This window comes from Brevibacillus borstelensis, from assembly GCF_003710865.1.
Classification (GTDB): domain Bacteria; phylum Bacillota; class Bacilli; order Brevibacillales; family Brevibacillaceae; genus Brevibacillus; species Brevibacillus borstelensis.
In genome coordinates, this window is the sequence record NZ_RHHO01000016.1 from 56,554 (window position 1) to 170,537 (window position 113,984).

Annotated in this window: 114 protein-coding genes, 1 pseudogene and 2 riboswitches (2 of these 117 only partly in view); of the genes and pseudogenes, 38 read left to right on the plus strand and 77 right to left on the minus strand. The window is 53.1% G+C overall.

Translation table 11 applies throughout. From position 1 onward, the window contains the following. The 3 genes and pseudogenes from EDM54_RS08320 to EDM54_RS27340 form a co-directional block, all read right to left on the minus strand. Positions 1–88 carry the start of a Ger(x)C family spore germination protein gene (locus EDM54_RS08320; protein ID WP_003389823.1) on the minus strand. It extends 1,064 nt beyond the left edge of the window, so only the first 88 of its 1,152 coding nucleotides appear in the window; it begins with the start codon at positions 86–88; the stop codon falls past the left edge of the window. Further along, positions 58–1,194, minus strand: coding sequence for a GerAB/ArcD/ProY family transporter (locus EDM54_RS08325; RefSeq protein ID WP_122958053.1), 1,137 nt, complete (start codon positions 1,192–1,194; stop codon positions 58–60). Before EDM54_RS08325 ends, EDM54_RS08320 begins: the two co-directional genes overlap by 31 nt. Before the next feature lie 9 nt (positions 1,195–1,203). Then, positions 1,204–2,408 (minus strand): annotated as a pseudogene (locus tag EDM54_RS27340) (spore germination protein). Between EDM54_RS27340 and EDM54_RS26930 the strand changes: the two are divergent. Continuing rightward, on the plus strand, positions 2,401–2,676 hold the full coding sequence (locus EDM54_RS26930) for a hypothetical protein (protein WP_227277989.1): 276 nt from the start codon (positions 2,401–2,403) through the stop codon (positions 2,674–2,676). The pseudogene EDM54_RS27340 and the gene EDM54_RS26930 sit on opposite strands and share 8 nt — an antisense overlap. Before the next feature lie 62 nt (positions 2,677–2,738). On the opposite strand, the gene EDM54_RS08335 is transcribed toward EDM54_RS26930, so the two are convergent. Next, complete coding sequence (locus tag EDM54_RS08335) at positions 2,739–3,713, minus strand: LCP family protein (protein WP_194247065.1); 975 nt, start codon at positions 3,711–3,713, stop codon at positions 2,739–2,741. 218 nt (positions 3,714–3,931) lie between these two features. Between EDM54_RS08335 and EDM54_RS08340 the strand changes: the two genes are divergently transcribed. Next, the gene (locus EDM54_RS08340; protein ID WP_122958054.1) at positions 3,932–5,173 is read left to right on the plus strand and encodes an MFS transporter; all 1,242 of its coding nucleotides are present in this window, start codon (positions 3,932–3,934) and stop codon (positions 5,171–5,173) included. Positions 5,174–5,298: 125 nt separating this feature from the next. Here EDM54_RS08340 and EDM54_RS08345 read toward each other — a convergent pair whose 3' ends face one another. The 4 genes from EDM54_RS08345 to rnjA form a co-directional block, all read right to left on the minus strand. After that, complete coding sequence (locus EDM54_RS08345; RefSeq protein ID WP_122958055.1) at positions 5,299–6,177, minus strand: aldo/keto reductase; 879 nt, start codon at positions 6,175–6,177, stop codon at positions 5,299–5,301. 95 nt (positions 6,178–6,272) lie between these two features. Further along, entirely contained in the window at positions 6,273–6,704 is a 432-nt protein-coding gene (locus EDM54_RS08350; protein WP_003389830.1) for a BrxA/BrxB family bacilliredoxin, read from the minus strand. Positions 6,705–6,807: 103 nt separating this feature from the next. After that, a complete protein-coding gene (locus EDM54_RS08355; RefSeq protein ID WP_122958056.1) occupies positions 6,808–7,761 on the minus strand; it encodes a bile acid:sodium symporter family protein in 954 nt (317 codons plus the stop codon). A 239-nt stretch (positions 7,762–8,000) separates the two neighbouring features. After that, positions 8,001–9,680, minus strand: a complete 1,680-nt coding sequence (gene rnjA / locus EDM54_RS08360; protein ID WP_031932584.1) for a ribonuclease J1 — start codon at positions 9,678–9,680, stop codon at positions 8,001–8,003. A gap of 341 nt (positions 9,681–10,021) precedes the next feature. Here rnjA and EDM54_RS08365 point away from each other — a divergent pair, with 341 nt between their 5' ends. Then, on the plus strand, positions 10,022–10,465 hold the full coding sequence (locus EDM54_RS08365; protein ID WP_122958057.1) for a hypothetical protein: 444 nt from the start codon (positions 10,022–10,024) through the stop codon (positions 10,463–10,465). Positions 10,466–10,740: 275 nt separating this feature from the next. Here EDM54_RS08365 and EDM54_RS08370 read toward each other — a convergent pair whose 3' ends face one another. From EDM54_RS08370 to EDM54_RS08385, 4 genes are all read right to left on the minus strand, one after another. Further along, the gene (locus EDM54_RS08370; protein ID WP_003389834.1) at positions 10,741–11,364 is read right to left on the minus strand and encodes an SCO family protein; all 624 of its coding nucleotides are present in this window, start codon (positions 11,362–11,364) and stop codon (positions 10,741–10,743) included. 38 nt (positions 11,365–11,402) lie between these two features. After that, positions 11,403–11,717, minus strand: a complete 315-nt coding sequence (locus EDM54_RS08375; RefSeq protein WP_003389835.1) for a rhodanese-like domain-containing protein — start codon at positions 11,715–11,717, stop codon at positions 11,403–11,405. Positions 11,718–11,789: 72 nt separating this feature from the next. Then, entirely contained in the window at positions 11,790–12,815 is a 1,026-nt protein-coding gene (locus tag EDM54_RS08380; protein WP_003389836.1) for a cytochrome d ubiquinol oxidase subunit II, read from the minus strand. Between the two features lie 21 nt (positions 12,816–12,836). Next, entirely contained in the window at positions 12,837–14,150 is a 1,314-nt protein-coding gene (locus EDM54_RS08385; RefSeq protein WP_122958058.1) for a cytochrome ubiquinol oxidase subunit I, read from the minus strand. 375 nt (positions 14,151–14,525) lie between these two features. Between EDM54_RS08385 and EDM54_RS08390 the strand changes: the two genes are divergently transcribed. Continuing rightward, positions 14,526–15,281 carry a class I SAM-dependent methyltransferase gene (locus tag EDM54_RS08390; RefSeq protein ID WP_122958059.1) on the plus strand — a complete coding sequence of 252 codons (756 nt, stop codon included), beginning with the start codon at positions 14,526–14,528 and terminating at the stop codon, positions 15,279–15,281. Positions 15,282–15,944: 663 nt separating this feature from the next. Here EDM54_RS08390 and EDM54_RS08400 read toward each other — a convergent pair. The 3 genes from EDM54_RS08400 to EDM54_RS08410 are packed head-to-tail and all read right to left on the minus strand — an operon-like array spanning position 15,945 to position 16,689. Beyond that, a complete protein-coding gene (locus EDM54_RS08400; protein ID WP_024983798.1) occupies positions 15,945–16,133 on the minus strand; it encodes a hypothetical protein in 189 nt (62 codons plus the stop codon). Between the two features lie 22 nt (positions 16,134–16,155). Then, a complete protein-coding gene (locus EDM54_RS08405) occupies positions 16,156–16,341 on the minus strand; it encodes a hypothetical protein (RefSeq protein WP_024983799.1) in 186 nt (61 codons plus the stop codon). A gap of 12 nt (positions 16,342–16,353) precedes the next feature. Beyond that, complete coding sequence (locus EDM54_RS08410; RefSeq protein ID WP_024983800.1) at positions 16,354–16,689, minus strand: sigma factor-like helix-turn-helix DNA-binding protein; 336 nt, start codon at positions 16,687–16,689, stop codon at positions 16,354–16,356. Positions 16,690–16,963: 274 nt separating this feature from the next. On the opposite strand from EDM54_RS08410, the gene EDM54_RS08415 reads away from it, so the two are divergent. Next, the gene (locus tag EDM54_RS08415) at positions 16,964–17,515 is read left to right on the plus strand and encodes a hypothetical protein (RefSeq protein WP_024983801.1); all 552 of its coding nucleotides are present in this window, start codon (positions 16,964–16,966) and stop codon (positions 17,513–17,515) included. Positions 17,516–17,542: 27 nt separating this feature from the next. Here EDM54_RS08415 and EDM54_RS08420 read toward each other — a convergent pair whose 3' ends face one another. Then, positions 17,543–18,508 (minus strand): hypothetical protein, encoded by a 966-nt coding sequence (locus EDM54_RS08420; protein WP_024983355.1) that lies wholly within the window; start codon positions 18,506–18,508, stop codon positions 17,543–17,545. A gap of 875 nt (positions 18,509–19,383) precedes the next feature. Next, a riboswitch (SAM riboswitch) is annotated at positions 19,384–19,488 on the plus strand. An 81-nt stretch (positions 19,489–19,569) separates the two neighbouring features. Between EDM54_RS08420 and EDM54_RS08425 the strand changes: the two genes are divergently transcribed. Further along, complete coding sequence (locus EDM54_RS08425) at positions 19,570–20,871, plus strand: homocysteine synthase (protein ID WP_024983354.1); 1,302 nt, start codon at positions 19,570–19,572, stop codon at positions 20,869–20,871. A gap of 133 nt (positions 20,872–21,004) precedes the next feature. Here the strand turns inward: EDM54_RS08425 and EDM54_RS08430 are convergent, their stop codons facing one another. Beyond that, positions 21,005–21,511, minus strand: a complete 507-nt coding sequence (locus EDM54_RS08430) for a GNAT family N-acetyltransferase (protein ID WP_003389842.1) — start codon at positions 21,509–21,511, stop codon at positions 21,005–21,007. Positions 21,512–21,737: 226 nt separating this feature from the next. Here EDM54_RS08430 and EDM54_RS08435 point away from each other — a divergent pair, with 226 nt between their 5' ends. Together EDM54_RS08435 and EDM54_RS08440 are read left to right on the plus strand one after the other, a co-directional pair. After that, positions 21,738–22,223, plus strand: a complete 486-nt coding sequence (locus EDM54_RS08435) for a MarR family transcriptional regulator (RefSeq protein ID WP_227277770.1) — start codon at positions 21,738–21,740, stop codon at positions 22,221–22,223. Between the two features lie 69 nt (positions 22,224–22,292). Then, positions 22,293–23,492 (plus strand): MFS transporter, encoded by a 1,200-nt coding sequence (locus EDM54_RS08440; RefSeq protein WP_024983352.1) that lies wholly within the window; start codon positions 22,293–22,295, stop codon positions 23,490–23,492. Positions 23,493–23,554: 62 nt separating this feature from the next. Here the strand turns inward: EDM54_RS08440 and EDM54_RS08445 are convergent, their stop codons facing one another. The 9 genes from EDM54_RS08445 to EDM54_RS08485 all read right to left on the minus strand — a co-directional run bounded on the left by EDM54_RS08445 (position 23,555) and on the right by EDM54_RS08485 (position 32,490). Further along, positions 23,555–24,163 carry a TasA family protein gene (locus tag EDM54_RS08445; RefSeq protein WP_003389845.1) on the minus strand — a complete coding sequence of 203 codons (609 nt, stop codon included), beginning with the start codon at positions 24,161–24,163 and terminating at the stop codon, positions 23,555–23,557. A gap of 100 nt (positions 24,164–24,263) precedes the next feature. Beyond that, positions 24,264–24,803 (minus strand): signal peptidase I, encoded by a 540-nt coding sequence (locus EDM54_RS08450; protein WP_003389846.1) that lies wholly within the window; start codon positions 24,801–24,803, stop codon positions 24,264–24,266. Between the two features lie 312 nt (positions 24,804–25,115). Beyond that, positions 25,116–26,177, minus strand: a complete 1,062-nt coding sequence (locus EDM54_RS08455; protein WP_141334159.1) for a hypothetical protein — start codon at positions 26,175–26,177, stop codon at positions 25,116–25,118. 12 nt (positions 26,178–26,189) lie between these two features. Next, positions 26,190–26,840, minus strand: a complete 651-nt coding sequence (locus tag EDM54_RS08460; protein ID WP_122958063.1) for a hypothetical protein — start codon at positions 26,838–26,840, stop codon at positions 26,190–26,192. After that, positions 26,833–28,104, minus strand: a complete 1,272-nt coding sequence (locus EDM54_RS08465) for a right-handed parallel beta-helix repeat-containing protein (RefSeq protein ID WP_122958064.1) — start codon at positions 28,102–28,104, stop codon at positions 26,833–26,835. Before EDM54_RS08465 ends, EDM54_RS08460 begins: the two co-directional genes overlap by 8 nt. After that, complete coding sequence (locus EDM54_RS08470) at positions 28,101–28,646, minus strand: signal peptidase I (RefSeq protein WP_003389850.1); 546 nt, start codon at positions 28,644–28,646, stop codon at positions 28,101–28,103. The genes EDM54_RS08465 and EDM54_RS08470 overlap by 4 nt, the downstream gene beginning before the upstream one ends. Before the next feature lie 468 nt (positions 28,647–29,114). Beyond that, positions 29,115–30,269 (minus strand): HD-GYP domain-containing protein, encoded by a 1,155-nt coding sequence (locus EDM54_RS08475; protein ID WP_122958065.1) that lies wholly within the window; start codon positions 30,267–30,269, stop codon positions 29,115–29,117. A 45-nt stretch (positions 30,270–30,314) separates the two neighbouring features. Next, positions 30,315–30,938: a response regulator transcription factor gene (locus tag EDM54_RS08480; protein ID WP_122958066.1), complete on the minus strand. Its 624-nt coding sequence runs from the start codon at positions 30,936–30,938 to the stop codon at positions 30,315–30,317. Further along, complete coding sequence (locus tag EDM54_RS08485) at positions 30,931–32,490, minus strand: sensor histidine kinase (protein WP_170208353.1); 1,560 nt, start codon at positions 32,488–32,490, stop codon at positions 30,931–30,933. The genes EDM54_RS08480 and EDM54_RS08485 overlap by 8 nt, the downstream gene beginning before the upstream one ends. 257 nt (positions 32,491–32,747) lie before the next feature. On the opposite strand from EDM54_RS08485, the gene EDM54_RS08490 reads away from it, so the two are divergent. From EDM54_RS08490 to EDM54_RS08510, 5 genes are all read left to right on the plus strand, one after another. After that, the gene (locus EDM54_RS08490; protein ID WP_122958068.1) at positions 32,748–33,800 is read left to right on the plus strand and encodes an ArsR/SmtB family transcription factor; all 1,053 of its coding nucleotides are present in this window, start codon (positions 32,748–32,750) and stop codon (positions 33,798–33,800) included. Continuing rightward, on the plus strand, positions 33,797–35,026 hold the full coding sequence (locus EDM54_RS08495) for an MFS transporter (protein ID WP_122958069.1): 1,230 nt from the start codon (positions 33,797–33,799) through the stop codon (positions 35,024–35,026). The genes EDM54_RS08490 and EDM54_RS08495 overlap by 4 nt, the downstream gene beginning before the upstream one ends. Before the next feature lie 112 nt (positions 35,027–35,138). After that, positions 35,139–36,077, plus strand: a complete 939-nt coding sequence (locus EDM54_RS08500; protein WP_003389857.1) for an AAA family ATPase — start codon at positions 35,139–35,141, stop codon at positions 36,075–36,077. A gap of 3 nt (positions 36,078–36,080) precedes the next feature. Further along, complete coding sequence (locus tag EDM54_RS08505) at positions 36,081–37,274, plus strand: DUF58 domain-containing protein (protein WP_003389858.1); 1,194 nt, start codon at positions 36,081–36,083, stop codon at positions 37,272–37,274. Then, positions 37,271–38,596 (plus strand): DUF4129 domain-containing protein, encoded by a 1,326-nt coding sequence (locus EDM54_RS08510; protein WP_039070403.1) that lies wholly within the window; start codon positions 37,271–37,273, stop codon positions 38,594–38,596. The genes EDM54_RS08505 and EDM54_RS08510 overlap by 4 nt, the downstream gene beginning before the upstream one ends. Positions 38,597–38,740: 144 nt before the next feature. Here the strand turns inward: EDM54_RS08510 and EDM54_RS08515 are convergent, their stop codons facing one another. The 4 genes from EDM54_RS08515 to EDM54_RS08530 form a co-directional block, all read right to left on the minus strand. After that, positions 38,741–39,091, minus strand: a complete 351-nt coding sequence (locus EDM54_RS08515; RefSeq protein WP_003389860.1) for a DMT family transporter — start codon at positions 39,089–39,091, stop codon at positions 38,741–38,743. 17 nt (positions 39,092–39,108) lie between these two features. Further along, positions 39,109–39,423, minus strand: coding sequence for a DMT family transporter (locus EDM54_RS08520; protein ID WP_003389861.1), 315 nt, complete (start codon positions 39,421–39,423; stop codon positions 39,109–39,111). A 50-nt stretch (positions 39,424–39,473) separates the two neighbouring features. Beyond that, entirely contained in the window at positions 39,474–40,016 is a 543-nt protein-coding gene (locus tag EDM54_RS08525; RefSeq protein ID WP_003389862.1) for a TetR/AcrR family transcriptional regulator, read from the minus strand. Between the two features lie 204 nt (positions 40,017–40,220). Continuing rightward, complete coding sequence (locus EDM54_RS08530) at positions 40,221–40,646, minus strand: hypothetical protein (protein WP_141334161.1); 426 nt, start codon at positions 40,644–40,646, stop codon at positions 40,221–40,223. A 76-nt stretch (positions 40,647–40,722) separates the two neighbouring features. On the opposite strand from EDM54_RS08530, the gene EDM54_RS08535 reads away from it, so the two are divergent. Further along, complete coding sequence (locus tag EDM54_RS08535) at positions 40,723–41,208, plus strand: hypothetical protein (RefSeq protein WP_122958070.1); 486 nt, start codon at positions 40,723–40,725, stop codon at positions 41,206–41,208. 264 nt (positions 41,209–41,472) lie between these two features. Here the strand turns inward: EDM54_RS08535 and EDM54_RS08540 are convergent, their stop codons facing one another. The 7 genes from EDM54_RS08540 to EDM54_RS08575 form a co-directional block, all read right to left on the minus strand. Further along, the gene (locus EDM54_RS08540; RefSeq protein WP_024983341.1) at positions 41,473–41,685 is read right to left on the minus strand and encodes a YezD family protein; all 213 of its coding nucleotides are present in this window, start codon (positions 41,683–41,685) and stop codon (positions 41,473–41,475) included. A gap of 141 nt (positions 41,686–41,826) precedes the next feature. After that, entirely contained in the window at positions 41,827–42,096 is a 270-nt protein-coding gene (locus EDM54_RS08545) for a DUF2325 domain-containing protein (protein ID WP_024983340.1), read from the minus strand. Positions 42,097–42,847: 751 nt separating this feature from the next. Continuing rightward, entirely contained in the window at positions 42,848–43,870 is a 1,023-nt protein-coding gene (locus EDM54_RS08555; protein ID WP_003389870.1) for an NADH:flavin oxidoreductase/NADH oxidase, read from the minus strand. Positions 43,871–44,105: 235 nt separating this feature from the next. Beyond that, a complete protein-coding gene (locus EDM54_RS08560) occupies positions 44,106–44,768 on the minus strand; it encodes a hypothetical protein (RefSeq protein ID WP_024983338.1) in 663 nt (220 codons plus the stop codon). Positions 44,769–44,976: 208 nt separating this feature from the next. Then, positions 44,977–46,077: a citrate synthase/methylcitrate synthase gene (locus tag EDM54_RS08565; protein ID WP_003389872.1), complete on the minus strand. Its 1,101-nt coding sequence runs from the start codon at positions 46,075–46,077 to the stop codon at positions 44,977–44,979. 101 nt (positions 46,078–46,178) lie between these two features. Beyond that, positions 46,179–47,255, minus strand: coding sequence for a DUF418 domain-containing protein (locus EDM54_RS08570; protein ID WP_122958071.1), 1,077 nt, complete (start codon positions 47,253–47,255; stop codon positions 46,179–46,181). Between the two features lie 135 nt (positions 47,256–47,390). After that, positions 47,391–48,290, minus strand: a complete 900-nt coding sequence (locus EDM54_RS08575; protein WP_024983336.1) for a LysR family transcriptional regulator — start codon at positions 48,288–48,290, stop codon at positions 47,391–47,393. Positions 48,291–48,783: 493 nt separating this feature from the next. On the opposite strand from EDM54_RS08575, the gene EDM54_RS08585 reads away from it, so the two are divergent. Beyond that, positions 48,784–50,436 carry a DUF6583 family protein gene (locus tag EDM54_RS08585; RefSeq protein WP_024983334.1) on the plus strand — a complete coding sequence of 551 codons (1,653 nt, stop codon included), beginning with the start codon at positions 48,784–48,786 and terminating at the stop codon, positions 50,434–50,436. A gap of 191 nt (positions 50,437–50,627) precedes the next feature. Next, positions 50,628–53,780, plus strand: coding sequence for a S8 family serine peptidase (locus EDM54_RS27235; protein WP_024983333.1), 3,153 nt, complete (start codon positions 50,628–50,630; stop codon positions 53,778–53,780). A 140-nt stretch (positions 53,781–53,920) separates the two neighbouring features. On the opposite strand, the gene EDM54_RS08595 is transcribed toward EDM54_RS27235, so the two are convergent. Genes EDM54_RS08595 through EDM54_RS08610 form a run of 4 tightly spaced genes read right to left on the minus strand, consistent with a single transcriptional unit; the run spans position 53,921 to position 56,443 of the window. Next, entirely contained in the window at positions 53,921–54,943 is a 1,023-nt protein-coding gene (locus EDM54_RS08595; RefSeq protein WP_122958072.1) for an NAD-dependent epimerase/dehydratase family protein, read from the minus strand. A 19-nt stretch (positions 54,944–54,962) separates the two neighbouring features. Next, on the minus strand, positions 54,963–55,544 hold the full coding sequence (gene clpP, locus EDM54_RS08600) for an ATP-dependent Clp endopeptidase proteolytic subunit ClpP (protein ID WP_003389881.1): 582 nt from the start codon (positions 55,542–55,544) through the stop codon (positions 54,963–54,965). 48 nt (positions 55,545–55,592) lie between these two features. Then, positions 55,593–55,847 (minus strand): hypothetical protein, encoded by a 255-nt coding sequence (locus EDM54_RS08605; protein ID WP_003389882.1) that lies wholly within the window; start codon positions 55,845–55,847, stop codon positions 55,593–55,595. Then, positions 55,844–56,443 carry a winged helix-turn-helix domain-containing protein gene (locus EDM54_RS08610; protein WP_035990024.1) on the minus strand — a complete coding sequence of 200 codons (600 nt, stop codon included), beginning with the start codon at positions 56,441–56,443 and terminating at the stop codon, positions 55,844–55,846. Before EDM54_RS08610 ends, EDM54_RS08605 begins: the two co-directional genes overlap by 4 nt. A gap of 224 nt (positions 56,444–56,667) precedes the next feature. Between EDM54_RS08610 and EDM54_RS08615 the strand changes: the two genes are divergently transcribed. The 3 genes from EDM54_RS08615 (at position 56,668) to EDM54_RS08620 (ending at position 58,568) form a co-directional block, all read left to right on the plus strand. Beyond that, positions 56,668–56,949, plus strand: a complete 282-nt coding sequence (locus EDM54_RS08615; protein ID WP_003389884.1) for a hypothetical protein — start codon at positions 56,668–56,670, stop codon at positions 56,947–56,949. A 36-nt stretch (positions 56,950–56,985) separates the two neighbouring features. Continuing rightward, positions 56,986–57,114 (plus strand): hypothetical protein, encoded by a 129-nt coding sequence (locus EDM54_RS26950; RefSeq protein WP_003389885.1) that lies wholly within the window; start codon positions 56,986–56,988, stop codon positions 57,112–57,114. 287 nt (positions 57,115–57,401) lie between these two features. Then, positions 57,402–58,568 carry a cation:proton antiporter gene (locus EDM54_RS08620; RefSeq protein WP_003389886.1) on the plus strand — a complete coding sequence of 389 codons (1,167 nt, stop codon included), beginning with the start codon at positions 57,402–57,404 and terminating at the stop codon, positions 58,566–58,568. Between the two features lie 102 nt (positions 58,569–58,670). On the opposite strand, the gene rpmG is transcribed toward EDM54_RS08620, so the two are convergent. The 3 genes from rpmG to EDM54_RS08635 all read right to left on the minus strand — a co-directional run bounded on the left by rpmG (position 58,671) and on the right by EDM54_RS08635 (position 61,334). Next, positions 58,671–58,820 (minus strand): 50S ribosomal protein L33, encoded by a 150-nt coding sequence (gene rpmG, locus EDM54_RS08625; protein ID WP_003389887.1) that lies wholly within the window; start codon positions 58,818–58,820, stop codon positions 58,671–58,673. 59 nt (positions 58,821–58,879) lie between these two features. Next, the gene (locus EDM54_RS08630) at positions 58,880–60,088 is read right to left on the minus strand and encodes a GTP-binding protein (RefSeq protein ID WP_122958073.1); all 1,209 of its coding nucleotides are present in this window, start codon (positions 60,086–60,088) and stop codon (positions 58,880–58,882) included. Positions 60,089–60,374: 286 nt separating this feature from the next. Beyond that, positions 60,375–61,334, minus strand: coding sequence for a YybI family spore inner coat protein (locus EDM54_RS08635; RefSeq protein WP_024983327.1), 960 nt, complete (start codon positions 61,332–61,334; stop codon positions 60,375–60,377). A 327-nt stretch (positions 61,335–61,661) separates the two neighbouring features. Here EDM54_RS08635 and EDM54_RS08640 point away from each other — a divergent pair, with 327 nt between their 5' ends. Genes EDM54_RS08640 through EDM54_RS08650 form a run of 3 tightly spaced genes read left to right on the plus strand, consistent with a single transcriptional unit; the run spans position 61,662 to position 65,177 of the window. Further along, positions 61,662–63,029 carry a hypothetical protein gene (locus EDM54_RS08640; protein ID WP_031932602.1) on the plus strand — a complete coding sequence of 456 codons (1,368 nt, stop codon included), beginning with the start codon at positions 61,662–61,664 and terminating at the stop codon, positions 63,027–63,029. A 35-nt stretch (positions 63,030–63,064) separates the two neighbouring features. Continuing rightward, positions 63,065–63,775: a response regulator transcription factor gene (locus tag EDM54_RS08645; RefSeq protein WP_003389892.1), complete on the plus strand. Its 711-nt coding sequence runs from the start codon at positions 63,065–63,067 to the stop codon at positions 63,773–63,775. Continuing rightward, on the plus strand, positions 63,762–65,177 hold the full coding sequence (locus EDM54_RS08650; RefSeq protein WP_024983325.1) for a sensor histidine kinase: 1,416 nt from the start codon (positions 63,762–63,764) through the stop codon (positions 65,175–65,177). Before EDM54_RS08645 ends, EDM54_RS08650 begins: the two co-directional genes overlap by 14 nt. Positions 65,178–65,258: 81 nt before the next feature. Here EDM54_RS08650 and EDM54_RS08655 read toward each other — a convergent pair whose 3' ends face one another. Then, entirely contained in the window at positions 65,259–65,891 is a 633-nt protein-coding gene (locus EDM54_RS08655) for a nitroreductase family protein (RefSeq protein WP_024983324.1), read from the minus strand. A 190-nt stretch (positions 65,892–66,081) separates the two neighbouring features. Here EDM54_RS08655 and EDM54_RS08660 point away from each other — a divergent pair, with 190 nt between their 5' ends. Further along, positions 66,082–66,828, plus strand: coding sequence for an SDR family NAD(P)-dependent oxidoreductase (locus EDM54_RS08660; RefSeq protein WP_122958074.1), 747 nt, complete (start codon positions 66,082–66,084; stop codon positions 66,826–66,828). A gap of 292 nt (positions 66,829–67,120) precedes the next feature. On the opposite strand, the gene EDM54_RS08670 is transcribed toward EDM54_RS08660, so the two are convergent. From EDM54_RS08670 to EDM54_RS08690, 5 genes are all read right to left on the minus strand, one after another. Further along, the gene (locus EDM54_RS08670; RefSeq protein WP_003389896.1) at positions 67,121–68,779 is read right to left on the minus strand and encodes a b(o/a)3-type cytochrome-c oxidase subunit 1; all 1,659 of its coding nucleotides are present in this window, start codon (positions 68,777–68,779) and stop codon (positions 67,121–67,123) included. 15 nt (positions 68,780–68,794) lie between these two features. After that, the gene (locus tag EDM54_RS08675) at positions 68,795–69,262 is read right to left on the minus strand and encodes a cytochrome c oxidase subunit II (protein ID WP_003389897.1); all 468 of its coding nucleotides are present in this window, start codon (positions 69,260–69,262) and stop codon (positions 68,795–68,797) included. Between the two features lie 33 nt (positions 69,263–69,295). Further along, complete coding sequence (locus tag EDM54_RS08680; RefSeq protein ID WP_031932603.1) at positions 69,296–69,457, minus strand: hypothetical protein; 162 nt, start codon at positions 69,455–69,457, stop codon at positions 69,296–69,298. Positions 69,458–69,698: 241 nt separating this feature from the next. Then, positions 69,699–70,355, minus strand: a complete 657-nt coding sequence (locus tag EDM54_RS08685) for a response regulator (RefSeq protein ID WP_003389899.1) — start codon at positions 70,353–70,355, stop codon at positions 69,699–69,701. After that, a complete protein-coding gene (locus EDM54_RS08690) occupies positions 70,330–71,421 on the minus strand; it encodes a PAS domain-containing sensor histidine kinase (RefSeq protein ID WP_003389900.1) in 1,092 nt (363 codons plus the stop codon). The genes EDM54_RS08685 and EDM54_RS08690 overlap by 26 nt, the downstream gene beginning before the upstream one ends. A 274-nt stretch (positions 71,422–71,695) precedes the next feature. On the opposite strand from EDM54_RS08690, the gene EDM54_RS08695 reads away from it, so the two are divergent. Together EDM54_RS08695 and EDM54_RS08700 are read left to right on the plus strand one after the other, a co-directional pair. Beyond that, positions 71,696–72,865: an MFS transporter gene (locus tag EDM54_RS08695; RefSeq protein WP_003389901.1), complete on the plus strand. Its 1,170-nt coding sequence runs from the start codon at positions 71,696–71,698 to the stop codon at positions 72,863–72,865. Positions 72,866–72,935: 70 nt separating this feature from the next. Then, positions 72,936–73,460 carry a GNAT family N-acetyltransferase gene (locus EDM54_RS08700; protein WP_003389902.1) on the plus strand — a complete coding sequence of 175 codons (525 nt, stop codon included), beginning with the start codon at positions 72,936–72,938 and terminating at the stop codon, positions 73,458–73,460. Between the two features lie 309 nt (positions 73,461–73,769). Here EDM54_RS08700 and EDM54_RS08705 read toward each other — a convergent pair whose 3' ends face one another. From EDM54_RS08705 to EDM54_RS08725, 5 genes are all read right to left on the minus strand, one after another. Further along, positions 73,770–74,810 carry a copper amine oxidase N-terminal domain-containing protein gene (locus EDM54_RS08705; RefSeq protein WP_039070388.1) on the minus strand — a complete coding sequence of 347 codons (1,041 nt, stop codon included), beginning with the start codon at positions 74,808–74,810 and terminating at the stop codon, positions 73,770–73,772. A 121-nt stretch (positions 74,811–74,931) separates the two neighbouring features. After that, positions 74,932–75,636 carry a sporulation protein YunB gene (yunB, locus tag EDM54_RS08710; RefSeq protein WP_024983318.1) on the minus strand — a complete coding sequence of 235 codons (705 nt, stop codon included), beginning with the start codon at positions 75,634–75,636 and terminating at the stop codon, positions 74,932–74,934. Positions 75,637–75,681: 45 nt separating this feature from the next. Further along, positions 75,682–78,492 carry a calcium-translocating P-type ATPase, SERCA-type gene (locus EDM54_RS08715; protein WP_194247071.1) on the minus strand — a complete coding sequence of 937 codons (2,811 nt, stop codon included), beginning with the start codon at positions 78,490–78,492 and terminating at the stop codon, positions 75,682–75,684. A 115-nt stretch (positions 78,493–78,607) separates the two neighbouring features. Then, entirely contained in the window at positions 78,608–79,270 is a 663-nt protein-coding gene (gene ytaF / locus EDM54_RS08720; protein WP_003389907.1) for a sporulation membrane protein YtaF, read from the minus strand. Positions 79,271–79,442: 172 nt separating this feature from the next. Next, positions 79,443–80,399 carry a sporulation protein gene (locus tag EDM54_RS08725; RefSeq protein WP_003389908.1) on the minus strand — a complete coding sequence of 319 codons (957 nt, stop codon included), beginning with the start codon at positions 80,397–80,399 and terminating at the stop codon, positions 79,443–79,445. A gap of 71 nt (positions 80,400–80,470) precedes the next feature. Here EDM54_RS08725 and EDM54_RS26955 point away from each other — a divergent pair, with 71 nt between their 5' ends. Next, complete coding sequence (locus EDM54_RS26955; protein WP_255320310.1) at positions 80,471–80,593, plus strand: hypothetical protein; 123 nt, start codon at positions 80,471–80,473, stop codon at positions 80,591–80,593. Positions 80,594–80,754: 161 nt separating this feature from the next. Here EDM54_RS26955 and kdpC read toward each other — a convergent pair whose 3' ends face one another. The 4 genes from kdpC to kdpF form a co-directional block, all read right to left on the minus strand. Beyond that, positions 80,755–81,312 carry a potassium-transporting ATPase subunit KdpC gene (gene kdpC, locus EDM54_RS08730; RefSeq protein WP_024983316.1) on the minus strand — a complete coding sequence of 186 codons (558 nt, stop codon included), beginning with the start codon at positions 81,310–81,312 and terminating at the stop codon, positions 80,755–80,757. A 42-nt stretch (positions 81,313–81,354) separates the two neighbouring features. Beyond that, entirely contained in the window at positions 81,355–83,394 is a 2,040-nt protein-coding gene (gene kdpB, locus EDM54_RS08735) for a potassium-transporting ATPase subunit KdpB (protein WP_122958075.1), read from the minus strand. Positions 83,395–83,481: 87 nt separating this feature from the next. Beyond that, positions 83,482–85,155: a potassium-transporting ATPase subunit KdpA gene (gene kdpA, locus EDM54_RS08740; protein ID WP_122958076.1), complete on the minus strand. Its 1,674-nt coding sequence runs from the start codon at positions 85,153–85,155 to the stop codon at positions 83,482–83,484. Positions 85,156–85,192: 37 nt separating this feature from the next. Further along, on the minus strand, positions 85,193–85,270 hold the full coding sequence (kdpF, locus tag EDM54_RS27345; protein WP_227277768.1) for a K(+)-transporting ATPase subunit F: 78 nt from the start codon (positions 85,268–85,270) through the stop codon (positions 85,193–85,195). A gap of 632 nt (positions 85,271–85,902) precedes the next feature. Next, positions 85,903–86,047: riboswitch (cyclic di-AMP (ydaO/yuaA leader) on the minus strand. Between the two features lie 238 nt (positions 86,048–86,285). On the opposite strand from kdpF, the gene EDM54_RS08755 reads away from it, so the two are divergent. Both EDM54_RS08755 and EDM54_RS08760 read left to right on the plus strand, forming a co-directional pair. Beyond that, positions 86,286–86,666 carry a Na-translocating system protein MpsC family protein gene (locus EDM54_RS08755; RefSeq protein ID WP_003389914.1) on the plus strand — a complete coding sequence of 127 codons (381 nt, stop codon included), beginning with the start codon at positions 86,286–86,288 and terminating at the stop codon, positions 86,664–86,666. 37 nt (positions 86,667–86,703) lie between these two features. Then, a complete protein-coding gene (locus EDM54_RS08760; protein WP_024983313.1) occupies positions 86,704–87,261 on the plus strand; it encodes a DUF3267 domain-containing protein in 558 nt (185 codons plus the stop codon). A gap of 108 nt (positions 87,262–87,369) precedes the next feature. On the opposite strand, the gene EDM54_RS08765 is transcribed toward EDM54_RS08760, so the two are convergent. The 7 genes from EDM54_RS08765 to EDM54_RS08790 form a co-directional block, all read right to left on the minus strand. After that, a complete protein-coding gene (locus EDM54_RS08765) occupies positions 87,370–87,573 on the minus strand; it encodes a copper ion binding protein (protein WP_003389916.1) in 204 nt (67 codons plus the stop codon). Positions 87,574–87,637: 64 nt separating this feature from the next. Continuing rightward, on the minus strand, positions 87,638–87,808 hold the full coding sequence (locus tag EDM54_RS26415) for a hypothetical protein (RefSeq protein ID WP_155807946.1): 171 nt from the start codon (positions 87,806–87,808) through the stop codon (positions 87,638–87,640). Positions 87,809–87,827: 19 nt separating this feature from the next. After that, the gene (locus EDM54_RS08770; protein ID WP_024983312.1) at positions 87,828–90,245 is read right to left on the minus strand and encodes a heavy metal translocating P-type ATPase; all 2,418 of its coding nucleotides are present in this window, start codon (positions 90,243–90,245) and stop codon (positions 87,828–87,830) included. 147 nt (positions 90,246–90,392) lie between these two features. Then, a complete protein-coding gene (locus tag EDM54_RS08775; RefSeq protein ID WP_122958079.1) occupies positions 90,393–91,901 on the minus strand; it encodes a diguanylate cyclase in 1,509 nt (502 codons plus the stop codon). Between the two features lie 261 nt (positions 91,902–92,162). Then, entirely contained in the window at positions 92,163–93,080 is a 918-nt protein-coding gene (locus EDM54_RS08780; RefSeq protein WP_003389919.1) for a pseudouridine-5'-phosphate glycosidase, read from the minus strand. A gap of 3 nt (positions 93,081–93,083) precedes the next feature. Then, a complete protein-coding gene (locus tag EDM54_RS08785; RefSeq protein WP_003389921.1) occupies positions 93,084–94,184 on the minus strand; it encodes a carbohydrate kinase in 1,101 nt (366 codons plus the stop codon). Between the two features lie 261 nt (positions 94,185–94,445). Then, complete coding sequence (locus EDM54_RS08790) at positions 94,446–95,384, minus strand: EamA family transporter (RefSeq protein ID WP_035979249.1); 939 nt, start codon at positions 95,382–95,384, stop codon at positions 94,446–94,448. Between the two features lie 109 nt (positions 95,385–95,493). Between EDM54_RS08790 and EDM54_RS08795 the strand changes: the two genes are divergently transcribed. From EDM54_RS08795 to EDM54_RS08835, 9 genes are all read left to right on the plus strand, one after another. Continuing rightward, positions 95,494–96,180, plus strand: coding sequence for a GntR family transcriptional regulator (locus tag EDM54_RS08795; protein WP_003389923.1), 687 nt, complete (start codon positions 95,494–95,496; stop codon positions 96,178–96,180). Continuing rightward, the gene (locus tag EDM54_RS08800; RefSeq protein ID WP_122958080.1) at positions 96,180–96,665 is read left to right on the plus strand and encodes a GNAT family N-acetyltransferase; all 486 of its coding nucleotides are present in this window, start codon (positions 96,180–96,182) and stop codon (positions 96,663–96,665) included. The genes EDM54_RS08795 and EDM54_RS08800 overlap by 1 nt, the downstream gene beginning before the upstream one ends. A gap of 99 nt (positions 96,666–96,764) precedes the next feature. Further along, positions 96,765–96,950 (plus strand): hypothetical protein, encoded by a 186-nt coding sequence (locus EDM54_RS08805; protein WP_024983307.1) that lies wholly within the window; start codon positions 96,765–96,767, stop codon positions 96,948–96,950. A 191-nt stretch (positions 96,951–97,141) separates the two neighbouring features. Next, positions 97,142–97,597 (plus strand): MarR family winged helix-turn-helix transcriptional regulator, encoded by a 456-nt coding sequence (locus tag EDM54_RS08810; protein WP_003389926.1) that lies wholly within the window; start codon positions 97,142–97,144, stop codon positions 97,595–97,597. A 116-nt stretch (positions 97,598–97,713) separates the two neighbouring features. Then, complete coding sequence (locus EDM54_RS08815; RefSeq protein WP_122958081.1) at positions 97,714–98,340, plus strand: FMN-dependent NADH-azoreductase; 627 nt, start codon at positions 97,714–97,716, stop codon at positions 98,338–98,340. A gap of 82 nt (positions 98,341–98,422) precedes the next feature. Further along, positions 98,423–98,809: a DoxX family protein gene (locus tag EDM54_RS08820; RefSeq protein ID WP_003389929.1), complete on the plus strand. Its 387-nt coding sequence runs from the start codon at positions 98,423–98,425 to the stop codon at positions 98,807–98,809. Positions 98,810–98,910: 101 nt separating this feature from the next. Continuing rightward, a complete protein-coding gene (locus tag EDM54_RS08825; RefSeq protein ID WP_122958082.1) occupies positions 98,911–99,672 on the plus strand; it encodes a pirin family protein in 762 nt (253 codons plus the stop codon). Positions 99,673–99,865: 193 nt separating this feature from the next. Then, positions 99,866–101,170 (plus strand): cytochrome ubiquinol oxidase subunit I, encoded by a 1,305-nt coding sequence (locus tag EDM54_RS08830; RefSeq protein WP_253725896.1) that lies wholly within the window; start codon positions 99,866–99,868, stop codon positions 101,168–101,170. A gap of 24 nt (positions 101,171–101,194) precedes the next feature. Then, positions 101,195–102,223: a cytochrome d ubiquinol oxidase subunit II gene (locus EDM54_RS08835; RefSeq protein WP_003389932.1), complete on the plus strand. Its 1,029-nt coding sequence runs from the start codon at positions 101,195–101,197 to the stop codon at positions 102,221–102,223. Between the two features lie 52 nt (positions 102,224–102,275). Here EDM54_RS08835 and scpC read toward each other — a convergent pair whose 3' ends face one another. The 7 genes from scpC to EDM54_RS08870 form a co-directional block, all read right to left on the minus strand. Next, the gene (gene scpC, locus EDM54_RS08840) at positions 102,276–103,793 is read right to left on the minus strand and encodes a succinyl-CoA:acetate CoA-transferase ScpC (RefSeq protein ID WP_003389933.1); all 1,518 of its coding nucleotides are present in this window, start codon (positions 103,791–103,793) and stop codon (positions 102,276–102,278) included. A gap of 468 nt (positions 103,794–104,261) precedes the next feature. Then, complete coding sequence (locus EDM54_RS08845; protein ID WP_255320311.1) at positions 104,262–104,579, minus strand: DMT family transporter; 318 nt, start codon at positions 104,577–104,579, stop codon at positions 104,262–104,264. Between the two features lie 20 nt (positions 104,580–104,599). Next, the gene (locus EDM54_RS08850; protein ID WP_024983303.1) at positions 104,600–105,253 is read right to left on the minus strand and encodes a LytTR family DNA-binding domain-containing protein; all 654 of its coding nucleotides are present in this window, start codon (positions 105,251–105,253) and stop codon (positions 104,600–104,602) included. A 190-nt stretch (positions 105,254–105,443) separates the two neighbouring features. Next, positions 105,444–106,913, minus strand: coding sequence for an alanine/glycine:cation symporter family protein (locus EDM54_RS08855; RefSeq protein ID WP_122958083.1), 1,470 nt, complete (start codon positions 106,911–106,913; stop codon positions 105,444–105,446). 311 nt (positions 106,914–107,224) lie between these two features. Next, a complete protein-coding gene (locus EDM54_RS08860; protein WP_003389940.1) occupies positions 107,225–108,679 on the minus strand; it encodes a SulP family inorganic anion transporter in 1,455 nt (484 codons plus the stop codon). Between the two features lie 314 nt (positions 108,680–108,993). After that, on the minus strand, positions 108,994–110,286 hold the full coding sequence (locus EDM54_RS08865) for an MFS transporter (protein WP_122958084.1): 1,293 nt from the start codon (positions 110,284–110,286) through the stop codon (positions 108,994–108,996). Between the two features lie 329 nt (positions 110,287–110,615). Then, positions 110,616–111,110 carry a hemerythrin domain-containing protein gene (locus EDM54_RS08870; protein WP_003389942.1) on the minus strand — a complete coding sequence of 165 codons (495 nt, stop codon included), beginning with the start codon at positions 111,108–111,110 and terminating at the stop codon, positions 110,616–110,618. A 173-nt stretch (positions 111,111–111,283) separates the two neighbouring features. Here EDM54_RS08870 and EDM54_RS08875 point away from each other — a divergent pair, with 173 nt between their 5' ends. Next, positions 111,284–111,988, plus strand: a complete 705-nt coding sequence (locus EDM54_RS08875) for a Crp/Fnr family transcriptional regulator (RefSeq protein ID WP_003389943.1) — start codon at positions 111,284–111,286, stop codon at positions 111,986–111,988. Between the two features lie 166 nt (positions 111,989–112,154). Here the strand turns inward: EDM54_RS08875 and EDM54_RS08880 are convergent, their stop codons facing one another. The 4 genes from EDM54_RS08880 to EDM54_RS08895 all read right to left on the minus strand — a co-directional run. Then, positions 112,155–112,343: a hypothetical protein gene (locus tag EDM54_RS08880; RefSeq protein ID WP_003389944.1), complete on the minus strand. Its 189-nt coding sequence runs from the start codon at positions 112,341–112,343 to the stop codon at positions 112,155–112,157. Beyond that, positions 112,333–112,860, minus strand: coding sequence for a Rieske 2Fe-2S domain-containing protein (locus tag EDM54_RS08885; protein WP_024983046.1), 528 nt, complete (start codon positions 112,858–112,860; stop codon positions 112,333–112,335). Before EDM54_RS08885 ends, EDM54_RS08880 begins: the two co-directional genes overlap by 11 nt. Positions 112,861–112,984: 124 nt before the next feature. Next, entirely contained in the window at positions 112,985–113,554 is a 570-nt protein-coding gene (locus EDM54_RS08890) for a 4Fe-4S dicluster domain-containing protein (RefSeq protein WP_003389947.1), read from the minus strand. Beyond that, positions 113,547–113,984, minus strand: partial view of a molybdopterin oxidoreductase family protein gene (locus EDM54_RS08895; protein WP_003389948.1) — the end only. It continues 1,737 nt past the right edge of the window; the window shows 438 of its 2,175 coding nt (coding positions 1,738–2,175); the start codon falls outside the window, past its right edge — the gene reads right to left on this strand; its stop codon occupies positions 113,547–113,549. The genes EDM54_RS08890 and EDM54_RS08895 overlap by 8 nt, the downstream gene beginning before the upstream one ends.

Below are 113,984 nucleotides of genomic sequence, written 5' to 3' on the forward strand. Positions count from 1 at the left end.
GCGTCCTGATACAGCCGCTGAGCAGAACAGAACATAGAAGGAGCACGGCTCCCGCTCTCAGGAGCCGCTTATTTCCGGATCTCGGCACGATGAATCCTCCCTCCTGTTCCACCGCCGTTTGATCAGAACTCCCAACAATAGGACATAAGGGTAAATCACAGCCATGTACAAGCTAACGTACGACATGCGATCGATGATGTAATTGGCTGCATGTCTCGAGACAAAAAATTGCATCGCAATAAAGATGACCGCGCCGATGATGTACAAAACCCGCTTCTGGTTCCAGCCAAACATTCTTTTGCACCCCCTGGAGGCGGACCACATATACAGCATGACGTTGGGCAGGATGATCAGCATCCACAGGGAGATGGCAAGGTACTCGAACCGCTCCAGAAACGGGAAATACACGACGGTCTTGATCTGCAGCGTTGGCCATATCGTTCGTATGAGCTGGCCTTCGCTGAAGAATATGAGCGAGATGATCATCAGGACGACGTAGATGAAATTGGTAATGAACGCTCCCCACTGGGCATGCCGATGCAAACGCGTTTTATCTCCGACGTAGGGGTAAATCGAATACAACACTTCATACCCGACGGAGGTAAAGGCCATGATCAGTGCCCCCTTTAGAAGCTGCTTGAAATCTGCCTCCATAACCGGCAAAAGATAGTGCCAGCGGGCGTATTCCAACGTGAAGTAGAGATCAAAAAAAAGCCAGATCGTGATAAACACCGAAATGATCGCGTAGCCGGTAATCACCCGAATACCACCGAGGACAGTGTACATCGCAAGAAATAACAATATCGAGCCAAGTATCCAGATCGGAATCCCTGGAAAAATCCATGATTGTACGACTTCTATGTACCCCCGCAGGATGACCATCGCCATTGCGATGAAGTAGAGGATGTACAGAAGGCTGAATAGGTTGCCGATGATTTTCCCGTACACATCCCGATGTATCCCGAATAAATCTGCGGACGGGTAGTGCCTCAGTGTCCGGCATATGATCCAAATCGTAAGATGCGACAGCAGTCCCGCGATGGCTACGGAAATCCATGCGTCATGGCCGGATTCGGCTGCGACCACCCGCTGATAGCCTAATATTCCTACCCTTATTTGCGTCGACATGACAACGAAGCCGGTCATGTAAGGAGCTATGGTCGTCGTTGGTTTGGGCTGAACATTGATCTTCATGGCTCCTCCCTACTCATCTTCATCAAAATTATGGATTTGGCGTGCTCGTTGCTTGTTGTAGCGATAAGGCTTGCCGTTTTGAAAAAACTCGAGACGTTTGGCAAGGAACGCAAAGGGAGCCCGGATGAAGCTGTTTTTCCAGTCGATGAGGCGAACCGGATAAAGCGGGGAGAGGTACGGTCTTCCCAAGCTCGTCAGCCGCAAGAGATGGCTGATGAGGAAGCTGACCGCCATCATGATTCCGATCAGACCAAGCAGCCCCGCCATCAAAATGATGGGAAAGCGAATCACGCGGATCGTAGAGCCGATCACGTAGCTGGGAGCGATAAAGGATGACAAGGCTCCGAGCGCAACAATGATAATCAAGATGTTGCTGGTAAAGCCCGCCTGCACGGATGCTTGCCCAATCACGATACCGCCAACGATGCCAATCGTCTGTCCTACTTTGGTAGGAAGCCTTGCCCCTGCTTCTCTCAAGAGTTCAATAATAATCTCCATCATCAAAGCTTCAAACAGAGGCGGAAATGGGACTCTGGCCCGGGACTGTGCGAGTGACAAAGGAGATCAGCCGGAATCATTTCGTAGTGAAAAGTGAGTGCCGCCACGTAAAGCGGTGTAAATAGCAGGGAAGCGATCATCGCGGAGACACGGAGAACCCGGTTAAACGTGGCAATGCTCCAACGGAAGTAATAGTCATCCGGCGACTCAAAAAAGTGGATTAACGCAGTTGGCCCAAGCAGCACAAACGGACTTCCCTGCATCAATATGGCCACCTGACCCTTCCGCAAAGCGCTTGAGACGCGATCCGGCCGCTCCGTTTGCAGCAATGTGGGAAAAACGGTAATTTCATTGTCCGCTATGTACTGAGCCAAAATGTTGACTTCAACAAGTCCATCCACCTCCAAATCTTGTATCCGTTGACGGATGGTTTGAACATGCTCCGGATTCGCCGTTCCCTCCATGTACAGGATGGCGACTTCCTGCGGCACGCTTTTCCCAACCCATAGCTGCTCGTGAAATAGCTGAGGGGAGGCAAGGTATTTGCGAATGATCGACAGATTCATATCAAGATCTTCAACGAACGCTACTTGCGGGCCAAGTACGTTGGTCTCGATTTCCGGCCTTTGCAAATTGCGTGTTGCCACCCCGCTGGCAGGTATCGCCAATCCATAGGGAGCTCCGCTTACATGAATGTAAATGGCACCCTTGAGCAACTGGTTGATGACCTGCTCCTGCCGGGATTATCCGCTGAGAGGCCGGGACACCGAGCCGATTTTCCACCTCGCTGATCGTTGCGTTCTGGAGATCGAGCTGCCTCAGCTCCGGCAAAACCTTTGTGTAGACAACCTTGTTGTCAGCCATGCTGGACAGAAAATAAATCCGTACACGGCCTTCTTGTTCGTCAACATGCTCGACAATCAGGTCTGCTGTATGGGAAAACCAGTCACGGATGACATCGGAAGCCACCACTTCCCCTCCTAACACATGGGATACGGCTAGTTTTCCCCAATCTCTCCGATTGATGGCAAAAAAAAACGACACGCTTATCTTTGCGTGTCGCTGCTTGTTTGCTGCGGAATGGAAGACGTCTCTTTTTCTTCTTTGAGCGGAGGCTGCAGCGCTTCCTGAATAAACGCTTGCACCTTGTCCACGTCGGGAATCAATACCGAGCCGGCCCGATGAGATTCACGGAAAGTTCCCATCGGCGGCAGCTGATACTGCCCCGGCTGCTGCGTGTCCAGCGAAAGCCCCAATCCGGCCAGCTTCAACATATCCATAGAGCTGATGTTCGTCTGCACGTATGGAGTGATCTGTTTTAAAATGGAAGGAAGCTGAATCAGGGTCGTTCCGTTTTTCATCTGGCTGGCAAGAGCAGCCATCAGCTTGCGCTGCCGCTCTGTCCGGGTGTAGTCGGAAGTAGCGTCATGGCGGAAACGAACGTATTGCAGCGCTTTGGTTCCATCAAGCCGTTGCAGTCCTTTTTTCAGATCGATGTCATACATGCCTTTGTCTGTCGGGTCGCGGTAGCGCATGTTTTTTTCCACATCGATCTCCACACCGCCGACAGCATCGATCAGGTGCCTGAAGCCTTCAAAATCAGTAATGACATATCTGTCAACGGAAAGACCCGTCAGTTGGCTGACCGTTTCCATCGCCAATTCCGGTCCGCCCTCTACGATAGCAGCATTGATGCGTGAACTGCCGTGACCGGGTATCTCTACATACGTATCGCGCAAAATGGAAAACAAATCGTATCTTTTGGTCACCGGGTCAACGCTCACAAGCATCATGGAGTCTGAACGGGGAAGCCCATTGTTCTTCATGCCGCGCCGGTCTACCCCCATGAGGAGAATATTGACCCGGTCCTTTCCATCCCATACAGGCATCTCCGCTGCCTTGGTCGTCTCCCCCGGCTCCTGCCGATGTTCGATGACGTTGGGCGCTTGTATGTCTTCAGCAAACTGATAAAATGCGTATCCGTAATAACCTCCTGCCACAATGACGACGAGGAGAAGCATAAACAACAGTCGTTTTAATGTACGAATCAAGCATAACTCCACCTTTGTTTCTGTCTGAATGCGGTCAACTCCCACTTTGTCTAGTATACTCGAATCACGTCGAGATGGGGCAGCCTTTATTTGCCTGATGGCAGCTAATTTATAAACTTTTTGATTTACAATATTTAATAATTCAGCTATACTACTTCCAAAACGTACCGCAAAGGGGGAGGCCCAGCATGATTTCACCAAGGGCATGGCTCCACCGCTATCCCCGGGAAGCCTGGCTGTTTCTTGCCGCCAGCTTTCTCAACTCTTCCGGCAGTGCCTTTATGTGGCCCTTGACGACCTTATATGTCCATACCCAGCTGCACCGCTCCATGACCGAGGCCGGTTTTGTGCTCATGCTGCAATCGCTGGCAGGCATCGTCGGTCAATTTACCGGAGGATCCTTGTTTCATCGGGTCGGAGCCAAGCGGCTGATCGTAGGCTCACTCCTGCTGCAGGCTTGCTGTATGCTCGGAATCCTGCTCTTGGGCAACTGGTATCTATACATCGGATTTATGATCGGTCTTGGCTTTTTGTTTAACGTGTCGAATCCCGCTATCCAGGCGTTTATCGGCTTTCGCTGGAAGGAGCAGCGGCGTGAACTGTTCAACATCGTGTATGTGGGCAACAACCTCGGCATGGCCGTAGGTACCGCGCTGGCTGGCGTGATTGCGGCCATTTCCTTTCACTTTACGTTTTTGTTCAACAGTGTGAGCACGTTTCTTTTTGCCGGCTTTTTCTTTTTCTTCATGCGGAACATGTCTCACGATGAACTGGTCGGCTCGATGAGCGAAAAAACGGAAAAACGGAGCCAAGGCTCGATGCGGCTGCTTCTGCGTTATCAAATATACCTGTTTATGGCGCTTGGTTCTACCTTCATTTTCTTCTCCACGACCGTTTGGAACACGGGCGTCGCTCCCCACCTCACCTCGTCAGGCATGCCGCTGGCTGCCTACAGCTGGCTGTGGACGATCAACGGCATCGTCATATTTGCCGGACAGCCCGTCACCTCCTGGTTGAAAAGGCTGGTAAAGCAAAATCTGTCCTCCCAGCTTGTCGCCAGTGCCATCGCTTACGGCGGGGGATTCGGGTTTATGCTGTTCTTTCATGACAATTATGCGGCTTTTATCATCGGTATGATTATTACGACCTTTGGAGAAATGCTGATCGCTCCTACTGTCCCGACTTTTATCAGCGAGAAAACCGGGGAATCGGCCCCGTTTTATCTCGGAGCCGTAGGGGCCATTACATCAGGAGGCCGCTTGCTTGGACCGCTTTTTTTCGGGCAGATGTACGACGCGGGCGGGATTGTTCCTGCGCTTACGCTGGCGACAGTAGTCTCGTCGGCTGCAGTCGTGCTGTGTCTGATCCATGCATCGTTCCATCGGGAGCGAAAGGGACGTGTGGAGGCTTCCGGCAAAACTGATTCATGAAAGCAAAAGAACGCGGCATCATAAACTGCCTCTCCATTTGTTTCGATATGTCTAACAAATGAGGAGTAGTTCAATGACAATCCCGCGTTCTTTTTTGTGTATTTATAGTCAAGCTTGCTTCTCTTCTACTCTTCCCACGCCAGCTTCGGCTGCCGGTACCACTCTCCGGACATCCATTCGCCTGCTTTCCAGCGCAGCACATCCGCACGGACCAGCGGCATGATCTGTTGAAAGAAGCTGACCCGTTCGATGTCCGTCATCGGAACAAAACGATTCGCTGCGGCTACATCGGCTTCCAGCTCGTTCATTTTGCTGACGCCCAAGACGGCAGTCGATACAGGCAAGCTCCACGTATAGCGCAGCGCCTGCTCGGTCCAGGGGGCCAACTGTCCCAGCGCCATTACTTTCATGCCGATCACAGCGACCCCTTTTTCCACCGCCAGCGGCACGAACTCATGGGCAAAGCTGTAGATGAAATGATCAAGTGCGGATAGAGCGACCAAAGCGCTGTCAAACGGAAAACGGCGGATCGCTTCGGCGAGCAGCCGGGGGTCGGTATGTCCGCTGATGCTGAGCTTTCTGACCATTCCCTGTTCCCGCGCCTCGATCAGCGCTTCCAGCGCCCCGCCTTTGGCAAAAACGGCTTCCAGATCATGCGGCTGCATGACGTTATGCACCCGCCATTCATCCACGTAGTCTGTCCCGAGCCGCTTCAGACTGCCCTCCAAGTCTCGCAAAGCCAGATCCCTCGTACGGCCTCCGGTTTTTGTGGCGATCCACACCTTGTCCCGCAATCCGCGCAAGCCCAGCCCGACCCGCGATTCGGACTGTCCGTCGCTGTAGCTGGGTGCTGTATCAAAGTAATTGACTCCGAGCTCTACAGCGCGCCTGATGATCGCAATCGCCTGTTCCTCCGTGCAATCATGCTCGTCTACAATCCGCTGGGCGCCAAAGCCAAGCAAGGAAACCTGGTGGGAGTCTCGTCCAAACGAACGGGTAAGCATTGTTCTCATCCTTTCCAAGTGAAAAAGGGGCTACGATTTAACAAGACGCCCCCTTCGGAGCGTCTTGTTGACAGTCTGTTATGATGTGCTGCACGTTATCCGCAGTATTTGTCGTATGCGTCGGTCAGCAGCTTGGCGATGGTCGGCAAATCGTTGTTTTCGATCTGATGGCGCTCAATCATGGTCATGATTTTGCCGTCTTTCATCAAAGCAAAGGACGGAGAGGATGGCGGGTAGCCTTCGAAGTACTCGCGCGCTTTTGCCGTCGCTTCTTTATCTTGGCCCGCGAAGACCGTGTACAGATGGTCCGGCTTTTTCTCGTGGTTGATCGAATAAGCGACAGCCGGACGGGCAAGACCAGCCGCGCAGCCGCATACGGAGTTGACGACGACAAGAGCCGTCCCCTTCATTTCTGAAAAGGCTTTTTCAACTTCTTCCGCCGTTTTCAATTCGGTAAAACCTACACGTGTCAGCTCGTCACGCATCGGTTGAATGACTTGGCTCATATATGCCTCATAGGACATCATTTGGCATTCTCTCCTTTGTGGATCACGATTCACTTATCCCTATTATACCCTCTCTTGTGCCCAAGGAGAATGTCGGAAGTGCAAAAACACAAAAACACCTTGATCAGGTGTTTTTGTCCAGGCTTTGCTGTTCGTTTTTCATCCGGCTGAAGATCGTCGCCACGATTGGGCCGGAGATGTTGTGCCAAACGCTGAAGATCGCGCTCGGAACTGCAGCCAATGGGGAGAAATGGGCCGTGGCGATTGCTACGCCCAAGCCGGAGTTTTGCATGCCGACCTCGATGGAGATCGCTTTTTGTTTCGCTCTGTTCATGCCGAACAGTTTTCCAAACAAGTAGCCGAGCAAAAGTCCGAGACCATTGTGCAGCATGACGACGCCGAAAATAGCAAGACCGGTCGTCGCGATTTTTTGCTGGCTTCCGGCTACGACAGCTGCTACGATCGCAACGATGGCGATGGTGGAGACCAGCGGCAGTGCCTTTGCTCCCGCTTCCGCCGGTTTTTTGAACAACGTTTTGACGATAAATCCAAGAACGATCGGAATGATGACAATTTGCAGAATGGACCAGAGCAGGGCCAGCGCATCCACCGGTACCCATTGGCTTGCAAACAGCAGGATGAGCGCAGGCGTTACGATTGGCGCCAGCAGCGTGGTGACAGAAGTAACCGCTACAGACAACGGGACATCCCCTTTTGCCAGATACGTCATGACGTTGGAGGCAGTACCGCCCGGGCAGCAGCCGACGAGGATGACGCCGACAGCGATCTCAGGAGGAAGCTGCAATCCCTTCGCCAAGCCGAAAGCGAGCAGCGGCATGATCAGGAACTGTCCGAGTACGCCGACCGCTACGTCCTTGGGACGGCGGAACACTTCCCGGAAGTCGGACGGCGATACGGTTAACCCCATACCGAACATGATAATGCCGAGCAACGGCGTAATGTACTTTCCGATCCATTTGAATGCGTCGGGGGAAAAGAAGGCCAGGGCCGCAAACAACAGCACCCAGATGGCAAATGTTCTGCCGACGAAATTGCTTAACTTTTCTAACGATTCCACTTGTAGCACTCCTTAGTTTATGTATAATAAAAAAATTAGTATTTATTATAATTGACTGAATTTGAAATTGCCATCATGAAATGCAGTTTACGGGCTTTTTTTCGAGAGTACGTGTTGATGAAAACAACGTATGAAAGACTGCCATCGTCGGACCGCATGTTGAAAAGGCCATCGTCAAGTTAGTGTAATGACAATGGCCTTTCCTATTGAACAACCTTTTGGCGCTAGAATGTTCTTTCCTACACTTCCATGAGGATCGTCAGGATCATCGGGTTGCGGCCCGTTTTTTCGTAAATGAACGGCTTGATCACTTCGTTGATCTGGGATTTCAGCTCGGACCATTCCTTGATTTTCTTGTCCAGCGCTTCCTGCAGGCGCTGGCGGACGAGAACGGTCGCCTCCTGGATCAACGACTCGGATCCGCGCACGTAGACGAAGCCGCGGCTGACGATGTCGGGGCCGGTGAGAATCTTGAAGTTTTTCATATCCAGGCTGACTACGACGACCATCAAGCCATCCTCGGCCAAATGCTTGCGGTCCCTGAGCACGATGTTGCCCACGTCGCCCACTCCGCTGCCATCGATCAGGACGATGCCGGCCGGAACCTTGCTCAACCACGCCTTCTCGCGGGTGCAGTTCAGCACATCGCCGTTGTCCATGATAAAGATGTTGCTTTCCTCGATGCCGACCTGCTGGGCAAGCTTGGAATGAGTCTTCAGCATCCTGTACTCCCCGTGAATCGGGATGAAGTACTTCGGCCGGATAAAGTTGAGCATCAGCTTCAGCTCTTCGCTGCTTCCGTGGCCCGACGCGTGAATGTCAAAGGCCGAGTTGAGAACGACATTGGCTCCTGCCCGGTACAGCTTGTCTATCGTGCGGCTCACGTTGACCGTATTGCCGGGAATCGGCGACGCGGAAATGATCACCGTGTCCTCCGGGTAAATCGAAACACTGCGATGAGAGCCGGACGCGATCCGGGTTAGGGCTGCCATCGGCTCGCCCTGGCTGCCTGTACAAATAATCAGCACCTGGTTGTCCGCGTAGTTGTCGATGTGCTTGATGTCGATCAGCATGCCCTCCGGCATAGTGATGTAGCCCAGCTCTTGTCCGATCAAAAACACCTTTTCCATGCTGCGCCCGATTACCGCCACTTTGCGGTTGCACTCGGCGGCGGCATCGACCACTTGCTGCAGACGATGCACATTAGACGCGAACGTAGCCAAAATAATACGGCCCCGCGCCTTTCTCACCACGTCCAGAATGCCTTCGCCTACAGTGCGCTCGGACATTGTAAAGCCGTAGCGCTCACTGTTCGTGCTGTCGGAGAGCAGCGCCAGCACATTTCCCGAGCTGCCGATCTTGGCAATCTTCCCGTACTCGGTTGTTTTTCCGACAGGGGTCATGTCGAACTTGAAGTCACCCGTGTGAACGACCAAGCCCTCCGGCGTCTCCAGCACGATTCCGAGCGAATCCGGAATGCTGTGATTGGTTCTGAAGAATGTGGCCTTCATGTTTTGGAACGGAATCTCCGTTTCCTCCGAGATCGGGATCAATTGGACCTCGTTTTGCATGCGGTGCTCTTCCAGCTTTGCCTTGACCAAGCCCAGGGTAAGGCGTCCGCCGTAGATCGGCATCTTGATCTGCTTCAGAATGTACGGAATGGCGCCGATGTGATCCTCATGGCCGTGTGTCAACAAGAGCGCCTTGATTTTGTGCTGATTGCTGATCAGGTAAGAAACGTCCGGAATGACCAGGTCGATCCCAAACATCTCATTTTCGGGGAATTTCACCCCACAGTCGATGATCACGATCTCGTCTTCATACTCGACACAGTACATATTTTTTCCGATTTCGCCGAGACCGCCCATCGCGAAAATCTTAACTTCGCTCAACTTCTTTCCTCCTACCTCAACGTGCATGTTTTGTTGGAAACCCGAACCAATGCATGCCATATTTATTGTATCACAACCCAGCACGTTCTTTTCATTCAGTCTAGCCAAAATGCATGCGAAAGGAAAGTCGGTCCGTCTGGATTCTACGTTTGCATACACGCTTTAAGCATACCACCTGCACATCCTACATAAGTATTATAAGTAACCCAAGCAAGACATAAGCTTTGATCCAACAACGGGGTGCTGGAATAAATTTACAAATTTCCATTTTCATGATATCCTATTTTGGGTGCTTGCTTACTTTTTCCATGGATCAGCGAAAGATGCAAGTCCCACATATCCGGTCAAAAAAAGCGGGTGGTAGCGTGATGAAAAGGATTGCTGTGGCAGGAGCATGTACCCTGTTGGTAGCCGAGACACTCGGCTGGAATCACTCGACAACCAGTGCTGCAGAAGAAGAATTTACCGGAGAACTGCCGTTGGAACGATTTGCATATGACAAAAGCAAGGATTCTGACTCCCGGCCGATCAGCCCCAATTTCCTGAACTACAATGCCATTCCCGTGCGGATCATCATGGGCAATGACAAAACGGAAGCGTATGAAGACGCTGTTCGTTCAGTCGTTGCAAGCAAACAAAAGAACAGCGTAATTACCTCGCTCTACGTAAGCGACGATGAAGATGAGGGGTATGTGCTGGAGACGACGGAGGACGGCATTTCCTATGTGCATGTTCTGGAAAAGAACGGCGGAGACTGGGCGGTCGCCAGGGTGGAAAAGCTGGAGTGGAAGAAAAAGAAGCGCGGAGAATAGCGATAGTCGGTGAGCCTGTTTGCGTATGCGGATGGGCTCTTTTATTTTGGGGCGGAAGGTGACTGACTATTGGAGACATGAATTTGAAAGGCCTGCTGGGTCGGGCTTTGGGGGGCAGGAGAAGAAAAGAATACTAGAGCTGCTCCGCTCCTGAACAAAATCGTCTTTTCATAAATAACAATCCCTCCCCTGCAAGGGCACGGCTGCAAGCCACGCACTGCACGGGAGGGATTGTTCATGTCGGGACGATATTGATGCTCGCCCTTAGATTTTTATCAGTCAGCCAGTTGAATCATTTCGTTCAGGATTTGGTCCATGTCCATATCGGACGCCATTCCGTAAGCGCGGCGCATTTTTCCGTCCTGATCGAGGAGGAAGATGCGGGCGGTGTGGACGTAGGAGCCGTCCGGCTGTTTCAGGGTCGCCATCCCGAAGTCTTTTGTCACCTTGTCGATGTCGGCCTGCTCTCCTCTGAGGAATTGCCAGCCGCTGAAATCGACGTTGAATTGCTCGGCGTATTTTTTCAGCACGTCCGCCGTATCGCGCTCGGGGTCAAACGTAATGGTGACAAATTCTACCTTGTTTCCGAAGCTTCCCTTTTCCTTCAGCTGCTCCTGCAGCTTGGACATATTGAACGTGGTCGCAGGGCAAATATCCGGGCAGTGGGTAAACATGAATTCCACCAGCCGTACCTTGCCGTTGTGCTCCGACAGCGTGTACTTCGTGCCGTCGATGTTGTCCAGCGAAAAGTCATTCACTTGCTTCAATACAGGCAGCTGGTTCTTTTGCCAGTATTGGTAGCCAAACACGGCGGCGATCAGCAGGATCAGCACCGCAGCTACCAGCGTAAACCAGTGCCGCTGCAAAAAGGTCGCCTGCTCCCGTTTTCCTTCACTCACGACAATCCTCTCCCTATCAATTGTTGCTTACCTGTTCTCTATTGCTCTGTCTCTCCCGGCCAAGCCAGCATTCCGCCTACCATATTGGCCGCGTCAAACCCGAGATTGGTCAAGTACTCGGTCGCCATGTGGCTGCGTGCTCCGCTCCGGCAGACGAGCACAACGGGCACGTCCTTGTCCAGCTCGTCTACGCGGTGCGGCAAAAAGCCGAGCGGAATCAGCCTGGCCTCCTTGATATGGCCGGCATTCCATTCTTCTACTTCACGCACATCTACGACTTGCAGCTCTTCTTTCGCCGCCAGCTTCTCCATCAGCTCCTGCGGGGTCATTTCCTTTACGCCTTGATCGCTCATCTGCAAACAGCCTCCTGTATGCTCAGGTTTTCACCTTGCTTTCACTGTCTCCCATCATACCATATGCGGACGCTATTTTTGAATCGGACGACCCTGCACGTATTTGGCGTCAAAAAGGAACAGCTTGAGCAGCAGCAAAAGCGACGGAATCAGCAGGAAAAGACCGGCGATCAGTCCGATCACCAGAGCCTTGCCCATCGCGGGGCTGTTGATGCTGTCCGTGATCGTAATGTACGGGTAGAGCAGGTACGGCAAATGGGCCATTCCATAGCCAAAGAACGCGAAGGCAAACTGCAGCATCACGAGAATGAACGCCCAGCCGTAGCTGCGCTTTTGTAACTGCAGGGCAAGCGCACCGCAAAAGCAGGCAAAGGACAAAAGGAACAGCCAACTGATGTCCATCATCTTGTCAAAATGCTCCGGGTTGTGCCGGTGAATGGAAAGGAACACCAGGAAGCTGGCGAAGATCGTCGGCAGGCTCCAGGCAATCGCAAAGGAACGAAGCAGCTTGACCGCGGCTGTGTCTTTTGCCCGGTCCGCATAAAAGGTCAGGAAGCTCGCGCTGATGTACAGCACGCTCACCAGCGCAAGGGCTACGACCGACCACGAATACGAGCTGGTCAAAAGCTTGCCCATATTCAGGACAATTTCTCCGCCAGCCATCTGCTCGATATAGCCCCCTTCGGAAATTGTCAGGACCGTGGACAGGGAAGCCGGGATAAACAGCCCGGTCACGCCGTAGACGAACAAGTAGGCCGTGCTGTTGCGCGCTCCGTAATGGGCAAAGGCGTAGAACGACCCCCGGAGCGACTGCAGGACGAGAAAGATGCTGCCCGGTACAAGCAAGGCTGTTCCGTAGTAATACGCCGTATCCGGGAAAAACCCGATGAGCCCGACCATGAAGAAAATCAAAAAGACGTTCGTGACTTCCCACACAGGCGACAAATACCGTTCAATGATCGCGTTGACGATATGATCCCGCCGCGTGACTTTGCAGAAAAACGAGAAGAACCCCGCTCCGAAGTCAATCGACGCAATAATGATATAGCCGTACAAAAAGATCCACAGCACCGTAATGGCCAATGTTTCCAGAGCCATGTCGCATACCCTCCCTTCCCGCTACTTCAGCTCGGCTTCAATCGGCTTGTTCTTGAACATCCGCTTCAACACAAGCGAGCAAACGATGGCCAAAAATGCGTACATAAGACTGAACATCACCAGCATCTCACCGACGTTGTCCGCCGTCGTAGCCGCGTGCTGCGTTTTCATGTAGCCGACGAGAATCCACGGCTGCCGCCCGATCTCCGAAAAAATCCAGCCCAGCTCGATGGCGAGAATTGAAAGCGGCGCTCCCCAGAAAATCGCATGCAACAGCGGCCTCGGGACGTTCCCCTTTTTCCAGCGGCGAACAGCAAAATAGAGAAGCGGCACAACCAGCATGTACATCCCGATCGCCACCATGCCGTCAAAGAAGTAGTGGATAACCAGAGGCGGCCAAAGCTCGCGAGGAATTTGATCCAGCCCCATCACTTCGCCGTTTGGCGAACCGGTCGCGAGAATGCTGAGCGCATAGGGCAGCTTCACGGCTCCCTTCACTTCAAGCGTCTCCCGGTCCAGAACGCCGCCAAAGATCAGCTCGGCCTGCGGCTTCGTCTCAAAGTGCCATTCTGCTGCCGCCAGCTTGGCCGGCTGGTATTTGGCCAGGTACTTTCCGGCAAAATCGCCGTACAGGGCCGTCCCGAAGGAAAAAAGCAGCGCCAGGGCCACCGTGAAGTGAAGCGCTTTGCGGTAGTACTCGTGACGGTTGCCTTTGAGCAGCTTCCATGCAGCGATGGCGGCAAGGATAAAAGCAGAAGTTGCATACGAGGACAGAATCATGTGCCCCGCCTTTGTCGGCGTAGCCGGGTTGAACATGGCCGTGAGCGGCTGCACGTCGACGATAGCGCCATTTGCGAGCGTAAAGCCCTGCGGCGCATTCATAAACGCGTTCACCGTCATGATGAAGAAGGCAGAGGCCGTCGAGCCAATCACGACCGGGATCGAGAACAACCAGTGGATATACGGATTTTTAAAGCGGTCCCAGGTATACAAATAGATCCCCAGGAAAATCGCTTCAAAGAAAAAGGCAAACGTCTCCAAAAACAGCGGCAGCGCAATCGCCTCGCCGGCCACCTTCATGAAGCTTGGCCAAAGCAGGCTGAGCTGAAGCCCGATACAGGTGCCTGTCACGACACCGACCGCAACGGTCACGGTAAAGCCCTTTACCCAGCGGCGGGCCATCAGCGTGTACATTGGATCTTTGCGCCGGATGCCCAGCCATTCGGCAATCGAAATGATTACGGGAATGCCTACGCCCATAGCGGCAAAAATGATGTGAAACCCAAGCGTCAACGAGGTCAAGATACGAGCCAGCATCGTGTTGTCCAGTTCCATACGTTGTCTCCCCTCCCGAAAACAACATTTTCACAGTGGTTATATGTGAATGTGATCACAATCCTCTTTATCATATGGCTTGTGCACGCATTATGCTGTGAACAACGAAGGACGAATTGGTTACGGAAAAACGGCGAATTGGTTACGAAAATAAGGCGATGCTCGGTCATCGGCCAAAGCGCCTCTGCTGTGGTATGATTTGAAGCAACGAAACGGAAAAGGAGTGGTTGGGATGTCCGCATTTTGCACGTGCTCTTTTACTCGTATTCAAGAGGGATGGGGATCATAACTTCTTGTCTTCATTCAGAAAATTGTTTCCCTGTCCCCTCTTCATCTGAATGAACAGAAAGCAGGACAAACAGGGGGAATTTGATCATGAGCATGGAGATTTTCTTTGACATTCACAGCAATCTGCCCCGGGAAGGCCCCGGAAACAATGATTCGACCCGAAAAGCTTTTTCGTATGTCAAAAACATTCCGGGCGATGCTCGCATTCTCGATGTTGGCTGCGGTCCGGGCATGCAGACCATGGAGCTGGCAAAGCTTTCGGACGGCCCGATAACGGCAGTCGATACGCATCAGCCGTTTCTGGACGAACTGGCCCGGCGAGCTGCGGAAGCAGGGGTTTCCCATCGGATAACGCCTGTAAATGCCTCGATGTTTGCGTTGCCCTTTGAGCCTCTTTCCTTTGACGTGATCTGGTCGGAGGGAGCGATCTACATCATGGGCTTTGGCGAAGGGCTGCGGGCATGGCGTCCTCTGCTGAAATCAGGAGGATACCTGGCTGCAACAGAGCTTTGCTGGCTTCGGGATGAACGTCCTGACGAAGTGGAGCGGTTTTGGGCTGAGGCTTACCCGAGCATGAAAACGGTTGAACAAAACCTGCGGATAATCGCTGAGGCAGGCTACACCTTGCAGGAGCATTTTGTTCTGCCGGATTCGGCCTGGTGGGATGACTACTATGAACCGATGCGTGAGCGGATCAGTCATCTGCAGGATCGGTACAAGAACGACCGGGACGCGCTCGCGACGCTGAAAGAAGCCAGCCGGGAAGTTGAGCTGTACCGAAAGTATTCCAGCTATTACGGCTACGTGTTTTACGTGATGCAAAAGAGCGATTCAATCGACTGAGATGATCGCTGTTTGTAACAGACAAAGGGAAAGCCTCTAGCTCTCCTCTTTTTTCTCAGGCAACTTGTCCCAGATGACGATGTTTAGCGTGGCGATCGGTTCCAAAAAAAGCGCCCAAATTGCCAAGCGCTTGGCAATTTCTACGCCACAAAAAACGAAGAAAAACGGAGCTAGAGCGAGATCGCACTTTTTTGACCAAAAAACCCATTTTGTTCACGCCTGGCGGACAATTCTTATCGATCGCCAGGGCGTTAATTGCCGAAAACGGCAAAAAACGGCCGAAAATGGAGATTCGAACACAAGGTGACATAATACCGATATTTATTCAGCACCCTAGCGTAACTGACACAAATTTATGTAAGAAGATCCAGCATAGCGAAGCTTTTGAAAAAACCCCTTTGTCAATAGAGATTGAACTGTGACCCGTAAGATGGACACTTTAAAAAAGTGACCCTCTTGCGGGTCACAGTTCAAAAAGGGGGGATTAGTCATTTCTTCATGGTTTTCAGTTCTTTACACAAACGCTGCTGACTCATCAATACTCCAAACAGTGTAGCTCCTGACAGAAGAAGTAAAACTGTTATGATTGTGGCCATGTTCATTTCCTCCTTATCATTTGATATAATTGTGAGCAGAAAGAAATCGCCATTTTCTTTCTGCTATTTATTTTTCCAGGGAAGGATCGGATACTTCGGATTCTTCTTTTTTTTGACTTTCTTGCTCTTTGTTAGCTTGTAAGGACACGTTTACTATGTCCCGTATTTGAATGGTTAAACTTACATGTCGGTAAATAATGCAGATGGCTAAAACTGCAACAAGTCCAGCAATTATGGTGATCGTTGTTTCATTCATCCTTCCTCCTCCTTTTCTCTGATCATGATGAGATCAGTTCCAAAACTGCTAAATGTAAACTTTGCAGACTATCTTCGAGTGGCATACGTATAAACCACGTCATTTTTTCTAGTTCGGGTTGTAAGTATTTTAGTAAGGCTTCCTGCGCTTCCCGATTTCCTCGTTGCGCATCATGCACCAATTTGCAAAAGACATCATCTTCCAGCATTACGTTCCTCCTTTAGGCAAAGACAATTTTTTTATGAAGTCTTTGTAATCCTTGTACTTTGCAGGCGTGGAGTCGAGAACGGGAGATACGGAGTTCTTGCGCTACTTCACGTTCCGTTCTCCCTTCAATCACCACTCGTTGAATGATGAACCTCTCACGTTCAGGTAAGCTGTTGAGCAGTTCTTCGACAAATAACTGGGAATCAATCGAGTCGTGGTACGGAACTTCCTTGTGATCGTCAAGGAACATTTCCCGCCGATACTGCTTTTTGGCTTGGTATTGTAACTTCCAAGCCGTCCGTTTGATCTGCTGAAGAAATTGAACTTTTGTCCATGTCTGTTTTGGCATAGAATCCCCCCACCTACTAGGTACAAAAAGGGGGGTTTTTGCTCACCTTCTCTCTATAAATTTTTATAAAAGCAGGAACACACGTTCTATTTTACCAAATTTTATGTGATTAACCGAGACCTTTTTCCTGTCACTAGTAGAATATTTTTGGGGAATATTGGTTTGTAAACAATTCGAATTGTCACATAAAACAATTCTTTTCATTTGTAACTTTTTACCTTTTCCTGCGTCTAAAAAGGTGAGGCTACAAAAAAGGATATGGAGGGTGTTTCATTTGAAAAAACTAGCGTTCGTTCTTCCTGTTGCTTTATCCGTTACACTTGGATGGTCAGGATCAATTTCCCCCGTTTTTGCTGAAACGGTTGCTCCAGCACAAGCTGCACAAAAACAAGGCACTATTGAGCATATGAAAGTAGTACGAGTTGATGGAGTTACCATTGCCGTATATGATACTTGGTTTAATCCAAAGAACGGATCGCAACGAAACGACTATCTTTACTTCTATGAGGATACTAGGGATATTAAGAAAGATACCAGATTCAGTAACGAGGAATCTTCTTTGTTTCAAAGAACAGCTAACAATTATAAAGATAAGCGTTGGACATCCGTCGAGGCTGTAGAGTTGAACGGAAAACAAGTGGAAGTGTTAAAGGCGAATAATAATGCAAAGGGTAACCCTGCTTACCATATGGCCTATATCGACAAATCTACTGGTATGCCAATAAAAGTAGAGGACTATAACAGCAATAACGAAGTTATGGCGGTCTATCTATACTTTTTTGATTATGTTCATGAAATAGGTGACAGGTTTATAGAGGAAAAGTAAAAAGCGCGATTTCTCGCGCCTTTTTTATTACGATCGGTAGAAATCTTCAATTGCATCTAGCAGCCCCGGAGTTCCCGTCACAACTTCAAGCGTATTTCCGTAAAACACGATTGGCACATCATTGATAAGCGGGCTAAAAGTGTCAATGTAATCATTAAAGATTGCCCTCTTGCTCTTGTTGAAATCGCTATCGCCTTCCATGTTCACACCGATGAAGGCCGTAGCGGATGAGCGTTTACCACCAGCAACTGGATCTCCATATACGTCCACGACTTCATCATTACGGGCACTCCTATAAACCAAGTTCACATTCTTATCAGGAGCCGAGTGATAATATGTTGCTGGTTGAATACAAATAACATCAAAAATATTGGTGCGATTAGCGATAACTCCTATATTGTGAGCAATATTTTCCCTGTTTGCACCATAGCCATAGTATGGGCACCACATAAAGTATCTTTCATAAGTGTTGCGAATACGATAAGACAGATCATTCAACAGTTTCACCATCGGATTTGAGGTTGGTCTGGAACTGTCAAGTTTCTCCTGAATCGGATAAATGGCTTCTGTACTGAAGTAAAAACCTGCAAAATCCTTATCCCAATATGTTTGTCCCAACCGATCAACGATTGTACTTTTCACTTGTTTCATATAATCTACATAGTCAGAATAGAATTCGTCCGCCTTCTCGATAGTAGATGAATTGTTGTGAAGCATAGGGAGGGAAATGTACATTTCCTCTCCAGCAATGTCTGATCGCTTCCACACTCTTAGAAAATCCTCCAAATAGCTAATGGATTTCGAAATGACTTGCGCTCGATGTGATTTAGATTTCAGACGGTCAAACCTCGTGCTTGCATCATCCGGATGTCCGAGGTGAATAATATACACGTTAAGCCTTCGACCGTCGAGTGCGTTAAGCATACTTGTAGTTACGTTATAACCGTCGCCTGTATAAATGTGTAATCCTCGAATGCGGTTCAGTGCTATCATAATGCAAAGTCCTCCTTGTTTTTGTAAGAGATAAACGACTTTTTGACCGGTCATCTTGTCGCTTTCACTTACTAGGTAAAATACAAGGAAATTTGCTCACTCTTTTTTTTGAACAGGTAAGGGATTGGCGTGGAATAATTGATCGACGTGAGGGGAAAAAAGTGAGGAATAAAGGTGAATTAGTCATGTTCCCCTCCAAAACTCAGCTACCGCATTATTCTGAGGAACTGGAAAAAGAGAAGGAAGAAAACGACAAATTTATCAGGGACCTTCGTGTTAGGGTTGAAGATATCATGAAAAGACAAGAGCTATGCAGGCCATCTTCACGAGAACAACACCAATAGGCCAGGGGAGCTACTCCCTAGCCTCAACACAGGATATTGTGCATATGTATACCTATACCTGCCTCTCGTTATGGCCCGTACGCAGCCATCGACCGGTGCAAAAATGCGCAAGGAAAAGCATCCATCACTAGGGCGCCCACTTCGAACAGGAACCTTGCAGTAACGGATTCGCCAAAATCAACTGAATATATTCAAAGCAATAAAAAAAGCCGGAGGCCTGTGCTTCCGCTCCGATTTTTTCCTTGCGCCAGTCCCGCATTGATCAAGGACAAGGTTTCCCAGCCTACTGCAAACTCATTTTCCATGGCTCTTTCCTTTCCTCCTTATTGTTGCTGTGAGGAAAAACAAAAAGCCCAAGAGCGTACACCACCCGAAACAGCTCCTCCCCACCCTCCAGATGCAGAGAAAAGACCATACGATAGCAGCGTTCTCGAAATCACAGAAAAACCACCAATTTAGTCGGAAATTTGATTGACCTTCCGAAATTGTCCCCTTATAATACCAAATAAGCGCTATAAGAAAATTGCAAACATTTCATCAAGAGTGGTGGAGGGACAGGCCCGATGAAACCCGGCAACCTGCGCAAGGACGCATGGTGCCAAATCCTGCAGAATCGCTGATTCTGAGAGATGAAACCGCCCGGCATGTCCGAAGCCTTCCCCTCTCAGGAGAAGGCTTCGTTTTCTTTATATCTTTTGACGAGAGGAAGAGATGCCCATGTCAGACCAGCAACAGTGGAAACCGGAAACCCTTGCCCTGCACGGCGGCCAATCCGTCGATCCTGTGACAGGATCGCGAGCAGTGCCGATCTACCAGACGACGTCCTATGTGTTCCGCGATACGGAGCATGCGGCCAACCTGTTTGGCCTCAAGGAGCCAGGCAACATTTACACGCGGATCATGAATCCGACGCAGGATGTATTTGAACAGCGCGTTGCCCTTTTGGAGGGCGGGGTCGGGGCACTTGCCACTTCGTCCGGCCAGGCTGCGATTACATTCGCCATCCTGAACATCGCCCAGGCGGGTGACGAGATCGTCTCCTCCAGCAACCTGTACGGCGGCACCTACAATCTGTTTGCCCATACACTGGGCAGACTGGGGATCAAGGTTCATTTCGTCGATCCGTCCGATCCGGAGAATTTCCGGGCCAAGATCAACGAAAATACGAAAGCTCTTTTCACCGAAACAATCGGAAATCCGCGAATTGACGTCGCCGATATCGAAGCGATTGCGGCCATCGCCCACGAAAACGGAGTTCCGCTGATCGTAGACAATACGTTTGCCACGCCGCTGCTTTGCCGACCGTTTGACTACGGTGCCGATATTGTCGTTCACTCCACGACCAAGTTTATTGGCGGACACGGCACCGCGATCGGAGGAATCGTCGTCGATTCCGGCAAGTTTGACTGGAACAACGGAAAGTTCCCCGGGTTGACCACACCGGACCCGAGCTACCACGGCGTCGTCTACACGGAGGCTGTCGGACCGCTTGCCTACATTATCAAAGCGCGCGTGCAGCTCCAGCGCGATATCGGCGCGGCCGTGGCTCCTTTCAATTCCTTTTTGTTCCTGCAAGGGCTGGAGACGCTTCACCTGCGGATTGAACGCCACAGCCAAAACGCATTGGCGGTAGCCCGCTATCTTCAGCAGCATCCCGCGGTCGAGTGGGTCAACTACCCTGGCCTGGAGGACAGTCCTTACCACGAACTCGCGAAAAAGTACCTGCCGAAAGGAGCGGGAGCAATCCTCACCTTTGGCATTCGCGGCGGTGTTGCCGAGGGCAAAAAGCTGATCGAGTCGGTGAAGCTGTTCTCCCATTTGGCAAACGTCGGCGATTCCAAGTCGCTCATCATCCACCCGGCTAGCACCACTCATCAGCAAATGAACGAATCCGAGCAGCTTGCTGCCGGTGTGACCCCTGGCATGATCCGCATTTCCGTCGGTACGGAAGCCATCGACGACATCATCGCTGATCTGGAGCAGGCACTCCATGCGGCGGTAGCGGTCAGCAAGGTGTAGCTGAACATTTAACGAGCCGGGAACAGCCTTTTTCCTGAACCCGCCATAGCAAAAGGGACGACCCTCTGTCGCGAATGACGCGGACGATGGTCTTCCCTTTTTCCTTTTCCTTGGCAGAGGGGCCAAGGTGAGCTCAAATAGATTTATAGTAAAAAACAGTTGCATGCAATTCCCCATCCGCCGATCTGGCGTAGTCAGGGATGCGGCCCGCTTCCTTATATCCGAGTGAGGCATAGAGCAGGTTGGAAGGATCTCCTTCTCTCGTGTCGAGAACAAGGAGCGTCCGCCCCGCCTGCTTCGCCCTCGCCTCCGCTGCTTGCATCAATCTGCGGCCGATTCCCTTGCGGCGATAATCCGGATGGGCCATCAGTTTGGCGATTTCCGCCCTGTGTCTGCCGTTTTGCTTCGTGGATGCATGCAACTGGACGCTTCCGACAATCTCATTGTTGATTTTGGCCACAAGCAGAATGACCCCGGGCTGCAATACGTTCTCCCAGTACCGCCTTGCCTCTGCCTGCTCCATCGGCGGGAGAAAACCGACAGACGCACCATCCTCGACAACCTTTACCAAAATCTCCGAAAGCCTCTCAACATGCTCGGCAATGCGATTGCATTCTTCAACCTCTACTTCACGAAACATAGCAGACACCCCCAACTGCTGGTTTTGGCCAATCTATTCTTTCTACTATACGCTGTGGGTAATCTTTCTTACAACAAGCGATGTACTTTTAACAGACGACGTATGTTAACAGACTCTGTCAGAACGACAATTTCGTCGGCTTGCTTGCAATGCTACCGAAGCTTGTGGTACATTGGTATTGTTTCCTTGGAAACAATACTGAGGAGGAGGCTGCTCGACATTGGATGTGAAGGAAAGCATCTTCCAGCAAATTCTCGTTCTGTCTCATAAGCAGGAGGAGCGAAGAAAACAGAGACACGACCGATTGCTCGATGAAATCAACCGACTTGCTCCCGACTGTGCGCCATGCAAAAATTTGAGCCTCACCGAGCTGCACGTGATTCAATGCATCGGTCTCGGCGGCGATGCAAACGTGACGGCGATCTCTCAAAAAATCGGGGTGACGAAAAGCGCTGTTTCCAAAATCACGGCAAAGCTGCTCACAAAAGGACTCATCACGCGCTACCAGCTTCACGGCAATCAAAAGGAAGTCTATTTTCGGCTTTCACGACAGGGAGAAGCGGTTTTCTCCATCCATGAGCAGCAGCATCAAAACATCAGCAGCGAGTGGAAGGCGTTTCTGGGGCGGTACACCGCAGAGGAACTCGCCTTTTTGCACCGCTTGCTGCAGGATGCACTGGAACTGGCTGATCAAAAACAACGCGATGAATGACATTCGATCTTCGTCGCATTACTTTTGAACATATTGTTTCCTCGGAAACAAAAAAGGAGGAAAACAACCATGATACAAAAACAAACGGTTGGCTCGTCTACTATTTTATACCTGCTGGGGATTACGATTTTAATCGGTACCTTTGCCCAAAATCTATTCTTGCCGATTTTGACCGATATGCAGCAAACCTTCCATGCTTCCGCTTTTGCGATCAATCTGACCGTTTCCGTTTTTACGCTGATGCTTGCCGTGATGCAGCTCGTGTACGGCCCTCTGGTTGACCGCCTCGGCCGCCGGAGAGTCCTGCTTCCTGCCCTGCTCCTGTTTGTGGCCGCCTCCATCGGCTGCGCTTATGCCCCTTCTCTTGCCTATTTACTGTTCTTCCGGGCGCTCCAGGGTATCGGCTTTGCCGCGATTCCGATCGCAGCTGCGACGGTCATCGGGGACCTGTTTGAGGGGGCAAAAAGAGCAGAAGCGATGGGCACCTATCAAATGATGCTGGGATTGGGCCCGGCGCTTGGGCCGCTGCTGGGCGGCTGGCTGGGGGGACTTGGCGGACATCCGGTCATTTTTCTGTTTCTCGCTGTCAGCTCGCTGATTCTTTTTGGCGCCAACGCCTGGCTGCTCCCGGAAACCAGGCCGTCCGGCTTGTTGGCGACGAAAAAAGAGGGGCGACCGTTTGCCTCTATTTTGACCCATCCAGTGGGAGGAGCGATCATTTTTATCGCTTTTGCGCAAATGTTCACCTATTACAGTTTCCTCGTGTTCCTGCCTGTGCAGGCCACTCACTCCTTTGGACTGGATCCGAATGAGATCGGCGTATTGTTTCTGTGCATTTCGCTCGTATTCATTGCAAGCAGCAAAATGAGCCGTCTTCTGTTGAAGCGCTTCAGGCTTGAGCGCGCTTTGTTGATGACCGCCATCGCGAATGCCGCTGCCACCGTTCTCTTCATGCTGCTGGCCAACATATCGCTGACCGCCCTGATTTTCGGCAGCATGGCGTACGTTTTGACGCTGGGGATCGGCATGCCTTTGCATACGACGCTTTTGTCCGAGGCTTTCCTCAATGAACGGGCTACAGCCATCGGCTGCTACAATTTTGTCCGCTACATAGGGATGGCGGCGGGCCCCGTAATCGGTGCCTTCCTGTTCAAGCTGGGGGACAGCTGGCTGGAATTTGGCTTTGCCGGGCTGTTTATCGCCGTCTCTGCATGGGTTGGCTGGATTCGTTTCCACACCGCTTCAAATGTCGTCCGTCCCGGCCAGTAGTACTTGCCAAAAAATCCCCACTCGTCTTTGAGTGAGGATTTCTTTTTGCGGCAGCCAACCAATTATTTCGGCTCGCCGGCTGTTTGCTTGCCTTCCAGCTTCAGCGTCAGGTTTACGCTGTCTTCCTGGAAGCGGTTTTGATCATTGCCGTCATCTGCGAATTCAATACCCATGTAAATGCGGTCTGTCGTGTCAGGCGGCAGCGTGAGGAGCTTGGTAGCCCAACTGCTGATATCCACTTGACCGCTGTCTTTCAATTCCTTCAGCGATTTGCCGTTCAGCGGATGGACGATGACCCGCTCGGAGATCGGGATGCTCGGATCTGCGCTGGACAGCCAGTAAACCTTCAGGTGATTGTCGAGATCATCAGAGCCGTTGTCGCCGTTTTTGTCGGCTACCGTGTAATCTACGCTCATCAGCAGTTTATTGATGTCGATAGTCCCTGTGTTGGTGATGTCAAATGTTCTTTCAAACCAATCACCGGGCTTCATGTTTTCCACTTGGAAGACGGACTCGGCTGGTGTTGCGCCGATTTCCATTTTACCGGCGGCAAACGTATTGTCCTTGATTTCGCTTGTGGCATTGAACCATGCGAAGGTGCCTCCGCCGATCAGTGCCGCGCCAAGTCCTACGGATGCCAAGGTTACCGCAAATTGCTTTTTCAAGCTCATGTTTTTCTTCCTCCCACGCATTCATGATATTTATGATGACTTGAAGCCTGATACCAGAAAGAACTGCTATCAGCCCCCAAGGTATCACCGCGAGGGTGATTTACGGCTGCGGCTTTGCCGCCGTTTTCGCTTCCTCTTCCTTGATCATTCGCAAGAGCTTCCAGACCTGGCTGACGATCAGGTAGAGTCCGGGCAAGCCCAGCATCAGCAGCATGCCGAGTCCCGATCTGGCAAACTCGATAAAGTAACCGATGAGCGGAACGGAGTACTGCACTTTGCCGATAAACCGGTCTGGCGTGACCGGGGCTGTGTCCTTTCCGTCGTTGGCGTCGCCCTTGGTAATCAACTGGCCATCGCGTTTCTCGATGACGCGGTGCGTAATCGTGAGGCCTTCCGGGTCCTTGAAGGTAATGATGTCCTTTTCTTTGACCTCCTTGAAGTCGACCGGCTTTACCGCGACGATGCTTCCCGTGTTGAAGGCGGGAGCCATCGATCCGCTGAGCACGACCATGATCTGGTTGCCGAACAGAACCGTTTTCCCTCCGTTTATCTTGCTGACGAAGAGAAGACCCGTGATGGCGATGACCGCGATTAAAAACAGACTCGTCAGAATGGATATGCACTTTTTCAACAGGACCACTGGATGATCTCCCCGCTTTCCTTGGCGTTCGGCTGTATGCCGTTCACAGTTCTCATCTTACGGATTTTCCGTTTTCCCATCTTCCTGCGTCAGGGTGAACTTCCTGACTGTCCGGGATGATCCGAAGCACCGGAAAGTATGGCTGCATTTTCATACCGAGGGATGACCTTATCTCAGCTTTTCATGGTGCAGTGGAACGACGGAAACGACTTTTGGCATGAAAAAACCAGCGAGTGGTGACCCGCCGGTCTTGTTTGATCCGTTTCTGTTTGATCCGTTTACACTTTGTTTGAATGCACGCTGCTAAAGCACTCAGCCTGTCGAGGCTGGCAGACTCTCGCCGTCTTGGTTCGACGGCGGAGTATTGTCTTCTCCCGGGCTCGGAGGCGGCTGATCCTCGCCTTCTCCGCCTGGAGGCTGCGGCGTCTTTTCCCCTGTGCTCGGAGACTGAGGTTCTTCTCCTGTGTCCGGTGGCTGCGGAATTTCTCCTCCTGCTCCCGGCGGCTTCGGTGCTTCTCCCCCTGCTCCCGGCGGTTGCGGTGCTTCTCCCCCTGCTCCCGGTGGCTGCGGAATTTCTCCTCCTGCTCCCGGCGGCTTCGGTGCTTCTCCACCCGCCCCCGGCGGTTGCGGAATATCTCCTCCTGCTCCCGGCGGCTTCGGTGCTTCTCCCCCTGCTCCCGGCGGTTGCGGAATATCTCCTCCTGCTCCCGGCGGCTTCGGTGCTTCTCCCCCTGCACCCGGCGGAGGCGGTACAGGGGTTTCCGTCCCCGGCGGCGGAGAGCCCGGCGTGCCAGTCCCCGGTCCAGGCTTGGCGGGCGGAGGTGGCGGGCTCACCTCCACGACACTCGAGCTTTCCTTGTATTCCGTAACGACCGTCAACGGAATCACGTGCCGGTAAAAACCGCCCAAGGCTGTTATGTGCAGTTCCCCTTCCAGTGTTTCATGTTCGCGCTTGACTTGATCCCGTATATGGCCGATGCGAAACTCGATGCCGTTCCCGCCGCCTTCCCGGCTGATCTCGAGGCGCCCCTCCGGCTCACCCGTCACTTTCAGATTTTCCACGTCCAGATCGAGATGCGGACGCTGCGGCTTGAATACGAGCGTAAAGGTGCCCTCGTCGATGCTAATGTCTACATTGCGTTCCTCCGTGCTTTTTCCTGCTTCCGTCTTTACTCTGGTAATCGTTACGTGCTTCTCCACCTCTGTCACGAGGCGAATCGCTTCCGTTTCCGTTGTAAAGACGTCTTCATTGGTTCCCAGACTGACAGGGACTGTCTGCTTTTTCTCACTGGTCAAAAAGGCAACTGTACCTTCGAGGGGGAGGAGCGCGAAGATCAATGCGAAAGCCATGAGGCCCGACACCAGCTTTTTCACCATTCGTCCCCCCTATTCCGCAAAAATGGCATCCAGCGTGGCCTGTTTGGCCAGGAAGCGTATTTCCAGGTTCCCCTTCAGCGCTTGAAAGCTGTGATCTACGCCTTCCTTTGGCAAATAGACGGTGATCGCAAACGTCTTGCTTCGCTGATGGGGAGAGAAATGCTCTTCCGTTCCGTTCACATGCTTCAGCCCGGGCTGCTCCTGATGCAGCCCCCGGACCAGCCCGTCATAAATGACGCTGCCGCCGCTTTCAATCCGGATGCGCAGAACTTCTTCCAGCTTCTGCACGTCTTCCGGCTTGCCCGCTTCCTTCACCTCAGCCACAATCTTGTAGATAAATTCCAGATCGCTCTCTCCGCTGGAAAGGGTCGCCTCCAGCTGGCGGGCGTCTCCCGGGATCATCCGGAACAAGTCGACTGCCTGGTTGCCCCCTTCAATCACCCGCCACTTTTCGCCAAACACGCTGCTTGTAATGTCCAAAAGCCCGATGGCAAATTGGTTGCCTGTATCTTTGACCCCCTTCCACATCCAGCTATAGGTGCCGGCTGGCTGTACCCAAAGCGAGGCGGTCAGCCCCAGCAGAAAAATACCGCCTGCCCACTGTTCGGCAAGCCGCAGGCGTTCCTTTTTGGGTCTTTGTCCGCTTCGCCGCTCAATCATATTTGTTGTCTTCCAGGTAGAGGTCTGCCTTGAACAGATGGAGGGCAAGTTTCTTCGCATCCCCGTTCTCCTCGCTTGTCTCCTTGAATCCTTCAATGCCATCGCCCACTTGAACGCCGCCGCTGTCCACTGCGTATTTATTTACGTTGGCAAAGTCATTGCCGACGATCTGCACTTCGGTCTCCCGGTCGTTTGCTACGACCACAGCGTGTTGAACGCCCGAAAACGAATTGTTTGCGATGAATGCCCCTTTGATCGTCTGATCCAGCAAGATCGCTGCCTCGGCTCCGGCAAATGTGCTGTCTTTTACCGTCAGCCCCTCCAGCGTCTTCTCTCCGCTCAGATCGGGCATCGTCCGGATTGCCGCGTCGAACCGGCCGTCAAACGTGCAGCCGCTGAAGCTGACGTTGGAGCCGACGTACAAGCCTGTCCCGCTGCCTTCAAAGCGAATGCCTTCAAAAGCGGCGTTGCTCACCTGCAGCTCATCTGCCCGGACGACGACCTTGCCTTCCTTGCCGGGAGCCGCTTTCCACGTCACCTTTTCCGGCAGCTTCATGTCGGAAAGATCGTAGCTTCCTTCTTCGAGGATAAAGGTCAATCCCGTCACGCTGTCCTTTTCCGCTTCCTTGCTGGCCATCCGCAGCGTTTCCACCAGCTTGGTGCCGTTCAAATCCTGCGGTGTGAACGTCATGACAGGACCGCCCTGAGCAAAGTAATGGCCATTATCCTGCTGGGTAGCCAGGAAACCAAAGGTCACATCGGCCGACTTCTGCTGCACTTCATTTCCGGTGCTCTCCGGAAGGTATACGGAAAAATGCAGATCGTCGCTGGCATCCTTGGGCAGCTCCGGAATGATCACATTGGCCAAAGTAAGCTGGCTGACCCGCCCGTGGTAAAGCAGCTCGCCGCCTTCATTTTCCCTTCGCACTTCCACGACCAGCCGATCGTACACGATGTCGTCTCCGCCTTCCTTCTCAGCCAAAAGCGCGTATTTCACCGGGACATCACTCTGATTGTGGACCGTCAGCGTCTTTTCAAACCGGACTCCGGGCAAAAACGGCTGATCGTCGGCGGCTTGAAACCTGGCTTTCGTCTCTCCGAGGGAAATTTCCAGCTTTCCTGCCGCAAATGTACTGGAATCTTCCACTTGGCTCGTAAAGTAGGCGTACGTGCCAAAGCTGGTACTGGCTACGATGGAAGTCAGAACAGCCGTCCCCATCGCGATTCGCTTCCACGGCCAATTTTTGACCTGTTCCCACTTCATGAAAGTTCCCCCTCAATTGTCTCAGTTTGCGTACGCTTCGACCGACTCTGGCCCTTCCGATGCGAATACGCCAAAGCCACGATAAAGGCAGCCAATGCGGCGAGCAAGACAGGCGGCTTCCGAAGTCCCTCCTGGACTGCAGCCGCGTACGGAATGGTGACGACCACTTTGCCGACAACGCGGTCCGGATCGGTCCACCCTCCATCCTCACCTTGATTGGCGTCTCCTTTCGTTTGCAGATAACCGTTTTCCATTCGATGCACGATGCGGTGAGTCGTAAGGGAAAGGCCATTTTGCTCTTGCCAGTACGTAATGATATCGCCCACGCGCGGCTGCTCTTCCCCGTACCTGCGAACGATGACCATATCGCCGGCATTTATCGCGGGGGACATGCTTCCCGTAAGCACAGAAAGCACCCGCCAGCTGCCGATCCCCGGCATGCGGTCATCGTTTAAGCGGCTGGTTGCGAACAAAAAAAGATTGAGGATGACAAAGACGATCAGGATAAAAATACCGCTTCTCTTTCCCCAGCGAGCTGCCACGCCGATCACCTCTTTTTTTCATTTTACGCGGAAGTCAGGGGCCCATCTTCCATCGCCGGAAGGACTGCGCATACACATCGGGAGGAAGATTTTTATTCGCCGGGATGAGACGATCTCAGACTGAAGGATGAGGGAAACAAAAAAGCTTGCAGATCTCACCTCTCGGGGAGTGTTCGGCAAGCTGTCAGTTCAATTTCTTCTATTTTTCGGGGCGGCTGCACAGGACGAATGGGAACATACGAGAGGGTGGCCGGAGTGGCACGGATACGGGAAAGGTCTTTGCCGCAATAGGGGCAGATCCATTCGTACCGTTCTGCGCTGCTATACGATCGCTTTTGGCATTTCCCGCATTTCTTCTGCCACACTTGCCTTCCCTCCTGACCGACAGTTCATACGTTATGATTACCATTTATTTACACCATCTGCATCAGGCTTCAGGCTGTTTTCTCCTATCCTTCAGGCGGAGATTTAGCCAACCATCGGCGGGACATTGGAAACGGTGACGGGAAGGGGCATCTGTATCGAGCGCGAAAAAGCGCAAACCACACGCTCATCGTATACCGTTCCTGCCATCAGGCGGATTTGCTCGCAGGCTTCCTCCACCGTTAGCGGCTCGCGATAGGACCGGAAGGTGGTCATGGCCAGATAGCATTCCACAATCCCTAAAGCCTGTGCGAGCACTGGAATTTCATTCGCCTTCAATTGAGTGGGGTAACCGGTGCCATCGTAGCGCTCATGATGCGAATGCAGCGCAGCAACCACGCGCTGACAGGCCGGATCGTCCTTGAACAGCTCCGTCCCGATGAAGCAGTGCTCCTGAATGACCTGATATTCGTAAGTGGTCAGCTTGCCTTCCTTTTCAAATACATAATCAGGCCACTTGATTCGGCTGACGTAATGCAGGAGGGACAGCAAATTCACCTCCCAGTCGCTTACCTTTTCCTCTGGAAACTCGCGGAGCATCCGCTTGATCAGCCTGCCCATCTGCTCGATCTCCCGGCAGCTGATCCGCGTTTTTCGCTCGACCGTGGGCACAAGCTCGTTTAGCAGGGTCATCGCGTATTCGCGTTTCCTCTCGTCTGCCGCCCGCCTGGCACCGCCAATCCATCTGTTCAAGGAGTAGTATCCGAGCCATGCGCAGATGCCGCTTCCAGCCGCGAGCGAAAGATGGGCAAACACATCCATCGCAGAAGCTTGCTCCAGTTTTACACCGAGTGAAAAAGCGTAGATCAAACAGCTCACGGTTCCCCATATAAGCAGCAACATCCGGTTGTGAAAGAATGTGAGATACAGCGGATAAATCAGAAAAATGTTCCACAATCCCGCATCATACTGCCGGTTGGACAGACAAAGAAACAACAGCAAGGCGATGACGAGAAAAGCGGACACGTGCGGTGATCTGGCGTCCGGCAGCACATAGCGCTTGTGCAGCAGGTAGACGGTCCAGGATACCGCTCCACCGATGACCAAGCCCATAACATGTACCCATGGAGAAGAGATGGCATTGGTTACTGCCAGAAGCACTGCAATCAGCGCATCGACCGTGACCAGCACAGCCAGCCAATAAAACATCCTGTCCGCCAGAAATTCGGTATGATTTCCTTTCCTCTTTCGCAGTTCCATGTAAGACCCTCTTTACCGTTTTTACAATCGGCTTTATTTGCTTATCTACCGCGGCACCCTGACCATGCCTTTTTTCAAACCGTACAGCACTGCTTGCGATCGATTGGGCTGGCCCGTCTTTCTGAGAATGCTGCTGACGTGGGTTTTGACGGTCGCCTCTGATATGTATAGCCGGTGAGCGATTTCCTGATTGCTGAGATTTTCGACAATCAATTCAAAAATCTCTTGCTCCCGCTCTGTAAATACGACATCGGCTTCTTCCTTGCGTTTCCGCTGGAGCTTGGATTGAAAGCAGGAATAGCCCATCATGACCATGTCCATGGTGTGAAGGATTTGCTCTGGTCCCGTGTCCTTCATGACGTACCCGTCGACATGGGAGTCCAATGCCCGAAAAACGTCCTCGCTCTCATCATAGGCAGTCAAAATCATCACTTTCAGTTCAGGCAGCTGCTCCTTCATCGATTTGCAGCTGTCGATTACGGAGATGCCCGGCATTTTCAGATCGGATATGATCAGGTCCGGTTTGCTGCTCATCGCCTTTGCCACAAGTTCGTCTCCGTTGTTGGCTTCCTCGACCACTGTATAACGAGGCGAACTTTCCAGGATCATTTTCAGGCCCTCCCGAACGATCCGGTGGTCGTCCGCCAGCAGCAATCTTACCTTATCCATACATTTCCACTCCCTTTTTCGGTACAATCGCCACAATCTCGGTTCCTTCATTCGGTATGGATTGAATGTGCAGGGTCCCACCCACTTCAGCAATCCTCTCTCTCATCCCCAGAAGCCCGTAGCTGTTCTTCAGGTCCGCCTTTTCTTCCGGCAAAAAACCGATCCCGTCGTCCTTGATGCGCACTGTGATTTGCAGGGAGGACGCCTCGACGGTCACCTCCAGACGGGACGCGGCGGCGTGTTTCACTACATTGGCCGAAGCCTCCTCCACCAGTCGGTAAATCGCATCGAGGATCGGCAGAGGTTCCTCTCCCAGCCTGCCGCGCGTCACAAAATCCACGTCAAGCCCGGTCCCCACCGTAATTCTTTTCAGCAATTGCTGGACAGCCTCGGTTATCCTTTGCGTCGGCCGGGCATCCCGCAAGTGTGTAATGTACTCGCGGACCTCGCTATGACACCACTGGATTCGCTCCTCCATCTGCTGCAGCCTTTCCAGAGAGCTCTCCCTCGCCTCCGGAGGCAGCGTCTGCTTGATGTGAAACAATTGGGCAGACAGGAAAAACAGTTGTTGCGCCAGCCCGTCATGCATATCCTGGGCCAGCTTTCGCCGCATTTCCCGATGGAGGGAACGCGCCATTTCATAGCGGACGCGATTTTGCTTCACGTGCTGGCAAATGACGACAGCCATCATTCGCAGCAGAAGTTGTTCATAGCGGCTCACTAGCCGTTCGTGCGGAACTGAAAACAACAGGCATCCCACGGAACGGCCATCCTGCCGCAGCGGCACGCAAGCATACGTGTCTTCTCTGCCTGTAAAGTCATGCAAAGGCAAAAAAGTCAACCGTTCCAGCCCTTCCGCTCCCAGATCGAGCAAGCGCTGAACAAAGTAGTCTCTCCGCCAGTTCCCATCTCCTTCCCGCTCCTCAAACAGACATAAATAGGCGTTTTCCGCGCGAAACATCCGTTTGACCGCCTTTTCCGACTCATTAGTAAGATAGATATTCTGCTCTTTCTCCGACATCCGTCTCATAAACAGATATATTTGCAAACATTTGGAATAGGCCCCTTTCAGTTGTTTGATCATCGTAAAGACCCAATAAGACAGGCTGATCCAAAGCAATATGTCAAGCAGCAAGCGAAGGTGATCGAGATAGGGTTGCGGCAGCAGCAAATCGTGAGGTATCCATGCTTGAAGAACGAAGTAAGCGAGGAGAAAAAGGGCGGCGACCAGGAGAAACTGTTCCAATCGCAAAACAGCCGTCAGCCAAAGCAGCGTTGTATAGGCATACAGCATGAACGGACTGTTCGACTTTCCTGTCAGGACGATAAACAGCAGCGCCACTCCCAGATCGACCAATCCCAGAAAGAACCACGACTTCCGGGGGAGCGCGTACCAGAGCACCCCTGCATAGACGACAACCAGCCCCAAAAGGAGAAAATAAAACGTGTCGTGATTGGCTGACGACTGCATGTAGAAGGAAAAAAAGGAGAGAAACAAGACCCACTGCAAAAGATACAGCATCAGACGAATTTCTTTTAACAATTGGTTCATTCCGATTACCCTCAAAAGCTTCGTCAGAGTAAATATCGACTGATATGATGCAGACGACCTAATCGTATCCCAGTTTCCAGTCATTTACAACAAGTGTAAAATGTCGAACATCTGCTGATATTTCCAGTCTTTTCGACGGAACCTTACAGATTCGACGAAAAAGATCCGGCCAAATTTCGGTATTCGGTTTTTATTGAACAATTCATTCGGTAAATATAGAATATAAACAACTACGATTCGGAAAGGATGTCCATTCGATGAAGCTTTTGGATATGAGCTATGGCCGCAGCAGCTATCAGGTGACACTGCATTCTTCTCCTCTGTTCGAAGCAGCCTTGGGGATCGCGGCTGCTACTTATGATGAAATCCATCCTACTCTGGAAAAGCCGAGGGAGCATTGGCTGGCGATGATCGCCGCTCTCCCGCCTGACGTTCAAACAGAACTGTACGACGCGCAGCGGCATCATACTTGGAAAACGCTTTTGCAACTGCTGCATGCTCGCCCTTTTCCCGATCTCGCTGCATTCCTTTCCTATCTGGAAGGATTGCCCGGACAGCAGCTTCGTCTGGAAGCATTGCCCTACCTCGGGAGAGAACGCGAGGATGCGCGCTATCTTGCGTCAACAGGAAACCGCCTAGCAGTGGCAGAACTCCTGCAGGCTTGTGCGGGCCACAAGTTTTTCCCCGCGTACATCTCCCATGTCTCCGAGGTGGATGCAAATGAATTGCGACGCCATTTGATAACGCTTTTCCGTGGCTGGTACAGCATCCACGTACGCCCGCAAGAAACGGAGCTGGACAGTCTCTTGCAGCGCGACTGCGAACAGAAGCGCGCCATGCAGCAAAAGCTCTCTCCGGAAGCGCTCGTCGAATGGGCGACCGGCGGAAACTACCAGCCTGAGCCTTCCGTCGCTCGCGTCCTGCTGGTTCCCCATACGCTGTACCGTCCGTGGACGATCCAGGCTGACGCTCCCGACACCAAGGTGTTTTATTACCCGGTCGCAGACGAAAACATGGCAGAGCAGGTCGATCCGTACCAGCCGCCGCATCTGCTCGTTCAGGCCTGCAAGGCATTGGGCGATGAACATCGCCTGCGCATCGTCAAGCATCTGGCAGAGCGCGCTCACAGCCTGCAGGAGCTGGCGGTACGGATGGACATGGCGAAGTCGACGCTCCACCACCATCTCTCCATGCTCCGCTCGGCCCGCCTGATCGAAATGGCCGCCTCCAAATACCAGCTTCGGCGGACTCATGTCGACCAGCTCTCGCTTTTCCTGTCGGAGTATCTGGACAAGGACTGCAGCCAATGAGGTCCCGGAAGCTCGGCGCGAACCCTTCATTTTGGCTGATTGTCTCGGGACAAGCCGTCTCCGAAATGGGGGCGAGCCTGGGAACGCTGGCAAACAGCTGGCTTCTGCTGGAGGCGACCGGTTCTCCCGCAGCAGTGGGCAGCATGTGGCTTTTGTACTTTCTCCCCTCGCTCGCCGTACAGTTGTTTATCGGACCGTATCTGGACCGCTGGGACCCGAAGCGAGTCATGATAGTTTCCCAATTGGCGAGAAGCGCAGCGTTTGCGTGCAGCTTTGCGGCTGCGCTGACGGGCTTGGGCGGAGTCTGGCCTGTCTACCTCACGTCTTTGGTAAACGGCCTGGTTCAACCGTTGTACGTCCCTGCCAGCCTGTCGCTCCTGCCCTCTGTCGTAAAGCCGGAGGCGTTGACCCGGGCCAATGCCACGCTTGACGGCACCTTGCGTCTGGCGATGGTCGGCGGCCCGTCGCTCGGCGGGCTTTTGATCGGCATTTTCGGCGGTACGGCAGCACTCGCTCTGACTGCGGCCGCCTTTGCCGCAAGCGGCACTCTTTTGGCTTTTTGCCAGAGCAGGTCTGTCAGTGAACGGGCGAAGCGGGAGGCCTGGATCTCGATGTTTGCCGAGGGTCTTCGTTTTTTTGGCAAAGAGCCGCTGCTTTTGCGTCTCGGAGTGCTGCTGTCATTTGTCCAGTTCGCCGTGGGGGTCCAGATGGTGCTGACCTTGCCTTATGTGGTGGACGAGCTGCATGGAACAGCTTCCCACGCCGGTCTGTTATTGGCTGGCTTCCCGCTGGGCTACGCCTTTGGTTCGATGCTGGTTCCAACCTTGTCCAAACGGTGGCCGCGTTCTGTCATCATGATGCTCTCCCTGCTCCTGGGCGGCACAAGCTTTGTCGCGCTGGCACTGGTCCACTCGATCTGGCTCGCCGTATGCATCGAAATCATCGCCGGCATCACAGCTCCCTTTTTCCATGTGCACAACACCAGCCTGTACCAGACAAGGGTTCCCCGGCAACTGCTGGGACGTGTGCTCTCTGTCCGCCTGCTGATTATTCGCGTCACGATGCCGCTCGGCGTCTGGCTGGGCGGACTGCTGGGGGAACAGGCGGGGATTCGCTTCGTCTATGCAGGTATGGGACTTTTGATCGTGATCGCCACTGTGCTGCTGCCTCTCCGGGCCCGCCTGCTCGAAGCCGGACAATGCGAGAGAACAGTCAACACCCCTTGATCAATCTATAAAATTTTATGAAAATTTGGCGATATCAGGATACTTGATTGTATAATGGATGACGAGTTGTTTTTTTGCAAAAACATCGGATAAAAAAGGGGTTTTTCTGAGAATGACACATCCAAAGCTGGAATCTTTGCTGGATACAATAAACAGAGTGATCGTAGGCAAGGAGGATCAGGTTCGGCTCCTTTTGACGGCTATGCTCGCACGCGGCCATGTCCTGCTGGAGGACCTGCCCGGGATGGGCAAGACTGTTCTGGCCAAAACGTTGGCCCAAGCGATTGGCGGCACCTACAACCGCGTGCAGTTTACCGCAGACCTTTTGCCTTCGGACGTCGTCGGTCTGCATGTGTTCAACCCCCGCACCAATGAATTTGAGCTGCGCCGCGGACCCGTTTTTGCCGATGTGCTTTTGGCGGACGAAATCAACCGGGCGACGCCCCGTACACAATCCGGTCTGTTGGAATGCATGGAAGAGCGTCAAGTGACTATCGAGGGCGTGACCCTGCCGCTGCCGTCCTCGCTGCTGGTGATCGCGACCCAAAACCCGATTGAATCCGAGGGTACATATCCGCTTCCGGAGGCGCAGCTGGACCGCTTTTTGTTCCGTCTGGCGCTCGGATACGGAAGCAGAGAGGATGCGCGTGAAATTCTGCGGCGTTTTCGCGGCCAGTCTCCGCTGGAACAGGTGCATGCTGTCGTCAGCCCCGACGAGATCGCGGCCTTGCAGCGGGAGACGACGGCCATCCACGTCAGTCCCGCTGTCGAAGAATACGTCATCGACCTGACGGAAGCGACCCGGAATCACCGCTCAGTGGAAGTGGGACTCAGTCCGCGCGCCATGCTCGCGCTCCTGCGCTCCGCCCAGGCCGCTGCCCTGCTCGACGGCCGCAGCTATGTCCTTCCAGATGACGTCAAACAAGTATTTCCTCCCCTGGCGGTCCATCGCATCCGTCTGTCGATGGAAGCGGAGCTGCACGTCACCGAACAGGAAATCATCCAGGAAATCCTCCGGGAAGTCCACGCGCCGGTCGAAGAGGGCGTCTAAAGCATGAGCACGCGGCAGACGTACCACGGTTTGGGCTTTATACTTCTGATCTTTGCCCTGTTTTCAGGCAATTGGTTTCTTTGGCTGTTCGGCGGGTTCTTCTTTTTTATGTCCGGGCTCGCTAGCTGGTGGGCTAGAAACCTGACCCGGTGGGTGCAGGTGGAATGGTCTGCTGATCAAAGCCGGGTCATGCCCGGCACGCCGATCACCGTCCGGCTGCGGCTTCACAACCGTTCCTGGCTGCCGCTTCCGGGGACGCTGGTCCAATTTTCCCTGCCCGACCATGTTGTCCCAGAGCAGGCAGACGAGGTGGTGGAGCGAAATGCGCGAACCTGGATACGCTTTCGCTTTCATCTGCCGATGCGAAAAACCGCGGAGCGGACATTCGTGATCACTCCGCACAAACGAGGCGTGCTCTGGCTTGGCGAAGCCCAGTTTGAAACCATTCCGCTGTTTGGCGAAGAAGCGGAGGCTCTTGTGCTCCCCTTCTCCTTTTCGGTGCTCGTGTATCCGCTGCCGCTGCCCATTCCCCCATTGGATACGGGAACAAGCGAGCCGGAGGGCAGCCGTGTCACGCGAAGCCACCCGATAGAGGACGTTACCTTTTTGCGGGGCGTCAGAGCGTATTCCCCCGGCGATCGCCTGAAGCATATTCACTGGAAGGCGAGCGCCAAAACCGGACTCTTGCAAACAAGGCTGTTCGAGCCGACGGCAAATCCGAAGTGGATCGTGATCGGTCACATCCTGCCCTCCTACGAGCCGGTTCTGCAGAAACACAACGATGCCGTCAACGAACGGACTATCTCCGGCCTGGCAGCGCTGTCCGTCCTTTGCCGCCGACAATCGCTGTCCTACGAGCTGTTGCTGACGGTCCGGCAGCGCGGCCGGGAGCATTACCACCAGACTGCCGGAAGCGGCAAGGCGCATCACATCCAGATCATGACCCATCTGGCCAAGCTCCACCAGTACGCGCCGACATCCCTCGCCGCTGTCCTGCACCGGCTTGAGCAGCAAAGCGCCGCAGAAGCGCGAATCGTCATCGTGACCCCCCGGCTGGATGAACCGGCATTGGAAATGATCGAGCGGCTGACTCGGCGCGGCCATCACATCACGGTGCTGGACGTGTCGCAGGACCAGCCTGTCATTCGCCGTTACGGACTTGCTGCTGCCAATCAAAGGAGGGTGAGCTGCCGATGAGCCGATCCTTTCTGATCCGCCAGTCTTTTCTCTTCTGGCAGGAATCCGTCCTGGCCGCTGTGCTGTTGATGCTGATCGGCTGGCTTCCCTCCCTGCCGGGTAGCGTAGCCGGCTTTGCCTGCGGCGCCACTGCTCTTCTCGCTCTGGGCCTCTGGCTGTACGAGGGCGGCGGACGTCATATCATGCTTCACTTTTTGCTCTATCCGCTGGTGATTGCGGCTGGTGTTCTCGTGTACTATTTGTTTGGCTCCCTGCTGCTTGCCGCTCTTGCTGCAGCGCTATTTTTCTGGCGGGTCCATGCCCTCTCGACGCTCACATATACCCGGGCCACACTGCAGCGGCTGTTCGTGATCGCGCTCTGCATCTCGCTCTTCCATTTGGCGATTCTCGCCTTGTTCGGGTCGATGATGAAAGACGCGGTCTACGACGCAAAGCAGCTGTCCCCCGTTTTGGTGCTGATACTCGGCGGCTATTTGCTCTCCAGTATAGGTGAGTATTTGACGCGGCAGGACACGAAGGGAGCTTTTCCGCCGTCAGCGTATGCTGCATCTCTGGGCGGGCAATTGCTCGGATCGCGCCTGCTGCTGGCCCTTGGCTATACGGCGGTGACAGGTCTTTTGCTGCTTGTCTTGAGCTTCCTTTGGGGGGTTGCCAAAAAGCCGCTCGGCGACGCGCTCTACTGGTTGTTCGGGCCTGCTTTGCGAGCGGCCGGAAATTTGATAGAACAGCTGGCAGGCGCTCTGGGGAACAACCAAAGAGTGAATGACCTGATGAACGAGTCTACGGAAGCAACGGATGAACTCCCGCTGGACGAGATGGAGTTTGCCGGAGAGCCATTATTTTCGCTTTGGGAGCCGTATCTCATCGGGGGTATTGTTGTCGTTGTGGCGGCCTCGGTGGGCTGGGCGATTTGGAAGCGGAGACGGCGGACTGCAAGTCTGAGCGCTGCTGACATCCCCGTCCAGGCTGAAACCGCCTTGCAGGAACTGACCGATGAAGGAGCCAATGAAGGACGGCCGATCTGGAATTTGGACGAGCTGCGGAAAAAGACGGCAGGCCCCGAGGAAGACCCGGTTCGCTACAGCTACTACCGCTTTTTGCTGCACATGGCAGATGCCGGCTTGCGAATCGAGCCCTTCGAGACAAGCCAGGAGTATTTGCGACGCCTGCGCCGAGAGTGGCCTCATCCGGACGCGCTCGAATTGGCTGGACGCATCACGCGGTACTATGAGCAGTACCGGTATTTGGAAAAGCCGCTGTCTTCGGAGGAGCTGGCCGACCTGCGGGATTGTGTGGAAACGATACAAAAGACTATGGAATAGGAAAGAGGGTGCCCGACTGGGACACCCTCTCTTTCATGCGTCTTCGCACCGTAGTATACCGGACTAATCGCCAAATGAAGCAAGGAATACGCCTCTCTTCCTCACGCGGGGTTTTCCTTTTCCCCGCCAAACCGGAAGTGACATCTAGGCGGCTTCTTCTGCCTCTCCATCCGATTTTTCCTTCGCTTTGTTCAAAATGACAATTCCCACGATAACAAGGACGAGCGCAACAACCTTGATCAGGCTCAGGCTTTCCTGAAAAGCGAACACCCCGATCAAAGCAGTCAAAGCCGTTCCTACTCCTGACCAGGTTGCATAGGCCGTGGAGAGCGGAATCGTCTTGAGGGCAAAGCTCAGACACGTAAACGAGGCCAAAAAACCGATGGCCACACCGATGGAGGGCCAGAGAACCGTAAAGCCTTCCGATATTTTCAGCATCGTAGAGCCGAACGTCTCCAGCGCTATCGCCAAGCTTAAATAGATCACACCTGTCACAACCGATAACCTCCCACTTATTTCGCAAGATTCAGCAGGACAATGCCAATGATCAGGATGGCAATGCCTGCGATCGCTTGCTTGTTTACTTTTTCTCTAAACAGGTACACGCCCACAAGCACGGTCAGAATCGTCCCGACGCCGCTCCAGGTCGCATACGAAAGCCCCAGCGGAAGTGCTTTCAGCGCCAGGGACAATGCATAGAAGGCCGCTCCGTAACCGATCACCACGCCGACACTCGGCAAAAAGCGCGAAAAACCGTTGGACAGCTTTAACATGGTAGAAGCGAATACCTCCAGGACAATCGCTGCCCCCAGAAATACATAGGCCATGATTCTTTTCCCCTCTCATTTGTGTACGTGCAATTCCAGGCCAGCTCCGCTCAATCCGATTCTCCCTTGGTGAGCTGGATTAATCTCGCGATGACTTTCGCTTTCATCTCGTCATTTACAGGATTGAACTGGAACATGTCGTTATACCACAGTCCATCCGCGACGAGGTAGATGATATTGGCTAACACAGGGTCGATCTGGTCTTCTCCGGTCTTGGCGTAGAACTGCAAAAAACAGTCCTCCAAAGGACGGAGCAGCTCTCGGTTCTCCATCACTCCACTGAACAATGCCGAATACAGCTCATTATTTTTTGACTTGTCGTCGCCCGTCAGCTTCAAGTACGTCCGAGTCCATCTTCCGCGAGGGTCATCGTCTTCATCGTAAATGGCTTGGAATTGCTTTTCGACTTGTTCCTTGGCATAGATGACGATGGCTTCGATCAAGGCTTCTTTGGTTGAGAAGTGATACAAAAGGCCTCCCTTGCTTACCTGGGCCTCCTTGGCAACGGCATCCAAAGTGAGCTGGGCTGCTCCTTCGGAAAGAATGACGCGAGTCGCGGCCTCGATTATGTCAACGCGTTTAGATGAACGCATATGTCATGCCCCCCTGTTTTGTCCACATCATTAGTGTACCGTCTGGACGGTTTAGTTTTCAACGTTTTTTTATCTATTCCACCTATCACCCTATCAAGACTGACTGGCTCAAGTGTTGTTCGAGGTCGAGGACTCGCTCACGTGTTGCTTATGTCCCGGACTTGTTCCCGTGTTGCTCAGGGCCTGGGCTCGCTCAAGTGTTGTTCATGCCCTGGGCTCGTTCGCATGCTGCTCATCTCCCGCCGCAGCTTCGCAAGGCTTCCGTTGACAGCCCCCCTTCCCGTGAATAATGTCTGTCTTCGCTTTTGCCATTTTTAAAAATGAATGAACCAAATGGTTAATGGAAGAGGAGAGGAAATCATGCAGGGCTTGCAGCAGTGGCTTGGCAAGCGGGTGACAATCTCTTACCTTCCCGCAAAAGCGCTTTTTCTCAGCCTGCACGTCCTCGCCAATCCCGACCACCACACCTCCCGTATCGGCCGGGTGCGCGAAAGCAGCCGTGGTTTCAAGCTGCGATGAAAAGGCCGCAAATGAGCCGTATAGCCTTGCCTTTGCCTTTACTTTGCCCTCCGTTTTTTTCAGACAAAACAGCCACCAGAGTCGGTGGCTGTTTGCTTTGTTTTCTTTCATTTGCTCGGGCTTTTTTCTGGCATAGCAGCTACCGGAATTCCTTCCGAAACAAAACGCGATCCTGTCCCTTGCCGTCATGGCTCACAAATACGGGCACGCCATCCACCTCGCCGTTCCCTTTTTCTATCTAAAATCCCATGCGCTCCTGATGGAATGCGGCGATCCTCGCGGGGTGTGGGGAAGAAGCTTTCTCCCGATCCGCCCCGAGCTCTTGCAGGCAATCCGCAAGAAGCAGCTCTCGGTCTTTACCTGTCACTTGCCCATGGACACCAGCCGGCCCATCAGTACTGGCGGTGCGATCATGGAAGCGTTGGAAGCCCAAACTATGCAGCCTTTCTGGCGGGAAGGAAACGGGCATGTCGGCATGATTTGCCGGGTAAAAGAGACGGATACCCCGTGTTTAATCGATCGTTTAACATCGATTTTCGCCATCTCCTGCGTTGACTTTGAGGGAAACAGCGAGAGAAGATTCAGTGCATTGCCATCGTTCCCGGCTGCGGGGATGTGGTCGACCGAATGCGTGAAGCGGAAGCGCTGGGCGCCGATGAGAAATCTGATGTGAAGCTTATTTCTCAGACACGGTGGTGGCTGTAGAGACTGGGCGGTTTTCCACGGGAATGGACGGCGGATCGAATCGTATAATGCAGCCCATTTACGTAAGATACTTGTTTGGCGATGATCACGGTATGGCTCCTTCCTGACACAGGTTGCCACATATTACCACTGCGGACGAGAACAAAAAAAGATAGCTCATTTCTTAGCCAAGAAGCAGAGCTATCCTGCCTATGTTTTTGTATGTAAGGAAGCTTTCTTTCGATTGTGCGAATCACCCGCCTTGCCGTGTGCGTCCGACCGGCAGCCTCTCCTTGGGCGTGGCCGTTTTTTCCAGCGGAAACCGCTTTTTCTCGGTCCGCTCGATCTGGGTGATCTGCGATTCGTGCACGATGATGTTCAGCGTCCCGTACTCCAGCCCCTCAAGAGCTTGCAAAATCATCTCCAGACGGGTGTCAACGGATTTTCCATGTCCTTTGTTCGACATACGTTCCACTCCTGTTTATGCCCGATTTGATTTGCTTTCTCGATTGCATGGTCGCGGGTTATCCGGACCTGGCGCGATTAAAGAAATGAATAATCTGCATTATTCATATCATATAAGTCGGATTTAAAGGCCAAAAAAGTACTACAACACCTTTTCCATCATCGTACACGAGCGTCTGCAAAAGACAATCGGAAGCTTTTTGGCTTTCGCCTGGCTCTTTACGTGACAAGACAGATTGTGATTGACGAAATCCGTAAACACTACGATCATTTTCGTATCAGCGGGGATGTTCACTTTGTACTGGGAATGTTTGCGTCCCGTGACGTGATAAATTTGCCGGTAACCGCGTCCGTGGAGCACATCGGTGATATTGCCCAAGCGGTCTCCGCCAATGACCAAAACTGCTGACATCGCTTCTCCCTCCAGACCTTTTCCTTTTTTCAATACCGTACAATCCGTTCGTGATTTCTGTTCGCTTGCTGTTCTCGTGTATTCCTGATCGTCAAAAGACAAGCAGAGCCCCTTGGTTGCGGGGAAACCTCCAGTTGTCCAGTCGGTTTCGCAGTGTTCGCGCGTAATCCCAAGTATTTTTATAGGTTTTTACATCATTATAAAAAGTTCGTTGTTGCCTGTCAACGGCTGTTTGTGGTGTGAACTGTTTCCGCTGGTAATTAATTGCAATTCATCGTTGTTTCGTGCTTTTAAAAATGGTGGGTGTTCGCGCGATAGTGGAGGAGATGAAACAGGGAGAAAACACTTCAGGTTCGGTGGGACACTTGCTGGGGGGCTGTACTGGCCGGCCCCATTTCAAAAGCGGAAGCCGCGTCCAAAAGCAGTATTTTCAAAGATGCGATTCAGAGTTGGACGCTAAGGGCAGCTTCCGCTTTTGGAATGGAGCCTGGGCGGTGTCCCAAAGACCTTCGCTGTTTTCTCCCTGTTTCATCTCTACAGCTTTTCGTTTTTACCGGTATTTTTAGAAGGAGAATCAAGGAAGACGCAAAAAAGAAAGACCTTCTTATTGGGAAGGCCTTTCCTTGCTTCTTGTTTCTTTAGACTTTTATTCATCTGCTTGTGGAAACAAAGCTTCGTTCCGATATCGCAACGGGTCGGTCACGCCAATCGTTTTTGCTTTGTTTATCTAACTGAGACAAAACAGCATTCCTTAAAAAGCCCGTCCGTATTGCTTTGGAGGCACGAGTTCGCCGTTTAGCTGCTTGATCGCGTGCAGCGCCCAGTACGGGTCGCGGAGCATAGCGCGGCCGACGGCGACCAGATCGGCGTCACCGTTGCCCAGCGTCGCTGCGGCAAGATGGGGGTCGTCGAGGATGCCTACGGCGATGACCGGGACGTCAAGCGCTTCCTTGATCGCACGGGCCATCGGGACCTGGTAGCCGGGATGGATGCCGGGGCGGCCACCCGAACCGATCGGGCCTTCTCCGCCGCTGGTGATGTGGAAGATGTCCACGCCCGCCTCCCGGTAACGCCGGCAAAGCTCGGTGCTGTATTCCAATCCGTAGCCGCCGTCGATATACTCGACTGCCGATATCCGCATGATCAGCGGCATTTCCGGCGGCAGCACGCTTTTGACAGCCTGTATGACTTCGATGCCGAACAGCGCGGGGTCCTGGCCGTACTCGTCGCTCCGCTTGTTGGTAGCCGGGGAGTGGAACTGGTGGATCAAATAGCCGTGCGCCCCGTGCAGCTCGATGGTGTCTACGCCAGCTTCGACAGCCCGCCGCGCTGCATCGCGGAACAGCCCGACCATTTCCTTCACCTCGTCCGTGGTGAGGGCACGCGGCGTCTTGAACTGATCGCTAAATGCGATAGGCGACGGTGCGACAGGCACTTCCGCATCCTGCGCCTTGCGTCCAGCATGAGCGATCTGGATGCCGATCTTCGTTCCGTATTTCTGCACTTCGGAGATGATTCTTGCGAAGGCGGGAACTTGCTCGTCAGACCACAGGCCGAGATCGTAATCGGTAATCCGCCCGTCCGGGTCCACATCGGTCATTTCCATGATGATCAGTCCGGTACCGCCGACAGCCCGGGATACGTAGTGGACGAAATGCCAATCGTTCGGCGCGCCGTCCTTGGCCTCTACGGAATACTGGCACATCGGGGGCATGACGATACGGTTTTTGAGCGACAACCCTTTGTACTGAAATGGGGAATCCAGCTTGATCATAGCCATACTGTTAGCTCCAGCTCCTTCCTTTTCTTTCGGTACGTTTATCATCTCAAAAGCGCCCCCGATTGGCAAAGCTTCTTGACACTTTCGTTGCAGTTTTGACAGGAGGAGACACCCGATACAACTGGTGCGGCCTTCCGCCATTCTCTGATGGCCCGCCATTTTCCTCCAATCAAGAAAAACAAAAGCCCACAAGCCGAAGCGTTCCGACTTGCGGGCAGTCCAGTGCTCCTCATTCATACAGATCTTCTGTAATGAGAACAACCTCGCCGAGGTGGCCTGGATTGTCAGGAGAGTCGCTTTTCATCTCAAGCAGATAAAAGCCGTCCACATATGTAAAGGAAGCGGAGACGGCGTCCTTTTTTGCCGGCACGCCTGCCGAATTGACCGTCAGCCCCAACGCTCCCATCACCTTCATGATATCATCCGGATATTTGTAAGGCGCTCCCTTCTCTATCGACAGCTTAATCCGCACGGCTTTCCCGTCCATAAATATGACGCTGATCGTCCCGATTCCAACCGTATAATCATTTTGTCTGTACGGCATCTGCTTTTCTGTGGACGTCAGTATCCTTTCGCCATTCTCGGATTGAATCGGTGTCCCCAGTACTGCGGAAACCTCTTCTTCCGTCTTGCCCGCAATTAATGTAATATCAAATAGTCCCGTTGCTGCATTTTCAATTTGACCAGGTTCGCTGCCGGCTGCGGCAGCCCCCGTGCCCTGCTCTGGATTGGCACCCGGCTTAGCAGTATCCGGTACGGGTGTTTCCTTTGCTTCCTGCTGTCCCTGGACGGATGCGGTCCTTTGATCAAACACATCCTGAGGCTGCGTCTTCTCTGTGGTACAGCCCGTTAGAATTGCGATAGCCACTATTAGGTATGCAATCTGTTTCATGACAACCCCCTTCCGCCTCCCCTTCATTATACGCCATCCGAGCTGAATTCACTATTTTCTGTAAATAAATATCATAGACAAACATAAAGAAAGCTTCCATTGAAGCTCTTCGAAGAAGCAGATTCTTCGTTGCAGGAAGCGAAAAAACCCCCTTGGGCAACCTGTATGGCCGCCTTTCGGGGGTCGTCAAAAACTTTTCCTATTTCCTTTATTCCGGCATGGAACCGATATAGTTGGACTGCGGGCGGATAATCCGGTTGTTGCTCGCCTGCTCCAGGACGTGAGCGCTCCAGCCTACCACACGGCTCACGGCGAAGGTCGGCGTGAACAGGAAGTCATCCAGGCCCACGGCACGCATCACTGCTGCGGCAAAAAACTCTACGTTGGTATGCAGCTTGCGGCCCGGTTTATATTCGTCCAAAAGCTTCAAGCCGACTTGTTCCACGTGGGTCGCCAGGTCAAACCACGGATCGTCGGCAGAGAGCTGGGAAGCTACCACGCGAAGCGCTGTCGCCCGTGGATCGATTGTCTTGTAAACGCGATGGCCAAAGCCCATCAAACGCTCGCCGTTTTCCAGCTTGGCGCGGAGCCAAGGCTCTGCGTTTTCCTTCGTGCCGATGGCTTCGATCATTTCCGTTACTTCAGAAGGAGCGCCGCCATGCAGCGGTCCTTTCAATGCGCCGATTGCCGCTGTGATCGAAGAGATCAGGTCTGATTGAGTCGAGGCGACGACTCGTCCGGAGAATGTCGATGCGTTCATGCCATGCTCCTGGGTGAGGATCAGGTAGGCATCCAGGGCCCGGACATGCGCCGGACTCGGCTCCTGACCTTTCAGCATATACAGGTAGTTGGCTGTATGATTCAGGTCCTGGCGGGGATTGAGCGGTTCGCGTCCAGCCAGGCGGGCAAAGCGGTGAGCGACGATTGTCGGCATTTTCGCGGTCAGAGAAATCACCTGATCGAGGCTTGGCGGCCATGCGTGATCGGGAGCAGCCAGCGCAGAGACGCCGGTCCTCAGCACACTCATCATATCGACATCCGCAGGTATCAGATCGAGAATGCCTTTTACATGTGCAGGCAGTTCCCGGTTGGCCCTCATTTTGTCTTGCAGCTCGGCAAGCTCCTGTGCGCTCGGCAGGTGCCCGTACCAGAGCAGGTGAGCGACTTCCTCAAAGGTGTGATGAATCGCCAGATCCCGCGCCCAGTGGCCGCGGTAAACCAGGAGTCCGTTTTGGCCATCCACCAGACTTAAATCCGTTTCGGCTACGGCAATCCCGTCTAAACCGATTGCTAACGTATGTGTTGTCATGATCACCACTCCTTTTTTCTCCGTATCTTTCCCTTAAGTATATCGATTAAAAAACACAAAGGGAAATAGAAGAAATCAGGGGTTTTGATCACTTTCTGCAATCAATTGGCAGGCGTCGCCGGCTTTGTCCTTCGACGCCCATACGTCATGAAGCGCCAGACGGTTTCCATCGGACCTCGTTCGAAATATCTCATCCAGATCGTGCTTGCGACCAACTGAAAGACATAGATGCCGATAGCCAGGTACAGCCACTGAACAAGCGGCATCGGCTGGATGTGGAAGAAATGAATGATCGTCATCACGAGAAATGTCTGCCCGAGATAGTTGCTCAACGCCATTTGACCTGCGTATCCAAAAGGTCGCAGCACGCGCTGGATCCTTTCTTTCGTCAACAGAACAAACAGGCCCGCAATAAAAAACAAGGCAGTCGGCAGGGTTCCCAGATTGACCATAATTTCACGGGCAGCGTCCATCGTTTCTCCCGGATGTACATAAGTCCAAATCATGGCGCATTCTACTGGAATGCTTAGCACCAGTGCGGTCAGACAGACGCTTTTCAAAAGCTTAACGTGCGTAGCCACAGCACTGATCAGGCCTCGTTTCCCTGCATACAAGCCCAGCAGGAACATCGTGAAAATGGCGAGAATGTCGCTGCCAATAGCGCTTGCCCAGGTGTTTATTTCCACGCCCGACAGCGTTTGCCAAAGCACGATCGCCTTTGCCGCCGTGTACAGAAGCCCTGTGCCTCCCGCCCAAGCCAGGATGGTTGATGTCTTTCTCCGATAAAACGGTATCAACAAAAATCCGATGACAGCATAAACGGTCAGAATGTCCCCAAACCAAATCACCATATGCACAATACCAATCAAAAGCAGGGCCAGCAGCCTCCGGGTAAAGCGCCAATACACTTTGTCCCTCCGCTGCTCAGCACGAGACATGAAAATAAAAAATCCCAGGCCGAACAGGAATGAAAAAATACTATAGAACTTGGTCTGAATCATTACATCGTACAGCAGTCTCAAAAGCGCATTAATCCCCGTCTCTTCCGGCATCGGCATCTCTTCCGTATAAATAAGAAAAGAGGGCATATTTACGATCAAAATGCCAAACAGAGCAATCCCCCTGACGATGTCGATGGAAAAGATCCGATCTCTTTTAGCGATGGGTTCCGCCCCCATTGGTTTCAACCCCTTTGTTTAATCACACTAAACAAAAAGGAGTATACTAAAAGAAAAGAAAGCTGTTCCAGCGATATTCCTTACAGTTTGCTTACAGCTTTGTAATCTCTGTTCGTTTTTCTCTACCGGGGCACGCTAATGCACAGTCTCCATCGGTGAGTACAAGGCTTCCAAAATATCGACAAAGTGCTGTGCGGCCTCGCTCAAGCCTGTTTTCGGAACGAGCAGGTAGGAAGCCGCACTGGGAACAGTCAGCCCGGGAGTAGGCAGCTCGATAAAGCGGTTCTCAAACAGCTCCCGGCTGATCGCTGAGCGCGGCAAAAAGGAAACCCCGAGACCTTCTTCAATAAACCATTTGGTAATATCGACCTGGGAAACGGCCATGGTCCGAAGCGACAAGCCCCGCTGTCTGAGCAGCAAAAGCAGATCGTCCCAGTAGCCGGGGTGATTGTGGGTCAACAGCCGCTTCGTTTGCAGCTCCTGCTCCCAGTCAGGCAGCGGTGCCTCCATGTCTCCACCGTAATGCGGCACGGCAAATACGACCGGGTCTTCGTACAGTTTGTAGGCGGAAAGCTGCAGCTCACCCGGAATCATTCGCGTCAATCCGATATCAGCCTGTCCACTCTGAACGAATGGCCCAATCTCGACGGAATCAGCCAGCTTGATCGACAAGTCCACATCCGGATAAAGCTTGGTGTAGCGATGAATCAAATGGGACAACCGGGTTCGGGCAATGATCGGCGAGACAGCCAATTGAAGCTTCTCGCGGTAGCCCTGCCGCCACGCCATCAGATCTTCCAATCCGTGATGCCACTGCTCCAATAGTCCTCTTGCGTGCGGCAGGTAGCGCTTGCCTGCGGGCGTCAAGCGGACCCGCTTTCCGACGCGTTCAAACAGCTTCAACCCCAGTTCGGTCTCGAGAATGCGAATATGTTGGCTGACTGTTGGCTGCGCGATAAACAACGCCTCCGCGGTCTGATGGAAATTCTCTGTGGTTGCAGCCATCACAAACGTCTGCAAAACGCGAAAATCCAAAGGTCCCCCTCCTTTATCCTTGCAGGCTTGACCCTTGTATATATGATCGGGTCGTACCGGGTTCTCACCATTCTATTCTATATCGCAAAGAAAAACGTCCCCATGCTGCTGCCAATATTGCGAAGCACCTGCTACTTGCTTTAGGCTCGGCACTTCTTATTTTGCCATGCAGACAGGCGTACAGGAAGGGAAGACTCTTTTTTTGCGCAAGCCATCGCCACATTTGTCACAGGCAGTGTCCACCGACCGGAAATATCCGGGACTTTTGCCGTCTTGTCAGCCGTTCTCTTGTCTACCATTATCACGAAACACGACAGGAAATCCAGCCAACGGACAGGATACCCCCCCTTTTCTCCTGGTTCCATCTTCCTCTTTTTTAAACATATTACCAATTTTCGACATCTTTGCCCTCTTTATGTGGTACAATACGAAATCGGGGCGAGAAACGTCTTTTTTTGCCCCTACAGAGAGAAAATATTTGAGGAGGAAGAAAATGGAGACCACCACAAACGTGACCCCGCCTCGCAAAAGCTCGAAAAAGGCGCTGCTGATCGCCGGTGCAGTCGGGGTTGCGATTCTAGGCGGATTGGGTACTGCGTACGCCAAGCTGGACCTGTTCAAAAGTGCCAAAACGATTTATTTAGAGGCAGAGGCCAACAATGTCAAGCAACTGGCAGACGATGCCTCCCAGTCCTTTGGAGAATACGAAAAATATATGAAGCCTTACCTGGAGAAGCCTGTTCACTCCACGATGGAACTGAGCCAATTCAACATTGACGCAGATATTCCGGACCCGCAGGCTCAAAAGGTTTTGGACCTGTTGAAGAGCGCCAAGCTTGTCGTTGAAGCGAATGCGGATGAACAAAAGCGGCAGCAGTCCGGCAACTTTGAAATCCATCTCAAAGACAACAAGCTGATCAACATGGAGTATTTTGTCGACGATACGAAGATGGGCTTCCGTTTCCCTGACTTCTACCCCAAGTACGGCTATGTTGATTTGAAAGACCGCGATGTGATCAAGGAAAAGCTCGGCGAAGAGCTGCCGAAGCGCCTGGTTACCAACAAAGATATGTATGAAGCGATCAAATTCAGCCGCGAAGAGGTATCCAGCATTTTCGCTCCGTATGCGCTGATGTACGCTGAAAGCTTGAAAGACTCCCAGATCGCGATGAACAAAAACGCCTCTTTCTCCGAGGAAGGCTACAAGACAGACGCACGCGAAATCACTGTCACCTTCAACGCCGAGGAAGCGAAAGCGCTGTTTACGAAAATGGCCGAAAAGGCAAAAGCGGATGAAAAGCTGTTCGACCTGATCTACAACCGCTACCACAACGTATCAACACTGCTCATCGACAGCGGATACCCTGACGTACAGGAGCTTTCCAAGGATGAGTTCAAGAAGGAATACGAAAAAGCTTTCGACGATGCACTGAAGGATCTGAAAGATACAAAAAACTCCAAAGAACAGCTGAAAATGATCGTTCTCGTAGATGGAGACCATCAGATTCTTTCCCGCAAGCTGGTATTTGTCGAAGAGAACCAAAAAGAACAAAACATCTGGTCCAGCGTAGGCTTCAAAAACGGAGCAGATACGTACCAACGCTACTCCCTGTTCGTTGAGGATGGCGGCGAAAAAGGCGAAATGACCCTCAGCTACAAAGCAAACAAACAAGGCGACAAAACAACAGGAACGGTAGCTTTCCTGTTTGACGCCCAGCCGGACGTATTGCTCGACTTGACAACCAAATTCGAGACAACGAAGCAAGCCGACAAGGAAAACGGCACGTACGACTTCACGCTGAAAGCCAAGTCCGATTCTGATCCGGAGACGATCTCCCTGACCGGCCAAGTGACATCAGCCGTAACCAAAACAGAAAACGGACGCGATACTGACGGCACGTTCAAGGTGAACTTTGAACAATCCACTCCTGACATGCCAAAGAGCTTGAGCATGAACCTCAAGTTCAAGGAAGAATTCGGCAAGGCAATTACCATGCCGAGCTTGAGCGCTGACAATGCGGTCAACGTCGCGACTGTGACAGAAGAAGAAATGATGCAGATTCAGCAGGAAGTAGGCACTGCTGCCCAACAGTTTATGATGAAAAACATGGAGCTGTTCCAAGAGTTCATGCCTCCTATGCAATAAACCCGGGCTTTCGTTCGGATGATTCGACAAAAAACCTCTTTCTTTTGAAGAAAGAGGTTTTTTTGTCGATAAAAAAATGGCAAAACCTTGCAATGAATATAAAAAATTACTTTTCCTTTGAAGGAATACAGTTTCTCCAGACGAATAATTACCAATATTTAGAATTCTATCAAATGACAGGAGGAGAATGTGTGAAAAAACAAGCGAAATCGTTCATTCCCTTATCCCTCTCCGCAGCCTTATTGTTCAGCGTTGCTCCCGGCGGTGTCTACGCTTCCGAGGATCTGAGCAAACGGGAGCTGTCAAAGCTGAACAGCGTCACCAATGCAGTAGTGGAGCAGGGAGCAGCAACAGCCAAAATCTCTCCCCGCCTGAACACAACATCGCGGAAAGAGGTAAGCGTCATCGTCCAGCTGCAAGGAGAACCTGCCGCGAGCGAAGCGTCCTACAAACGCGGTTCGCGCTCTTCTGCCACGCGCTCGGCTGAATCGCGTGTCTCCCGCGAACAAACCTCCTTCTTGAAGGAAGCGCGCAAGAAAAATATCGATCTACATGTAGAACGCACTTTTTCACATGTCTTCAACGGGATGGAAATGACGCTGCCTGCCAACGAAATCGAGAGTCTGGCCAGCCTGCCGCAGGTAAAAGCGGTTTATGAAAACACGATCTACACCATCCCCGATGTCGAGCTTGACGCGATGAATGGCCGCGAATTCAAGTACGATATCGCTCCCCTCAAGCAGATTGGCGTCCTGGATATGTGGGATGCAGGTCTCACCGGAAAAGGGTTGAAGGTCGGTGTCATCGATACAGGTGTCGACTATCTGCATCCTGACCTGAAGGATGCCTACAAAGGCGGCTACGACTCCTACGACAATGACAAGGACCCGTATGAAGAGGCGCCCATCTCGCCCGATGACGATGCAAAAGGCGAAGGTGGCTACGAGGGCTCCTCGCACGGTACGCACGTCTCCGGGACGATTGTGGGCCGCGCCAAGAACAAAACGTCCGATGTGCAGGTAAAGGGGATCGCCTATGAGGCCGATCTCTACGTGTACCGGGTACTCGGACGAAAAGGCGGCAGCTCCGCACAGGTGATCGACGGTATCGAAAAAGCGGTGAGAGACGGCATGGACGTAATCAACCTGTCACTCGGGGCAGACATCGAAAAGAATGCCGACTCCCCCGACTCGATTGCGGTCAACAACGCGATGCGCGCAGGCGTCATCACTGTAGTCGCCAACGGCAATGCCGCCTCCGACGAGCCGGGCAGATTTTACTACACGGCTGGCTCCCCGGCAGGAGCGAAGCTGCCGATCTCTGTCGCGGCAGTGAATTCTCCAAGCGTTCTGTACGACGCTTCCGCCAGCTCATCTCTCGGCCAAGACTACCAATTCCACGTCATGGCCTGGCAGATCAGGGAAGACAATTTCAGCGAGCTGATCGGCACAAATCCGCTCCCTGTCGTGTACGCCAACCTGGGCTCGGTTCAAGATTTTGAGAAGGTAGACGTAGCTGGCAAGGTCGCTCTCGTGTCCCGCGGCACCCTCGCCTTCACTGACAAAATCATCAACGCGAAAAAGGCTGGCGCTGTAGCGGTAATCGTCTTTAATGGAAACGACAAAGACGGCGATGGACAGGCAGACCTCAATCTCCCGCCGGAAGATCGCGGCGGTTATGTGGACACCATACTGGGCGACCAGATGGATGCTATCCCTACCTTTGACATGAAGGGAACGGAAGGACGGGCTCTCGCCTTGCAGCTCCTGAACAATCCGTCCAGTCCTGTCACCCTTACCTTCTCCAGCGACTATCCGACCACCAGTGACAATGGAGACAAGGTAGCCAGCTTCAGCTCCCGCGGTCCCGTGCTTGGCGACAATTACTCGATCAAGCCGGATGTAGGCGCCCCAGGGGTTTCCATTCTGTCCGCTTATCCGGCATGGTCCAAGCTGATCGACGGTGCCAGCTACGAGAAGGCATACGCTCGCTCCAACGGAACCAGCATGGCGACCCCGCACGTTGCCGGCCTTGCTCTCCTGTTGAAGGAGGCCCATCCGGAATGGACTCCCTTTGACGTAAAAGCCGCTCTGTCCAATACGGCAAAGCCGCTGTATGAGGAAGAGGATGTTCTCTACGACGTTTACTCCCAGGGAGCAGGCCGCGTCGATGGATTTGCGGCGATGAAAACTCCTGCCCTGCTGCAGACAGTAGAGCAGCTCACCATCTTAAACGAAGATTTTGAAGCGGAGACGATCGAATACAACGGCTCCAACTACAGCTTCGGTCTGCTGAAAGCAGGCAGCAAGCCTGTTTCGCAAACGCTGCAAGTCAAGAACACGTCCGATAAAGAAGTGAGCTACAGAGCCGAGGTCAACATGCACAGCTCGGTAACCACCGATCCTTATCGTCCAAAGGATACACCGGACCCGAACAACATCGATGTCAAGCTGTCGACCAAGAATATCACCGTAGACGGCGGCGAGATTGAAACCTTTACCCTGACTGTAGAGCCGCAGGAGGATGCGGAGGAAGGCGTGTACGAAGGTGAAGTTGTCCTGCGCAGCTCCGATCGCAGCATTCCCAAGCTCCATCTTCCGTTCGTCATCCACGTGGGCGACAAGCCGGAGGATACCCACTTTGGCCTCGACAATATGAAGCTGTCCAGCGCCATCCTGTCTCCGGACGGTGACGGCGAAAACGATACGATCACTGTAGAAGCATTGCTCCAGGCTGAAGGCGTCAATGTGATCGAGCTGGAAGCCTGGAGCATGGATGACACGTACATCGGTACGATGGCTGCTCTGTTTAACGATTACAAACCATTTGCTCCCGGCCCGATCACCTTCTCCAACATCGACGGCACGTACGTGAACGGTTCTCTCATACCGAAGAAGCTGGATCCAGGCGTCTACAAGCTGCGCCTGGTGGCACAAGTAGTCGACCCTGATCTGCCGAGAGGCGAACAGGTCGTCGAAACGTATGAGATCTGGAAGTCGTTCAAGCTGGAAATCAACGAAACGGAAAAAGGCAAGCGGACAACGGAGAAGAACGACGATAGCCTGAAGCAAGCGGCTGAGGAATTTGAAGGCAATGTCGTCAATACTGACAAAGTAGGCGAGGCTGTTCTGGAACTGCCGGAAGACTCTGATGCAGTGACCTATGCCGTCACCGAAAGCTCCCATCCCGAGCTGATCGACAATGCGGGCGTACTGCTTGCACTGCCGGAAGAAGGCAATGAAACCGTCACACTCTGGGTTACGATTGCATCCAAAGACAACCCGGATCAAACTGAAAAAGTGAAAGTAAAAGTGAAGCTGGAAGCTGGAGAAGAATCGCGATAACACCGCAAGAAGGGCTGTCCCCGAAAAGTAGGAACCTACTGGACGGGGCAGCCCTTCTCTATTGTTTCATCCGTTTATTCCCTGCTGCCCATGGAGGGTTGGAGATCTTCACCCTCCACGATAATCGCCATCATTTCCCTCTACGCAAGTTTCCCCAAAGCAGTGAGAATCTCATCTTCAATCGCATATAAACGTGAGTCTGGTCCCCCTGCTGCGGGAGGATGGGAGGATTCCCAGGCTATCGTGCGGGCAAAAGCTTCTGCGCGTGAAACTTTTTCGGAAAAACCGAGCAGACGGCGAATCTTCCCCGTATCGATCTCGATGTGTTGGCTGGTCTCTATCCCCAGTTGCATGGAGGGGGGCAGCATGTCGGGAGCTGCCGTTACGATACTCCCCTGCCAGCCAACTTGTGCCGCGATGCCCATGATCCAGTCACGCAGCGAGTAGCTGTCCGACTCCCCGACGTTGAAGATTTCCCCCTTTGCCCGTTCGTCCTCCGCTGCCAAAACGATGGCTGCCGCCACATCCTCCACGTATCCGCGGGTCCAGCGCCAATCGTCCAGCCCCTCTTCCAGCAGGATGTACCGTCTGCCGTCCATCATCGGCTTCAGATACGGATACATGCGGTTTTGATAGTCTCCGGGGCCGTATACCATCGGCAGGCGGAGTACCGTTCCCGGCAGGCTGGGGCTGCTCATGACGACCCTTTCTACGAGCACCTTGTCGTAATCCTGTCTGTCGTCTCTCATGCCGCGGAACGGATACCGCTTCTCGCCCAGCGGCGACTCCTCCGTCAGCAGCCCGCGCTCGACAGGGCCTTCCTCGATCCGGTTCAATATCTGAAACGCCCTGTATACATCACAGCTGCTGATCGCTACGACACGATCGGCAATTCCGTCGAAAACAGTCATCATACTCGTCGCATCGGACTCGGTATAAGGAAACATGTCAATCACGACATCTGCCTGATACTCGGCAAACTGCTGGCGATAGCTTTGCAGCTGCACTCGGTCCCCGATGATTCGTCTGACCTCATCAGGAAATCCACCATCTGCTTTCAACTCGCCGCGGTTGAACACCGCTACTTCGTGACCGGCCGAGACAAGCTGTCTGACCACATGCGGGCCGATAAAACGAGTCCCTCCCAACACCAGGACTTTCATCTCCCATCTCTCCCCCGCGCTACAGTTTTTCGATTACCTTGTCGACAATTCCGTACGCTCTTGCTTCCTCTGCGGTCATGAAATAATCGCGGTCGGCATCCCGCTCCACTTTTTCAACCGGCTGTCCGGTCCGCTTTGCGATAATCTCAAACAGCAAGCGGCGATGGTTCAGGATCCGATCTGCCTGGATTTTGATGTCGCTTGCCTGTCCCTGGCTCCCGCCCCACGGCTGATGGATCATGATCTCCGCATTGGGCAGGGCGTAGCGTTTACCCGGAGCTCCTGCCAGCAGCAGGAAAGAGCCCATCGAGGCGGCAGACCCGATGCATATCGTAGAAACGGCAGGCTTAATGAATTGCATCGTATCGTAAATGGCCATCCCCGCCGTGATAGAGCCCCCCGGGGAATTGATGTACAGATGAATATCCTTTTCCGGGTCCTCCGCTGTCAGAAACAGCATTTGGGCGACTACCGCATTGGCTACTTGATCGTCGATTGCGCTGCCCAAAAAGATGATCCGGTCTTTTAACAGACGGGAGTAAATATCGTAAGAACGCTCTCCATAGCTGGTTTGCTCCACTACAACCGGTATCAGATTCATGTTCATGCCTCCTGTCTTCTTGTTTACTCATTTCCACACAACGAAGAGTTACGCGGCAGCTCTCCTGCCCAGCATAGCCTGAGGGGCTGCTTGTTTGCGCTCGGCCGCTTCAAAGCCGGACGACACGATGGTGACAGTAGCTGGATTCTCTTTGGGCCCGACTGTCCAACTGGTTACCGTCGCTTCCTGCTCCACTGTTCCACGGCCGCTCTCACGCGTAGGAAAGGGAATGACCGAACGATCCTGCTGCCTGACATCACTTTCCCAAATGACTACTGCTTGCTTTTTCATTACCGGCATCATTTCTCTTCTCCTCCTTGGGCGATTTGGGGATAAACAGCCAGCACAACTTTATACGCTTCCTCTGTCTCGTCATGTGCTTGATATTTCTCGACAAGCTGGCTTACCAACTGCACGTACTCCTGCACAAAAGCGCTGCGCTGTTCCTTTGTTGCCAGCCGGATACTGGTATCGACCGTCGCACTCGGGACCTCCTCCTGCTGATCCGATCTCTCCAGGAGTGTAAGGGCATCCCGCTTGATCCGTTCGGCGGCCGTGATCAGATGGGACAGCGACCCTTGATCCTTGATCCGGTCGACGGTCTCTTTCGGCCAGTTAAGCGTCTCCGACAAAATGTAGGTCCGGGCGATAGCCTGGTACAGCACCTCTACCAGATTTCTCACCTGCCGCGTACCGACCCGGCGTACCAAACCGACCTTTTCCAGCGCCTTGAGATGGTAATTGACCCGTTGGGGGATTTCGTTGATCCCGCGGGCCAGTTCGGCCGCGGAGGCAGGTTCGGTCAATCGACCGAGGATTTCCGCCCGCAGCGGATTGAGCAGAGCCATGGCCTGGTCCGGCGACTCGACGACATACGTTTCCAATACTTGTTGATCCATTATATGCACCTCAGAAAACTTATTGTTCACGTAAAAATATTTTATTACGTTGATCTCCCTTTTGTCAAATGGTGGAAAGGCCTTTTTTTGCAATCCATGTATCAGCCAGTGATAAAGCTGCTCCAGATTTTGTGGGTTGCACCCACTCCCGGAACGGAGTTACAATATGGGGTACCAAGAACCGAGGTTCTTGCCAGCGCCAATCAAAAGGGGGGAAATCACCGATGGAAGATCTGATTCTTCTGTTTTCGCTGGATGATTTCTTCGCCTTGCTCGCCTTGTTCGCGGGCTGCTACACCTCTGTTTCCTACATACAGAACTGGTGTCGTCCGCAGAGATTGCCTAATGGCTGGCGTTCTAGCGATACTTACGAACCTTCTATCAATCGTTGCTTGGTCGAGACGTATCCGACGGCGGCAAGGCAGCCGCAGCGCAGACTGATTCTGCGACGCTTGCGGTATGCAGACAGCGACAACGACGGCTCGGCACTCCTGTTTCCGGCATGATCAGAAAATCTGTCGTAAATAAGGAGGTTGATCAGTATGATCGCCAAGTATATCGGAGAAGCTTTGTTGGCTGTAATTGCACTCCCGCTGTTTGCTTACCAGACAGCAGAAAGCTTGCACGCTCTCGCTGATGTGTTTGCTCAGATGACCGATTACTTTAAATGAACATATTATTGGAAATAGGCAACCAGCCTGGCCGCAGCATTACGGTCAGGCTGGTTTTTCTTCTTGTCCAAATCCCACGTTTTCCCATTCGCAAAATGAGGAATACGTCTTTACTTTACCTCGGCATTCGGATATAATGATTATATAATTTAAAAAGCACGAACTTTTAGGAGGAGCCTGTCACCAGTGGCTTTCTTTTGCCTTTTTTCGCAAAAGAGCCAGTGGTGGCAGGCTCTTTTTGCTTGTTTTCCATTTGCAAACAATTTAGAAAAAGGTGGGGATACTGTATGCTAATCTTCCAACTGGCTGTGATCCTGCTCGCCTCCAAAATTGCCGGAGAAGTGAGCTCCAAGCTCGGACAGCCTTCCGTCCTCGGGAAATTGCTGATTGGGATTATCCTGGGCCCTTCGGTGCTCGGCCTGATCTCAAATACGGAGATTCTGAAAGAGATCAGCCAAATCGGTGTCATCCTCCTGATGTTTATTGCCGGGTTGGAGACCGATATAGACGAATTTAAACGAAGCGGAAAATCCTCCATGAATGTCGGCGTCGTCGGCATCGTCGTTCCGCTCGCTCTCGGATACGCTGCCGGAATGGCCATGGGACTGCCCACACTGGAGTCTGTATTCCTGGGTCTGCTGCTTTCTGCCACCAGTGTGAGCATCTCCGTCCAGGCTTTGAAGGAGCTCGGCAAGCTGAAATCAAAAGAAGGCGCAACCATCCTGGGAGCCGCCGTCATTGACGACGTGCTGGTCATCATCGCACTCGCATTTGTCATGAGCTTTGCGGGCGGTGATGTCAATCTGGGAATGGTCGTACTCAAGAAAGTGGCCTTCTTCGCGGTCGTCATCCTGCTCTCCTGGAAAGTCGTTCCGTGGGTCTTGCGGAAATTTGCTCCGTTGAAAGTGACGGAAGCGGTCGTAACGGCCGCCCTCATTATCTGTTTCCTGTTCGCCTACCTGGCGGAATACACCGGAGTGGCCGCCATTATCGGCGCGTACATCGCCGGCATCGCCATCAGCCTGACCAATTATCGCCATGAAGTAACGGAAAAAGTGGAAACGATCAGTTATTCCATCTTCGTACCGGTCTTCTTCACCTCAATCGGGGTGTCGGCCCAATTCAACGGCATTGTCGATCATCTCTGGCTGATTGTCGGCCTTAGCATTTTGGCCGTCCTGACGAAGTTTATCGGCGGAGCACTCGGCGCAAAGGTGTCCGGATTCGGCTGGCGCAGCTCGTGGGGCATCGGGTCCGCGATGGTGTCTCGCGGTGAGGTCGCCTTGATCATTGCATCGATTGGACTTGAGGCGGGGCTTTTGGCTGACAGCATGTTTGCTGTATTGATCGTCGTCGTCCTTGTGACCACGATCGTGACCCCGCCGATGATGAAGATCTTCTTCTCTGAAAAAGAGACAGGGAAAGAGCAAATTGCCCTGAGAAAAGAAGCGTAGCTGCAAGCAATGCATCTGCCAAGAACCAACTGGCTTCAGCATACAAAGAAACTCTCTGCCCGGGACGAACCGGCAGAGAGTTTTTTCATGGATGCCGCAGCTTTACTTAGTTTCGCGGTGCAAAGTGTGCTTTTTTAAGCGGGGAGAGTATTTTTTTAATTCAAGCCGCTCGGGGTGATTCCGCTTGTTCTTCGTCGTGATGTAGTTCCGGTCTCCTGACTCTGTGCATTGCAGCGTTACCTGTACGCGCATCTACGCTCCTCCTTTTTGGGCTGCATCCCTTGAAAGCCCATTGATGATTCGGCTGTTTCTCACAGCGCTGTTTCCACGACAGTATCTGCTGTCGGGAGCGGATCGGCAATCGCGCTCCAATCTCCGCGGTACTCATCCTCAGTCAGCAAGCACCGATCCAGCTTCTGCTCAATCTCTTCCCTGTTCATCTCCATGCCGATAAACACCAGCTCGGTTTGGCGATCTCCATGGTCGGCATCCCATGTTTTCGCCCACTCCGGATCTTCTGCCAGGATGGCCTCCCGCTCCGCTTCAGGCAGAGCTGCGGCCCAGTACCCGGCGGCGCCGATTTCAATCGAAGTTCCTGCCTGGCTCAGCGTCATGGCCAGGTCATTGCGCGTCGCGATCCAGAAAAAGCCCTTGGCCCGCACCACCTCTTCCGGCCAGTCCTCCAGCCAGCTCGCAAAGCGCTCCGGGTGAAACGGTCTTTTGCGTCGGTAGACAAAGGAAGAGATGCCGTACTCATCCGTTTCCGGCGTATGCTCTCCGTGCTCCAGCCCTTTGATCCAGCCGGCAGAACGGCTTGCTTTTTCAAAGTCAAACAAGCCGGTATTCAGGATATCCCTCGGGTGTACATGCCCCCGGCTGGTCCGGATCAGCTTGGCATCCGGCTGCAATTTGCGCAGGACCGCTTCCAGTTCATCCAGTTGTTCCGGCTCCACCAGGTCGCACTTGTTTAGGATCAGCACATCACAAAACTCGATCTGGCTGATCAAAAGATCCACGACATCGCGGCGATCTTCCTCTGCAGCAGCCTGACCGCGCTCCAGCAGGCTTTCTCCGGAGGAAAAGTCGTGCCAAAAACGGTTGGCGTCTACGACCGTCACCATCGTGTCCAGCCGGCAAACGCGGGACAGGTCGATGCCCATTTCCTCGTCGACATACGTGAAGGTTTGGGCAACTGGCACCGGTTCGCCAATCCCGGTCGATTCGATCAGAATGTAGTCATACTTCCCTTCAGTGGCCAAACGCTCCACCTCTGTCAGCAAATCCTCCCGCAATGTGCAGCAGATGCAGCCATTGGACATCTCCACTACCTTTTCCTCGACCCGGGACAGCCCGCCTCCCTGGGCAATCAGCTCCCCGTCAATATTCACTTCGCTCAAATCATTCACGATGACCGCGACTCGCATCCCTTCCCGATTGTTCAACACGTGGTTGAGCAATGTTGTTTTGCCTGCTCCCAAATACCCGCTCAGTACTGTTACCGGAATCCGATTGTCACTCATGCCTATGTACAACTCCCTGTTTGTGGATTGTGATGCGCAACAAATAAATCGTAACAATTACGATTTAACAATCATCCTACACCCCGCAAACAAAAGTTGTCAAGATAAATCGTATTCATTACGATTTAACAACTGCCTGAATCTATTTGCTCCTCCTCTGCTGGAAACAAAAAAAGCTGTCCCCGTCTGCGATAGACAAGGGACAGCCCTTAACCGTCAGTATTCAATGAAAAAGTGCTCGACAGGAGCTGTTTCCTATCTTCGGCTTTCTTGCAAGCTCACATGTTTATTTTTTTGCGGACCGAACGCTCTGAACCGAAGTCCCGACTCCTTGGCCATCTAATGTTACCTTGTACTGTTTCGGGTTATTGAGCGCTGCTTGATCGATCAAAGGTACAAACTTGGTATACTTCCACGTCAGGGCGCTGTATACGCGGCCATTTTTGGTCGGAATGGTCACAAGGATGTCTTTTACTTTGTCCGAGTTGATATAGCCGATGTTCAGCTTCGGCAGGTATCCGGCATCCAGCTTGCCTACGGAAGCAAAGAAATGCTGGCCCCTTCTTCCTTCGCGAACGACGATGCGCAGATCATCGACCGGCAGGCCAAACGCAGCTCCCTCTTTGTGTCCGACCAGCATGACATGGTCTTTGATGCCGTCACCGTTCACATCGGCATACTTGGTGTCGAGTACAAATGTGATGTCTTTATCCAGAGAGATTCCCGTATTGAGGAACACATCAGGAGACGGAAAGTTGTCTGATTCCCCCGGGCTTACAGTCAGGCCGACAAGCTTCGGCTTCTGGTTTTCCAGCTTCCAAATGCTTGTAGCGTGAGCGATCTGGTCGTTTCCGTGCAGTCCCCACATTCTTTGACGCCCCACGTATTGAATCGACCCGTTCTCGGTCACATAGGGAACCAGCTCAGCCAGCTTGTCGGAAAATCCGTTAGTCGGCTGCGTCACTTTCCCCTGCTTGTTATAAATCCCTCTGCGCAGGTACTCGTCTTTGTTTTCCTTGATATCGATATAGGTCGTCGCTCTCGTCTTGTTGTCCACGACTTTGGCGCGGAATCCGTCAATGAACTGGATCGTGAACAAGATCGACTCCTCCGGCGCAATCCGTACGATCTGAACTGCTGTCTGCTGACTTGCTTGTGCCTGAACGGGTGCTCCCGTCCACGTAGAGGTCAATGTGACTGCTCCCCCCAAAACAACTGTACATAACGCTCGTTGCCATGCTTTCATTTCTTTCTTCCTCCCTTAGTACCCAGGCTTTCCTGCTCTTTTTCTCCTGTTATCATTAGCACAGGTCCAGAGTCATGCCTCTTTTCATGTATGTCCCATCCACTTATCCGCCATATTTCGCAATGGATGGGTTTCATTTCTCTGTAATCATAAACGGTATAACCTCCTAAATTGTTGCAGGCAGGTTTCTCCATGCCCATTCTTTTTTTAAGCGGGTCTGTTTTTTTTACCGGTTTGCAACAAATTCACCTCTCGGGCAAGCTACAATAGAGTGGGAATGAAATCATGCGTCTATTTGAGCACCAACAGAAAGGAACGAAAAGACAGATGAAAAAAATCTGGCTGTATTTGGCTGTCTTGTCTGTCGCGCTGACCGGCGGCGGCTGCGGCTTTACCGATACTCCCAACGAACTGATGCGTGCGCCTGCGGCCGACGTCAACCAGCAGTCGATCAATCAGGCGGTCATGCAGTTTCTCCCCCCCGGCTCACAGCTGACCGTGCCGTTGAACCCGGCAGAGTCTAGTGCTGTCGCCCTTCACGACTTGACAGGCAACGGCTCGCCTGAGGTGATCGCCTTTTACAAGACGGAAAAAACCGACTACGAGATCGGCGTCCTGGTCTTGTCACAGAGTGGCGGAAACTGGAAAAAGACTGCCTCTTTCACCGGGATCGGCCGGGAATTGGACTATGTCGATTACGTTGACATGACCGGCGACGGAATTCCCGAGATGCTGATCGGATGGGGCGGAGGAGACGGCCTGAACAAGGAGCTTTCCGTCTATTCCCTAAAAGAAAATCAGCCCGTGGAACTGCTGAAGCAGCCTTATTCGGTCATGGCGGTAGGAGATCTTGCCGGAAATCAGGAGCAAGAGCTGGCCCTCGTCGTTCACGACAACAACAATCTGGTATCCAAAGCAGAGGTGTACGGCCCAACGGACGGGAAACTGTCCAAATGGACGGAGATCCAACTGGACGGCAATGTAAACGGCTACGAGCAGGCAGTCATCGGCAAGGCGTCCCCGACAAAAAATGGCATTTTCATCGAAGCCGGCCTCGGAGCCCATTCCGCTATGACCGAGCTGTTGATCCTGGAAAATGGCCAATTGCTCCGTCCATTGGCTGGCACCCGGGAAGAAATGGAACTGACTTTTAAACCATACAGCCTATATAGTGAAGATATTAACGATGACGGGATTATAGAAATAGGAATTCATACACAGCCGCCAGGCACGGACGAAATGGCCATGGCGGAAATCCCCTGGATCTCTTCCTACTATCAGTGGGATGGCAAAAGCGGCCTAAAGCATATGGAGGATCATTTCCAAAGCACCAGGCTTGGCATCGATTTTCGCATCCCGGATAAATGGAAGGACAAGTTTACGGTTGAGCGAAATCCCGATTCCAATTCGACCGTGGCCCACATGGTCTACTACGGTCAGAACGGCGAGCAGAAAGCGACCCTCCTCACCTTCCAATCGATCCCTCAGCAGGAGTGGGCGAAAATGGAAAAATCCTCTGAGGGCAAGCAGACGCCGTATCTGGTATTGTCAGAACAGGGCAAGCAAGTGCTCGTGGCGATCCAGCCGCAAAAGCCTGACAATCTGAGCAGTGCCGCTTTGCGCGAATACAACGCCATGCTGCTGACCTCGGACGAAATCAGACAGTTGTTCCGACCGTTGAAAATGCAGCTCTAAGCTCGGCCGGTTCGGTTTTCTAAGGAGACGAGAACATGAAAGTACTGCTGTTAGAAGATGAAAAATCAATCCGCGATTTTGTCCGCATCAATCTCAAGCGCGAGGGATGCGACGTCATCGAGGCCGCCTCTGGCGAAGAGGCGTTGACCATTGCGGACAGCCAACCGAATATCGAGATCGCCATCCTGGACGTCATGCTGCCGGGAATCGACGGATTTGAAGTGTGCGGACAGCTCCGCCGCAAGTTTCCCCGCATGGGAATCATTATGCTGACGGCGAAGAGCCAGGAGCTGGACAAAGTGATGGGGCTGGAGTTTGGCGCAGATGACTACGTCGTCAAACCATTCAGCCCGGCAGAGCTGCTCGCCCGGGTAAAAGCCCTGCACCGCAGGCTTACTGCGCTCGAGGTGCAGGAGGAAGATTCCCGCATTATCGACATTCCTCCTTTCCAACTGCTTCTCGACGAGCGGAAGCTGATCAAGCACAAACAGGAAATCGATTTGACGCCGAAAGAATTTGCCATCATCAAGCTGCTTGCAGAGAACGCCAACAAAGCAATTAGCCGCGACGACATTTTGACCGAAGTGTGGGGACAGTTCTATATCGGCGATCTAAAGGTAGTGGACGTGAACATCCGTCGAATCCGGCAAAAAATCGAAGACGATCCGGCCCATCCCGCATACGTCGAGACGGTCTGGGGCTATGGTTATTTATGGCGAAAGGAAACCGCTGATGAGGGGAATTAGAGCGCGGCTCGTCATTCATTTTGGCCTGATCCTGCTGTTGATCGTCCTCGTCCTTGAGGGGCTGTTCTACTGGGCTGTGCATACCTACTATTTCGGCACGGCCACAGAGACTCTGGTGACGAGATCGACGACCTTCACCAACTTTATCAACAAGTACGCGGACAGCTACCACTTGAGAGACAAAGCCCGCTATATATTGGAAAACGTCTCAAAAGAAGAAACCGCCAAAGTGGAAGTCCTTGATCTGACTGGAAAAGTCATTCTCAACTCTTACGGCTTTCAGACGGCAGAGGTCATCGAAACGCCAGATGTGCTCAATGCCTTGCAAACCGGCATGGGGTTGTATGTCGGCAAGTCTCCGTACACGCGGGAGAGAGTCGTCGCGGTATCCAATCCGCTTGTCTACATGGGAGAGCAGGTAGGTGTCCTGCGCTACTCGATTTCAGCCGAGCCGCTGTACGCTGCCGTATACCGGATTGCGATGTACGGTGCGGGAGTCGGGGTGATCGTGGTGTTATTCGCCTTCACGTTGAGCCTGATCATCGCCAAGCGCATCGTCGGCCCGATTCAGGAGCTGACCCGGGCGGCTACACAGATGGCGACCGGAAATTTCTCCGCGCGGGCAAAAAAGCAATTTAATGACGAAGTCGGTACTTTAGCCGAGGCGTTTAACTACATGGCAGCGGAGATAAGCAAGAATGAACAGATGAAAAACAACTTTATCTCATCGGTTTCCCATGAACTGCGGACGCCGCTTACCTCGATCAAAGGCTGGGGCGAGACGTTGATTTCCGGAGGGCTGGAGGACAAGGAAGAGACGATGCTGGGGCTGCAGGTCATCTCCAAGGAGACGGACCGGTTGATTGGTCTGGTAGAAGAGCTGCTCGATTTCTCGAAGTTTCAGTCCGGTGAACTGAAATTATCGACGGAGCGCCTCGATCTGCGCGATATTGTAGAGGATGTGCGGATTCAATTCGGCCTTCGGGCACAGGACGAGGGCATTGACTTTTTCGTCCATATCCCGCCCTCTCCTGTTCCCGTGCAGGTGGACCCCAATCGGATGAAGCAGATCTTCGTAAACCTGCTGGACAATGCTTTCAAATTCACTTTACGCGGAGGCTCTATCCAGATTTCATGTCAGACGGATGAGACGCATGTAAAAGTGCTGGTCAGCGACACAGGGGAAGGCATCGCCCCGAAAGATTTGCCCCATATAACGGAAAGGTTTTTCAAGGGACAATCCAAGCGATCAGGCAGCGGTCTCGGTCTTGCCATTTGCAAAGACATCGTTCACCTGCACGGCGGCCAATTTTCCGTGTCGAGCACCTTGGGCAAAGGAACGACGGTAACGGTCGAGCTGCCGCTGGCACAAAGCCTCACCCCTGAGGAGAAAAGCGTATAGCCGATATTTGGCCAACCAACAAACAAATTCAGCCAACAAAAAACGCCCGACCACGCGAGCGTTTTCCTTCTTTCATCCGTATTAAAAGCTGTTTTCAATCACCAATTCATCCAGTCCGAATCGCTGCGTAGGATGGGCAGGAGCGCTCGCCTTGCCCAAAGTAATGATCATCGAAGGCAAGTAGCGGCTAGGAATATTGAAAGCCTGGATCAGCTTCTCTCTGTCGAATCCACACATCGGGCAAGTGTCGTAGCCTTTTGCCTTGGCGGCCAACATCAGCTGCATGGCTGCCAGGGAAGAGTTGCGGATCGCTTCATCGCGGGCGAGCTGCGGGTTGTCTCGGTATGCGTTCTCGATTTGGCTGATCATCGTGTCGCGCACCTGCTCGCTTACGTAGCCTTGAGCCAAAGCTCCATCGTAAACGGGGCGAGCCGACTTGTCGGCCTCCAGATCAGCCAAAATCACAATCGCTGCATGAGCTTTCACCACTTGTTCCTGACCGTGGGCGATCGGCAGCAGGCGTTCCTTGTGAGCCTGATCCGTTACTACCAGAAAGCGCCAGTGCTGCAGATTCCAGGAGGATGGAGCTGTAGCTGCTAACCGCAGGATTTCATTCAGTACTCCTCTCGGAATCGCTTCATTGGGATCGTACTTTCGGACGCTGTGACGCGCTTCCATAGCTTGCTCAGCAGTGAGTTTCATGTCTGTTTGCATGATATACATCCTCCTTTATTTCATCAAGTAGCAAAGTCAATACTTACTTTACTATAGTTACATACTGCATTTCCAGCCTATTTTTGTATATCTTGCAGTTGTATGTATGAAGGTACGCTTCGCTTTCAGTTTTCAGCTATCCTTGCTATTTCATGCACCGCTATATCTACTTCATTAGGAGGGTTCCGTTATGCCGTTTTCCGAAAAAGTTGTCGTCGTTACCGGTGCAGGACAAGGTATCGGCTATGCTGTCGCCGCCATGTATGCCGCCCGGGGTGCAAGAGTCTGCATTGCCGAAAAAAACCGGGAATTGGGGGAACGGGCTGCGGCAAAAATCAGCCATGCCGGAGGAAACGTCTTTTTTCAGCAAGTGGATGTTAGCTCTCCTGCCGATATTATTCGGCTGATGGAGGAAGTCGCGGAGCGCTGGGGCCATTTGGACATCCTGATTAACAACGCCGGGGTATCCACATGGAAGTCTCCGTATGAGCTGTCCGTAGAGGAATGGGACCAAGTGATCAATACCAATCTCCGCAGTGTCTTTCTCTGCTCGCGGGAAGCCGCACTGTTGATGCGGAGAACCGGCGGAGGCGCGATCGTCAACCTCTCCTCCACGCGCGCCCACATGTCCGAGCCCCACTCCGAGGCATACGCCGCTTCCAAAGGCGGCATTCTTGCTCTGACTCACGCTCTGGCGCTTTCCCTCGGTCCGGACCGTATTCGCGTCAACGCCATCTCCCCTGGCTGGATCGAAACGGGCGACGAAGAAGCACTCCGTCCGGAGGATCATGAGCAGCATCCCGCCGGCCGCGTAGGACGTCCGGAAGACGTCGCCCGGGCCTGCCTATTTTTGACCGACGACGAGAACGACTTTGTCACCGGTACCGAGCTCGTCCTCGACGGGGGCATGACTCGGAAAATGATTTATCTGCCTTGACTTCGCTCTCTAACGAACTTCGCTTTCGATTATTTCGTTGAGCCGCCTTTCTCCATATGCAGGAAGGCGGTTTTTCTTTCTATGTACAAATTCTATGGACAAAAATTTCTTCACTCAAATTGAAAAGCCACTCGGCGTAAAACCGAGTGGCTTTTGTTGTGGCTTCTGCTTTTGCTTCTGCTTTTGCTTCTGCATTTGCTTCTGCTTTTGCTTCTGCTTTTGCTTCTGCATTTGCTTCTGCATTTGCTTCTGCTTTTGCTTCTGCCTTTGCTTTTTACATTTGTCCCAACGTTTACCAGGTGCGAATTGGTGGCGAACCAGGCGGATTGTGGGTCAGCTGATCGGCGATCGGAATGCCGTATGCCATCACGATAAGGAAGAGCAGTACGCCCACCCATACCGGCCAGCGTTCCAGAATCCGGGGCGTATGCTGCTCCGCCTCTGTTTCCGCGATCGGGTATTCGGTCTTTCCTTTCGGGGCATAGAAGGTCAGGTAGCCCAGGATCAGGATCAGCAGTACAGCCGCTACGAACAGCAGCCCGCCGCCAAACGCCATGACGCGTTGGTAATCCATCCAGCCGAGCGCCAGCGGATGATCCATGTAGGTGGTATAATCCGTCCGGCGAGGCGTTCCTTGCAGGCCCAAATAGTGCATCGCAAACGACATCAGGAACATTCCCACCGACCAGAATACGGTTTGTACCATCCCCATGCGGTTGGCTGTACGGGTCAATGTCCGCCCGGTCAGCACAGGGATAAGCCAATAGCTGACACCGAAGAAGGTCAGAGCGACAGCGGCACCTACTGTAATGTGGAAATGGCCGGTGACAAAGATCGTATTGTGTACGACCGCGTTCATCTGGTTGCTGGCGTTGATGATCCCGCCGGCACCTGCCGGGATAAAGAAGAGCATGCCGACGAATGGCGCGAAGAAGCGGACATCGGACCACGGCAGCTTTTTAAACCAGCCGAACAGTCCCACTCCTCCCTTTTTCCGCCCCGTTGTTTCAAAGGTGGCGAACATGGAGAAGGCAGTCATCAGCGACGGTACGACAACGATCAGCGTCAAAATGACGTGTATCATTTTCCAGCCTGCGGAAATACCCGGCTCCATCAGCTGATGGTGGAAGCCGACCGGCATGGAGAACAGAAGCAGCGAGATAAAAGCAAGCCGAGCGAGCGAATCGCTGAATACATGGCCGCCGATGACGCGCGGAACGCAGACGTACCAGGCGATATACGCAGGCATCAGCCAGAAGTACACCAGCGGATGGCCGAAGAACCAGAACAAGGTACGGCTGAGCATGACGTTAATGCTCGGTGTCCAGCCCAGAGACCAGGGGATGAGCTGGAACAGAACTTCCACAGCAACCGGAACGGTCGCGATCAACCACAGAACAAAAGTTGTGACTGACATGTAGACAAACAGTGGAGACAGCTTGCCTCTGTTTTCCCGTCTCCATTTGCGGTAGCTGCTAAAGATGGCAAATCCGCCAAACCAGCTCCCGACGACCAGGAGCGCAGCCCCGATGTAGAAGTACGGCGACGCCTTCAGCGGCGCGTAAAAGGTGTAGAGAACGGAAGCGTCGTTCGTGACGATCGTCACGACAGCCATCGCTGTCCCGACAGTCATCAGCACCCATCCTGTCCAGCCGAGCCCGCGGGCAGTTCCGTGCAGAGAGCCTCCCGTCGTTTTGGCTACCCCGGACAAGAGGAATCCGATGATGAAATACGTCGTAAAAATAAGTGCCATTAACACTCCGTGCGCGGTCAAAATCTGATAGTAATTCGTCCAGCTGGGCAGTTCGACAAGTCCGCCCCGCACCATTCCTTGGAGCATCCCGGCCAGTGCAGCCAAGCCAAACGCCGCATAGGCGACCCAAACGTAAGCGAGACTGAGACGAGCCGTAGGACGGTCGACTTGCGCCTGCCCGATTGTTGTATGATTCATGTTATTCACCTGCCTCTATTTTACAATAATGGTGGTCGCCATCACCTGGTGGCCGGCGCCGCAGTATTCGTTGCACAAGATCAGGTATTCTCCCGGTTTGTCAAAGGTGTAGGATGCAGAGTTGATATGGCCCGGCATTACCATGAAGTTGACGTTGGTTCCCGGTATTTGAAATCCGTGGACGACATCCGGACTGGTGACGTGAAAATTCACCTTGGAACCGACCGGAACTTCCATTTTATTGGGCGCAAAGCCGAAAGCAAACGCCGTCATGTACGCATCGTACTCGTTGTCACTCAGCTTTTTCAGGCCAGGGTTGTCGAACGGAGGCGTTTCTGTCACTTTGGCCGGATCGATCATTTCCATGTTGCTCGGAGGAGCCATTCCCATCGCGAAGGCATTCACACACAGCAGCACGATGAATAACGCGAGGCCCCCTGCTCCCAGGGACAGCCAGATTTTTTCATAACGGTGCAGATGCATCGTTTCCTCTCCTTTCTCTTTGAACTCGCTCTTCTATGCACGACCCAGGAATAGTCCGAACACACCAAACCAGCTTAGGAGTATGATTGCGCCTACCAGCAATACAGCGATAAATGTCCCTTTCAGGTTTTGCGACTCAGGCTGCGGCTTCTTCGCCTTGTCCATCTGACGCTGCGTATCTGTTCTCGTCTCCACGGCTCGCTCCTCCTTTCCTGAAACCGTGACCGGCGTTATTCCTTTTTACGCCTTCATTCTACCCCCCGGCCAGTTGCGGTGTAATTCAGGGAAAACCCCTAAAATGCTCCGGGAACCTCCCGATATTCCCCGATTCCTGACACATTTTGGACATAAGCCAAACCGGATGAAAGGCGCGGAGCAAGCGAGGCAGAAAAGAGCATAAAAAAGGGCAAGCATCTGCGCTTGCCCTTCTGCATTGCTATTCAAAATCAAGCCATCCCTTTTTGATCGCATACCGGACCAGATCAGGCCGGGTACGCAGATGAAGCTTCTCCATGATGTGCGCCTTGTGAGATTCCACGGTCTTGACAGAAACCGTCAATTGCTCGGCAATTTCCTTGTTGCTGAAGCCCTTGGCGATCAGGATCAGGACTTCCTTTTCCCGCTCCGTCAAAATCTCGTATTTTGCCTGCTCCTCGCCGTTTTTCACCATTTGCAAAAATTCCTCGATCAGCGATTTGGTCGCCGACGGATACAGGTACGCCATCCCTTTGGACACGGTCCGGATGGCGGCGATCAGGTCGAGATCGGGAGCGCTCTTTAAAATGTAGCCCGCAGCCCCTGCCTGCAGCACCCGGAACAGGTACTCTTCGTCGTCATGCATGGTCAACACGAGCACCTGGATGTCGGGAGCGGCCTCCTTCAATCTCCCCGTGGCAGAAAGCCCGTTTTCGCCCGGCGGCATGCTGAGATCCATCAAAACCACATCCGGCTTGATTTCCAAGGCCTTGTCAAAAGCCTCTTTCCCGTCTGCGGCATAGCCTACGACTTCCAAATCCGGCTGGGCGTCGATCAGCATGCCCAGACCGGAGCGGACCACGGCATGGTCGTCAGCGATCAGGACGCGTATCCCCATGTTCTGCTTCCCCCTTTGGCAATGGTATGCGAACAATGACAGTGGTGCCTTCCCCGATCGCAGAACGGACATCGACGCTTCCTCCCAGCAGTTGGGCCCTTTCCTTCATCCCGAACAATCCCAGCCCGGAGCCTCTGTGCTCGGCTGCTTCCACGTCAAAGCCGACACCGTCGTCCACGATAGTAACCACCACTTCTTTTTCTCTGTCTTCAAAGACGATACCCAGCTTTTCCGCCTGGGCGTATTTGGCTGTATTCGTCATCGCCTCCTGGACGATGCGGTAGAGAGCTGTTTCCATCGCTGCCTGGTAGCGGCGCCTTGCACCCTGCACATGGAGATCCACGGTGAGGCCAAAGCTCTTTTCCACCCGTTTGATCAGGGAGCGCAGAGCCGGCAAAAGCCCGAGATCATCCAGGGCTGAGGGGCGCAGCTCCAGAGCCATCCGCTTTACCTCTTCCATCGCTTTGGCCGTCAGTTGCTGGACATCCGCGACATGCTGCTTCATCGCCCCGCTCAGCTTGCTCTGTCCAAGGACGTTCAAGCCGACAAGAATGCTGTACAAAGCCTGCCCTACGCCATCGTGAAGCTCCCGGGAGATGCGTTTCCGCTCTTCCTCCTGAGCCTGGATGACGAAATTGGTCAACTTATGCTGGTACCGTTCTTTTTCCGCCCGCTGCTGATCAGTCATGTCGCGGAGGATCATCACCATTTTGCCTGGCGCCCCTTCCGGAAGTCTGGTCGAACTGGCAGCCACGGGATATTCCCGGCCCTCTTTTGTCCTGAGCCGCATCTCAAAGGAAGGCATTTGCGAGCGTTTGAAAAAGCAGTCTGTACAGGTGCTCTCCTCCTGACATGTCGCCATGCCCAGACATACTTCGCATATATGTTTTTTCCCGACCAGTTCGTCCTGCGACCATCCGGATATCCGTTCCATAGCGGCATTGACGGTCACGATCATCCCGCTGTGATCGACGACGAGAACAGCATCGCTGATGTTCGTAAAAATCGACTGCAGCAGCGAGACGGTCTCTTGAGACGTACCCCGTTCTTCCTTCCACGCGTTCACCTTGTTCCTCCTCGCAGACAAACATCCATATTGCTATTGTAGGCTGTGGGCCGGGGAAAGTGTATCAGGGAATTCCCTTAACCTCCGCCCTCCATCCACCTGTTAATGGGACTGGAGGCACGGTTTATGCACCGGGCGACGCTCCACTGTCTTGCCTAAGCAAAAACTGGGCGGCTTTCTTTGCGGGAAAACATGAGCAACCCGGCACCTCCTTCCTTGCACGCCATATAGCTGATAAAAACAACTGTGCGTTGGCACACCGGGGGAGCTATGCATGTCAGGGAATCAAGCAATCTGGCTGTTTACTGGAGCCGCTACTCTGTTTTTGGTCGGAACCGATGTCTTTATCATGTCGCCGCTGCTGCCTGCTATATCCGCTGAATTTGGTGTGACACCGGCTGCCGCGGGCTGGCTGGTGACGGTCATGGCGGTCATGTATGCATGCGGCTCTCCCTGGGCCGGTACATTATTTGACAGGCTTCAGGAAAGGCGCAGCTATGTATTGGTGGCAGGATTAGTCTGTTTTGCGCTTGCCAATCTGGGAACAGCGCTTGCCGACAGCTTTCTGCTACTGCTCGGCAGCCGGTTGGCAGCCGGACTTTCGCTGGCCGCTATCGCCCCTTCCGTCTACGCCTTTGTCAGCGGTCTCGCTCCTGCCAACCGGCGGGCGGCATGGCTGTCTGTTGTCGTCTCCGGCAATCTCACCGGCTTGTGGGTCGGTACGCCGCTCGGCACTTTGCTTGCAGGCTGGGAAGGCTGGCGCTTGCCGTTTCTCTGTATAGCCGCAGGAAGCTTGCTGCTTGCACTCCTGAATGGGCGCGTATGGCCAAAGATGCGGAAAAACACTCTGATGCCCCAGACAAAGCGCCGCCCTCTCTGCGATGTCCTGCGCTCTGTCGTGGTAACCATATTGTGGTCGATGGCGATGTACGGGGTGTATACCTTTTTGGGAACGGCCCTTGCCCAGCAGAACGAGTTTACGTCCGCACAGCTTGCCGTATCGCTGACGGCATACGGAGTCGGAGCGATGCTGGGGAGCTTGAGCGGCGGAAGGATCGCCGACTGGATTGGAGAGCGTCCCGTTTCTACTGCCAGCCTGCTTGTGCTCGTCCCCTTTCTATCTCTGGTCGGTACGCTTCCCTCGTCAAATTGGCTTTATCCGCTCCTGTTTCTGTGGGCGTTGGTCGGGTATGCCTTCGTGCCGTCCTACCAATCGCGCTTGTCCAATGAGTATCCGGGCGAAACGGGCAGAATCATGTCCTGGAACATTACCGGCATGTACATCGGGATGACGCTCGGTTCTTATTTGGGCGGACCGGTTTATCAGCTATGGGGGTTTACTGCGCTGGCGCTGATTTGCGGAGGATTTGCGCTGGGGGCCGGAGTGTTGAGCATGGGATTTGTAGGCAAACAGGTGAGGAATGCGCCCCCTGATCACCTATAAAAATGAAATCTGTTTTTCTGTATTTTGCGTGTTATAATTTAGCAAATTCTTTTCGAAAGAAGGAAGATCGATGAGCGAGTTACATAATATCACGATCAGAACACTCGGATCAGAAGATGCCGAACGATTCATAGCCTTGCGCCTGGAGGCTTTGAAAGCAAATCCGGAAGCTTTCTCGACCACCTATGAAGAAACGATCCAGGACAAAAACCTGTTGGACACATGGAAAACCCGCTTGACCCCCACCCTGGATTTGTTCACGATGGGCGCATTTGTCGGCGATACCTTGGTCGCTGTAGCCACGCTCAAACGGGAAACGTATGTAAAACTGCGGCACAAGGCTTCTCTGGTAGGCGTCTACACCACCCCTGCCCAGCGCGGGAAGGGCATCGCCAAAAAGCTGATTTCAGCCATTATCGAGAAGGCAAAAGAGCTGGACGGTCTTGAACAGATCAATCTGACCGTAGCCAGCGACAATGAGGCTGCGCGCCATCTCTACCTCTCCTTGGGCTTTCAAGTATTCGGCACGGAAAAGAATGCCCTCAAGCAAAACGGCGTTTATTCGGACGAAGACTACATGGCTTTAGCCCTGTAGCCCTTGTATGAAAAATCGATGTTGCAATCACCGATCTTGCTTCTTGCACCATTTTCCGAAACTATTTTCTGCGGCCTCCGCATTCTCCATCAAATGGAAAAAATGGGGTGGGATGCATGGAGCTGTTTATCTTTGTGTTTGAATTTATCGGCAATATTGTCGGCATGCTCCTCAGCAAAGATCGTGCCTAGCTGGCGGGGTTTCAGTGCCTAACTGATCCGACTCAAAAACCGTACCGGGAAGCCCTCTCAGCCCCAAAAAGAAAAGCGGGCCAGCATGACAAGCTGGACCGCTTCTTTGTTTTCACTCTTATTTTTTCGGCTCATCAGCTGCCGCCGGCTCCACGGTCACCAGGTTGTCAGCCGGCTCCACGACGATTTTCTCTGCCACGCCCTGCGGAATGGCGCTGCGGGTCAGCTTTGGACTGTAGAAAGCAAATACTTTCGCATCCTTTTTCAGATCCGCGATCGCAAGCGCCTTGTTGCCATCTGTAGTGACAATCTTCGTCTGGTCGTTTACGAGCAGGTGGATCTTTTCAAACGAATTGTCGGTCAGACGCTCGCCCTCGACAGCGATTCGCACTCCGCCATCCTTGTTGTCCTCGACACTGGCGACAGACCCGAATGTTCCGAGAACGTCCTCGGTCTGCATGCTGTTCTTGATGACGATCTCTTTCGCCGCCGTTTGCGGCGGCAGGCTCATCGCCATGAATTTCTCGTGGACAACCTCGATTTCCATGCCCAGCTTCAAGTCTGCTGCCTTGGCTTCCTTGCCGTCCGCTGTGACGATTTTCGTTTCATCCGCTACATGCAGCAGGATGCCCCGCTGATAGCCATTCAGCAAAATCGATACTTTGCCGTCCGTGTTGCGGATACTGGTGATCGTTCCCGCCTTCTTTGTATAATCCTGCTCCTCTTCTGCCGCAACACTGACAGAGTTTCCGGACACCTGCACCGGTGTTTGCAAAATTTGCTCCACAAAGGCGACCGGCACATAGGTGTTGCCGTTAATCAGCTTTGGCGTCGCTCCCACCGATTTGTACATGCGGGCAAAGGGATAACGGTCCTCGCCAGCTTTGGCATAGCTCCAAACGGCCCCCTTTTTCACTTCAGCCGCTTTGGTCTGGCTGTTCCAGCTTACTTCATATCCGAGCGACTCCGCTACTTCCCGAAGCGGTACCAGAATCGTCTGTTGCTGCTTATCGTCAATGGCGAGCTTGCCAATTTCCTGTCCTTTTACCTGTACGGACAGTTCGCGTACGGGCTCAGACGTAGCGAATGCGCTGACTCCATTCATCGTGAGGACTGCTGCTGCCAACAAAGTTATGGAAACAGATTTCATTTTTTTCATGCTGTCATCTCCCATTCATCTCTTGTTTGGATGTTGTCCTGCTATTGGGACGACAGCAAAGAAAAAAACGTTTCACGATTTTTGAAAACGGAGTGTTTATAGTTCAAGCTTCTCCCCTGATTTAAGGGTTTGCCACGCCCTGCGGAGCCCGCGGATACGGCACATCCGGCTTGCCGGCGGGGTTGTTGTACAGATAATCGGGCACCTTGCCCACGACGAGCGCTTCCGTGATCGGGATCTGGGTCACTACCGTTTTTTCCTCGGTGGCAAAAGGGATGACAATCCTGAGCGTAACCTCCACCTGGATGTAGACCGTGACCAGCACCATGTTGATTCCGGCCTGCTTCATCCCCGTCTCCAGCCTGGTCTTTACCGAACCAACCGGGACAAAAGAGACAGGGATTTCAGGACCGTAATGCTCGAGAAACACGCTTTTGGTCGCCAGGCCAAGCGGGACGGTAATCTTGACGTTCTCCTCCTCGAACTCCTTCATCCGGTTTTGAATCCGGGTGGTCGTTTCCCCCACAATCCGGGCGTACTGTTCAAAATTGAAATTCATCGCCTTGACGTTTCCCTCGTTGTCCTTTTCCATGACGATAATTTCGTTGAAGTCCACTCCCTGCTGGGTCAGCCGCTTGGTAACCACGTCCGTGATCGCGAGCTTCGCCACCTGATCCGCTTTCTGGGTCGCAATCAACAGCAAGGTCGGTTCGATCCGTTTCTCGACGATCACGAACAGGACCATAAACGCGATAAGCAGCGCGACAAGCGTCAGGAAGAATCGTCTCCCCCTCCGCCGCCAGCCTCCTTTTCTATAGCGAACCACGATTTCGCTCTCTCCCGGCTTTTTGACATCTGCCTTGCAGAGGGATCAGGAACGCACTGTCCCTGCAGTCGATTTGTTCGCTGGGCGCGGACGTCCGCGCCGCAGCACACCTCCCATACCCGCGACGAATGTAGGTATGCCGGCCGCTACGATAATCAGTGCCCAATCGCGGAAGTACAGATCGGTCGTTTTGAAAATCGGCTGCAGCGCATCCAGATACACGACCCCAAGCACGAGCACGATCGAGGAAAGCACGGCCCATACAAGATACTTGTTTTCAAAAATATTGCGATGGAAAACGCTGTGCTGGCTGCGGCAGTCAAAGACGTGGATCAACTGGGCCATGACGAGTGTGACAAATGCGACAGTCTGCGCGTGGACGAGGTCATCCGGGTTCTCCCGCCAGGTCAGCCAGAAGGCCAGAAGCGTCATGAGGCCGATCAAAAAGCCGCGGCTGACAATCTTCCATCCCAATCCCCTGGCGAAAATGTTCTCGTGCTTGTTGCGCGGCCGCTGGTACATCGTGTCTGCCTCGGGCGGATCGACCCCCAGCGCCATCGCCGGCAGCCCATCCGTCACCAGGTTCACCCAGAGAATCTGGATCGGCACCAGGGGCAGCGGCATCCCCAAAATCATGGCGAAGAACATGACCAGAATCTCACCCACGTTGGAGGCGAGCAAATAGCGAATAAATTTCCGGATGTTGTCGTAAATGTTGCGGCCCTCTTCGACCGCAGCAACGATCGTGGCAAAATTGTCATCACGCAAAACGAGATCGGCGGCTTCCTTGGTCACATCGGTACCGGTAATCCCCATGGCAATCCCGATGTCTGCCGTTTTGATCGCAGGCGCGTCGTTTACGCCGTCGCCAGTCATCGCCACTACATGCCCGTTGCTTTGCAAGGCGCGGACGATCCGAAGCTTGTGCTCTGGCGAGACCCGGGCATAAACCGCGACCCGCTCGGCCCGTTCGGCCAGCTCTTCATCGGTCAATCGATCCAGCTCGCGCCCCTCCATGATCTCTCCGTAGCCGCGCATCAGCCCGATTTGGCGGGCAATCGCCTCAGCGGTAATGCGATGGTCGCCGGTAATCATCACCGTCTTGATGCCTGCTTGATGACACAGATTGATCGCCGGGCGCACTTCCTCGCGCGGCGGGTCAATCATGCCCGCCAGTCCGACAAAGATCAGGTCGGTTTCCTTTATTTCGGCCGATTGACCCCTGCGATAGCCTTGCAGCGGCTTGTAGGCGAATCCCAGGACCCGCAAAGCCTGGGCGGCCATTTCCTCTGTCTGGTCCAAAATCCGGTGGCGCATCGTGGCGGACAGGGGCTGCACCTGGCCGTTCCACATGATGTGGCTGCATCTGGAAAGCAGCGCTTCCGCCGCCCCCTTGGTCAACAGGACATAGCTTCCGTCGCTTTTTTGCTCCACGACCGACATCATTTTGCGGTCGGAGTCAAAAGGCAGTTCGTCTACGCGAACACCCTCCTGACGCCCTTTGCCTGTCTCCGGATCGAAGCCGAGGCCCTTGGCCGCCAGTACCTTGAGTGCGCCTTCCGTAGGATCTCCCACCACCTGCCACCGCTTCACCGCTTTCCCCATGCCAAGCAGTCTGCGCGCCTTCTCCTCTTCGCAGGAGAGCTGGGCGTTGTTGCAGCGCTGGGCGATCTGCAGCAACTGAACCAGCGCCTGATCGCGGTCGGGAGCAATTTGCTTGCCCTGCAGAAGAAAGGCGCCATGCGGCTCGTAGCCGCTGCCGGTTACCTGATAGGTCGTGTTGCTATGCCAGATGTGGGTGACGGTCATTTTGTTCTGCGTCAAGGTTCCTGTCTTGTCGGAGCAAATGACTGAGGCACATCCAAGCGTTTCTACGGACGGCAGCTTGCGGACGATTGCGTTTCGCCTGATCATCCGCTGTACCCCCAAAGCCAGGGCAACAGTCACGATGGCCGGCAAACCTTCCGGGATCGCGGCGACCGCCAAACTCACACCGGCGAGAAACATCGTAAACAGCTCATGCCCATGCCATACCCCTGCTCCGATCACGACCAGCGTGAGCAGAACGGCGACGACTACGAGGATTTTCCCCATTTGCTCCAAGCGGATTTGCAAAGGAGTCTCGGCTATCTCCGCCTGATTCATCATATGGGCGATCTTTCCGATCTCGGTATCCATTCCTGTGGAGACGACCAGCCCTTGCCCGGTCCCTCCGGTCACCATCGTGCCCATGAATGCAAGGTTTTTCTGGTCTCCGAGCGGCACCGCATCATCGGACACAGCCGAGAGCGCCCCCGCGGTTTTGGAAACCGGAACAGACTCCCCTGTCAATGCCGACTCCTCGATCTCTAGCCGATTGGCTGAAAACAGACGCAGGTCAGCCGGGACCCGATCCCCTGCTTCCAGCAGCACCAGATCGCCGGGAACGAGCCGGGATGCCGGGATCAGGAAAAGCTGGCCGTCGCGCATCACGCGGGCCATCGGGGAGGCCAAATCCTTTAAGGCCTGCAGGGACCGTTCTGCCTTGGCTTCCTGAATAAAGCCCAGCACCCCGTTAATGAAAATGATGGCGATAATCGTGATGGCATCGAGATACTCTCCGAGAAAATAAGAAATCAACGTGGCAACGAACAGAATCAGCACCATGAAATCTTTAAACTGGTCAAGCAAGACCGTAAACAGCGGCTTGCGCTTGTTCGCGGCCAACTGGTTGGCGCCGATCTTGGCCAGTCTGCGCTCCGCTTCACTCTGGGACAGTCCTTCTCTGGCGTCGCTGTTCAGCGCTCTCGTCACATCAGCAGCCGCAAGCGTGTACCATTTTTGATTGGGCCTTGTGTCCACCTGAATCTCCTCCATCCCGTTCACACTTCATCTCATATGTATGCAGACAGGCCCCAAAATAACCCACTTGTCCGGGGAACACACAAACAACCCGTCCTTGCTTGCAGAAAGGACGGGTCGATTTACGATCTCACGTGAAGCTTTTGAACAAACCGATACAGATGAGCAGGATGGGGGGAAACCAGGTAAGCCGCGACAGCCACTTCCACCTTCCGGCCTGTTGCCCCAATACCACGCCAAGATACAGCAGGCCACCGCTCATCGCGGCGATACATGCAGCTACCGTCAGGGGAGAATAGCCTAAGAATGTCAAACTGATCCCCGCGCCAAAAGCGTCCAGCGACAGCGCCAATCCCAGCAAAACCGCTTCCCTGCCCGTAATATGCCCCGATTTGTCGGCATCCGCATAAGAGGGGTCTCTGAGGATCTGGATGATCAGCCCAAAAATGCGGAATTGGGATACGAGCGCCGGATCGCCGCTTTGTTCAGACTCGCCTGCACTTGTCTGGTCCTTTTTGGCTGAACGGGCAGAGACCAGCCGCCACAAGGTAAATGAGCCCATCCCGATCAGTACAGCCGCTCCGATTTGTTTGCCCCACTCCGGTGACAGCCAGAATACAAGCGTCGAACCTACTGCCATTACCGTATACACCACGGCAAAGGAACAACCGGCGACGACGGCAAGGGATATCAGAGGAATCCGCATATTCCGAAGACCGTATGTCAATCCAACGGTGACGCTATCCATGCTAATCGCCAGGGACACAAGAAGAAGCGAGAGCCAGCCGCTCATGATGCCATCACCTCTCTTTCCCGTTGCCCTTTAGAATACGCTCCGCGCTTATCCGATGTGCCCTTTTTGACCAGGGGCGTTTTCCCGCAGCTTTCGCTCATCTGTAAACACGATATGTTTCAAGCAAAAAGAAAAGCCCGGAGGGTATGCCCCGGGCCAAAAACTTGCGTGTTTACAGATCATCAAAGCCGCCAAAGTCAAAATCGTCTCCGCCTTCATCGCCGCCGGACTCTTCGCCCGACTCCCCGAAGGCAAGCTCACCCGCATCCGACATGAGCTCGCCCAAGAGCATTCCTCCCAGGAGGCCCGCAGCCATTCCGCCGATCATGCCGCCCATGCCGGAACGACCTCCATGCATTTGCCCATAGGAAGCCATGGAAACATACGGGATGGCTTGCGGATTTTCCGCGTACTCGCGCAGTTTTTCCAGCAAAAAACGGGACAGCTCCTCTTCCTTCTCTGCGGCAAGCAGCTCCTGCGGCACGATGAGCTCTGCCTTGTACTCCTTCTGGCGTCCCATCAGCATGCCCGGCACGGTCAAGTCGAGCTCGAGCAGCAGCCGCATTTCGCCAGGCGTGGAGAAAAAGACGACATCCAGCTCGCGCAGCGGTATCCCCAGCGACTGCCCTGTAAAGAACGAAAACTCTTGTCCATAAGGAGTCAGACCGCCGGAGTCCGGCTTTTGCCGCAGGTCCAGCCGGTTCAGGGCGTTCAGTACCCGCTCCACCGGCTCCGGCGGCAGCACCTCCACCCGATCCATGTCAGTCGGATCAAGCGCCATTTCCACGTCCAGCTTTGTCTGCAAGCCGTACTGGATAGACGGCGACGAGATCGCCAGCCCCTGCGGAAGCTCAAAGGAAACGGGGATGTCCACTGTGTAAGGCTTTGGCAGTACCTTAAAGCTGTGGGCAACCTGGACGGAATGCACCTGACGGGTTACGATTTGCCCTTTGACCCGGGCGTTCATCATCAAAAGAACGCTCAGCTCTGTAATCCGCTGCTCCACGTTCCCGCCTTCGATATGAATGTGTCCGGTCACGGTTTCACCCAGGCGATAAGCCGGCTGATCCAGCCGAAGATCCACGGTTGCTGCGCCTACGCCGAATTTGGCCATCAACTTTTTGAACATGACGGGTTCCTCCTTATCAAATAAACGAACGCTAATATATCCAGTGTAGCAAAAGCTGGGTGGCTGCGCGAGTGGCACCGGCAATTGTTCACGAAACGATCATGGAGGAACGCCGCCTGCCTCTTACCGCCTTGTTAATCGATCGTTTAATTGGCGCTCCTTTCCGGGTCAGCTTCCGGGAATGCACACGGTAGCTGACTTGCGGCAAGTCACTGGCAAGCCTGCTTTCCTGAAGGAAAAAAGAAGCAGACTTCACGGTCTTTCCCGCTCCTTTTTTCCTGCCGGCTCATTTTGGCCTGCCACTCATTTTTATCTGCCAGTTCATTTTGGTCTGCCAGCTCCTTTGGCCTGCCCTCTACTTCATCCGGTCGAGCGCAATATTCAGCTTGAGTACATTCACCCGGGGCTGTCCAAAGACACCCAGACTCCGCTCCTCGGTATACTCGTCAATCAAGGCGTTCAGCCTAGCCTGATCGAGATTCCTCGCTTTTGCGATGCGCTCTGCCTGTACGCGAGCCGCCTCGGGGGAAATGTGCGGGTCCAGCCCGGAGCCGGAGTTGGTCAAGAGATCGGCGGGGATCTCTTCCTGCTTGACTGTCGGATTGGCCTTCAGAAAAGCCTCTATGTCCTTTGTCGTCCGCCCGGCCAAAGCCGGATTGGACGGGGCGTAGTTGTTGGAGCCGGAGCTTGCCGCATTATATTCAATAGAAGAAATGCGTCCCGCAAAATACTTCGGGTCTGTAAACGCTTGGCCGATCAACTCTGAACCGATCACGTTTCCCTTGTCATCCACGATCAGGCTGCCGCTCGCCTTGGCGGGCATCGCCAGCTTGGAGATGCCGGTCATCGCCAGCGGGTAGGCAAGCCCGCAGATCAAAAGCAGAACGACACTGAGACGAACATTTTGCAGCATGGACATTCACCTATTCCTTTCCATTATGGGTGTCGTGACGATTTAGACCAGGCTCAGCGAGACCAGCGCCAAGTCGATCAGCTTGATGCCGACAAACGGAGCGGCGATTCCGCCCAATCCGTATAAGGCAAGATTGCGGCCAAGCAGCCTGCTTGCGCTCATCGGGACGTATTTGACCCCTTTCATCGCCAGCGGAATCAGGATCGGGATGATGACGGCATTGAAGATCAGCGCGGACAGTATGGCGCTTTGCGGTGTAGCCAGCTGCATGATGTTGAGCGCCGACATCTGCGGAATTGCCAGCATGAACATCGCCGGGATGATCGCGAAATACTTGGCGACGTCGTTGGCGATGCTGAACGTCGTCAATGCTCCGCGGGTCATCAAAAGCTGCTTGCCAATCGCTACCACCTCGATGATTTTGGTCGGATCGGAATCGAGATCCACCATGTTGGCTGCTTCCTTCGCCGCCACGGTACCGCTGTTCATCGCCAGCCCGACGTCCGCCTGGGCCAGCGCCGGAGCGTCGTTGGTGCCGTCTCCCGTCATAGCGACCAGCTTCCCTTGCGCCTGCTCTTTTTTGATCAAGGAAATCTTGTCTTCCGGCTTCGCCTCCGCAACGAAGTCGTCTACCCCCGCCTCACGGGCAATCGTCGCCGCCGTCAGCGGATTGTCGCCTGTGCACATGACGGTGCGGATGCCCATCCGCCGCAGCTCCTCGAAGCGCTCCCGCATACCCGGCTTGACTGTATCTTTGAGATAGATCAGCCCGAGGATGCGTTCGTCCACGGCTACAGCCAAAGGCGTGCCGCCCTCTGTGGCGATCTGCCGCATTTTCTCCTCCAGCTCCGCGGGAATCTGACCGCCTTTTTCTGCGGTATGCGCCTTGATCGCATCGACAGCTCCTTTGCGTATTTCACGCCCGTCCGGAAGCAGCGTGCCGCTCATTCTCGTCTCCGCCCGAAATTCGATTCCCACTGCCCGAGGGATATCCAGAACAGGCGAAGAAACTCCCTGCCGCTTTGCCAGTTCGATAATAGACCTTCCCTCCGGCGTCTCGTCAAAGATGGAGCTTTGCGCCGCAGCCAGGCTCAATTCCTCCTCGCTCGCATTCCCGACCGGGAAAAAGGCCGCGGCCATCCGGTTCCCAAACGTAATCGTTCCGGTTTTGTCCAAAATAATCGTGTTGATGTCGCCTGCGGCCTCTACCGCTTTCCCCGATTTGGCGATCACATGGAACTGCGTGACGCGATCCATGCCGGCGATGCCGATGGCTGACAAAAGCCCCCCGATGGTGGTAGGAATCAGGCAGACCAGCAGCGCGATCAGCGTCGCCATGGGGATAGCTGCATTCACGTAACCGGCGATCGGCAAAAGCGTCGTGCAGACGATCAGAAAAATCAGCGTCAGCGTGACGAGGAGCGTGCTCAATGCGATTTCGTTCGGCGTTTTTTGCCGCTTGGCCCCTTCTACGAGACTGATCATGCGATCCAGGAACGATTCGCCCGGATCGGCAGTGATCCGCACCTTGATCGTGTCGCTGACGACCCGCGTTCCGCCGGTGACCGAGTTGAAATCCCCGCCCGCCTCCTTGATCACGGGGGCGGACTCTCCGGTGATCGCCGATTCATCCACCGACGCGACGCCTTCGACAATTTCGCCGTCGCCCGGGATCATTTCGCCCGCCTCGACGATGACGAGATCGCCCTTTCGCAGCTTGGTGGCCGGGATCGCTTTGACGCTTCCATCCTTTTGGACGAGCCGGCCCACCGCATCCTGTTTCGTTTTTTTCAGGCTGTCCGCCTGCGCCCTGCCCCGGCCTTCGGCGAGCGCCTCGGCAAAGTTGGCAAAGAGGATCGTGAACAGCAGGATCAAGCTGACGGCCGCATTGTAGCCCGGATCGGACTGGCCGCCAAAAGAGGTCGGAAAAAAAGCCAAGAGCAGCGTGATCAAAAATCCTGCTTCGACGACGAACATCACCGGATTTTTGCACATCACGCGCGGGTCCAGCTTCCGGAATGAATCCAGCAGAGCCCGTTTGTACAAATCATGGGAAAGCGCGGTTTTGCGCTGTGTACTCATCGAAAGTCTCCTTCCCCCGGAGCCGCTTTGTTTATACTCCGGGTCGGCTATAATCCAAGGTCAGCCATATCAATTACATACACGTGTCTATCGGATCGTCAGCCACTCGGCCACTGGACCCAGCGCAACGACCGGGAAAAAGGTCAGCGCCCCGACGATCAGGACTGTCGCCAAGAGAATAAGCAAAAAGACGCTGCTGTCGGTCTGTAGCGTGCCCAAGGTCACCGGCACCGGCGTTTTTCTGAGCAGCGACCCGGCTACCGCAACCATCGTGATGATGGAGATGTACCGCCCAAACAGCATGACCAAGCCGGTCGAAATATTCCAAAACGGCGTGTTGTCCCCCAGCCCTTCAAAGCCCGAGCCGTTGTTGGCAGCCGAGGACGTGAATTCGTAGACGACCTGCGAAATGCCGTGAAAGCCGGGATTGGAGATGGCGGTGCTGCCCATCCCGGTGGCAAGAGCCACGGCGGACGGCGCCAAAATGATCAACGGGTGGACGAGAAGCGTGAGCGCGATCAGCTTCATCTCCTTTGCCTCGATCTTGCGGCCCAGAAACTCGGGCGTCCTCCCGACCATCAGCCCGGCCAGAAACACCGCCAGCAAGGCGTACATCAGGATGTTGACCATGCCGACTCCGTCGCCGCCAAAGACGCAGTTGAGCATCATCTGCGCGAGCGGAACCAGGCCGCCCAGCGGCGTCAGGGTGTCGTGCATGTTGTTGACCGTGCCGGTCGTGGCGGCTGTGGTCACCGCGGTAAACAGGGCGCTTTGCACGATGCCGAAGCGCACTTCCTTTCCTTCCATGCTGCCCATCTCCTGAGAGAGGCCCGCTTTTGCCAGAGCCGGGTTGCCGTTCGTTTCACTGATGTACGCCATGGTTAAAAAGGCAAGGAACATCAGCCCCATAGCGGCAAACAAAATCCACCCCTGCTTGCGGCTTTTCGCCATGTGCCCAAACGCAATCGGCAGCGCGGCCGGGATGACAAACATCGAGAGCATTTCCAGCACATTGGTAAACGGCGTCGGGTTTTCAAACGGATGGGACGAGTTGACGCCGAAAAAGCCGCCTCCGTTCGTTCCCAGATGCTTGATCGCAACCTGGGAAGCTACAGGCCCTCGCGCGATCTGCTGTTCCACGCCTTCGAGCGTATGGGCGGTCGCCGCCGGCTCCAGCGTCTGCGGTACTCCCTGGCTGACCAGTACCAGCGTGACGACGACAGCCAGCGGGATCAGCAGCCGTGTATGGGCACGCACCAGGTCGACGTAAAAGTTGCCGAGGCTACTTTGGCCGGTCACTCCCCGCATGAATGCCATCACGGCGGCGATTCCCGTCGCTGGCGTAGTAAACATCAGGTACATAATGACAGCCATTTGCGACAGATAGGAAAGTCCTGTCTCGCCGCTGTAATGCTGCAGGTTCGTATTGGTCAGAAAGGATGTGACGGTATTGAATGCCAGCAGCGGTTCCATCGCGCCGATGCCCGCCGGATTGCCCGGCAAAATCCCCTGCAGCCGCAAAATCAGATAGCAGATGGCGGCCATCGCCAGGTTGCTGGCCAGCAGAGCCACAACATACTGCTTCCAGTTCATGTCCCCTGTCCGAATGCCGGACACCTTATAGAGGGCCTGCTCTACGCCGCCGAACACTTTGTCCATCCTGGTCCTCTCAAGGGCAAAGGCCCTCTCCAGATAACGGCCCATCGGGATGGCGGCCGCAAGCAGCAAGGCCAAAAACAACGAAATTTGGATGAAGTCCACAACAAGCTCCTCCTCACATGTTTCAAACAGACGGACTCTAGTATTTCTCCGGATAAACAAGGGCGTGGCACAGGTATACGATCAGCCCGGCGGCGATCAACAGCAAAACGCTCATTCCTTCTTCCCCTCCTGCTCTTCTGCTACTGCCTCGCAAAACTTGACGACGCCGTAAAAAATCGCAAACGACAAGGCGATCAGCAATACGGAAACCGCGTCCATCTTCGAGCCTCCCTCCATGCTCAGGAAATTGCTTATAGTCCAATCCACCCGGAATACTTGCTTGCTTTCATCCTCCCTTTGACTTGTCGTGTATGAGCCGAGCGGACTCTTTCGCTTACGCCTCTGCCCCTCTCCCAAGCGATGCCCGGAGCGGTGCCTTTGGGTAAAAAAATAGACCAATGCTTACTCCTTCCCCAGGCGACAAACAAGCACAGGCCACTGCGGGCAGCCAAAAAAACAGCCGCTCGCAAACGGATCGGGCCGGACGGCGATTCATCCAGAATCGCTTCTCCCTTCGATCCGCCGGTGTCTCTTGCTTTGCCTTGTCGGGGAAAAAGTACTCATTGGTCTACCTAACGCCCAGCCGGCAATCCATTGCCCTCTTTGCGCTCTGTCTCCCTGTTCCTTTTTCCAAAACAGACGATTTTTACTGACAGAAAAACGAAAAGACCTGCAAATCAGATCGAACAGGCGGATTGCTGCCGCATTTGGGCAACAAAAAAAGCCTCCTCGAACAGGCGGTCTTTTGACCTCCCTCGCTTTAGCCGACGAAGTTAGCTGACGGGTAGGATGGCGAAAGAGTTTCTCATCCCTTCCACAAAAACCGTGGAATTAACCCCTACTGATTGGGTCCTCCGCTCCCGGGCGCCCCGGGACTAGGCCAGATTTGCAATTGGTTGTTATGTGTCATTATAAGTCGGACGCGATTGGTTGTGAACGGCTGATTTTGACCGATTTCCGATTCTTTTGGGAGAAAAATCGGAATGAAAACGGATAAATCGTTCATTCTCTCAAGCGATCAAATTATTTTGCCCGTTATCTCCCGTTTCCTTTTTTCTCCATTCTCGCGTTGACAGCCTCTCTGGCGCTCAGTAAGATAGGGCTCAATGACAAGATAGGGAGGAATTGGTTTGGCCGTTTCCCACAAGAAGAAAATGGAAGCCGAGATCAGCGAAGCGTTTATTAAGTTTCAGCGCGAACTGATCGGACGCGGCCCGCAGGAAGGAAAATCGTACATCGTCGGCGATATGGTGATCTGCCGCTTCAAAGGCGTCCTCACTGTCGAGGAAAAGCATTTGGCTCATCATGAAAAGGGACGCCGCGTGGTCAAGGAAATGCGAGAGGTCCTGCGCGAGATGTACAGCAAGGAGTGCGAGGAGATCGTCGAAACCATCACCGGCTGCAGGGTGCTTTCCAGCCACAGCGATATCAGCACAAAAATGGGCGAGCGGATCGAGGTTTACGTGCTGAACAAGGATTTGGAGAAGGCGCTGTTGGACATGAAAAGCTAAACTCTAGTGAGTCATCGCCGTTTGGAGGGAACAAAGCTTGAACGAAAAGTATCGGAGGCAGCAGGTGGTGCTCGATCCTCTGAAAGCAAACATTTACAGTATCTTCTTTTCCATCGCTTTTTTCATCGCTGCCCTTTTCCTGTACGGCGGCGAGGTGACGTTTTCCGTGTCGATCCAAGGTCTTTTTCTCTTTCTGCTATTGGTGGTCGCCGGGATTGTCGTCCATGAATGCTTGCACGGGATTGGCTTTTTGCTCAGCAGGGAAGTCTCGTTCTCCGACATCCGCTTTGGATTTGTACCGAAGAAACTGGTTTTCTACTGCTGCTGCGCAAAACCGATTGCGGTATCCCGCTACCGGTTCGCAGTACTGCTGCCCGGCTTGATCTTGGGATTGGTCCCTTTTTGTCTTTCCCTTATGGGACATTCGCTTTTTTGGTACTTGTGGAGCTTTTTTATGATAGCCGGCAGCTTTGGCGATGTTTACATCCTGTGGACACTGCGGAAGTATGACCGGCAGACGCTTATTACCGATTCTGTGGACAGCATCGGTTATGACGCCTATATTCCCGTGGAAGATGGCAATGGAAGCAAGTGAGGTTTGTCACAGCAGCGTTCATCCACCCCAAAAATACAAAAAAAGCCGCGTATGCGAGTGACGTTTGCCATCACCCGATACGCGGCTTCTTTACTTCCAAAAACCGTTTTACGCTACAACATCGTAGCCCTGATCTTCAATCGCTTCCTTGATCGCATCCACAGTCAGTTTGCCTTCGTCGAAAGACACCTCGACCGTTTTTGCCGCCAGGTCAACTTTGCCTGCCGCACCCAGCTCCTTCAGCGCTTTTTCAATCGAGTTTACGCAGTGGTTGCAGGACATTCCTTCTACTTTCAGCGTTACGTTTTGCATCATGATCTCTCCTTCTCAATTTTCCTTTTTATATGATAACCATGCCGCCTCACCGCTCCCAAGGTCAACCCTGGGGATGAGACAGATGGGTCTTGCCTTGTTCTATGGCATGGCCAGCCGGTTGCTGGTGAGGAGCCTCGTCGGGACCGGCCCAGACTGTGTACAGCTGATAGCCGCCGATGACGAGCAGCAGATAGACGATTGCCGAGAGCGCCCATTTTGTTTTGAGATTCATCCTCGTTTCCCCTTTCCCATTACAATTTCACCCGCTGCAGGCGCAGGGCGTTCAGCACGACAGAGACAGAGCTGAAGGCCATTGCGGCCCCGGCCAGCCACGGCGCGAGAAAACCGAGTGCTGCGAACGGAATCCCGACTGTATTGTAGGCGAATGCCCAAAACAGATTTTGCTTGATGTTGCGGATTGTCTTGTGGCTCATCACGATCGCGTCGGCGACACTGGTCAACTCTCCGCGCATCAGCGTGATGTCCGCCGCTTCCATCGCCACATCCGTTCCGGTGCCGATGGCCATGCCGATGTCGGCTGTAGCCAGTGCGGGCGCATCGTTGATGCCGTCTCCCACCATCGCTACTTTGCGGCCTTGGTGCTGCAGCTTTTTCACTTCGTCCGCTTTTCCTTCCGGCAACACCTCGGCAATCACCTGGTCAATCCCCGCCTGACGGGCAATCGCTTCTGCCGTCTGCCTGTTGTCCCCGGTCATCATGATGACAGTCAGGCCCATTTCCTTCATCCGCTTTACCGCTTCGCGGGAAGTCGGCTTGATCGTGTCTGCCACGGCGACCATACCAGCCAGGCGTCCATCGACAGCAGCGAGCATCGCTGTTTTTCCTTCCTTCTCTAGAGAGGACATGACATCTGCGGCCTGTTCATAGGAAATCGATTTTTCGGCAAGCAGGCGGCGCGTTCCGACGAGCACCTCCCTGCCGTTTACGACCGCGCGGATCCCGAATCCGGGAATCGCTTCAAACGCTTCAGCAGCCCCCAGTGAAACTCCTTTTTCGCCAATCCCTTTGACAATCGCCTGGGCCAGCGGATGCTCCGAATTTTTCTCGGCGGCTCCGACCAGTGCCAGCAGCTCGCTTTCGTCCATGTCATAAGCAAAGACGTCCGTGAGCTCGGGTTCGCCTTTCGTTACGGTACCCGTTTTGTCCAGTACAATGGTATCCAATCGGTGCGCCGTTTCCAGATGCTCTCCGCCTTTAAACAGGATGCCCAGCTCTGCCGCGCGGCCCGAACCGGCCATGATCGAAGTAGGCGTAGCCAGTCCCAATGCGCACGGGCAGGCAATGACGAGCACCGCGATTCCCTTTTCCAATGCCGAGGCGAAATCGCCCGGCGAAACGAACCAGTACCAGATCACGAAGGTAAGGACGGCAATCCCGACTACAACCGGAACGAACACGCCGGATATGCTGTCCGCCAGGCGCTGGATCGGAGCCTTGGAGCCTTGCGCTTCCTCGACTACGCGGATGATTTGAGCCAGTGCCGTTTCTTTTCCGACCTTGGTCGCCTGAATCTGGAGAAAACCGTTTTTGTTCAGTGTCGCGCCGATCACGTTGTCTCCGACAGTCTTATCCACCGGAATGCTTTCACCAGTCAGCATCGATTCATCGACAGCCGACTGTCCTTCCAAAACGACGCCATCTACCGGCACCTTTTCTCCTGGCTTTACATAGACGATGTCCCCCGGGCGCACTTCGTCTACCGGAATCGTCATTTCCTCTCCGTACCGTATGACCACTGCCGTCTTGGCCTGCAAGCCCATCAGCTTGCGAATCGCCTCCGAGGAGCGGCCCTTTGCCTTGGCTTCGAACAGCTTGCCGAGCAGGATCAAGGTAATCAATACCGCGCTGGTCTCAAAATACAGCTCAATCATGTGGGCCCCTGTGCCGATGGATTGGATCGCCATGTACAAACTGTAGAAGTAAGCGGCCGAGGTGCCGAGTGCGACCAGCACATCCATGTTGGCGCTTTTGTTGCGCAAAGCCTTGTATGCTCCAACATAAAATTGTTTACCGACAACGAACTGAACCGGTGTCGCCAAAGCCAGCTGCACCCACGGGTTCATCAGCATATCGGGCAGCCAGATGAACGAGGTAAAGGAAAAGTGGCTCACCATCGCCCACAGAAGCGGCAGGGAAAGGATCAGGGAAAAGAGAAACTTTCCGGTCTGCCGTTCGATTTCCTGGGCCCGGCGGTCCGCCGTTTCCGCCTCGGACTGCTCATCCTTGCGTACGGCCTGATACCCCAGCTTTTCCACCTGCCTGATCAGGTCGGCGACGCTCGCCTGGCTCGCGTCGTACTCGACAGAGCCTGTTTCCAAGGCGAGGTTGACATGCGCCTGGATGACGCCCGGTACCTTTTGCAGCCCTTTTTCAATCCGGGTCGCGCAGGCAGCGCAGGTCATTCCCGAGATGTTGAGCTCTACCTTGTCGGTGATCACTCCGTACCCCAAATCCTCGATTTTTTTCTGGATGTCCTGAAAGCTCATTTTTTCGGCGTCATAGACAACTGTCGATTTTTCCAGGGCGAGGTTGACGCTTGCGGACTCGACGCCTTCGAGCTTTTGCAGACCTTTTTCGATCCGAATGGCACACGCTGCACATGTCATGCCGGATATGGCGACTGTCGCTTCTTTTACTTTGCCGCTCATGTTGATTCCTCCGAACCAAATACCCATATGGGGTATATTTTTATTAGTATTCCCCTTACGTCTTTTCTTATCGCAACTTCAGTATACAGTACCCCCATAGGGTATATCAAGCGTTTTTTTCAAAAAAAAATTCCCCGCTTGTCCATTTCAGCAAAACGGGGTCTGCGAAGCCATCCGAACGCAGTTGCGCCCTGCTTTTTTTGCTTCATAAAGAGCCTGGTCGGCTCGCTCTATGGCATTTTCCGGGGAGATTGCCTCGGCAGGCAGGAGCGTTGAGACGCCTACGCTCACCGTCACCACACTGCTTGCCTTTGAGCCGCTGTGCGGAATGGCCAGAGATACGATTCGCTCCCTCACATCCTCCGCTATTCCAAGGGCCCGATCTGCGTCTGTACCCGGCAGCAGCACCGCAAATTCTTCTCCACCATAACGGGCGACCATCGCTCCCTGAAGCTTCAGCGCAGATACGGCTGCTGCAGCTGCTCCTGCTGCTTCCCGCAAACACCTGTCTCCCGGTTGATGGCCGTAGGTATCGTTGTACATTTTAAAATAATCGAGATCAAACATAATGAGCGAGAACGGAACCCCACTCGATTGACATGCTTCCCACTCCGCGCGAATTCGCTCGTCGAAGCAGCGCCTGTTGGCTACGCCAGTCAATCCGTCCATATTGGTCAAATCGCGCAAAAGCTGGTTGGCTGACATCAGCTGCTCCTCTGCCCGCTTCCTAAGCGTAATGTCGCGAAAATGAATCAATTGGGCCGGCTCGCCTCGATAGGAAATCCATGTACTCGCCGTCTCGACATCGACCTCGCTGCCATCCTGGCGGCGAAACCTTGTCTCGATCAGATCCGTGACAGACTCCATATGCTTATGCGCATACGTATCGCGACAGGCTTCGGCTCGCCACTCCTCTTTCGTAAAGGTATACAGCGGTTTTCCCAGCAGCTGCTCCCTTTTTTCCAGTCCCAAAAGCTTTAAAGCAGCGTCGTTGGTCAACACAACTCTGCCTTCCGACACCACAAGGACTCCGTCTGGAGAGAGCTGCACCAAGCGCCGGTAGCGCTCCTCGCTCTCCTCAAGCTCGTAAAGCAGGTGATTGGTCCGGCGAATATACGTCATGACCAAATAACTGAGGATCCCCCCCATGAGGGATATTGGCCACTGATACATCGCCACTTGCATTAACAAAGATGTATCGGGAAGATTCATGTACAGAGAAGATGTGGCCACGACAATGCCGTAGAAGTTCAAAAGGATAATCCTGCTCCAGGGCTGCATTCGGAAATAGGACAGGGCGCCACACCCGATTCCGATCAGGATGGCAAAAAATGCAGCAGTCAGCGAGGCGGCACTTACACCATACAATCCCACCCGTCCGACCGCGATGATGACGGCTGAAGCCAGGGCCGCAGGCATCCCTCCGAAAAAAGCTGACAACACAATCACTATATGTCGCAAATCCGCCACCACAGAAGGAGAGACTCTGATCGCATACAGCATCAGCAAGACACCTACCATGCCAAGCAAACCGCCATACACCAGACGGATGCGGATGGGGGACTGGGGTACGACCAGCTTTCCTTTGTAAATATGACCGATGATCAAGAAGCACGAAATCAAGATAGCCAGATTGGTACCGAAATCTTTTAACACACTCTCACGCCTTCTGCTTTCTTAGTATGCCACATGCGACCCCGTCACGGGCGATCAGCATGGCAGACGTACTCCGCTACATCATAAAGCTGCAAGGTTCACTTGTAAATGTTTTCGGACCCTCTTCCTTGAAATCGCAAGCCCGTTGTTGTCAGTTTGTCACCTTTTTGAAATGGCAAAAAGCCCTGCTCCTCCCATTCGGAACAGGGCTTCCCGCATTTGCTTTTGAGCCTTGCATATTCATTAGCCTTGCGTATTTATTTACCCTTGCTTTTTATGATAAGCGGCGGCAATCTGCGCAGCCACGGCTGCATTGTGCTTCACCAGGGCAATATTGGTTTGCAGGCTTTTGCCTTCTGTCAGTTCTTTTACTTTCGAGAGCAAGAACGGCGTTACCTTTTTGCCGGCGATTCCGTTTTCTTTCGCTTCCTTCAGCGCTTGCAGAATGACTGCCTCGATCTTGCCGTGATCAAGCGCATCCTTCTCCGGTACCGGGTTGGCGATGACAAGACCGCCGTCCAGACCGAGCTTCCACTTCGTATCCATCACGGTTGCGACTTCTTCTGGAGCATCCAGACGGAAATCGACGCCAAAGCCGCTCTCTCTTGCGAAGAAGGAAGGGAACTCATCCGTGCGATAGCCGACGACAGGCACCCCTTGTGTCTCCAAGTATTCGAGGGTACGGCCGATATCGAGAATCGACTTGCATCCGGCGCATACGACTGCGAGGCCCGTTTGCGCCAGCTCGGTCAGGTCAGCAGACACGTCCCAGGTGATTTCGCCTTCGCGGTGAACACCGCCGATGCCGCCTGTGGCAAAAACGCGGATGCCTGCCAGCTGGGCTGCGATCATCGTACCGGCTACCGTCGTCGCCCCGATTTTGCCGCTGGCGAGAATGTACGGGAAATCGCGTCGGCTTACTTTTTCAACGGATTTGTTCGTCGCGAACTCTTCCAGTTCACTTTCCGACAGCCCGATCTTGATTTTTCCGTCCATAATCCCGATCGTTGCCGGTACCGCGCCGTTGTCACGGATGATCTGCTCGACTTCCTTCGCCATCTCGATATTTTGCGGATACGGCATCCCGTGGGAAATGATTGTTGTTTCCAGGGCTACAACTGGCAAGTTATTGTCCAATGCATGGCGCACTTCATCTGTAAAAGTCAGGTATTGTTTCATCCGTTATCGCTCCTCTTCGTATTGGTTTATCGTTTGTTCCAGTTCCTCCGGCTTCAGCAGCGGCGATACCGAATACTCGGTCTGCAGCGTCAAGGCCGAAGCAGCCATGCCGAGCCGGCACGCTCTGCCCAGCGGCTCACCGTTTACGACCCCGTACAAAAGACCGGAGGCAAAAGCGTCGCCCGCTCCCGTCACGTCCACTACCTCTGTCGGGTAGGGGGCCAGCTTCTCCGCCTGGTCCTCCGATTGATAATAAATGCCCTGTTCGCCGAGCGTCACCACGACACTTTTCACGCCTCGTGCCCTGATTTTCCGGCACGCTTCTTCGCAGTCCTGCATGGTTTTGATCTCCATGCCTGACAAAAGCTCGGCTTCCTCGCGATTCGGCAGGATTGCTTCGACTCCGTCCAAACGCTCGGGCAGTTTTTCCGCCTTGGCAGAAGAAACCGGATCGACGAACAGCGCGATGCCCTCATCCCGGCAGCGTCCGATCACGTATGCCAAACAGTCTGCAGGAAGGTTCGTATCGAGGTAAACGGCCCGGGCGGCTGCGATATGGGACCACCGTTCCGCAAACATTTGCGGCGTGAGCGTATCGTAAATATCCATATTCGCCAGGGAGACGACCATTTCGCCTTCCTTGTCCAAAAGCGCCGTGTACGTACCGGTTCGCTGAGTGGGCAACCGCCACACCTGGCTGATATCGACCCCGTGCTTTTTCGTTTCCTGCAAAATCCAGTCGCCTTCCTTGTCTTCCCCGACACAGCTGATCAGCGAGACATTGCAGCCAAGCCGACCGAGATTTTCCGCGATATTGCGGCCGACCCCTCCGCATGATTCAGAGATGGTTACCGGATTCGATGAGTGGAGCCGCACTTGCTGCTTGGCCCGCGCTTTCCGGTCCAGATTGGCTCCGCCGATGCAGACGATCAGCTCTTCGTCGCGAAGAATATAGGCCCGTCCTTTGATTTCGCCGCGCTTGGTCAGCTGCGCGATATAGCCAGCCACCGCCGACCGGGAAATGCCCATCTTGTCAGCCAGCTCCTGTTGGCTGACGAACGGATTTTCACGAATGTAGCGGAGGATTTGTTTTTCTTTGTCCACGGCCCTCCTCCTTTCTGCCTTAGTAGCATTTGCAACTCGAACTGCTCCTCTTTACAAACAAAAGTTTATCACATAGACAAAAGTTTTCAAAGAGAAAATAATGGTGCCGCAAGAAAAAACGCATTCTTTGACCATCCGCGAAAAGATGGGCACAAGAATGCGCTTCTATAACGGCTATGCTGTGTTATGTTGCTTTTTTGCTAATCCATGGTTGATCGCTTTTGATCGCCTGCATTTTCCGACCTCTATGCCCGCCCTTTTTTACGATTCTACGGCATTCTGCAGCGCCGGCTCCTTCGCTTTTTCCCGATGGCGGGACAGGGCAAAAATCGTCCCGATAATGCACAAACCGCCGATCCACTCAAACATCCCGAACGACACATGCAGCCAAACAACGGTCGTAATCACGGCAGACAATGGTTCCGCGCAGGCAAGCAGGCTGGTTTCTGTCGGGCGGATATAGTTCAGACTGTCTACGTACAGATAAAAGGGAATCAAGGTCCCAAACAAGACGATGAAGACAACAGCCAGAACCGATGGAACCGACCAGATCATGTCCACTGCTTGCCAAGGCTGTTTTGCCAGGCAAAGACCGATGCCCCCGATCAGCATCGCCCAGCCAAGGACGACTGTAGACCCCCAGCGCCCCAGAAGCGGCTTCGGGTATACGGTGTAAAAAGCAAGCGCCAGCGCCGAGGCCAGCCCCCAAATAACGGCGGCAGCGGAAATCGTCAGCTTCCCCGGATTTCCTCCCGTGATGAGCAGATACGTCCCCCCGAGAGCCAGGATCAGAGCCGTCACCTGTGCTGCTGAAGGCAACTGCCGAAGTTTGATGACGAGATACACAACCAGAAAAACGGGCCCCAAATACTGCAGCAGCGTCGCAGTCGCCGCATTGCCCGCTTCGATCGAGGCAAAATACGTATACTGGACCGCGAGCATGCCTGCGATCGAAAACAGCAGGAGCCGGGCCAAATCACCGCCGGAGAACAAAATCCGCCAAACATTCTGACGATGCGGCCCACATAATGACAGCGCGAGCAGGATCAATCCGGAGGCGAGCAACCGTGACGCTACCAGCCAATCCGTCTGAAACTGATAATGCTGCATGAGCGATTGGGCCACGGTGCCTGAGACTCCCCATAAGATCGAAGCGACAATCACCATTGTAAAGCCGCGGACGCGTAATGAAGAAATCATGGTGTTTTTTCTCCTCTCCCATCCAATATATTATGCAATATATCGCATTCTGCTGTAAAATACAAGAAGATGCTTCTTTTACCAAAACGCCTTCTAAGGAGGACTTGTCATGCCTCTTCCCCCCAATTTGCGAAAGGTCGAACGAACCTCCGCGAAAAACAAGGTATTGCAGCAGCTGCAGACCTGGATCATAGACGGTACCCTGCAGCCGGGCGAAAAAATATTGGATACGGAGCTGGCCGACGCGATAGGAGTCAGCCGGACGCCTGTACGGGAGGCGCTGCAAATCCTGGAGCTGCAGGGCTTTGTAGAGATGCAGCCCGGTGTGGAGACGCGAGTGACCAAGCTGGCTCCCGAAGACGTCCCCAACATCTACCGGCCGCTCATCGCCTTGGAAGCGCTGGCTGCGGAGCTGGTCGTGCCCAAGATCACCGATGCGGTGCTGGACGAATTGACCGAGCTGAACAGGCAGTTTTCCGAAGCGATCGAGACAAGCCAGTCATATGCCGCCATGGAGCTGGACGAGGCGTTTCACAAGCTGATCCACGAAACGGCCGGAAATACGTACATATCATCCTTTACCTCCCTCTTGCACATGCATTTGCGCCGGTTAAAATTTGTCTTCTTCCAGCATTTTTTGCCTGCCCGCACTTCAGTAGAAGAGCATCGTCTACTGATTCAGGCCCTCCGCGACAAAAATGCGGCGGCCGCTGTCGAAGCGATGACGCAAAACTGGCTCAGACCCATGCATGAGGTAGCACGCCAACTGGAAAAAGCAAACAAAGGAGACGACTGATGAATAGACCCTGGCTAAAGCTTTCCCTGATTGAGTCGAATGAAGAAAGAAAGGCATACCGCTCTCTTTTGCTTTTGGCAGATGACTGGGCCGAGGCCGTTGACCAGTACATGTACGGAGGAGAGCTGTATATCGCCCAGGATCAGCAGGACCAAGTGCTGGGCGTTTGTCTGATGCACGCTTTGTCCCCCGAGGAAGCGGAGATCAAGAACCTCGCCGTCCGGCCGGAATTCCGCGGACAGGGAGTGGGGAAGGCCATAATTGAAGAGCTTTGCAGCCGCTTCGCCTCCAAAGGCTTTTCACGGATCATAGTAGGCACCGCCAATTCCAGCATCGACAATCTGGCTTTTTACCAAAAGGCGGGCTTCCGCATGACAGAAATTCGCAAGGATTTTTTCTGTTCCTATCCCGAGCCCGTGATTGAAAACGGGATCCGGGCATGGGACATGGTCATGTTTGAACGCCCTCTGTCTGCATCTTGCTGAAAAAGTCTTGGAAGCTGTCCCCGCTTGCCGATTCCCCCGGCGAAAGGATGATTTGCTGTCCATCGGCACATACTACCGAAAAAAATGGGTGGGATGATGGTGTCGAATCAAACAGACGGACGATACAACAACGCGCAGGCAAAAGGCGAAGACAAGCAGGAAGGCGAGTTCTTCTACTTTGATCTGTCAGACGAGCACCATGAGAAGCTCTTGGAAAAGGAATTGAAGGAAGGTCACGAAAATCCTCTTGGACCTCTGGAAGAGGTAACAAAAGTGGAATATTAAAATCAACCTGGAACCGGCTCCGGCTATGAAAACAAATGGCCGGAGCTTTTTCCTGCTTTCCCTTTCTACATTTGATGCGGGATACGTTGCTGCCGTTTTGTCCGCTTCTTTGACAAGCACCACTAAGAGGTGTATAATTATCTTAAATTTGAGATATGTACTGAACTAAATCCTAAAGGGGGTGCACGCAAATGCCCGAAGAACAGCAACATCGTGACGACTCGCTTTTGCTGATGGTGGTTTTGGCCCGTGCCTATAACTGGGTAACGGCACATACCACGCGGGAAATCCGCCAGCATGGGTTGAATCCCACCGAGTTTGGCGTACTTGAGGTGCTGTACCATAAAGGTCCCCAGCCTCTCCAGCAAATTGGCGAAAAGATCCTGATCTCGAGCGGTAACATTACGTACGTCGTGGACAAACTAGAAAAGAAGCAGCTTCTGGTCCGCAAGCCATGTGCCGAAGACCGGCGGGTTATTTACGCAGAACTGACGGAAAAAGGTCAACAGTTTCTGGCTTCCATCTTTCCCTCCCATAAAATAGCCATTGAGCAAGCCGTCAGTGGCCTCAATCCGGAGGAAAAGAGAAGCGCAATCGAGCTGTTAAAAAAGTTGGGGCATTCTGCTCAAGAGCGCTTTCATAAATAAAAAAACATGGAAGTGTAAAAACTCTTGACAAGATCCTCGATACGTAATAATCTTAAAATCAAGATTTACTATTTCAAGGTTATATACTTTCCTTTTGAAAGGGGAATAAGAAAAGCATGAGTAAAGTATTATTTATCAAAGCCAACAACCGTCCCGTGGAGCAAGCAGTCAGCGTAAAGCTGTACCAAGCTTTCGTGGACTCTTATAAGGAGACCCATCCACAAGACGAGATCGTAGAACTGGATTTGTTCGCAGAAAACCTGCCATACTACGATGTAGAAAAAATCAATGCCATGTTCAAACAAGGCAAAGGAATGGAAATGACTGCTGAAGATCAAAAAGCAGCTGAGCTGGTTAACAAATATCTGAACCAGTTTATCGAAGCCGACAAAGTGATGATCGCATTCCCGCTGTGGAACTTCACTGTACCTGCTGTCCTTCACACGTATTTCGACTACCTGTGCCAAGCAGGCAAAACGTTCCGCTACACTGCAGAAGGTCCAGTTGGGCTGTTGAACAACAAAAAAGTGGCTCTGCTGAACGCACGCGGCGGCGTATACTCCGAAGGTCCTGCTGCCAATGTTGAAATGGCTGTTAAATACGTGCAAACCATTCTGGGCTTCCTGGGCGTGAAAGACATGTCCACTGTCATCGTAGAAGGCCACAATGCGTCCCCTGACAAAGCGGAAGCACTTATTCAAGAAGGCATTGAAAAGGCTGTAAAACTGGCGGAATCCTTCTAAGGCCCGCCGGCCTTTTTTTGGACTAATATCTCAAATTTAAAATACTCTAATTTAAAATTATTTTACAAGGAGTGAATGTATGATGGTAGATGTAGGTTTGTTGATCATTCGTCTTGTTGTCGGTCTTACTTTTGCAGCTCACGGTACACAAAAATTGTTTGGTTGGTTTGGCGGTCACGGATTAAAGGGTACGGGCGGATGGTTTGAATCCATCGGCATGAAGCCCGGCGTCGCCATGGCTCTGATGGCTGGTTTGAGTGAACTGATTGGCGGACTGCTGTTTGCTGCCGGAGTCGGCACCTGGGTAGGCGCTGTGCTGATCATCGGCACGATGCTTGTAGCGATTGTAAAAGTCCACGGCCCTAACGGATACTGGGCAACACAAAACGGCTACGAATACAATCTGACCCTGATTGCTGTCGCTTTGGGCGTTGCTCTGATCGGTCCTGGTGCCTATACGCTGTTCTAATCAAAAACAATCAGCATGTTATGCCTTGCCCTTATGCAAAACAACAGCTAGCATAGAAGCTACTTTCTTTGTCATATATGTCCCATAACAAGGAGGCCATTATGCACATTTCCATCTATACACCGGACCAGCAAGGAAAAGGCCATTTCGGCAATGGCGAAATCGTGGAGAGCAAACCGATTGCTTTTCCCCACGAGGAAACGGCTGTCAAGCGCGTCGGCCCCCTCTTTTACTGGGCTTGGGCCAAATCGCTGACGACGTTTGAAATACCGCTGCATCCGCACTCCGGCTTTGAAATCGTTTCGTACGTGCTAAACGGAACGGTTGGTCACCGCGATACACTAGGTAATTTGCAGCAAGTATCCACCGGCGGAGCGCAAGTAATGCAGACCGGATCAGGAGCTTATCACGCCGAAGAAATGAGTACAGGCACGGAAATGTTTCAAATCTGGTTTGAGCCTCATCTCTCCCAGGCGGTCAAGGTGCCGCCCACTTACAACCAGTACAATCATGAAGAGTTTCCGCTCGATGTGATTGACGGCGTACAGGTGAAACGGGTGATCGGTACGGATGCGCCGATTTCTCTCGTGACCGACTCTTTGATGAGAGATATCATCATCCCGGCCAATCATTCCTATCGTTGGCAGCTTCCAAAGGGGTATTCCCTGGCAGCAGTTGTCGTTTCGGGCAAAGGGGAGCTGCATTTGGCAGAAGGAGCGAGTGGCCTTCACGGCGGCGATTTTGCCGTGGTGTCCTCGGATCAGGCCGGAGAGCTCCGGTTTAGCGCCCCTTCCGGTGAATCGCTCCGCCTCGTTGCGATTCAGGTGCCGTCAGAGGTGGACTACCCGCTATACCGAAAGTAAACAACTAGGCAACCTTCCAAACCGTACGATTGAACAGGCCGCTCCGCTGACTGGAGCGGCCTGTTTGTTTGCCTTTGCATATTCCGGCCCCTCCCAAGAGACAATAAAAGGGAATGTTTGACAAAGCATCACAGTGAAAGGACGTTATACGGTGGACGATCTTGTACTGGCGCGAGCCACATTTGGCACTACGATGGCCTTTCACATCATCTTTGCCACTTTGGGCGTAGGGCTGCCCCTGATGATTTTGCTGGCCGAAATTCTCTTCCAGCGCACCCGGGACCGCGACTACGAGCTGATGGCCAAACGCTGGACAAAAGGACAGGCCATTTTGCTCGGTGTGGCCATTCCCTCCGGCACCATCGCAGGTGTACAGTTGTCCCTTTTGTGGCCCGGCTTTATGGAAGTAGTCGGGAAAGTGATCTCCCTGCCGTTTCAAATCGAAATTTTCGCCTTTTTCCTGGAGGCGCTCTTCATGTCCATCTACGTCTATGCCGCCGATCGATTGACCCCGCTGATGCGGCTCGTTTCCGTTTTTATGATCCTGCTTGGGGCTGCTGCTTCAGCGGTTCTCATCACCAATGTCCATGCTTTTGAGGGTACGCCCGCCGGTTTTCGCATTGAAAACGGAGAGGTCGTGGATGTGGACCCTTGGGCGGCATTTTTTAATCCGAGCTTTTTCGTCACTGCGGGCCATGTCGTCGTCTCCGCCTTTATGACAGGCGCTTTTGCCATCGCATCCGTCGCTGCCTGGAAAATGATCAAGTCCGATCAGGAGAGCCGGGAATACGCCTTCCACCAAAAAGCGCTGCTCCTCGGCTTGATCGTCGGCGGGTCTTTCTCGCTCCTCACCGCCTTGAACGGCCACGAATCGGCCCAACTGCTGCACCGCTATCAGCCTGAGAAGCTGGCGGCAGCCGAAGGTCTTTTCCAGACCCAGGCCTATGCCCCGCTGGCCGTCGGAGGTTTTACCGATCCGGAAACCCAGGAAGTGAAATACGGAATCGAAATTCCCTGGATGCTCAGCTTTTTGGCGGGAAACCGCTTTGACGAGGTGGTGGTCGGGCTCAATGACTTCCCTCGGGAGTACTGGCCTCCCCTCTATATCCACACCTTGTTTAACGGCATGGTGGGAATCGGCTCCCTTCTGATCGTCGTCGGATTGCTCGGCTTTGCCTGGAAAAAACTGCTGCGCCGCTCCGTGTTTCCGCGCTGGGTGCTGGGCATCTTTGTCCTTAGCGGCCCGCTGGCTTTGCTCGGCATCGAATTCGGCTGGATCTTTGCCTGTACGGGCCGCCAGCCCTGGGTCATCTACCGGGTGATGCGCACGGCCGACTCTGTCACCCAATCAGCCGGGATCGGCCCGCTGTTTTTCACCTTTCTCGCCGTTTACCTGTTTCTCGGCATCGTGACCATTCTGGTCTTTCGCAGCTATTTTGGCCGCCACCCGCTGGAGCTTCATCCAACGGACCGGCCGTCGGGAGAAACAGCCCCCTAATTTGATCCAAGGAGGCTTCTGTTCATGACGGACACGATTTTGGCGATTACGCTGGTGTGGATCTTTGTGGTGATTTACGCAGTAGCCGCATCCTTTGACTTCGGCGCCGGCTTCTGGTCGATGGTTTATGTAAACCGCATAGATACAAAGGCGACAAGCATCGCCAACCGTTACCTGTCCCCGTCATGGGAGGTTGTCAACGTATTTATCGTGCTGATCGTCGTCGGGCTGGTCACGTTTTTTCCCGGAGCCACCTACACGCTCGGCACCGTGCTGCTCATCCCCGGAAGCCTCATCCTCCTGCTGATTTTGATCCGCAGCGCCTTTATGGTTTTCTCCCATCTCGTCCGCAAATACGATAAAACGCTCGCCTTCTTTTCCGGAATCAGCGGCCTTTTCATCCCGGCTCTGCTGATCCTGGTCCTGCCGCTGACGCAGGGCGGATTTATTCAAACGATCGATGGGGTGGAAAGACTGGACTGGGGAGCGCTGCTGACGAGTCCGCATGTATACGCCTATGTAGGACTGGCTGTGAGCAGCACCCTCTTTCTCTCCTCGCTGCTGCTCGCGGACTACTCCCGCGTAGCCAACGCACAGCAAGCCTTTCGCGTCTACCGTCGCGACGCCATTCTCATCGGTCCCCTCACCTTGCTTGCCGCCGTTTTGACAGTCGTCACGATGAAAACGGAGGCGAGCTGGCTCTATGAGAGGCTGCTTGCCTATCTCCCGTGGCTGATTGCTTCCGTCGCGTGGTTTTTGGTCGGTTATATCGCTCTGTTGATCCCGCCGGAGCAAAAACGGCTTGCCTATGCGCCGCGACTTGCCGTTGTCGGCGTCATTATTCAATATCTCTTGGCAAGCTACGCCTACGGAGCCGCCCGTCTGCCCTATATCGTGTACCCTACCGTTACGATCGAATCCGGTTTTACTCACCCCAACACGTTCCGGGCTTTGTTCGTGAGCTATCTGGTCGGCTTCGCCATCCTCATCCCCGGGTTTGTTTTCTTCTGGCGGATGTTTATGAAAGATGAACAGTATATTCAGCAAAAATAACCTGCGTGGGGTCTGCTCCGTCTTTTCTGGCATAAAAAAAGCCTCCCCCCGATTAACGGGAGGAAGCTGTCTCTTTTGCAAGCATGCTGCCTTCCTGGGCATATTGCGTATGCCAGGAAAAGGCTTTTTCGAGTACATGCGGTGTATGGCCGCCGCGGGTCAGCGCTTCCTCGAAATAATCGCGGAGCTGATCCCGGTACAGCGGATGCGCACAGTTTTCAATGATCAGGCGGGCTCTCTCGCGGGGAGCCAGTCCGCGCAGATCAGCCAGCCCTTGCTCGGTCACGATGATGTCTACGTCGTGCTCGGTGTGGTCCACATGGGATACAAACGGAACGATACTGGAGATGTGTCCGTTTTTGGCAATCGACTTGGTGACAAAGATGGCGAGGCGGGCATTCCGGGCAAAATCGCCCGATCCGCCGATGCCGTTCATCATGCGTGTGCCGGATACGTTGGTCGAATTGACGTTGCCGTAGATATCCACTTCCAGAGCCGTGTTGATGGAGATCAAGCCCATGCGGCGAATCAGTTCGGGATGGTTGGTGATCTCCTGCGGCCGAAGCAGCAGCTTGTCGCGATACTGGTCCAGGTTTTCCATGACGTGCTTCATTTTTTCAGCCGTCAGCGTGATGGAGCAGCCCGAGGCAAAAGCGATCTTGCCCGCATCCAGAAGGTCGAATACAGCGTCTTGCAGCACTTCCGAAAACACCGTCAAGTCGGAAAACTCGGAATCCAAAAATCCGTTGAACACCGCGTTTGCAACCGTTCCGATCCCCGATTGAAGCGGAGCGAGATTGCGCGGCAAGCGGCCCTTTTCCACCTCTTCGCGCAAAAAGCGGATCAGGTGGCCTGCCATGACCGCCGTCTCCTCATCCGGTTCGACGATGGTAGACGGAGAATCCATTTGATTGGTGATAACGATTCCTTTTACCTTCGCCGGATCTACCGGTATGCCGATTTGGCCGATGCGCTGGTCTACCTTGGTCAGCGGGATTGGCTCGCGCTCGCCCTGTTTTCCCGGCGTATACACGTCGTGCAAGCCTTCCAAAGCGGCAGATTGCACCATGTTCAATTCAATGATGACATGCTTGGCGTACTCGACAAATATATTGGAGTTCCCGACCGACGTGGCGGGAATGATGTATCCGTCTTCGGTTACTGCAACCGCTTCCACAATGGCGTAATCAATCGGATCCAGCACGCCGGAACGAATCCATTCGGCAGTGTGGGATAAATGCTGATCGATAAACATCATTTCGCCGCTGTTGATTTTTTTGCGCATGACCGGATCTGCTTGAAACGGCAGCCGCTTGCGAACAATGCCTGCCTCGGCCATAACGGCGTCTACATCGGAACCGAGCGATGCCCCTGTATATACATTGACGGAAAACGGTTTTCCTTCCCGCTTTGCCCGTTCGGCCAGCGCGACCGGAACTACCTTGGCATCTCCCGCCCGGGTAAAGCCGCTCAAACCCAATGTCATGCCGTCTTCGATCCAGCTTGCTGCTTCTTCTGCTTGAACAATTTTATCGTGAAGGCGTTTATCGCGTAAGCGCTCCCATACCATGTATGACCACCTGCCACTTTCGATCTTGTTTTCTTTACAGTATCACACGGTCGCTGAGCGGGCACTCGATTTGGGTCGAAGCAGAAGAATTCGCGGTGAAACAGAAAATTTGGCAGTTAGTTGTTCGGCTGGTGAATGATAGATTCCGGAACTGGTTGTCATTACTCTCTGCTGTTTCATTTATTGCCTGTGGGTCGGACTTTAGTGGAGGAGATGAAAAAGCAGAAAACGCTCCAGTACGGTGGGACACTTGCTGCGGGTAACACTGTCCGGCTGCACTCCAAAAGCGGAACCGCGTCCAAAAGCAGCGGTTTCGGGGGAAGCTGTTCAGAGTTGGACGCTGAGAGCGTGTTCCGCTCTTTCCGTTCCGCCTGGGCGGTGTCCCAAAGACTTTCGCGTTTTCTGCTTTTTCATCTCTACAGCTTGTATTGTCTTTCATGCTTTCTTCAATCAGAGAAAAACAAACGTTTAAGAGATGAGTTTCAGTCCGATGGCAGCAGCTAGCACCATGGCCATGAACAGGATACGACGCCATTCTTTTGATTCACCGAAGAAAAGCATGCCAACTAAAGCGCCTCCCACAGTACCAATCCCCGTCCATATCGCGTAAGCCGTACCCATAGGAAGACTTCTCATTGAAAAAGTCAAACAAATGAAGCTAAAAATAATCCCCCCGGCAACAGCAGATAAGCCTTTGAAGTGATTATAAATAGACAGTTTTTTAATCCCCACTTCTGCAGCGATATCAGCGAGAGAGGCACCCTCAACCTGAATGTAAAAAAGCAAGCCGATGACCGGCTTGCCGTTTAAAATCCTAATATTTGTCGAAATGAACTCGCATACGACTGGCTGACAGGCACGCGGGTGCGCTGCTTATCTTTCATCTCTAATAGAAAGGTTGAATGGAAGTGAGGGTGGATATAACCGATCGCCTCCAGATTGACCAGAAAAGAGCGGTGGCAGCGAATAAAGCTGGCGGGTGACAGCATTTGCTCCAGCTCTGACAGGCTGTAGCGGTTTGCATACGAATCCGTCGCTGTATGCAGCAATGTCTTCCCTTCCTGGGAGCGGATGTACATGATATCGGATATCGGAATGGGCAGCCAGCCATCCTCTCCTTTGCCGATCAGCACTTTCGGCTGCGGCATGAACTGCTTGGGGTAGATCGCTGTAATGCATCCTTCTACGCGGCCGCTGCGCAGCAACGGAAGGGAAACCCCGTAGTACGGGATGCCAAAAACACCGCTTTCCACATACTCCGATACTTTTTGCCTGGCCGTCAACGCTCTGTACGTCGCTGACCCTTCTCGCACCTGATCTCCCGGTTTGATTTTCAGATCAATGCTTGCGCTCGGCTGATAGTAGATATAGCGTCCGCCTTCCGAAATCGCAACAGAAACGCCGTCCGGTATTACCTCTCCGATCATTTGCAGTACTTCGGGCACCAATGTTTTCTCCATAGATCATCCCTCTGTATCCTGTTTCTCATCTCTATTAAACCACAATTTTACCCGCTGTGAGCACGAGACACGGAAATGACACAGCTGCATTCTGTTGGAAAATCAGACACAAAAAACTGGCATCGCACGAGGCAATGCCAGCAAACGATTCGATGTTTTCCCAAGCAAAGAAGCGAGCAGTTTTTCACCATCAGGAAGATTTCCGCTTCGGCTCAGACGCATCGTGGTATTTGTATTCCTTTTCCCAGAAATCCGCATCCTTGATTCCCAGCTTTACCGGATCGAACACAGGGTCTTTTCCTTGTTTTTTCTGATCCTCGTAATCCTTCAGCACCTTCAGCGCCGGCTTCGTCAAAAGAAGTATGGCGATGACGTTCAGCCAGGCCATGCTTCCTACCCCGATGTCGCCAAGCGTCCAGGCAAGACTGGCCGATTTCACGCTTCCGTAGAAAACGACGCCGAGAATCACGATCTTCAATGTGTAATCCGACCAGATTCGTTTCACCGTGCGGTTCAAGTAGGCCAGATTGGTCTCAGCCATGTAGTAGTAAGCCATAATCGTTGTAAATGCGAAGAACAACAGGGCGATCGCGACGAACGGAGCCCCAAATCCGGGCAGCACCGATTCGACAGCCTGTTGGGTGTAAACAGGTCCCGGCTCCACATCGCCCAGGTTGTTTACAATCGCGGGAGCACCTTCAGGCGTTACATTGTACATCCCGGTAAAAAGAATCATGAAAGCGGTTGCAGTACAGACGAAAAGGGTATCGACATAAACGGAAAAAGCCTGAACAAGCCCTTGCTTCGCCGGGTGCGACACTTCCGCCGCAGCCGCTGCGTGAGGAGCCGTTCCCTGTCCGGCTTCGTTGGAGTAGATTCCGCGTTTTACCCCCCAGGCGATAGCAGAACCGATGATGCCGCCGAAGGCCGCGTCCGCTCCGAAAGCGCTTGAAAAAATCAAAGACAGAACAGCTGGCAATTGAGAAATATTCAGAATGACAATGATTAAGGCAACCAAAATATACCCGAGAGCCATGAAAGGCACTACGATCTGGGCAACGTTTGCAATCCGTTTCACACCGCCAAAAATGATGAAGGCAAGCACAGCAACGAGGAAAATGCCTGTAATTGCCGGATGAATCCCGAAAGCGTTTTCCATCCCTGCGGCAATGCTGTTCGCCTGAACGCCAGGCAAAAGCATGCCTGTAGCAAAAACCGTCACGATGGCAAACAACACTGCGTACCACTTCAGCTTGAGACCCTTTTCAATGTAGTAAGCAGGACCGCCTCGGAATTGTCCGTCTTGCTTTGTCTTGTACACTTGGCCGAGCGTCGCTTCGACAAAGCCTGATCCGGCCCCGAGGAAGGCGATCAGCCACATCCAGAAGACAGCCCCTGGACCCCCGTAAGCGATAGCGGTTGCAACACCGGCGATATTACCCGTACCGACACGTCCGGACAATGCCATGGACAAAGCCTGGAAGGAAGAAACCCCTGCCTCTGAGCTTTTTCCATCGAACATTAATTTGACCATGTCCTTGATGTGCCTGACCTGCATGAAGCGGGTTGCAAGCGAGTAAAACAAGCCGGCTCCCAGGCAAAGATAAATCAATCCCTGGCTCCAAATAATGCCGTTTAACCAGTTAACGAACGCCTCCAAAAAATGACCCCCTCTTCCTAATCATTATATGATCTTGTTTAATTATAAAATATTGACTATATTCAAACAACTGAAAATGTTTTCACTCGACAAAAAAGGGGGAATCTTTTGTTCCGAAGAAACAAAGAACCATCTCTATTCCTGTTCCGTCTTTTTTTAGCTGCAGCCAGGTTTTCGCTTGCCCGAGTTCCCCGATTTTGGCCCACAAGCACCAGCTTGGTTCTGTCACCAAAAAAAGTCCTGACAGTAGCAACTCAAGGTTACTACTGCCAAGACTTTTCCAATTTCATTTGCGTTCCGGTACATTTTTTCTAGTGCCCAGACGGCAAGGCGAGTCCGATCCGCTCAATCAGCTTTTGGCTTTCTTCATTCAGTCCTTCGAGCACAATCTCTTTCCCGGCCTGCCGATAAGCAGCTACTACCTTGGAAATGGCCGTTACCGCCGATTGATCCCACACATGAGAATGGCGGAAGTCCACTACCACCCGCTCAGGGTCGGACTGGACATCGAACTGTTCGACAAAATGACTCATCGTTCCAAAAAACATCTGTCCGGAGACGGTGTATACCTTCACACCGTTTTTATCGTACAGGACATTTGTCTTCAAGCGAGCCATCTTCCAGCCAAATACGAGAGCGCTAATGACCACTCCGGCGATAACGCCTTTGGACAGATCGTGCGTAGCGACCACAATCGCTACGGTGACAATCATCACGACTGCGTCGCTGAAAGGCACGCGGCGCAAATTGACGAGAGACTTCCAGTCAAACGTGCTGATGGAGACCATTATCATGACGCCAACGAGCGCTCCCATAGGGATCTGCTTGACGACGTCGCCCAGCACCATGATCAAAAACAGCAGGAACAGTCCAGCCACCAGTGTAGACAGTCTTCCGCGGCCTCCCGATTTCACATTGATCACCGATTGGCCGATCATCGCGCATCCGGCCATTCCGCCAAAAAATCCGGTCACGATATTGGCGATGCCCTGGCCCTTTACTTCCCGGTTCTTGTCGCTTTTCGTCTCCGTCATCTCATCGATGATGGTCGCTGTCAAAAGCGATTCCAAAATCCCGACGAGAGCAAGTGCAAAGGAATACGGGAAGATGATCGTCAAGGTCTCCCAGCTAAACGGGACATCTGCAACATGAAATACCGGCAGGGTCCGCGTTATTTCCCCCATGTCACCTACTGTCCGCACATCCAGACCTGCCCAGATGGCCAGAACCGTCATCACGATGATCGCGATCAATGGAGCCGGCACCGCTTTCGTGACGAGAGGCAGCAAATAAATAATGGCCAATGTTCCCGCGACCATTGCGTACATGATCCAAGATTCGCCGACAAAATGAGGAAGCTGCGCCATAAATATCAGGATCGCCAGCGCATTGACGAAGCCGATCATGACAGAGTGCGGCACGAAGGTAATAAACCGGCCGATCCTGAACACGCCCATGATGAACTGGAGAACCCCTGTCAGCACAGTCGCGGCAAACAGGTACTCGATGCCATGGTCCTTGACCAGCGTCACCATCAGCAGCGCCATTGCGCCTGTCGCAGCGGAGATCATCCCTGGACGCCCACCCGTAAATGCGATCACACAAGCGATGCAAAACGACGCATACAAACCCACCATCGGATCGACTCCGGCGATGATCGAAAAGGCGATCGCTTCAGGAATCAAAGCGAGAGCTACCGTCACTCCCGCGAGCACATCACCCCGCAGGTTGCATAGCCAAGTCTTTTTCAGTTGTGAAGTAATCAATGCATGACCTCTTTATCTGCTAAATTTTCCGAGTCTCGTTCAAGCTTTTGATTTTGCCGAAAAACACATTGACTTTCTCCTCGCAAGAAAGTCGGGGCCGTTGAATACGAAAACATATTATAAAGGATATAGGCAAAGTTTGACCATGTTAAATTATGGCAGGGACTGCTGTATTCTGCTTCTGTTCGCAGAAAATAAAGTTTTAGACTGTATCTGTTGATTTGCTCCCAAACAAAACAGCCGAAACCACGGACCAGAAAACAAAGTCCCAGACTCCCGCAGCTTTATTAAAGCTATCGATGGTTGGATACTTCTTACGTCACTCCTTGGCTCTTTATAGACACATCTTTTTCCAATGTTAATTCGCGAAATGATTTCACGCGTAGCTGTAATAATGGGGTGAACCATAATGTACAAGCCGAAGCTAACAATCCAATGCCACCCGCAAATAAAGCGAACCGTAAACCCATTGCTCCCCCGATCATTCCTCCCATTAACGAACCAAGAGGTAAAGAACCCCACGAGATAAATCGAAATGTAGCGTTCACGCGACCTTGCAGGGCATCGGGTACAATTACTTGACGTAAACTGATGGTACTAATGCTAAACATTGAGACCCCCATTCCGAAAAGAAGCTGTCCGAGCATCATAATCAACGCAATACTTAATTCTGATCCTACTGCTAATGGAGCAAGCAAACCGCCACTTGCTGCGATCGTAGCGGAACCCACAATTGTCGGACCTACTCCAAAACGATGTACAGCCCTTTGGGCAAGCAGAGAGCCAAATAGGTACCCTACTCCTAGCGTTCCATAAATGATGCCGAGAATGCTCGCACTGATTTTGAGTTCCTGCGATGCATATAGAACATAAACACTAAAAATAACATTCCAGGAAAGGTTAAAGACTGTTGAGCAGCGCACCACTCCCCACAGCAACGGTTTTGTGTAAACCGTATGCAGCCCTTCTTTCATTTCCAGCCACATGTTTTTTGGTTTTTTCGCATCTGTCACGACTTTCTCCAACTTGCGAATCCGGGCTATGTACACAGCGGATACAAAAAAGAATACCGACGTGAACAATATTGCAAAAGGAGCGGTGATTACCTGTTCCAATCCACCTGATAAACCCGGCCCAGCAATTTGTGCGGCAGATTTACTTGTCTCTAGTTTGCTATTTCCATCAACAAGCTGCTCCTTGCTCACGACGGAAGGCAAAAAGGATGTATAGGCAACATCAAAAAAGACAGTACAGATACCCACTATGAAGGCTACCAAATATAGAACTGTCATATTCAGGAATCCAATCAAGGCTGTCAGCGGCACAATGAGCAGTAATGCACCCCTGAAAAAGTTAGCGGCGACAAGAATGGGTCGCCGGGGAAATCTGTCTATCCATACACCAGCGAGCAAACCGAAAATGATAAATGGCGCATACTCGGCAAAACCAAGCAACCCCATTTGCATGGGACTGGCCCCTAAATAGAGAGCTGCCACTAATGGCATTCCTAATAATGCTACCTGAGTCCCAAACTGTGATGCAGTTTGCCCAATCCAGAGCCTGCGAAAATCTGTGTTCGTTAACAATCCTTCTGCCTTGTTACTCATGCTCGTTCCCCCATTTTCGTCACAACTCATTGCCATTCAAATTTGCATTTTTAGTATAGGGGAACTTACGTTTCAAGATCTTGCGCTTTCATTATCACAAAATGTTGGATGATTCATTTTGTTATGAAGGCCTTTGTCTGCACTTTTCGTTTATAATGCCATACCATTTACTCCTCGGTTCCGCCAGTATCTTTCCGAGTCTGCAACATTATTTTCTTCGAACAGCTCCGACAATCTCCTGTACCCTGCTTGCGACTCTTATGAATAACGGCAAAAAGCCCGTCCCTTGCATAACCGGTACGGGCTGATTCAACCTGTATCATCTCACGTTATTTTCTGCCTACCTTTTTCAACACGGCTTCCCTTTCGTTTTCATGCAGCAATTGATTGGCCATCGGAATTAACATCAGATTTTCTTTGCTCAGGTGGTCCAAAACGAGCTGCCACGCCTCACGCATCAAGGCAATCAGCCGGTGGCTGCTCTGTTTGGTCTTTTGACAGCATTCCGTTTCAGATTGAAGCTGCAGAAGGGTGGCGCGAATCCTTTCGTGCTCCTTTTTCATTGCAGAGACCGGGTGAACAAGGGTAAGGTTCGCTTGTGTGATCAGAGGAAACAAAATCTCTTCCTCTTCCGTAAAGTGGTGGAGCATATTTTGCACCAGGTCGGCTGTAAGGGCCACAATCTGCTCTTCCTTCTCCGCATCCCAATTGGAACCGGAGTATAGGAGTTTTTTCAGTGTTTCTAGCTGCTGCAACAAATGGTCGTGTTCCCCGCGAAAATATCGCAGCAATGTCGCACATTCCCCCCTTTCCACAACATTCATGATAGACCCCGTTCCTCGCCTCCATAGTGAGGATCGTCACAATCTGCTCAAAAATACATGATTTTTCTTGAAATGTGACTGTAGTCACTGCATTTCCACAGCTCCATCCGATAGAATGGTTTGGACTACTCAACAAGTATCGACGTCTGCTCGTATGAAATGGGGGAGCGCGATTGGCTAAAAGCCTTACCTTTGTCCAGCAGATCTCGCCTGACTTCCTGGCGAGGCTGTATACTCTCGCCACGGAGAGAAATTTCCCGGCCGGAGCCGTTCTCTACATGGATGGCGACCCTGCTGAATACCTTTATCTCATCTCGTCCGGGCAAGTAAAGCTGACGAAGACCACGGTTGATGGAAAAGAGCTTACCCTGCAAGTATTCGGTTCAGGCGAGCTCGTCGGGTTGGCCGGCTTGTTTGAAGCAGAGCTGGTCCACACTGCCAGCGCGGCCATACTGGAAGACGGAGCGGTCCGAGTGATCCCGCGCGCTGGCCTGGAACAGATTCTGATAAAAAACGGGGAGTATTGCGTAGACTTCATGCGTTGGATGGGAATCATGAACCGGCGCATGCAATCAAAATTCCGCGACCTGTTGTTGAACGGAAAAGTCGGCGCCTTGTATTCCACGTTGATTCGCATGTGCAATACTTACGGAGAAGAGCGGTCCGAGGGCATTTATATCAATCTTTCTTTGACCAACCGTGACCTTGCTCATTTTATCGGCTTGACCAGAGAAAGCGTAAACCGGATGCTGTCAGACCTGAAGAAGCAGCAAGTAATTGATTTGCTGCCGCATGGACATATCCTGATCAAGGATCTGACCTATCTGAAGGAAACGATTTGCTGTGACGATTGCCCGCCGGAAATTTGCCAAATATAGCTGCAAGCAAAAAGCACCCTGCCGTCTCCATTGGCAGGGTGTTCGATTGCCTGGCAAGCCGCTGTCTGTCTCTTGCGACTCTCTACTGACGCACTTTTCGGCTCAGTTCTGACCTATTCTAACTCAGTTCTGACTCACTAAACTGACTCACTTCTGACTCTTTTTCCTACTCCCGCCCCCGCTCTCGCCGATAAATCATATATGCAAGCGGAAACAGCAGAAGATTGACAACTGAAAGCATAACGCTCACTTCATATCGCTCGGCGAAGTACATATTCACCGTATACTGTGTACAAATGATGCTACCCAAAAGCACCAAAGCCAGCAGGATGATGCCTCTGACATTATGTTTCATACGGTTTCACCCCGATTGCGTAAATACTTCCCCCTTCGATCTCCAGCTCTATTTCGGGCAGCGCCCTTCTCGGCGGCCCGGCTAACGGCTCGCCGGTCATGACGTCAAATTTGCCGTGGTGGCACGGGCAAAGCAGCTCGTTTTTTTCTGTACTCCAGAAAACCGGACATTTTAAATGAGTGCAGGCATTTTGATAGGCCCTCCACTCGTCCTCTCCTACCCGTACAAGCAATGCCCCTTCGTAGTCGCTTGGATAGAAGAATTCCACTGCCTCCCCTGTTTTCACAGCTTCCGCTTCGACGATCTTTTTCCGGGGGTATTTCCCGCTTCCCGGCGCCAGCAATTGTTTGGCAGCCAGCGTCCCCCAAGGCAATGTGGAGACTGCGAACAATCCGACACCGCCCAGCACCGTTTTCATAAAAGCCCTGCGGTCCAGCGAACGTTCATTCGACCGATGGATATTGTGCGTATAATTGTCGTCCCGCTCCGGCACGTTCCTTCTTTTGTCGTCACTCATCCTGTCCTTCCCCCTTTTCAAAGCAATCGTTCCGTTCGGCTCTGTTGCCTGGCAGCCGCCGCACTCAAGGACTTCAAGCAGCGCTTGTCGTCTTGTCGCCTATACCGCGAACCGCACCATGCGGCTAAAAGAGCTTCTCCCTTCCCTGCAGAATGCCTGGCAAGCTGATCCTCACGTTTGTTTCGCCCTCAAGCGGATTGAACGGCTGGCTTGCAACCCATTTGCCGTTGGACAGGAGGTGCTGCTCCTGTTTCCGTGCGAGCTCCGCTTCGTCGATCCACTGCAGGGTGTTGGTCGGGCAGACAGATGCGCACATGGGCGGAATGCCGTCCTTTGTACGGTCGTAGCAAAGATCGCATTTGTACATCAGGTTTTGCTCCTGATCAAATTTCGGGATACCGTAGGGGCAGGCGATCGTACAATTCTGGCAGCCGATGCACTTTTCGACCAGCGCCGAGAGGACAGCGCCGTTGTCGGCGATCTGGATTGCCTGCGCCGGACAGCTGCGGGCACAAGCCGGATTGACGCAATGCAGGCACATCAGCGGGATCGTTTGCCGCGTGTGAAAAGGATCGACGTCCATTACGTAGTTGCGGTTGCGATTGTCATGACCTCCGCACTGCGTGCAGGCAGCCAGACAGCTTCGACAGCCGATGCAGTTGTCCATTTCAATGTAGAGCACTTGCTTACCCATGGCGGCGCTCCTCCCTCCCCAGCTTGATGAGTTGTGCGGCGCATGCCTTGAACTCTGGCATCTTGCTGTACGGATCAAGCGCTGGATTGGTCAAAAGGTTGATCGATTCATGCTTGCCCCAGTGATAAGGGACAAAGACCGTATCCGGACGGATTGCCGCGATGACTTTCACTTTGTAGGGAGCTTCTCCCCGCCGGGTTTTCAGCAAAACCGTCTCTCCGTTTTGGAGGCCGTAGCGTTCAGCGGTCTCGGGGTGAATTTCCAGCAGCGGGTCCGGGTACATGGCATGCAAAAACGGAATGCGACGCGTCTGGTTTCCCGACAAGTAATGGTACACGACACGGCCAGTCGTCAGGCGAAGCGGATAGTCCTCATCCGGCTCCTCGGCGGGGGGACGGTACGGCAGGGCGCATATCTTCGCCTTTCCGTC

Coding starts and splice junctions, on each gene's coding strand:
- EDM54_RS08325 (WP_122958053.1), bottom strand. CDS start 1,194: ATGAAGATCAATGTTCAGCCCAAACCAACGACGACCATAGCTCCTTAC.
- EDM54_RS08335 (WP_194247065.1), bottom strand. CDS start 3,713: ATGCTTCTCCTCGTCGTCATTGTGGCAGGAGGTTATTACGGATACGCA.
- EDM54_RS08340 (WP_122958054.1), top strand. CDS start 3,932: ATGATTTCACCAAGGGCATGGCTCCACCGCTATCCCCGGGAAGCCTGG.
- EDM54_RS08345 (WP_122958055.1), bottom strand. CDS start 6,177: ATGCTTACCCGTTCGTTTGGACGAGACTCCCACCAGGTTTCCTTGCTT.
- EDM54_RS08350 (WP_003389830.1), bottom strand. CDS start 6,704: ATGATGTCCTATGAGGCATATATGAGCCAAGTCATTCAACCGATGCGT.
- rnjA (WP_031932584.1), bottom strand. CDS start 9,680: ATGCACGTTGAGGTAGGAGGAAAGAAGTTGAGCGAAGTTAAGATTTTC.
- EDM54_RS08365 (WP_122958057.1), top strand. CDS start 10,022: ATGAAAAGGATTGCTGTGGCAGGAGCATGTACCCTGTTGGTAGCCGAG.
- EDM54_RS08375 (WP_003389835.1), bottom strand. CDS start 11,717: ATGAGCGATCAAGGCGTAAAGGAAATGACCCCGCAGGAGCTGATGGAG.
- EDM54_RS08380 (WP_003389836.1), bottom strand. CDS start 12,815: ATGGCTCTGGAAACATTGGCCATTACGGTGCTGTGGATCTTTTTGTAC.
- EDM54_RS08385 (WP_122958058.1), bottom strand. CDS start 14,150: ATGGAACTGGACAACACGATGCTGGCTCGTATCTTGACCTCGTTGACG.
- EDM54_RS08390 (WP_122958059.1), top strand. CDS start 14,526: ATGAGCATGGAGATTTTCTTTGACATTCACAGCAATCTGCCCCGGGAA.
- EDM54_RS08400 (WP_024983798.1), bottom strand. CDS start 16,133: ATGAATGAAACAACGATCACCATAATTGCTGGACTTGTTGCAGTTTTA.
- EDM54_RS08405 (WP_024983799.1), bottom strand. CDS start 16,341: ATGCTGGAAGATGATGTCTTTTGCAAATTGGTGCATGATGCGCAACGA.
- EDM54_RS08410 (WP_024983800.1), bottom strand. CDS start 16,689: ATGCCAAAACAGACATGGACAAAAGTTCAATTTCTTCAGCAGATCAAA.
- EDM54_RS08420 (WP_024983355.1), bottom strand. CDS start 18,508: ATGATAGCACTGAACCGCATTCGAGGATTACACATTTATACAGGCGAC.
- EDM54_RS08425 (WP_024983354.1), top strand. CDS start 19,570: ATGTCAGACCAGCAACAGTGGAAACCGGAAACCCTTGCCCTGCACGGC.
- EDM54_RS08430 (WP_003389842.1), bottom strand. CDS start 21,511: ATGTTTCGTGAAGTAGAGGTTGAAGAATGCAATCGCATTGCCGAGCAT.
- EDM54_RS08440 (WP_024983352.1), top strand. CDS start 22,293: ATGATACAAAAACAAACGGTTGGCTCGTCTACTATTTTATACCTGCTG.
- EDM54_RS08445 (WP_003389845.1), bottom strand. CDS start 24,163: ATGAGCTTGAAAAAGCAATTTGCGGTAACCTTGGCATCCGTAGGACTT.
- EDM54_RS08460 (WP_122958063.1), bottom strand. CDS start 26,840: ATGATTGAGCGGCGAAGCGGACAAAGACCCAAAAAGGAACGCCTGCGG.
- EDM54_RS08465 (WP_122958064.1), bottom strand. CDS start 28,104: ATGAAGTGGGAACAGGTCAAAAATTGGCCGTGGAAGCGAATCGCGATG.
- EDM54_RS08475 (WP_122958065.1), bottom strand. CDS start 30,269: ATGGAACTGCGAAAGAGGAAAGGAAATCATACCGAATTTCTGGCGGAC.
- EDM54_RS08480 (WP_122958066.1), bottom strand. CDS start 30,938: ATGGATAAGGTAAGATTGCTGCTGGCGGACGACCACCGGATCGTTCGG.
- EDM54_RS08485 (WP_170208353.1), bottom strand. CDS start 32,490: ATGAACCAATTGTTAAAAGAAATTCGTCTGATGCTGTATCTTTTGCAG.
- EDM54_RS08490 (WP_122958068.1), top strand. CDS start 32,748: ATGAAGCTTTTGGATATGAGCTATGGCCGCAGCAGCTATCAGGTGACA.
- EDM54_RS08495 (WP_122958069.1), top strand. CDS start 33,797: ATGAGGTCCCGGAAGCTCGGCGCGAACCCTTCATTTTGGCTGATTGTC.
- EDM54_RS08500 (WP_003389857.1), top strand. CDS start 35,139: ATGACACATCCAAAGCTGGAATCTTTGCTGGATACAATAAACAGAGTG.
- EDM54_RS08505 (WP_003389858.1), top strand. CDS start 36,081: ATGAGCACGCGGCAGACGTACCACGGTTTGGGCTTTATACTTCTGATC.
- EDM54_RS08510 (WP_039070403.1), top strand. CDS start 37,271: ATGAGCCGATCCTTTCTGATCCGCCAGTCTTTTCTCTTCTGGCAGGAA.
- EDM54_RS08520 (WP_003389861.1), bottom strand. CDS start 39,423: ATGGCCTATGTATTTCTGGGGGCAGCGATTGTCCTGGAGGTATTCGCT.
- EDM54_RS08525 (WP_003389862.1), bottom strand. CDS start 40,016: ATGCGTTCATCTAAACGCGTTGACATAATCGAGGCCGCGACTCGCGTC.
- EDM54_RS08530 (WP_141334161.1), bottom strand. CDS start 40,646: ATGAAAGAAAACAAAGCAAACAGCCACCGACTCTGGTGGCTGTTTTGT.
- EDM54_RS08535 (WP_122958070.1), top strand. CDS start 40,723: ATGGCTCACAAATACGGGCACGCCATCCACCTCGCCGTTCCCTTTTTC.
- EDM54_RS08540 (WP_024983341.1), bottom strand. CDS start 41,685: ATGTCGAACAAAGGACATGGAAAATCCGTTGACACCCGTCTGGAGATG.
- EDM54_RS08545 (WP_024983340.1), bottom strand. CDS start 42,096: ATGTCAGCAGTTTTGGTCATTGGCGGAGACCGCTTGGGCAATATCACC.
- EDM54_RS08555 (WP_003389870.1), bottom strand. CDS start 43,870: ATGATCAAGCTGGATTCCCCATTTCAGTACAAAGGGTTGTCGCTCAAA.
- EDM54_RS08560 (WP_024983338.1), bottom strand. CDS start 44,768: ATGAAACAGATTGCATACCTAATAGTGGCTATCGCAATTCTAACGGGC.
- EDM54_RS08565 (WP_003389872.1), bottom strand. CDS start 46,077: ATGACAACACATACGTTAGCAATCGGTTTAGACGGGATTGCCGTAGCC.
- EDM54_RS08570 (WP_122958071.1), bottom strand. CDS start 47,255: ATGGGGGCGGAACCCATCGCTAAAAGAGATCGGATCTTTTCCATCGAC.
- EDM54_RS08585 (WP_024983334.1), top strand. CDS start 48,784: ATGGAGACCACCACAAACGTGACCCCGCCTCGCAAAAGCTCGAAAAAG.
- EDM54_RS08595 (WP_122958072.1), bottom strand. CDS start 54,943: ATGAAAGTCCTGGTGTTGGGAGGGACTCGTTTTATCGGCCCGCATGTG.
- clpP (WP_003389881.1), bottom strand. CDS start 55,544: ATGAATCTGATACCGGTTGTAGTGGAGCAAACCAGCTATGGAGAGCGT.
- EDM54_RS08605 (WP_003389882.1), bottom strand. CDS start 55,847: ATGATGCCGGTAATGAAAAAGCAAGCAGTAGTCATTTGGGAAAGTGAT.
- EDM54_RS08610 (WP_035990024.1), bottom strand. CDS start 56,443: ATGGATCAACAAGTATTGGAAACGTATGTCGTCGAGTCGCCGGACCAG.
- EDM54_RS08615 (WP_003389884.1), top strand. CDS start 56,668: ATGGAAGATCTGATTCTTCTGTTTTCGCTGGATGATTTCTTCGCCTTG.
- EDM54_RS26950 (WP_003389885.1), top strand. CDS start 56,986: ATGATCGCCAAGTATATCGGAGAAGCTTTGTTGGCTGTAATTGCACTC.
- EDM54_RS08620 (WP_003389886.1), top strand. CDS start 57,402: ATGCTAATCTTCCAACTGGCTGTGATCCTGCTCGCCTCCAAAATTGCC.
- rpmG (WP_003389887.1), bottom strand. CDS start 58,820: ATGCGCGTACAGGTAACGCTGCAATGCACAGAGTCAGGAGACCGGAAC.
- EDM54_RS08630 (WP_122958073.1), bottom strand. CDS start 60,088: ATGAGTGACAATCGGATTCCGGTAACAGTACTGAGCGGGTATTTGGGA.
- EDM54_RS08635 (WP_024983327.1), bottom strand. CDS start 61,334: ATGAAAGCATGGCAACGAGCGTTATGTACAGTTGTTTTGGGGGGAGCA.
- EDM54_RS08640 (WP_031932602.1), top strand. CDS start 61,662: ATGAAAAAAATCTGGCTGTATTTGGCTGTCTTGTCTGTCGCGCTGACC.
- EDM54_RS08645 (WP_003389892.1), top strand. CDS start 63,065: ATGAAAGTACTGCTGTTAGAAGATGAAAAATCAATCCGCGATTTTGTC.
- EDM54_RS08650 (WP_024983325.1), top strand. CDS start 63,762: ATGAGGGGAATTAGAGCGCGGCTCGTCATTCATTTTGGCCTGATCCTG.
- EDM54_RS08655 (WP_024983324.1), bottom strand. CDS start 65,891: ATGCAAACAGACATGAAACTCACTGCTGAGCAAGCTATGGAAGCGCGT.
- EDM54_RS08660 (WP_122958074.1), top strand. CDS start 66,082: ATGCCGTTTTCCGAAAAAGTTGTCGTCGTTACCGGTGCAGGACAAGGT.
- EDM54_RS08670 (WP_003389896.1), bottom strand. CDS start 68,779: ATGAATCATACAACAATCGGGCAGGCGCAAGTCGACCGTCCTACGGCT.
- EDM54_RS08675 (WP_003389897.1), bottom strand. CDS start 69,262: ATGCATCTGCACCGTTATGAAAAAATCTGGCTGTCCCTGGGAGCAGGG.
- EDM54_RS08685 (WP_003389899.1), bottom strand. CDS start 70,355: ATGGGGATACGCGTCCTGATCGCTGACGACCATGCCGTGGTCCGCTCC.
- EDM54_RS08695 (WP_003389901.1), top strand. CDS start 71,696: ATGTCAGGGAATCAAGCAATCTGGCTGTTTACTGGAGCCGCTACTCTG.
- EDM54_RS08700 (WP_003389902.1), top strand. CDS start 72,936: ATGAGCGAGTTACATAATATCACGATCAGAACACTCGGATCAGAAGAT.
- EDM54_RS08705 (WP_039070388.1), bottom strand. CDS start 74,810: ATGAAAAAAATGAAATCTGTTTCCATAACTTTGTTGGCAGCAGCAGTC.
- EDM54_RS08715 (WP_194247071.1), bottom strand. CDS start 78,492: ATGGAGGAGATTCAGGTGGACACAAGGCCCAATCAAAAATGGTACACG.
- ytaF (WP_003389907.1), bottom strand. CDS start 79,270: ATGAGCGGCTGGCTCTCGCTTCTTCTTGTGTCCCTGGCGATTAGCATG.
- EDM54_RS08725 (WP_003389908.1), bottom strand. CDS start 80,399: ATGTTCAAAAAGTTGATGGCCAAATTCGGCGTAGGCGCAGCAACCGTG.
- kdpC (WP_024983316.1), bottom strand. CDS start 81,312: ATGCTGCAAAATGTTCGTCTCAGTGTCGTTCTGCTTTTGATCTGCGGG.
- kdpB (WP_122958075.1), bottom strand. CDS start 83,394: ATGAGTACACAGCGCAAAACCGCGCTTTCCCATGATTTGTACAAACGG.
- kdpF (WP_227277768.1), bottom strand. CDS start 85,270: ATGAGCGTTTTGCTGTTGATCGCCGCCGGGCTGATCGTATACCTGTGC.
- EDM54_RS08765 (WP_003389916.1), bottom strand. CDS start 87,573: ATGCAAAACGTAACGCTGAAAGTAGAAGGAATGTCCTGCAACCACTGC.
- EDM54_RS26415 (WP_155807946.1), bottom strand. CDS start 87,808: ATGAATCTCAAAACAAAATGGGCGCTCTCGGCAATCGTCTATCTGCTG.
- EDM54_RS08770 (WP_024983312.1), bottom strand. CDS start 90,245: ATGAGCGGCAAAGTAAAAGAAGCGACAGTCGCCATATCCGGCATGACA.
- EDM54_RS08780 (WP_003389919.1), bottom strand. CDS start 93,080: ATGAAACAATACCTGACTTTTACAGATGAAGTGCGCCATGCATTGGAC.
- EDM54_RS08790 (WP_035979249.1), bottom strand. CDS start 95,384: ATGATTTCTTCATTACGCGTCCGCGGCTTTACAATGGTGATTGTCGCT.
- EDM54_RS08795 (WP_003389923.1), top strand. CDS start 95,494: ATGCCTCTTCCCCCCAATTTGCGAAAGGTCGAACGAACCTCCGCGAAA.
- EDM54_RS08800 (WP_122958080.1), top strand. CDS start 96,180: ATGAATAGACCCTGGCTAAAGCTTTCCCTGATTGAGTCGAATGAAGAA.
- EDM54_RS08810 (WP_003389926.1), top strand. CDS start 97,142: ATGCCCGAAGAACAGCAACATCGTGACGACTCGCTTTTGCTGATGGTG.
- EDM54_RS08815 (WP_122958081.1), top strand. CDS start 97,714: ATGAGTAAAGTATTATTTATCAAAGCCAACAACCGTCCCGTGGAGCAA.
- EDM54_RS08820 (WP_003389929.1), top strand. CDS start 98,423: ATGGTAGATGTAGGTTTGTTGATCATTCGTCTTGTTGTCGGTCTTACT.
- EDM54_RS08825 (WP_122958082.1), top strand. CDS start 98,911: ATGCACATTTCCATCTATACACCGGACCAGCAAGGAAAAGGCCATTTC.
- EDM54_RS08830 (WP_253725896.1), top strand. CDS start 99,866: ATGGCCTTTCACATCATCTTTGCCACTTTGGGCGTAGGGCTGCCCCTG.
- EDM54_RS08835 (WP_003389932.1), top strand. CDS start 101,195: ATGACGGACACGATTTTGGCGATTACGCTGGTGTGGATCTTTGTGGTG.
- scpC (WP_003389933.1), bottom strand. CDS start 103,793: ATGGTATGGGAGCGCTTACGCGATAAACGCCTTCACGATAAAATTGTT.
- EDM54_RS08850 (WP_024983303.1), bottom strand. CDS start 105,253: ATGGAGAAAACATTGGTGCCCGAAGTACTGCAAATGATCGGAGAGGTA.
- EDM54_RS08865 (WP_122958084.1), bottom strand. CDS start 110,286: ATGAGTAACAAGGCAGAAGGATTGTTAACGAACACAGATTTTCGCAGG.
- EDM54_RS08870 (WP_003389942.1), bottom strand. CDS start 111,110: ATGAATGTTGTGGAAAGGGGGGAATGTGCGACATTGCTGCGATATTTT.
- EDM54_RS08880 (WP_003389944.1), bottom strand. CDS start 112,343: ATGAAACATAATGTCAGAGGCATCATCCTGCTGGCTTTGGTGCTTTTG.
- EDM54_RS08885 (WP_024983046.1), bottom strand. CDS start 112,860: ATGAGTGACGACAAAAGAAGGAACGTGCCGGAGCGGGACGACAATTAT.
- EDM54_RS08890 (WP_003389947.1), bottom strand. CDS start 113,554: ATGGGTAAGCAAGTGCTCTACATTGAAATGGACAACTGCATCGGCTGT.